The organism is Variovorax sp. 10N420, from assembly GCF_056394705.1.
On the sequence record NZ_JBFTIJ010000002.1, the window covers coordinates 220,758 to 336,100 of the forward strand.

Consider the following 115,343-nt stretch of genomic DNA (forward strand, 5'->3'; position numbering starts at 1 on the left):
CTCATCATGCCGCTCATCGCCTGGAACACAGTGTCGTAGCCCGGGAGGTGACTCTTGGGGCCAGTCTGGCCGAAGCCGGTGACCGAGCAGTAAATGAGCCGCGGGTTCAGTGCGCGCAGTGAGACGTGGTCCAGCTTGTACCGGGCCAGATCGCCGACTTTGAAGTTCTCGAGCAACACATCGGATCGCGCTGCCAGACGGCGCACCAGGTCCTGCCCTTCTGCGCATGCGATGTCGATCGTGATCGACTGCTTGTTGCGGTTGGCCGACAGGTACATGGGCGACTCGCGCGTGTCGTTGCCGTCTTGGTCCTTCAAGAACGGAGGCCCCCATCGACGTGCCTCGTCCCCGGTCCCAGGCCGCTCGACCTTGATGACTTCGGCCCCGAGGTCCGCCAGGGTCTGCGCGGCCAACGGTGCAGCCAGGATGCGGCTCAAATCGAGGACCTTGACGCCTGCGAGCGGCAGCCTGGTGTTGGTGTCGTTCATGCTGTTGCCTCCAGGTCCCAGACAGCGGCCGCCAGCGCAAGCTGCTGCGCCTGTGCGCCGCCCATGTCAGCCCGCAGCATCTTCGCCCGCGTGGTCCATCTGTGCAGCCGATGCTCGAGCGTCAGGCCCATGGCCCCCATGGCCCCCATGAACTGGTGCAGGTCGTAGGTGATGGCAGGCGTGCAATCCTGTGCGTGCGCCAGCGCGCAGGCGGCGTCGGCGTCGCACCCGCTGTGTGCCGCCTGCAGCGCAAGCCACCGACCAGCCTCCACCTGCACCGCCGCAGCGGCCAGCCGGTGCTGGACGGCCTGGAACGCACCCAGCGGGCGTCCGAACTGGCGACGGTCGCGCACATGAGTTACCACCGCGTTCAGGGCAGCCTCGAGGCAGCCAGTCAGTTCGATCGCTACGCCCAATCGCCACAGCCGTCGCAGTTCGGCCGCATCCAGGTCGAGCTGGCGCCACGTGAGCGCGTTTGGTTCGATCACGCGTCCCACGGGATAGCCAAAAGGGCTGTCCAAATTCGCAACGTCGGCATCCGTCAGCATTGCGGTTTCGACGATGTCGCCGCGCACGCACAGCACCGTGCGTGCGCCAGGCAGCCAGCGCACGGGTCCGTCACGGCGGCCCCAGAACACGGCGCAAGGGCGGGGCAGCTCCGGGGCGAGCAGCGGCAACACCAGCGCCGCCGCAACAAGCTCCACGCACTGAGGCAGCTTTGCCAAGCGGTGGATCATGGCCACGGCAGCGACAGCGCCGAGCTCCTCAACGGCTGCGGCCTCGAAGATGCCAGCGGCGTCCAGGTCGTCCTGCAGCGATGTGGAGTACTCGAAGTGCTTGGCACCAAGCACCGAACGTGCCTCGTAGGCCGTCGCGATACGCTCGACGGCATCGAGCAGCGCGAGTTGGTCGGGGTTGAATTCCAGGTTCATGTGCGTTCCAGAAGGGGTTCGCGCGGCAACTGCAGCCACGCCTGCGCGACGAGGTTGAGCTGGATTTCCGCGGCGCCTGAGGCGATGCCAGCGTCAATAGCGCGTTCATGGTGGGCCAGCACGAGCGGCCAGCTGTCGCCGCACAGCGCGTCGCCGAAATATGCGAGCGCGAAGTCCGACACCGCATGGTCGGCCTTCACCACAGCCACGCGGGCCAGATTGGATACGGCGCTGGGCGGCAGTCCGCGGGCGCGCTCGTCCACCACCCGGTAAACGAGAAGGCGCGCCGCCTCACATGCGGCGAGCGCCTGCGCCGCCTGCGCACGTACGCTGGTGTCGGCGAACTGGCCTCGCGCCTGGAGATCGCAGACTATGCGGTCCAGTACGCGGCGGGAGAACGCATAGCGCGCCAGTCCCACACGCTCGAGAGACAGTGCATAGCCGATGATGGCCCAGGCTTGGCCTTCCTCGCCGAGGCGCGCCGTGGCAGGCACCACCACGTCGTCGAAGAAGACTTCGTGGATGTCGCCGTGACCGATCAGCGACGGGATCGCGCGCACAGTGATGCCAGGCGTGTCCATCGGCACGAGGAAGATCGCGATGCCACCCTTGCCCGCCCCGGTTCGCGCCAGCAGGAAGCACGTCTGCGCCATGCCGGCATAGGACGTCCACACCTTGCTGCCATTGATCAGGTACTCGTCTCCGCGCTGAACGGCGCGCGTGGCGAGCGAGGCCAGATCGGATCCCGCCGAGGGTTCTGAAAATCCCTGGCACCACACCGCGCGACCCGCAGCCATGTCCGGCAGGTATCGGGCCTGCTGCTGCGGCGTTCCGTACTTCATCAGCGTGGCGCCGATGAAGTTGACGTTCATGTATTGCGGTCCCCGCGGCTCTCCCGCGGCGAACAGTTCCTCGCCGAGGATGAAGTGCTCCCAGGCCGGCGCACCGCGCCCGCCATGCTCCACCGGCCAGTGCGGCACCAGCAGTCCCTCGGCTGCAAGTTTCGGGCAAAAGTCCAGCGAGAAAGCCGTTTGCGCCGGGGACCCGGGGCCATGGCGGCTGATGTGTTCCCAGTCGGGCGGCAGTTCGCGCGCCAGCAGCGTGCGCACACGATCGCGCAGGGCCCGCTGTTCAGTGGTCCATTCGAAATTCATGCGTTGTTTACCTTGTGCAGGTAGCTCAGATAGCCCATGGGGACGGGACTGCCGCCATTGACCGCGATCAAGGCACCGGTCGTCCATGACGCCTCGTCCGACAGCAGGTAGGCACAGAGCGGGCCGATGTCATCGGGCGTTCCCAAGCGCTGCAACGGCACCGTTTCCACCTGGCGGCGGATGCGAGCTTCGGTGTTGAACACTTTCGCCAGTTCTTCGGTCATCACGACCCCCGGCGCCACGGCATTGACGCGGATGCCCAAGTGGCCCCACTCGGCGGCCATGGTGAGCGTGAGGTTTTCGACGGCAGCTTTGGCCGCTCCGTAGTGACCGGTGTTGGGATTGGGATGTGATGCGCTGCGGGATGTGATGTTCACGATGGAGCCGCCGTGCTGCATGGCACGAGCGGCGGCCTGCGCCGCGAAGAAAGTCCACTTCAGGTTCAAGTCGACGACGCGGTCCCATTGGTCTTCGCGCACGTCCAGCAGCGGGCCGATGTCGTCCGGGGCTGCGCTCCCGGCATTGTTGACCCAGCCGTCGATGGCACCGAACCGGTGCTGCGCTTCGGCGACGATGCGCGCAATGTCTTCGGCTCGCGTGACGTCGGCTGCCACGGCGTGCGCCTGCACGCCCAGGTTCGGCAACTCGGCTTGCGTGGCAGCCAACGCTTTCTTTGACCGGCCGCTCACCACGACGTTGGCGCCGCAGCGCGCCACTGCGAGTGAGATGCCTCGACCAATGCCGCGCCCGCCCCCTGTGACAACGACCGTCTTGCCTGACAAGGAAAACATGCGTTATTCCGGCTTGTAGCCGATCGCGGAAGCCGCTTGCGCCCACATCTGCTGCTCGGCTGCCACTTGGGCGGAATGGGCCTCCGGCGCGCCGCCGACGGGTATCACGCCGGCTTGCGCGAGGCGGGCGCGAATGTCTGGATCCTTCAGCACTTCGTTGAACGCGGCATTGAGCCGCTTGACGATGAGCTCGGGCGTGGTGGCCGGCGCCCAGAATCCAAACGAGAAAGCGAAGGTGAGGTCGGGCACTCCGACTTCTGCCAATGTAGGAACGTCCGGCAGAGAGGGAGAGCGTTCGGAAGCTCCGTGCGCCAGTGCCTTGATGCGACCTTCTTTGATCATGCCCACGTAGAACAGCGGCACGTCGATACCCATCTGTATTTCACCGGAAATCAGGCGCGGTAGCAACCTGCGTGGACCCCTTGTACGGGATCGGCGTCGCTTGAAAGCCCGCGCGCGACTTCAGCATCTCGCCTGCCAACAGGATGCTGCCCGCGGTGTAGCTGAAGTTGGTCTTGTCAGGGTTCTTCTTGGCGTAGTCGACGAACTCTCGGAAGTTGTTCACCGGCAGCGTGCCCGGAACCATCAGCGTCATGCCGCCGCGCGCTACGCAAACGATGGGCCGCATGGATCGCAGCAGGTTGAACTTCAAGTCCTTGACCAATACTGGCGTCCGGCTGCCGCCACCGAGGAACAGGATCGTGTAGCCGTCGGCGGGCTGTGCGGCCGCGTACTCAGTGCCGACGAGCGCCGCCGCGCCTGGCTTGTTCTCGACGATCACGGCCTGCTTGAGTTGGACGCCGAGCCTTTCGCCGAGCGCGCGGGCAAGCGAGTCGGAGCCGCCGGCACCGAACGGCACGACGATGCGCACGGGCTTGTCCGGATAGGTCCCCTGCGCCGCGGCTGGCCATGAAGTGATGCCGGTCAGTGCGGCGCCCGTGGCGCCCAGCACAAGACTGCGTCGGCGACGGGAAGGCGAACTGGAAAAAGATCGGCCCATGATCGTGCTCCTTTTGCTGATTGGGGAAGGTGATTTATCCACATCGTGGGATACTCAAGCATCGAATTTGGCTCATGTGCGGGAGTACATCCAGCACATTCATCCGTTGCCAAGGGAAATCACGGCATCACACGTTCCATATGATGGACACCTCCTCCGAATCAGCCGCGACCAGCGGGACTCAAGCCATACGCCGGGCCGCGGCAGTGCTGCGCGCGCTTGGCAAAGCCGGCGCAGAGGGAGCCACGCTGACGGAGGTGGCGCGCGACTGCACGCTGGCCCGCTCCACCGCGCACCGCATCCTGCGCTGCCTCATCGAGGAACGGCTGGCCTGCGCGCCGGAGCAGGACAAGCGCTATCGGTTGGGCGAGCTGGTCTATGAGCTGAGCCTGGCACCAACGGCCAGCGTGCTCGAGGTGGCGCACTGGCGACCCGTGCTAGGCGCGATTTCCCGCCGAACGGGCGCCACGGCCTACCTGATGCGTCGCAGTGGTGTTGAAGCAGTGTGTCTCGCCAGGGCGGACAGTCAGGCACTGATGCGCTTCGTGCCGGTGGAAGTGGGCCAGCGCCGCCTGCTCGGCGTGGGCGCTGGCGCCACCGCGTTGCTGGCGGCTCTGGACAAGGAGCACTGCGAGCAGATCATCGAACTCATCGCACCCGGCCTGAGGCCCTACCCGCGCTTGAACCCCAACAGCGTGCGCAGTGCAGTGCGCATGGCGCGCCAGACGGGCTTCGCTTTGAGCCAGGGAACGGTGGTGACCGACGGCTTCGGCATGGGCACCGCCGTGCCCAGCGCAAGCGCTGCGCCGCACTTGGCGCTGAGCATTGCTGCCCACGCATCCGTTGTCACGGAATCGATCATCGAGGAGTGGAAGCGCGTGTTGGCCCAAGAGATGAGCAACGGGCTCAAATCGAGCGGCACGGGTAAGGAGACGCGCTAAATCGCGTCGATGCCACGCCAGCGTTGAGGTCGGCGTGGCGGAGCGACAATGCATCCACACACAAGGACCCAATGGCAACAACTCACCCGGTCACGCTCGAGGAATTGAGCGAATGGATCACCGACAAAGCTCGCAGGACCTCCGGCTGCACGGGCCTCAAGGTGAGCGTTCAGTACAAACTGGCCAAGGCCGATCACGCTGGAAAGAACTGGTCCGATTCCCTCGTCATTCACACGGGCGACTGCGGCATCGACGATGCGTTTGCTGCGATCTCGAATGCGCAGCGCGACGCCATCGGCCGCTTCCACATCTCGTAGCAAAGCCTTCGGCCAAGATGGGACCGAACGCGGAGCGCGCAGGCGTTCAGTCTCAAGCTCTGGCCCGTTCCAGCGCCAACGAATTCTGTGAATTCTCAGATTCGGTCGCGATGGCCTGTATGACTTTCAGGGTGTCGGCGTCGATGCGCAGTTGCCCTTGCCATAGCGCGGACTTGACCATGCTGATGTCGCCAGGTCGACCCTTGTGGTTGAGGGCGCACAGTTCGAAGGCCTCGAGTCGGCCGCGAATGTCGAGATCGTTAGGAATCTCCTTGAGACGCTCGATCGCCTGCAAAATGGTCATGGACATGAAGTGCCTTTCAGGCGATGAGGAAGCGTGGAGTGTGCAGCATTCGCAAGAGGGCGTTGTTTTGAATGCCCTTACTCCCATCGGCGGACCACGCCAGACCGGCATCTACGCGCGCCGCGCGGATGGATCGTCGGCAGGCGGTACCTCGCGCCGAGATGAGGCCCGGTAGTTGCGCAACCCCGCCAGGTCCATCACCGTGAGTCCGCCCTTTTCGATCCGGATCAGCCCCAGCGCCTGGAGCCGCTGCAACGCCACGTTCACTCGCTGCCGTGAAACGTTGGCGAGCAGGCCGACTTCGATCTGCCCGACCTGCAAGACGCGCGGCGCGTCGGGGTAAAGGTCGGCATTGAAGAGGCTGGCCAGGCAGTTGGCCACCCGCGCATCGGTGTCGAGCAGCCGCTCGTGCGCCAGCGCACCGACGAATAGGCTCAGGCGCGCATTGAGCAGGTCCTGCAGGTAGTGATTGAAAGGCACGCTCGTCTCACGCAGCCAGTCGAAGGTGCGCCGCGGCATCAGCGCGACGCGCGTGGGCCGCAGCGCGAACACATCGTAGCGGCGCGCCTCGTGCTTGAAGAGCGACCCTTCGCCGAACCACACGCCGGACCCTACGCCGGTAAGCGTCGACACGCGCCCATCCTCGGATGCCACCGACATTTTCGCGAAGCCGTCGATCAGCGCCATCCAGTGCTCGACCAGCTGACCTGCGCCGGCGATGCAGGCGCCGCGCGGGTGCTGACGCTCCTGCATGCTGCCCAGCACGTGCTCGAGGTCGTCAAGAGAAAGTGATGATGCCCAGCGAGAGCGCCTCACCATGCCTTCAAGGCTTGGCAGTGCCTGTTGGGCGTTAGGGATTACCCGTGGCAATTCGTGTCTCATCTGTCGTCGCAAAGACCCAACGGCTGCTCACCCGAACCTAGGCTCTCGGGACATCTACAACCACGCAGGAGACACCTATGTTCACAACCCGAAACGGCCCGCGCAAGCGGGTTTCTCCGCTTCCCTTGTCGCGCGCCGCCGCCTCTGCAGCGTCCCTCGCCCTGGCGAGCGCATTCCTGCTCGCCGGCTGCGGAGGTAGCTCCGACAGCCCGGCGATGCCGCCCGCCTCCCCCGGCGTCGGCAGCAACGGCGGCACCCCGCCGTCCACCACGCCGGCGGCCTTCGAGATCAAGACACTCTCCTCGTATCCCGACATGGTCAGCGGCGGCGACACGCTGCTGCAGGTGCGCGCGCCGGAGGGCATGGCGCTCGACAAGGTGCGGGTGAGCCTGAACGGCAAGAACGTGACGTCGCAGCTTCGCACGCGCGACGAGGGCGCACGCACGCTGCGCGGGCTGGTCACGGGCCTCACGGAAGACGCAGGCTCCGCCACCGGCAGCAGCAACCTCGTGGTGGCGGTCAACGTCGACGACGCCACGCAGCGCACCGAGCTCAAGCTGATCAACTATCCGATCGCCGGGCCGATCCTCTCGGGGCCGCATATCTCGCCCTACGAATGCCGTACGGTGCAGAACGGCCTGGGCGCGGCACTGGACGACAACTGCTCGGCAACGACGCAGGTGGTCTGGTATTACCGCACCACGGGCGGTGCCTTCTCGCCGCTGACCGATCCGACCGGACCGCGCCCCGCGGATCTGGCGAGCACAACCACCAACGACGGCCATACCGTGCCGTACATCGTGCGCGTGGAGTCCGGCACCATCAACCGGGGCGTCTACCGGCTCGCGGTGCTAGACAACCCCGACAAGGACGCCCCGTCCACTTGGAAGCCCGGAGCGGGCTGGAACAAGAAGCTCGTCGCCTACTTCGATTGCTGCGGCTCGGCCCAGTACAACCAGGGCGTGCATGCGATCGGAACGATCCTCGGCGACCTAGGCCATGTGTTCCTCTCGCGCGGCTTTGCCTTCGTGAACTCGACCGAGATGTGGAACAACCAGCACGCCAACCCGCACCTGCAGGGCGAGACGCTCATGATGATCAAGGAGCACGTGATCGAGGAGTTCGGCGAAGTGCCGAAGTGGACCGCCGGTTCCGGTGGTTCCGGCGGCGCCATCCAGCAGTACCTGGTCGCGCAGCTCTACCCGGGCCTGCTTGACGGCATCCAGCCGATCGTCTCCTTCCCCGAGACGCTCATGCCAGAGGTGATGGAGTGCCGCTTGCTCAACAACGTCTACAAGTCGGATCAGTCAACCTGGACGACCGAGAAGCAAAACGCGGTAAACGGATTCAACACCAACACCTGCACTGCGTGGGATCTCTCCTTCGCCAGCATCATCAAATCGGACAACGCGGCAGGCTGCGGCTTCCTCGAGCCGGCCAACCAGGCCAACGTGTTCAACCGCACCACCAACCCCAGCGGGATTCGCTGTGATTTATTCCAGACCAACGTCAACCTGCTGGGCACGCGCCCAGGAACACAAGAGGCGCGCCGCCCCATCGACAACGTCGGCGTGCAATACGGTCTGGCCGCGCTCAACAGGAACGCGATCACGGTGCACGAGTTCCTGGACCTCAATGAGCATGTGGGCGGCTACGACCGCGACGGCAACACGCAGGCAGCGCGAACGCAGGCCGAAGCGGGTGCACTCGAAGCAACCTATTCCGGAGGCTTCAAGAACAGCTTCAGTGGTCCCGGCCTGGCGAACATTCCGATCATTACGCAGCGAAACAACGCCGACTCGGTGGGCGACATCCACGACACGATGCAAGACCTCATCATCCGTGCCCGCCTGCAGCGCGCGAACGGCCGCAGCGACAACCAGATCATCTGGACGCTGGGATCGACCTCGAACCTGTACACCATGATGGGTAACTCGATCGACCTGCTCAATGCTTGGCTAGACAGCGTCGCCGCAGACTCAGCGCCCGCTTCCATCGACAAGGTAGTGCGCAACAAACCCGTCGGCGCAAAGGATGCTTGCTGGGACAAGGGCAACACGCGCATCGACGAGGTGGCCTCCCAGGACCCGGCCGCGCAGTGCAACGCGATCTACCCGCGCTTCAGCACGCCGCGCATCGTGGCAGGCTCGCCGCTGACGAACGACGTGCTCAAGTGCCAGCTCAAGCCGGTGAACATGGCTGACTATATGGTGACGTTCAGCGATGCCGACAAGGCGCGGCTGAACGGCATCTTCCCGGACGGAGTGTGTGACTGGAGCAAGCCGAGCGCAGGACAGCTCCCTCTGAAGGGGACCTATCTGCGGTTGCCCATGCACTGAGCGGGTATAGGCGAGAACGCACTTCGATGGCTCGGAGGAAGCGCGTGACACCTTTCGTGCGATTGGAGCAGCTGGAGGAGCTTGTGAGACGTCGCTCGTGCCGGACAAATCTGCCCCGCACTCGCGGACTTCTTCGAGCCCGAGCGCCACCGCATTCGGGGTGCCATCGATGGAAGCCTCCGCCATCTTCACATTCTGGTCGCGGATCGCGACGCATCGGCTTGGCCGAAAGCCCCGGTAACCCCAAGCAACCACTCGTGGATGTGCTCATGTGTGGGCTCAAGGCCGCCTGCGACGCTCGCTAGGCGCGTAGTTTCGATCTTGCACAAGGCACTGCCGCCTGTTTAGCCGCCTGCCCCCGGGGCGACCGCTGCAAGACACTACCTGCCTGGCGTGGTTGATCGCGCTCAATTCAGCGGCCAGCGTTCGGGCACGGAGCCCAATGAAGCGCGCGACATGAGCCATTCGATCGCTGCCCTATTGAACGCCGCTGCGTTCTCGATATTGCTCAGGTGCCCGGCGTCCAGCAGGACGCTGACCGGCGCGCCACCCATCTTGGCTGCCATCTCGTGATGCATGGCCGGTGGCGTCAGGCGGTCGTCCGCACCGACCACGAAGTGGGCCGGCGCCGCGACCCGCGAAATATCACCGAGCACCACTTGGTCGACGGTGGCCTGCAGCGACTTGATGTACGACGCCTTGTGCAGCGTGGCGATGCTGTCCACCAGTTGCTGCAGTTGCGCGGGCGTCGCCTTCGGCCCGACCAGCGATCGCGCCACCTCATCGGCGATGTCGGCCGGCTCCTTGCCGGCAAGGAGCGGCGCACGCCGGCTGTCGACGAAAGCTTGGCGCTGCGCCGGCGTGAAGGCTTCGAAGCCCTCGTGCGTGTCGAGCAGCGTGAGCGTCGCGATGCGCTCCGGATGCAGCAGCGCGGTGCGCATCGCGATGCGCCCGCCCATGGACAGGCCGACGAGGTGCGCCCGCTCGACGCCGAAGTGATCGAGCACGCGCAGCACATCGCCGACGAAATCGTCGAAGTCCAGCGCCCCCTCGTAGTCCTCGCTGCCGCCATAGCCGCGCGCATCCCAGGCGGCGCAGGCGAAGTGCGGCGCAAAGGCCGGCAGCTGCGCACGCCAGTTGCTTCGATTGCCGCCTATGCCGTGCATGAACAGAGCGAACGGGCCTTGGCCCGCGAGGTCGACGGCCAGCGACGGTGCGCCGGGAATGCGGTGGGTCACGGGCATGTCAAAGTCCCAGGTAGGCTTGGCGGATGCGGGGGTCGCCGGCAATCTCGGCGGCCGGCCCTTCAGCGGCCACCCGTCCGTTCTCGACGACGTAGGCATAGGTGGCGACTTCCAGCGTGCGGTGTACGTCCTGCTCGGCCAGCAGCAGCGTGAGTCCTTCCGAAGTCAGTCGCCGCACCAGCGCGAAGATCTCGAGCGCCATCACCGGCGCGAGGCCCAGCGTCGGCTCGTCCAGCAGCATCAGCCGCGGCTCGGCCATGAGGCCGCGCCCGATCGCGAGCATCTGCTGCTCGCCGCCCGACAGCGTCATGGCCTGCTGCGAACTGCGCTCGCGCAGGCGCGGGAAGATGTCGAACACGCGCTCGACGTTGTGCTTCCAGCGCGGCCGCGCGCGCACGTTGACGCCGCCCAGGCGCAGGTTCTCGTGCACGGTCAGGGAGGGGAAAACCATGCGACCCTCGGGCACCAGGACCAGGCCCGCGAGGACCCGGCGGTCCGCGGCAGCTTGGCCGATGTCTTCACCGAGAAACCGGAGCACTCCGCCCTGTACCGGCAGCAGCCCGCACAGGGTCTTCATCAGCGTCGTCTTGCCGGCGCCGTTCGCACCGAGCAGCGCGGTCACGCCCCCTTCGCGGACCTGCAGCGACAGGCCGTGGACCACGCGCGTCGACCCGTAGCCGGTGACCAGGCCGTCGACCTCCAGCATTGCCGTGTTGCTCATGCATGCGCTCCGAAGTACACCGACAGCACTTTCTCGTTGTCGCCGATCTGCGCCGGAGTTCCCTCGGCGATCAGTTCGCCATGGTGCAGCACGACGATGCGGCCGCACAGTTCCATCAGCGCGCGCATGACGTGTTCGATGACCAGCAGCGTCAATCCCCGCGACGCCTGCAGATGGCGCAGGGTCCCCAGCATCTGCCCGACTTCCGTCGGCGTCAGGCCGGCCATGACCTCGTCCAGTAGCAGGAGCCGGGCGCCGGTGGCGACGCAGCGCGCGATTTCGAGGCGCTTCTGCCCCGACAGCGTCAACGACGACGCGGGGCGCCCGGCGAAGCTCGCGAGGCCCACTTCTTCGAGCACCTGCAGCGACGCGGCATCGGCGTCGGCCCGGCGCCGGAGTTGCGCATGTCCGAACATAGCGCCGGTGCGCAGGTTCTCCAGCACGGTGAGCGAGGGGAAGGGCTTGACGATCTGGAACGTACGCGCGACGCCGCGCCGGCAGATCTGGTCGGGCCGAAGCCCGACGACGGGCGTGCCGCCGAACTCGATGGTCCCCGCGGAGGGCCGGGAATTGCCGGCGATCAGGCTGAACAGCGTGGTCTTGCCCGCGCCATTGGCGCCCATCACTCCGACGATCTCGCCAGCAACTACGTCGAAGGACACGTCATGGAGTGCCGTCAGGCCGCCGAAGCGCTTGCCCAGACCACGCACGGAAAGCAGCGCGCTCATGGCCTGGCTCCTGCTGCCCGTGCCTCGCGCGCCTCGCGCCGCCGGGCGCGTGCGCCGGCGAGGCCGACCAGCCCGTTCGGCAGCAAAAGCACGAAGGTGATGAGGATCGCACCGAGGATGATCATGTAGAGCAGCGGCGCGTTGGCCCACAGCAGCTCCTGGATCAGGAACAGAAACACCACGCCCAGCATCGGTCCCTTGGCGTTGTCCCCGCCGCCCAGGATCGCCATCGCGATCACGGTGATCGAGATCATCGGATCGAAAACCCCGCCGACCACGAAGTAGGTCGAGCGCAAAGCCATGACCGCGCCGACCATGCCCGGAATCGCCGCCGACAGGACGAACGCGATCAGCTTGAAGCGCACCACCGGCACCCCCAAGGTCTCGGCCGCCTCCTCGTTCTCGCGCAGCGAGCGAAGCCCGTGCCCGAAGCGCGAGCGGCTGACCCAGGTGAGCAAGCCGGTGGCGAGCAGCGCCAGCGCGAACATCGAGAAATAGACGACCACCAGGTCCGGCGTGCCGAACAGGATCCGGCTCGCGGTGCCGCTGGCCGACTCGGCCGCCATGATGCTGAACTTCACGAGCTCCGCAAGGCCGAAGGTCAGGATCACGAAATAGGGTCCGCGCACGCGCAGCACAGGCAGCCCGACCAGCGCCGCGAAGATCGCCGCCAGAGCCCCGGCCGCGAGAATCACGAGCACAAACGGCAGCTGCTGCCACGTCACCACCATCAAGTAGGCACCGAGGCCATAGAAGACCACGTGGCCCAGCGACACGTAGCCCGTCATCTTCGACAGCACGCACCAGCTCTGCGTGAGGGCGAGCCACATCAGCAAGGTGAGCCCGGTGCCCACGAGGTAGTCGTTCGCCACGAACGGTAGCGCCGACATCGCCATTACTCCGATCGTCACAGCGGCCAGCCAGGCCCGATCGCCCCAGAGATTGTTCATGTCACTTTCGGGTCGAGCGCCTGGCGAGCAGGCCGTTGGGAAAGAGCAGCAGCGCGCCGACGAAGCAGCCGTAGAGCAGCACCGAGCGCAGGTTCGCCGACGTCAGGGCGACGCCGTAGGTCTCGATCACGCCCAGCAGCAGCGCCGCCACCAGCCCCGCCATCACGTTACCGAGGCCGCCCAGGATGATCACGATGAAGCCCGCGATCGTGAACGGGAAGCCCGAGAACGGCGAGAACTGCTCGAGCATCGACATCAGCACGCCGGCCAGCGCCGCGCTGGCGAAGCCGAGCGCGAAGCTGGACCATTGCACGCGATCGACGTCGACCCCGACGATGTAGGCGGCTTCCCGTCGCTCGATTACCGAGCGCATCGCGAGCCCCGCCATGCTGCGGCCGAGGAACAGTGCGACGCCGACGCAGGTCGCGCCGGCGACCACGAGGGCCGCGATGCGGTTGCCCGTCATCGCGACGTTGCCAACGCGCCAGACCTCGTCAAGGTACTGGTACGCCCGGTTGTTGGGCGTGAACAGCATGGCCGCGGCGTTCTGCAGAATGATCGACAGTCCGAAGAACAGCAGCAGCGAGTTGCCCTCCATCCGCCCCGCGTCGGCCGGTGCCACGGCCAGCAGGCGGCGGAACAACCCCTTGTAGAGCGCGTAGCCGAGCAAGGCCCCGAGGCCCGCCACCACCGGCGCCGCGACCAGCGGCGAGATGCCCGCGATGCTGAAGGCCCAGTAACCCGCGTAGGCGCCGAGCATCACAAGATCGCCGTGCGCGACGTTGAGCATCCGCATGGTCCCGTAGACCAGGTTCAGGCCCAGCGCGACCAGCGCATAGAGCGAGCCCGTCACGAGGGCCGCGAACAGCAGCTGCCCCGACGACAGCACGTCGAAGACCGGCATTTACCAGGACTTCTTGGCTTCGTACTGACCGGTCGCGATGGACTTGGGCCACACGATCTGGAGCTTGCCCTTCTGCGTCTGCACGAAGGCCGTCGGCGTGATCGCGTTCTGCACGCCCTCGAAGCGCACCGGGCCGTTGATCGTCTCGAAGGTGTCTTTGCTGATCACTTCGCGGATCTTCGACTTGTCGAGGCCGCCCTTGGCGACAGCGGTCTCGAGGATCTCGAGCGACATCCAGGCGAGTGCCGAGTTCAGGTAGTCAGGGTCTTCGCCGAACTTCTTGACGTAGGCATCGTAGAAGGCCTGCGAGCCCCTCCACTCGGGACGCGGCGACCAGTGCGCGATCGTGATCACGTCCTCGGCCGAGGCGGCGCCGACCGCCTTGGCGAAGAAGGCGTCGCTCGGGCCGATCGCGATGAACTGCACCGGGCTGGCAATGCCGAGCTCCTTGGCCTGTTTGGCGTAGAGCACCGAGTCGCCCGGGTACGCGAGCGCGAGCACCGCGTCGGGATTGGCCTGCTTGACCTGCGTGAGGATCGAGGTCATGTCCTTGATGTCCGGCGGATACTCGGTCGAGAACTTGACCTCGATGCCCGCCTTCTTCAGTTCCGGCTCGAGGTAGTTCTTGATCTCCTTGGTGAACGGCAGCACGTTGGCGATGACGACGGCCGTCTTCACGTTGTTGGCCTTCAGCATGGCCGTGAGCTCGACGCCGATGCGGTCCGGGATGGCCGAGGTCGGGAACCAGATGTAGCCCGGCTTGACCTGGCGCAGCGCGACCGATGCCGCGGTGTTGCCGACCATCGGGAATTTGAACTTTTCCAGCACTGGCGCGATCGCGATCTGAAACGGCGTGCCCCAGGGCGCCAGCAACAGGTCGACCTTGTCGTCGGTGATGAGCTTCTCGTAGATGCGAACGGCCTGCTCAGGCTTGGACTGGTCGTCGTAGGTCACGAACTCGACCTTGCGCTTCTGCCCCCCCACATCCATTCCGCCCCGCGCATTGACCTGCTCCTTCCACAGTTCATAGGTGTTGGACTGCGACGGCGTGGCGTTGGCCAGCATGCCCGTGCGTGCCATGGAGTAGCCGATGCGGATCGGCTTGTCGGCCTGCGCGAAGGCGGCGGGGACCGATGCCATCACGGCGAGCGCGGCGATGCCGCTCATGACCAACCTGCGATTCGATGTGGGACTTTTCATTGACGTTCTCCTGTCGACGGGATGGGCGATGCGGCGGTCTGCCGCATCCACGCTGCTGCGAGTGCCGGCCACCCCGAGGGGTGTTCGCCACAGGCGACGCTGGCCTCGAAGTGGTCGGCCCCTTCGAGGATCTGGACTTGCACGGGAACGCCGGCTCCGCGCAGCGCCGCCTCCATCTGCTGTGCCTGCGTGACGAGGTGGGGAAAGTCGCGGCTGCCGTGGGTGATCAGGAACGGCGGGCAGGCCGCGGCGTCCAGGCGGTGCAGCGGCGAGGCGTCGGCGTCGACGCGCGCTTCGTCCCCGCTGCCAAGGAAGCGGGGGCGCACCGATAGGCCGCTGCCCGGCCCGAAGCGATAAACGCCCGACACGGGCAGGCAGCCGCGAAGCACGTCGGCGGGCAATGTCCTTGGTGGGCGCCAGGCCGCCGAGACCGCCAGCAGCGCGGCATAGTGGCCGCCCGCGGAATGCCCGCCGACGAAGATGCGGCGCGGATCGCCGCCATGCGATCCGATGTGACGCCAGGTCCACGCGACGGCGTCCGCCGCATCGTCGAGACCGGCTGGAAACACATGGCGCGGCGCGAGCCGGTAGCCCGCGCTGACCAGCACCACGCCCTGCGCCATCAGCGCAGGGGCCATGAAGTACATCCATTCCTTGTAGCCGCTGGTCCAGCCGCCGCCGTGGAAGAAGACCAGCACGTCTCCGCTGGGTTGCGGCGGGCGGAATACCGCGAGCGTCTGATACGAGTCGTCGCCGTAGGCCGCCTCGGCGCCCGCGACGCCTTCGCCGAGCGCGAGGATGCGCTCCTGGTACGCCACGCCCAGCGGCGACAAGGGCTCCTGTGGCGGGTAGTGGTCGAGCTTCACGAAGTGCCCTCCTCGTCGCGCTGCGCCAGCAGCCCCTTGAGTACCCGCTCTGCGCTCAGCGGCAGCTGGTGGAGATGCACGCCCGTTGCCTGCGCGATGCCGTTGGCGATGGCCGCCGCCACGCCATTGATGCCGATTTCGCCCACGCTCTTGGCGCCGAACGGCCCGCTCGGCTCGTTCGACTCCACGAGGTAGGCATGGATGCTGTCAGGCAGTTCCGCGAATGTCGGGATCTTGTAGTCCATCAGGCTCGGGTTGGCGAGCCGCGCGCCGTCCCACACCATCTCCTCTGTGAGGGCGTAGCCCATGCCCTGCACGAAGGCGCCCTCGATCTGGCCCGTGGCCATCGTGGGATTGATGGCGCGACCGATGTCGCAGGCGGACCACGCGTTCACGACACGCACCTTGCCGGTGAGCTCGTCGACCTCGACCTCAACCACCAGCGCATTGAAGCTGTAGATGCCGATCTGCGGGAACGGCAGCCCTTCGACCACCGCCCGCTTCGGGTCCACGGTCTTCTGGTCGAACACCCAGCTGTGCGTACCAATGATCGGCCCGCCCGCCGCCCAATGCGCGCGGCCCGAGATCTCGGCGAAGCTCACCGAACGCTGCGCCACGCCCTTGATCGCGACACGGCCGCCGGCCAGCAACTCGAGGTCTTCGACCGAGCACTCGAGCATCTCGCTCGCGTGCTGCTTGACCTTGCCTTCGACCTCGGCTGCGGCACCGACCACCGAGCGACCGGCGACGTAGGTCACGCGGCTGGCGGTCGTTCCCCAGTTGTAGGGCGAGCCATCCGTGTCGGGGCTCGCGATCGCGACCCGGTCTACCGGCAGCTTGAGGGCTTCCGCACACATCTGCGTGAGCACCGTGTTCGAGCCCTGGCCGATGTCGACCGCCCCCGTGTTGAGCAGCACCGTGCCGTCTTCGAGCACACGCACGATGGCCCCCGAGGCGAGCAGTCCGCTGATATGGGCCGTCAGCGCCACACCGAGGCCGCGCTTGCGGTCCGATGGGCCTTGCGCTGACGGCTGGGGCCAGCCCGACGCCTTCTCGACGATCTCGACGCACTGCGCGAGTCCGTTGGACAGGATCGGCTGGCCGCCGAACCAGGGGTCGCTGCCGGCCAGCATGTTGCGGCGCCGCAGTGCGATCGGATCCATGCCGAGCTTTCGCGCGATCTCGTCGAGCTGCGTCTCCGAGGCGAAGGTCACCTGCGGCACGCCGAAGCCGCGGAAGGCGCCGAAACGCAGCTTGTTCGTGTACGCCACCCGTCCGTGCGCATGCACATTCGGAATGCGATACGGGCCGCAGTTCATCAGCAGCGCGTAGCCGAGCACGCCGGGGCTGTCGTCGCCATAGGCGCCGCCGTCGAGCACCAGCTCGGTCTCTCGCGCGACGAGCGTGCCGTCGCGCTTCACGCCCGTCTTCATCCGGATCATCGCGGGATGGCGGGCGCGGACCGACTCGAAGTCTTCCTCGCGGCTCAGGATCAGCTTGACTGGCTTGCGCGCCTTCATCGCAAGCAGCACGACGGCGGGCTGCACGTGCGCCTCCATCTTGTTGCCGAAGCCCGCGCCGATGCGCGGCGTGAGGCAGCGCAGCCGCGTCATCGGCAGGCCCAGCGATTCGCACACGCTCGCCTGGACCCGGAACACCGACTGGTTGGCCGACCACAAGGTCACCCGGCCGGTCGCATCGATCTCCGCGAGCGCGCCACAGGGCTCCAGCGACAGGTGGGCCTGGGCCTGGGTCTGATAGCTGCCTTCCACCACCAAGTCGCACTCGGCCCAGGCCTTGTCGGCGTCGCCCGCACGGAAGGACGTGCGCGAACACAGGTTGCCTTCGGTGCCGGCATCGAACACCTTCACATATGAGGACGCGTCCTCGTGGATCACGGCGGCGCCTGGCGCCAGCGCCTCGGCCGGGTCGAGCACCGCGGGAAGCTCCTCGTAGTCGACGCGTATCAGGCGCGTGGCCTGCCGCGCGATGGCCTCGGTGTCGGCCGCCACGGCCGCGACGATCTCGCCCACGTAGCGCACCTTGCCCTTCGCGAAGGCCGGCTCGTCCTTGATGAAGGCGCCCATGCGATGGGCATCGGGAAGGTCGTCGCCGGTGACGATCGCGCGAACGCCGGGCACCGCCAGCGCCTCGCGCAGGTCATAGCCACGGATGCGCGCGTGGGGCAGATGGCTTTGCAGGATGGCGCCATGGAGCATGCCCGGGCGGACCATATCGGCGATGTACTGCGCGCTGCCCGTGAGCTTCTCGTTCGCTTCGAGCTGGGGGATGCCCTGCCCCACGCCACCCGCGCAGGCAGCCGCTTCGAGGACCGCGCCGCTCACGATGCGGCCCCCTCGGGCAGCAGCGACCGGGCGGCCGCCTGCACGGCCTGGACGATCTTCACGTAGCCGGTGCAGCGGCACAGGTTGCCCGAGAGCGCCGTCCGGATGGCCCGCTCGTCAGGGTCGGGATCGCGCTGCAGCAGCGACCGGGCACTGACCAGCATGCCCGGCGTGCAGAAGCCGCACTGGAAAGCGCCCGTGCGCGCGAACGCGGCCTGCAGGGCCTGCAGGTGCGGGCAGTCCAGCAAGCCCTCTAGCGTGCGCACCTCAGCGCTTTCGCAGTTGTGCGCCAGGCTCAGGCAGGCCCGCATCGGCACGCCGTCGACGCTGACGGTGCAGGCGCCGCAGACGCCCTGGTTGCAGCCGCGCTTGGCGGCGGTCAGCTGCAAGCGATCGCGCAGGACGGTGAGCAACGTGTCGTGCAAGGCAGCGTCGACCTGCGCGCCTTCGCCGTTCACGTGCAAGGTCACGACGCCTTGCAGGGGCCTGGGTGACGGATGGGTCATGCAGCACTCCGGTGAGCGGCTTCGACGGCACGCACCGCGCGCAGCAGAAGCCTGGGAATCAAGAGAAGCCGGTAGTCCGCGCTGCCACGGACATCGTCGAGCGGGTCGGCGCGTTCGACCAGCCACTGCGCCGCACGCGCGATCGCGGCATCGCTGCGGTCGGTGGACAGCAGCGCATTGGCCTCGGGATCGGCCAGCGGGGTCGGTCCGCAGGCACCGACCGCCACGCTCATGCGGGCGTCGGCCTGCAGACACGCCGCGACCGAGGCGGTCGCATAGTCGCCCGCCACGCGCGCGTGCTTGATGTACACGCCCGCGCCCCGGTCGGCCGCAGGCAGCAGCACCGCGGTCACCAGTTCGCCGGGCTCGAGCGCGGTCAGGTACCAGTCGACGAAGAACTCGGCGGCCGGCAGAGTGCGCCGGCCCTGCACCGAAGCGATCTCGACCACGGCCCCCGCCGCGACCAGCGCAGGCGGATAGTCCAGCCCTGGATCGGCGAACGAGATCGAGCCGCCGATCGTTCCCATGTTGCGCACGGTCGCGTTGGCGATCTGCGAGGCCGCGTGCGCAACGACGCCGGCGCTACCGAGCGGCAGCTTGCAGGCGGCCGTCTCGCGGTGCCGCGTGAAGGCGCCGATGCGCACGCGGCCGTCGTCCTGCACCGTGATGCCCTTGATCTCGTCGATGTCCGCCAGGCTGATCAGCGCCGCGGGTTCGATCACGCGGGCGTTGAGCATGGCCACCAGGGTGGCGCCGCCGGCCAGCGGTTTGGCCTCCGCGTCCTGGGCCAGCAGTGCCGTGGCCTCGTCGACGGTCGTCGGGCGATAGAGCCCCTGCAAGGTCGTCATGCTCAGTGGCTCGCTGGCGCCGCAGCCTGCGTGGCGGCCGCGCCGAGTTGCTCAAGCTTGCGCTGCAGGTTCGCGGCGAATTCGTCGCCTATGCTCTGCGCCTTCTTCTTCATCATGCCCAGCGCGAAGCGGCCGAGCCGGCCGGTGACGGAAACCTCGGAGCGGTAGTGCACCAGCGTGCCCTCGGGCGTCGGCTCCAGGCTCACGCGGCTGTCCGCCTGCAGGCTGCTGGCGTGGCCGCCCTCGTCGCCGCGTGTGAGAGCCCAGACGTTCTGCTCGTCGCGCTTGGTGATCTGCACCTGCAGGTCGAAGCGCGCCTTGATGCCGGCCATCGCGATCGCGACGACAGCGCGATAGCGGTCGGCATCGATGGCCTCGAGCTTCTCGCAGCCCGGCAGGCAGGAGGCCATCAGGCCCGCGTCGAACAGGTGGACCAGCAGGGTCTGCGGCGCCGCCGCGATGGGGAATTGACCTTCGATCAGCATGAAGTGGGGCTCCGCGGAGAAATGGACTCGTTTGTCATCAGCGTGGCACGCGCTCGACAACCATCTTCGGATCGGCCACGCGGCCGTCCTTCACCACGACGTTGCCGTCGAGCGCGATGGTGCAGTTGCGCATCGGCACGTCGTAGTGGCCGCGCGTCGTGCGCTTGCCGCCGCCTTGCGTGTTGGGACCGGTCGAGAACAGGAAGTTGCCCGGGAAGCTGCGCGCCGCGGCGCGGCTGCGCTCGGGCGCATCGCCATGCAGCGCGAGGGAATCCCAGCGGCACTGCGGATTGAGCCCCCAGCCCAGATGTGAGAGCGCGTAGGGGTCGCGGTCGCCCTCGCTCACTTTGCCGTCGCCCAGCCACTCGCGCATCAGCGCCGCGTCGAGCCCGCCTTCGATGCTCACGATGTGGCCGTCCCGAATCTCGAGCTCGATCGCGTCCTGCACATAGCGGCAGTACGGAAGGATCACGATGTCGCCCGGTGCGATCACCACGCGGCCCTGGGCGCTGCCCTCGTTCGGAAAGGTGTGCAGCAGTCCTACGCCCCAGTGATCGAAGCGCCCGGGCTCATCCGCCATGCCGTACTGGCTCATGACTGGGTACTCGCCGCACCGGTACGTAAGGTCGGTCCCGGCCCGGCTCGTCACACGCACTTCACGCGTCTTCTGGTAGAGCGACTGCGCATGCAGCACGGCCTCCTTCAGGCCGGGCGGCGACTGCAGCTGATAGAGATCGTCCGGCGCGTCGATGATCATCTGGACGCGCACGCCCTTGGCCTGCACGTCGCGCAGCCACTTGGAGAACAGCGGCACGTGGAAGATCAGCACCAAATCGACCGCCATCAGCGCCTCGAGCGTACCCTTGCATTTCCCGATGGTCGCGACCCCCACGCTGGTCCATCCGGGAATCGCGTTGACGCACATCTCGTAGATGTCGAAGCCGATGTCCTGCGCGGCCGCGAAGGCGGCCTCGATGTACTCGCGACGCGTCCCGAGATCGCTAACGATCGCGACGGTCTGCCCGGGCCCGACCCGGCACAACTCGAACTGCTTGCGAAAGAGGGACATGAGCTTTGCGGGGTTGAGCTCCTGGGTGCGGATCGCTGCTTGCATCGGTGGAATCCTCTGGTGCCCGCCAGCCAATCGGCGGATTGGGAACTACTTTAGGAATCGAGCAAATGGATGTCAATAGCGAATACCATTCATTTTTGAGAGAATCCTTCACCACCCTTTGGAACAGGACCGGATCCCATGTCACAGACGAAGAAGAAAGATGTGCGCGAGGCGATCCTTGCAGCGTCCTTCAGGCTGTTCACCGCACAGGGCTACAGCGACAGCTCAATCCCCGCGATCGCGCGCGAGGCCGGGATATCGACCGCGAACGTCTATGTCTACTTCCGCTCGAAGCTCGACATCCTCTACGCGCTGTACGAACCCTGGCTCAAGGAGCGCCTCGACCGGCTCGATCGTTCCCTGAAGCGGGTCGGCTCGCCGCGAGAGCGGCTCGAGCGCCTGCTCGTCATCCTGTGGCGTGACCTGCCGCGCGAGAACAACGGCTTCGCCAAGAACATCATGCAGGCGCTCTCGACGACCCGCGGCGGCGACGACTACAGCCCGCACTTGCGCGAGCTGTTCCAGGAACGCGTCGCACTCTGGCTTGCCGACTGCCTCGCCGTCACGAAGGCCGAGAGCAAGGTCATCGCAGGGATCGTGCTCATGGCCTTCGATGGCTTCGCGATGAACGTCCAGCTCGACCATGGCATGGCGTTCAACGCCAACGCGGCACGCCTTTTCTGCGGGATGCTGGGCACTGCATCGCCCAGGGCGGGCGACGACGGCACGGGCATGCGGGTGGAGTCGTCCGACTGAGCGTAACGTCTCCACGCTTCGCTGGCCGTCGTTCCGCATTGCGCCGCATGCCCGCGCGACTTTCTCCAACTGCCCTCGGGGACCGCACCATCGGTCGCTTCGTCGAGTTCCATGACCGCCCTGCTCCGCCCGCCTCAAACGCGGAGTTCGTGTCTCCGCTGGGCGAAGGAACATACCAGTCTTTCATTCTCGGAGTTTCGGCTCTTTCGCCACCGCCGCATCGACAGGAACTTCGTGAAGTCAAGGGCAAAACGCACACCGGAGTGGGACGCCAACGCTCGCACCATCTGCCCCTCACACCTGGTAGTAGCTTTCGCGGTAGGACATGGGCTCACACCAGCTTTGGGCTGTCCTTTCGCACTCGAGGCCGACCTTGTCACAAACACCCGGCTCGCCGGCATCGATGAGTCTGTCCGGTCCCGAAGCCTCAGCGATGAGGCTCGCCCTTCGGATAATCGCTCTCTGCGGCGAGCACCGCAGTGTTTTAAATTGAAGGTTGCCTATGCAGCAGCGGTTGCGGACTTCCGACCCCGCGAGCAGATGCGTGCTATCCGCCGCGCTGCGGTCGTTCCAGCGATGCTGTGCCTAGGAAACCAACACGCGCAACGTCTGCGCAACGTGATTCATGCGAATGAGGCCGAGGATGCAATCCGGACTGGCTCGAAGAGGAGGTCAGCAAGCTCGAATCGGTTGCCATGGAAACGATCCGGGAAGTGGCAAAGACCGAAGACTTCGACGGTATGAACAGGCACCCGAGCAACGCGAGAGCATGCGCCAGATTCACGAGCTATCGCGCGAGGCGTGATGGACTTGGTGCTTGTCGAAGCCCCGTTCAAAGTGAAGCCGATATAGGCGAGTCAATCAAACGCTGAAAGCGCCAAGCACACACGGAAAGCGCTGATCCGGCGCGCAGTCGAAGGCCGTTTGCATCGTCGTCGGGTTGGCGGCTCGGCCCACAACGGCTTAACCCTTTGTCCCGAAGCCGCCACACATGGGCGTTGAGCTACGCCATCCCATTGTTCCGGCGCGGAAACATTGTTTTCCACGAAAGCTATTTTTGCAGTGGGCCCTCGTCAATAGGATGCTGCAGCGCTGTATCGCGCGTGCGCCTCGATGGAAAACGGCGCCGCCCAGGAGGTCGTTGGTCCGGCGATTCGCGGGCTACACCTCTCATTCATAACAAAGGAGACAAGATGTCGATGGTGCTGATTTCCAGCGTGTCACGCTGCGCGCTAGCCAGGTACGTCAGAGCAGGTGTTCATGTTTTTATCTGCGCTCTCAGCGTGGTGGGCGTAGTTGCCTGCGGCGGCGGGAATGACTTTGCGCCGGCCGCAGCCGGGGCACAACCGACTGCGGCAGCCATCAGCTGCGAAAGCGTCCGGGGCTTGCAACTGCCGAACGTGGACATCACCGCAACGCAGGCTGTTGCGGCGGGCACGTACCAGCCGGCCGGAAGTACGACCGCATTCGCCGACCTGCCGGCGTTTTGCCGGGTCACCGCCAACCTGACGCCCGTCTCCGGTTCGAAGATCGGGATGGAGCTTTGGCTACCCACCACGGCATGGAATGGCCGGTACCAACAACTGGGACAGAACGGCTGGGGCACGGCCTTTTCTTCCTATTGGAGCTCGATGGCGCCACAACTTCGATCCGGGTATGCGATCGCCATCACGGATGGTGGTCATACAGCGACAGCGGTCAGCGACGCAAGTTGGGCCATCGGCTTTCCGGAGCGTGTCATTGACTTTGCATATCGCGCAACGCACGAAACGGCGGTTGCCTCCAAGGCGATTGTCCGTGGCTACTATGCGAAAGCCGCTTCCTATGCGTACTTCAATGGCACATCAACAGGAGGACGGGATGGATTGATGTCGGCCCAAAAGTACCCTACGGATTTCAATGGAGTGCTCGCCGGCCCCGCTCTGATCAACTGGACCCGTGTGGCCACACAGAAGCTTTTCGCAAGCCAGCAACTTGTGAAAGCCGGCATTCAGGGGCCGCTAGGAACGGCGCTGCTGAATCTTGCGCGAAGATCGTCGATCGCCGCATGCGATGCTGCGGATGGTGCGACGGATGGAATCATGCGCGACCCACGCGCCTGCCGCTGGGACCCGCATTCACTGTTGTGCGCGTCGGGCCAAGACCCCTCGACCTGCTTCACCGCCGCACAAGCTGACGCATTGACCCATGTGCTGTCGCCGCTACGGGATCAAGTCACTTCCGAATATCTCTACCCGGGATATCTCCACGGATTCGAGACCGATTGGATCGGCTTCGGGTATGTGACAGCCACTCCTGCGCATGCGGCTACCGTCTACAAGATCGCCTTGGGCAATGCCGCGTGGGACGCTTCGACATTCAACGTCCACACCGATTTGCCCTCGGTTGAAAGCGCGCTGGGCTTCATGAATGTCGACCAGCAGACCGACTTGAGCGCATTCAGGCAGGCGGGAGGCAAACTGATCCAGTACCAAGGCTGGCAAGACGCTGTGACGATGCCCGAACGCATCGTGCAGTACTACGATGAAGTTCGGGACCGCACATCGGGTGGAGACCGGGCAGCGGAACAAAACTTCTACCGCCTCTTCATGATGTCAGGCGTGGGCCATGGTGGCGCTGGCGAGGGGCCGTGGCACTTTGGCGCGATCGCACAGCAGACTGTTTCGAACGATCCTGAACATGATGCGGTGCGCGCCTTGCGCGATTGGGTTGAAAGCGGTATCGCGCCTGAAATATTCGTCGCCACGAAGTTCCAGAACGGCGACGTCACCAAGCCGATTTCACTGCAGCGGCCGTTGTGTCCGTATCCGAGCCAGCCTGTCTACAAAGGCAGCGGAGACACGAATGGGGCCAGCAATTTTTATTGCAGATAGGAGTGCCAGCCAAAGTCCTGAAGTCGAAACAAATTCAAAAGGAGCACCCGATCGACAACAATGTTCATGGACTGGAACAATTGGAGTGCGCATTTGAAGCCAGCAACGGTTCACAACGTTCGGGTCTTCCTTGAAGTGGCGAAGGCCGGAAGCTTCACCGCTGCGGCAGAAACCCTCGACATGCCGAAGTCGTCGACCTCAAGAAGCGTCGCGGCACTAGAGAAAGAGCTCGGAATCAAGTTGATCAACCGCACCACGCGAACGCTGGTTCTTACGGATGAAGGTAAGAGCTATTTCGAGCAATGCAGTCGCGGAATGCACGAAATCATCCAAGCCACACAACTGGCTCAGACTGCGCCTGCCAAACCGAAGGGCCACCTGCGGATGGCCGCTCCAATCGATTTCACCGTTCGATTCACGGCTGATAAGGTTCGAGAGTTTCTGGACCGGTATCCGGACGTGACGCTCGAACTGCACTTCACTCCGAAATGGATGGATCCGCTCGCCGAGCGGTATGACGTCACAGTGCGCATGGGAGAGCTCCCGGACTCCTCGCTCGTGGTCCGCAAGCTTGGCGATTTGCCCCGCTGCCTCTATGCCTCGCCAGAGTACCTGTCGGGCCATGGGCAGCCGCTTGCTCCACATGATCTGGCGCGGCATCAGTGTGTGCTGCGCAGTGAGCGTGGAACAGAGCAACCGGAGCGACGCTGGACGCTGCACGCGGGCCGGAGATCTGTGGCCGTGGACGTGCAAGGGCGCGCTGCTGCCAACAATGTTCGCTTCATTCGGAATCTTGCCCTGGCCGGCAACGGCATCGCCGTCTTGGCCGACGTATTCGCAGGCCCTGAAGTCCAGGCCGGCCGCCTGGTGCAGGTGCTCGAGAAATGGAATGCGTCGAGCTTGCCCGTCTATGCGTTGACGGCGTCCCACCTCGCTCCCGCCAAGACCCGCGCACTGCTGGATTTTCTGTCTGACTTGCTGGCGCCCATGCGGGTCACCAATGCTGTCGTTCCGCTTCATCCATAGGCGCGCGAGAACGAGAGACCGTCGATAGCTGCTGCATCAAGCTTGTCCAACGCACGCGCGCCGCAATGATGCTTTCCGCCTTGACATGGCCGTAGCCGCGGATCTGCTCCGGCAGGCGCGCAATCGCCAAAGCGAAATCACGCGCCGAGTCCCAACCTTCGGTTTCAATGCGGGCAATCACCTGCTCAATCGTCCGTCGGTAGTCCTGAATCAACTCCCGTTCCATTCGCCTTTCGGCTGTTCCGCCGAAGACATCCAGGCGCGTACCGCGCAGCCGACGCAATGAGGCAAGAACTCGGAATGCATGCAACATCCAAGGTCCAAAGGTCTGCTTGACCGGTAGGCCGTGGCGATCGCGCCTTGCGAAGATCGGCGGAGCCAGGTGGAAGGTCAACTTTGGCTTTCCCTCAAAATCCTCTTGCAGCTTCTCAAGAAAGGTTCCGTCGGTGTAAAGGCGTGCGACTTCGTATTCGTCCTTGTATGCCATCAGCTTGAAGAGATTCGCGGCAACGGCATCCGCCAGTTCACCGGTGCCGCCGTGCTCCAGTTCGATCTGCCGCACGCGTGCGACGAAATCTTCGTAGTGCTTTGCATAGCTGGCGTCCTGGTAGTCGGTAAGGAAGGCGACGCGGTGAGCAACGAGCGAAGCATGGGACTTCCTCCTGTGCACCGTGACCGCCTGCACAGGCGAGGCTTCCCTTGCGACCGCTGCCAGATCCAGAGCGGCCTTTCGTCCCCACTGAAACGCGATCTGATTGGCCTTCACAGCCACTCCGTTAGTCTCGATAGCCTTCATCAGCGCTCCAGATGTCAGTGGTATGGCACCCTTCTGGAATGCGAACCCGAGCAGAAACAGGTTGGCTGCAATCGCATCCCCCATGAGGCGGGTCGCCAGCCGCGTAGCGTCCACGAAGTCCACGCGTCGATCGACTGACTCTTCGATCAGTTCTCTCACCTGCGCTGCCGGAAACGCCCAGTCCGCGTTCTGTGCGAATTCGCCCGTGGGCTGTTCGAATGTATTGACCAGCGCATAGGTGCGCCCCGGCCGCATCTTGGCGATGGCATCGGGTGCGCCTGTGGTGAGCATGTCGCAGCCCAGGACGAGATCCGCCTCGCCCGTCGGAATGCGTTGCGCCTTCAATTGCGCGCTGTTCGTCGCAATGCGAACGTGCGAAGTCACCGAGCCGTTCTTCTGCGACATGCCAGTCATGTCGAGCACGCTGACGCCCTTGCCCTCCAGATGCGCCGCCATGCCGATGAGCGCGCCGATCGTGATGACACCCGTACCTCCGATGCCTGTGATGAGTGTGTTGTGAATCTGATCGAGCGAGGGCAGCACAGGTTCAGGAAGGTCGAAGCTCGCCGCTGACTTCGTGTCGACGGGTTTGCTCTTTCGCGGCTTGACTCCTTCGACGCTCACAAAGCTCGGGCAAAAGCCGCTGATGCATGAATAGTCGGCGTTGCACGAGCTTTGGTCGATGCGCCTCTTGAGGCCATATTCGGTCGGCTGAGGCTGCAGCGACGTGCAGTTCGACTGCTCGCCGCAATCGCCACAACCCTCGCACACGGCCTCATTGATGAAGACGCGCTTGGCAATCTGTGGAAACTCGCCCTTCTTGCGCCGCCGGCGCTTCTCGGCCGCGCATACCTGGTCATAGATCAGGACAGAGACGCCTTCGAATTCGCGCAGTTCGCGCTGCACGTCGTCCATCTCGTCGCGATGATGCAGCGTGAATCTCATGGAGGGGCTGTCCGTCGGCAGTCCGGTGCGGTCGCGCCAGCGGCTCGGATCTTCCGCCACCAAGGCGATGCGCCTGACGCCTTCTGCCGCGACCTGCTGCGCGATGCGCGCAACGCTGATTGGCCCGTCGACCGGCTGACCACCCGTCATTGCCACGGCGTCGTTGTAGAGGATCTTGTAGGTGATACGGACATCCGCCGCGACAGCCGCGCGGATCGCCATCGATCCGGAGTGGTAATAGGTGCCGTCGCCCAGGTTTGCAAACACGTGCTTGCGCCGGGAAAACCAGGCCTGCCCCAACCAGGGTGCGCCCTCCCCGCCCATGTGGGTCGTGGTCTTGTTGTGCTGCGGATAGATGGCCGTGGCCATCACGTGACAGCCAATGCCGGCCAGTGCAAGGCTGCCTTCGGGCACCTTGGTGGAGGTGTTGTGCGGGCAGCCCGAGCAATACCACGCCGGGCGAGACGGAGTCGCGACCGCCTTGCCGAGAACGACGTCCTTGGCATCGAGGATCGCCAGCCGGGCGCGAATCATGTCGCTCGTGTGGAAGCGCGCGATGCGCCCTGCGACCACTCGCGCGATCTGCGCGACCGAAAAGTCGGCCGTTGCCGGCAGCAGCCAGTTCCCCCGTGGATGCGCCCATTCGCCGGCCTCGTCGAACTTGCCGATGACGCGCGGCCGCACGTCCTCGCGCCAGTTGTAGAGGTGTTCCTTGAGTTGGTATTCAACGAGTTGGCGCTTCTCTTCGACCACCAGAATCTCGTCGAGACCGGCCGCGAATTCGCGGATCGAATCCGGTTCGAGCGGCCAGGGCATTGCGACCTTGAACACCCGCACACCAATGCGCGAAGCCACGTCGGCGTCGATGCCGAGTTCTTCCAGAGCCTCCAGTACGTCGCGGTATGACTTACCCGACGCAACGATGCCGAGCTTGGCTCGTGGCGAGTCAATCGTGACGTGGTTGAGCCGGTTCTCGCGCGCGTAGGCGATGGCGGCATAGATCTTGTAGTCCTGCATCAATGCTTCTTGCTTGCGCGCCTGAACACCGAGCGTGTCGGTGGACAACCGGGCATGGACACCGCCGGTCGGGAACACGAAATCGCGAGGCAGCAGGGTTTGCACGCCCGCTGCGTCAGCGGAGATAGGTCCCGATGACTCGACCGTATCGGCAAGCGCCTTGAAGCCCACCGGCAAGCCTGCAAAGCGCGATATCGCGAAGCCATGCAGGCCGAGCTCGATGTATTCCTCCACGCTCTGCGGGTAGAGCATCGGGATCATGGCCGCGGAGAAGATGTGATCACTCTGGTTGGGCAGCGTCGAGGAGTACGCGCCATGGTCATCGCCGGCCACGAGCAGAACGCCGCCATGCGGCGAAGTGCCGCCATGGCTCATGTGCTTGAAGACGTCGCCGCAGCGGTCCACGCCAGGACCCTTGCCGTACCACATGGCATAGACGCCATCGACCAGGCTCTCACCCGTCAGGTGAACCTGCTGCGTGCCCCAGACGGCCGTTGCCGCCAACTCTTCATTGACGCCCGGCAGAAACTTGATGCCGTTGTCATCGAGGTGCTTTTGGGCGTGCCAAAAGGCCTCGTCAATGCCTCCTAGCGGCGAGCCACGATAGCCGGATACGAACCCTGCGGTGTTCAGGCCGTTGGCCTGGTCCCGCCAACGCTGCGCGAGCATCAGGCGCACCAGCGCCTGAATGCCACTCAGGTAGACGCGGCCGGTGGTCGATGTGTACTTGTCGTCCAGCGAAACGCTGGCGAGCTCGGGTATTGTCATCATGGTTCGGAATCCGGTAGGAATCACACAAGGCACGCTCGGCCATCGGTAAACGGCGGTGCGTGTCGGGCGATCGGCGGCGGGTAGCCCGCCGGTCGCATTGCTGCACGAAAACTGGTTCGATGTATCAGGCAATCAGGCGTTCGGCTCCTCCTCGTACCAACGGTCCTTGCCCAGCAGCACACGATGGTGGCCATGTCCGGACGGCATCATCGGAAAACAGTTCTCCTGCGCGGCCACGTGCACGTCCAGAAAGAAGGGCCCCTCGAAGGCCAGGCATTCGGCCAGTGCGGCTTCCAGTTCGCCCGGATCGGACACCCGCCGTGCGCCCCAGCCGAAGGCCTTTGCCAGTGCAACGAAATCGGGCAGCGCCTCGTTCCAGCTGTGACTCAGGCGGTTGCCGTGATTCAGTTCCTGCCACTGGCGCACCATGCCCATGTAGCCGTTGTTCGACAGCACCAGCTTTACAGGGGTGCGGTGCTGCACGGCTGTCGAGAGCTCCTGGATGTTCATCAGCACGGATGCATCACCACTCACGCAAACGACCAAAGCGTCTGGATGGGCGATCTGAGCGCCTATGGCCGCGGGAAGTCCGTAGCCCATGGTTCCGGCACCGCCCGAAGTCAGCCAACGTCCGGGCCGCTCGAAGCGAAGATACTGCGCAGCCCACATCTGGTGCTGCCCGACGTCGGTCGAGACGATCGCATCCCGGCCCTGCACCGAGCGCTGGAGCGAAGCCATCAACGATTGCGGCAGGATCACATCGGCGCGCGCCGAGAACTCGAAGCAGCGCTCGGCTCGCCAGCGCCCGATGCGCTCCCACCACGGTGCCAGCCGCTGTGCCGGCAACGTCTGCAGTTCCGGCATCGCAAGCAGCGCCCTGAGCACTTCGCCGCAGTCGCCCACGATGGGCACGTCGACCTTCACGACCTTGTTGATGCTGCCTGGATCGATGTCGATGTGAATCTTGCGCGCGTGAGGGCAGAACTCGTCGAGCTTGCCCGTCACCCGGTCATCGAAGCGCGCACCAACGCACACGACGAGGTCGGCCTCATGCATTGCGAGATTGGCTTCCAGCGCGCCGTGCATGCCGAGCATGCCGACAAAGTGCGGATCCGATGCCGGAAACGCGCCCAAGCCCATCAACGTCAAGGTGCAGGGCGCATTGAGCCGGCGAACCAACCGAGCGAAGCTCTCGCACGCGAGAGCCCCGGAGTTCACCAGCCCGCCGCCTCCATAGAAGATCGGCCGCCGCGCGGTCGACAGCAGGTCCGCAGCGCGTTGCAGTGCGCCCGCCGCGGGCCTCGCGGGCGTCAGGGGCGTTGTATCGGCTCGCGGCTTGCGCGGGACTCGTGCAGGCGCCCTGCCCGGCAGCCCAAGCGGCGTCAGCTGCACATCCTTCGGCACATCGATCAGCACCGGCCCGGGGCGACCCGACGCCGCGATGTCGAGTGCACGGCGTATCACATCGGGGATTTCGTCAGCCATGCGCGGCTGGTAGTTCCACTTGGTCACCGGGCGTGACATGCCCAGCGCATCGCTTTCCTGGAACGCATTGGTTCCGATGACGGCCGTGGCGACCTGCCCGCTGATGCACAGAACGGGGATCGAATCGCTCATCGCGTCGAGCAGCCCGGTGATGGTGTTGCTCACGCCCGGCCCGGAGGTGACCAGCACCACGCCGACACGGCCTGTCGTGCGCGCGTAGCCCTCTGCCGCATGAACGGCCGCCTGCTCGTGTCGCACAAGCACGTGGCGCAGTCGCGGCTCGCCGTGCAAGGCATCGTATAGCGGCAATGCGGCGCCGCCCGGGTATCCAAAGAGGGTGTCGACGCCGCATTCGATCAGGGTGTCGAGTACAGCGGCTGCGCCATTGCGCACGCGTGGCAGGGAGGGCGCCGCAGCGGGCGGCAGATGTCTTTGGGCAGAAAGCAGTTCCATGCCTGCATTTTTTCGCCAATCGCGCAGAATAGGCTTCATTCTTTCCCATGCTTTAGGCCCCATACATGAAAACCAATCCGCCTTCTTCGCTTTCTTCCGAAGAATCATCGGAGAGGATGGACATCGCCATCCTGCGTGAGTTGCGCAAGGACTCGCGCAAGACCCTGCAGGAGATCGGTGCGGCAGTGGGCCTCTCGGCCACCAGTTGCTGGACGCGCATCAAGAAGCTCGAAGCGCAGGGCGTGATCAAGCGCTATACGGTCGACCTCGACGCGGTCAAGCTCGGCTACAACGATTTCGTCATCGTTCAACTCACGCTCGAAAGCCACACCGACGAAACGCTTTACGAGTTCGGACGCGCGCTCGCCGCCATCCCCGAGATCCAGGAGGCCTACCTGGTCTCGGGCGATTACGACTACTACATCCGCATCGCGGTGCGCGACACGCGCGACTACGAGCGGCTGCTTCGCGAGAAGCTCTACAAGATTCCCGGAATCCGGCACAGCAAGTCGAGCTTTGTGCTCCGGGTGCTCAAAGAGGCAAGCATCCCGCTCTAGGCGGCTTGCCGCGCGATGACGTCTTCGAGGACGCGGAGCACTTCGTCCCCCGCGTCTTGCTGGGGCGAACCGAGGCTGTGCAGCGCCGACACGTGGTTGTGACCGCGGAAGAGATGAAAGCCCGGGCTGCTCCCGATGGCGATCGTGAGCGCCCGTGCCATCGCATAGGTCTGCTGGGCTATCCAACCTGGATCGAGTTCCGCGAGACCCATCCAGATGGGCGTGTCGACGGCGCGCACGTGTGTCAGCGGCGAACGCTCGACGTACAGCGCCGTGTCCTCGCCAAAATAGGCTTTCGGGCCGGCGGGCAGCGGAGCAACGGCACTGTAGAAGCCGCTCATCAGCATGATGGCCGCGACATGCACAGGATCGCTGCCGCGCGCCCGATCGTCGAACAACCAGGTCGCTACGTGGCTGGCACCGGCGGACTGGCCCCACAGAACCAGCGGCGCATGCTGCGCGCTGAGGCTTTCGCGTTGCTCCTCGATCCACTGCAGCGCCGCCTGAACGTCCCGGGCTCCGGCGGGCCATCCGTCTGCCGGCGCAAGGCGGTAATTGGGCAGCACCGCCAGATAGCCGTTGCGAGCGAGCCAACGACCCACGTTGCGATAGAAGACGCCATCGGCGTTCTTGTCACCGGCAACAAAGCCTCCACCGTGAATGAAAGTCACGATCGCGCGCGGCTGACCCGCAGGTGCGTAGATGTCCAGCCGATGCCGCGCGTGACTTCCATAGGACACGTCGATCTGCTCATGCGCTGCCTCGTCCAGATTCACGGCCGGCCGATAGATCGCTCGGGTCGCGGCGAGAACTTCGGGGTCGAACTTAGCGCCGAGTGCGCGGATTCCCATCTCGATGGCCGATGTGCAATGGGTGTCGGGGGTCGTCATGCTTGATCTCCAGATAAATGATGCGAGCGCGCGTCGCTCGCTGCGGCATCGAGCCGGCGGAGCATCGCCAGCCCAAGGCGCTCGCTGTCCAGGCCCGGCGTTCGCCAGCCGTATTCGAGTTCGACCAAACCTCGGTAGTCGCGCCTCCACAACAGCCGCAGCAGGCTCTCGAAATTGATCTCTCCGCTTCCCGGCTCCATTCGTCCCGGGTTGTCGGCCAGTTGCACGATTTCGATCCAATCCCAGCCCTGCTCCAGATGAAAGAGCAGGTCGCCGTCCATCACCTGCACGTGGGAGGTGTCGAAGATCAGGCGCACCGCGGGATGATTCACGGCCTGTGCGACCGCGATCGCATCGGGCATGTGCTGCAGCAGCATGTTCGGAATGCTCTTGCGGCTCAAGGTCTCGAGGCAGAGCGTGAGGCCGGCGCGCGCGGCAATGTCTCCTGCATATCGCAGGTTCTGCACCAGCGCGGCGTGCTGGTAGGCGATCGGCAGTTGCGGCTGCGCGCCACCGAGCACTGCCAGGTGCTTGGAGCCGACCCGATGCGCCGCCGCCACGGCCTGCGCGAGTTCGGCCTCGATCCATGCGCGCGCTTCCTTGCTGTCGGTCGCCCAACTCGTGTTGCGAAGCTGATCGAAGGTCGTGTAGAGCATGCAACCTGCTTCGAGCCCGTGCGCCGCCAACGCGTCGCCCACCCTCTGCTGCTCCGCCGCCGGACGTGCACGTGCGGCTGCATAGAGGACGCCCTCGAAGCCCTGGTCCGCCGCAAATTGGATGTGTTCCAGCGGATCCTCCGAGCCGACCATCGCCGTGAAAAGCGGTTGAAACGGAGGGCGGTAGCCGAGATGAGGCGCATAGCGCAGCGACCAGGTCATGCGAGGTGCCTTGCCTGAAGCGTCGATGGGTTGAGGCAGTTGTCCGAGGGCTGCCGCTCGTTGAGCCAGCGCGCGAGGGCTCGCAGCACAACGCTTCCCATCGCCGCGCGTGCCTCGAAGGTTGCGCTGCCGATGTGCGGCAGAAGCGTGGTCCGCGGCAATCGCAGATAGCGTTCATCGATCCGCGGTTCATTCCGAAAAACGTCGAGTCCCGCGGCTCCGATTCGGCGCGATGCAATGGCTTCGATCAACGCGTCCTCGTCCACCAAGTCGCCCCGCGCGATGTTGACGAAAACGGCGCCGGGCGGCAGCAATCCGAGGCGACGAGCATCCAGGCCCCCTCGAGTCGAGGGCGTCGACGGTGCGCAGACGCAAAAGACATCACTGGCGCCCAGCAAGGATTCGAGGGTCGAGTGGTACGTGAGATCGAACGACGCACCCTGCTCGGGCAGCGGCGAGCGGTTGTGATAGTGAACCCTCATTCCGAACCCGCTCGCCCGCTTTGCAAGCGCAAGACCAATCCGGCCCATGCCGAAGATGCCGAGAGAGCGCCCGGTCAACTGCCGCCCTAGAAATCTCGTCGGCGACCAGGGCCCCCACTCTCCGGAACGCAGCACGGCCTCGGCGGACGAGGCATCGCGGGCGGCGGACAAGATCAGGAGCATGGCCGTTTCCGCCACCGCGTCACTCAACACATCGGGCGTGTAGAAGACCGGCAATCCGAGTGCGGTGGCCGCATCGAGGTCGATGTGGTCGTAGCCGACCGAATAGGTCGCGACGCCGCGGGCGTGCCGCGCGAGTGTCTGGAGGCGTGCGCGGTCGAGCCGGTCGGTGGCCATCACGAGGGCCGCGTCGCATCCGCTCGACCAGCTCTCGAGCGCCTCGCCGATCGGTTCATCGTGCGGCCAGAGCGTTACGTCAAATTGTTCATCCGCCTCGCGCAGCACCTGCTCGGTGAGCTGGCGCGTGATGAGGAGCCGGGGCTTGTCCATCACATCCTTTCCTAACGTGCGCGGTCCACAAGTCCTGCGTTGATGTGCTTCACGGTTGGCGCTCCGCACAACTGCATTGCTCGCCTCAGTTCGTCCGTGAGGATGTCGAGCGCTTTCTCCGCGCCTGCCTCGCCGGCGGCCGCGGCGCCATACAACGTGGCGCGACCGATCGCCACGGCCTGCGCGCCCAGCGCGAGTGCCTTCACGACGTCGACCCCGCGGCGTACGCCCGAATCGATCAGTACCGGCACTCTGCTGCGGACCGCCTGCACCACGTCCGGCAAGACATCCGCCGCCGCGACGGCCCCGTCGAGCTGGCGACCGCCGTGGTTCGAGACCCAGATCGCGTCGACACCGAGCGCGGCGAGTCGGCCTGCATCTTCTGCGCTCGCAACCCCCTTGACCATCAGCTTGCCCGACCACTGGCCGCGCAGCCGCTCCAGGGCAGCCCAGTCGAATGAAGCGTCCAGGCTTTGGCCGACCTTCGCCGCGATCGACATGCGCGTGTCGGCATTGCCCTCGAAGCCGCGAAGATTCTCGAAACGCGGTGGCCCCTGACGAAGCATTTGCCAACACCAGGCCGGGTGCGTCGCGAAATCGCGAGCGGTGCGCCAGTCGCGTCGCAGCGGCACGGTGAAGCCATTGCGCAAGTCTCGCTCTCGTTTGCCGCCCGTGGCCAGGTCCAGCGTCACGACCAAGGCTTCGAAGCCGGCGGACGCCGCGCGTTGCAGCAGTGCAGCGGTAAACGCCTTGTCCCGGAGCACATAAAGCTGGAACCAAAGCCGTCCTCCGGCACGCCTGGCAACATCCTCTATCGACGAGGTGGCGGTGGTGGAGAGCGTGTAGGGAATTCCCAGGCGTGCGGCCACGCGCGCAATGGCAAGGTCCGCGTGCGGCCAGCCCGCGCCGATCGCACCGGTCGGCGCAATCACGATCGGCGCAGCCGCCGACCCTCCCACGATCTGCGTGGAAAGATCCGGATGCTGCACGTCCACGAGCAGCCGCGGGCGCAGCCGGATGCGCTCGAACCCTTCGCGATTGGCGCGCAAGGTGGTTTCGTCTTCCGCGCCGCCATCGAAGAAGTCGAACACGCCGCGAGGCAGCCGCCGCTGCGCCAAGCGCCGCAGATCTTCGATCGAATGAGCTTCTTTCAAGGACGTCAAGGTGTGGCGCTCGCCGAGGGGCCGAACTTCACATCGGGAAAAGCCGCCATGACACCGGCGCCGCCATCGACTGCCATCACCTCGCCTGTCATGTGGGCGCTGAGGTCCGACACGAGAAACAGCAAGGGCCCGGCAATCTCGGCGGGTGTCGCCGGGTGGCCCATGGGAATCACGCGGCTGATGGCATCCCATGCTTCTTCGCCCAACCGCTGATTCAGGCGCGGCGTGCGAACGTAGCCTGGGGCGACGGCATTGATGCGCACCCCGCGCCTTGCATACTCCGCGCCCGCACACCGCACCAGGTGATGCAAGGCCGCCTTGGAAACCGCATAGGCGGTCTGATTCGGGACCGCACGGTTGCCCGACATCGAGCCGACGAATGCAATGGCTCCGCCGCCGTCGGCAGCCATCATCTCGCCGGCAATCTGGATCGCGAGATAGGCATGGCGAAGCACGATGTCGAACTGCTGGTTCCAGCCGGCATCATCGACCGCTGAAAGCGGCTTGATCCCTGCGACGCCGATGATGTCGACCAAGCCGTGGACTCGGCCGAACGCCTCGCGAGCCGTATCGAAAACGCGCTGCATGTCCGCGCGAGACGTGACGTCCGCCGCGCACGCGATGCCCTCGACCGACTCCGCAATGCTGCGCGCGAGTTGCTCGTCTCGGTCCACGCACAGCACGCGAGCGCCGGCCTGGGCGAGCGCATGCGCAACCTGTTCACCGATCCCCTGTCCCGCGCCCAAGACCACGAAGCCGCGGCCGTCCAGGCGCAAGAGGGACAGGTAGTTCGCCGGCGTACCGGCCGTGGGTTTGGCAGTGGTGCTCATTCAGGCCGCCACAGCTTCGCGGTGCGATGGGAGCAAGTCCTGCCACGATGCCCCGTCCGGGAGGTCCGCATCGCAAGCACCGACGCCCCGCAAATCCACGCCGACGCCGACCGGCGGCTTGCCGTCCATGACCCGTTTCACCGAGTCGAGCAGCGTACGGCGAACCCGCATCACAGCCTGGTCCGCAGGCACGAGATGCTCCTTGGAACGGTCGTAGAAAGCGCCTTGCGACAGCGCAATGGCGGCGTCCTCCACCTCGACACCGCGCAGTCCCGTCCAGTTCTCCTGCATGCGCTCCCGGTTCTGGCCGAAAGCGTCAGCCCACGACGCTGTGAATACACACGTCTTGCGGTCGTAGTAGCGCGTGTCGTCCAACCCCAGCAACTCAACGATCTTGTCTTCGGACACGGGCGCATTGCCGTGCACCACGATGTAGGTGCTGGTGTGCGTGTCGTCTTCCGGGACTTCCAACACGGTGAACTGGAATGCGGGCGCCGGAATGACGCGCCCATAGGGAACGATGAACGGAACCACGCGGGCATTCTTGACACCCGCCTGGGTGGTCTTGCGCAGGGCCACATACTGAAAGCCAAATGCCGTCTCTTCCATCTTGAGACTCGGCTCGAGGTCATTCGAGGACAGCGCTGCGGGGTTCACCACATCCGGGTTCTGCTGGAAGTCACCGTCTTTCCAGCCCGGTCGCGCCATGTTGGTGTGCAACACGCCCACGTGGGAGGAATCTTCGCCGCCCTCGACCAACTGCAGGTAATTGCAATGCACGTTGATCCGGAGAACCACGCGATGCGAAGGGTCCGCGTCCATGAATGCATAGCGAGAGAACTCGGGCTGCAGTTCCTTCGGACCCACATAGGCCCAGACGAGGCCGCCGTCCTCGCGAACGGGGAAGGCCGGTGCCTTCATGCGCAAACGGTACTTCGGATCACTGTTGTTCGGCGTCTCCAGCACAGCACCGGTCACGTCGAACTTCCACCCGTGGTACAGACACCGAAGGCCGCCCTCCTCCACCCTTCCGAGCGCGAGCGATGCCCCACGGTGCATACAGAGCTCCTCCATCACGCCGACCCTGCCCTGGCTGTCACGGAATGCCACGTAGTCCTCGCCGAGCAAGCGCACACGCAGCGGCGGAGCGTCGGGCTGGCTCAACTGCATTGAAGTGCAGATGGGATGCCAATAGCGACGCATCATGTTTCCCATAGGCGTCCCGGGGCCGACGCGGCAGATCAGTTCGTTGTCTTGACGATTCAACATTACAAGCTCCTGTGTTTAGTGCGTTGACTGCTCTTCGCGGGCGCCTTGTGAGGCCGGCCGGGATGTGATGCTGTGGTGAGGCACCAGAGTTCGCCAATCCTGGTCCAGTCCGATCTCGGAGGAGATGCCGATCGCCTCTGGGGCCGCCGCGCGGGAGCCAACGATCTCCCGTCCGTCTCGTGCGGCCCTTGCGCACGCAAGCAAGCTGCGATAGAGGCGCGCGATGGCGACGTCTGCCGCGGACAGCATCTCCTGGGAGCGATCACGAAGCGCCCCGCTGGAGACGCTGCATGCGGCATCCTCCTGGGTGAAGCTGTCGAAGCCGGTGAAATGACCCTGACGCTGCACAACGCGGTCTTGGCGGTAGCCGTTGCGCCATGACATCGTCCGCTCGCCATCGCAGGTCTCGGCTGTCATCCCGTACTTGGTCAGGGTCGGCTCGTCCAGACCGACGAATGCGAGCTGCTGGGTCCGCAGCGGCTCGGTCCCGATCGCCGTCTGCGGGTTCCACCACACATGAAAGAAGTTGCAGCGCTCATCGTTGACGGGCACCACGGCAAACCAGAGGTCGCCGTTCGGATTGGCGACGAAGCACGGTGCGATGAAGGACGTGATGCGCGCCATCCGCTTGTCGCCAACACGGCGCATCGCGACGTAGTGGAATCCGAAGTCCGTCTCGTCCGCCTCGATGGTCGGCGAGGCGTCGAACTGCATATGCGTGGTCTTCTTGGCGAAGTCCAGATCCGCGCCGTTGGTCTTCGCGAGGCCGGAAGAATGCAGGATCGACAAATGCGATGAATCCACGAGGCCCTCGATCACCTGCACGTAATTGCAGTTGACCACGGCCACGGCGTTGATTCGGTGCGCATCGTCTTGGGCCATGAAGGACCACGTCGGGAATGGCGGCACCTCGTCCGTCGGTCCCAGGTATGCCCAAAGCAGGCCGCCGGCCTCTCGCACGGGATAGGTCCGGCCCTTGATGCGCCCCTTGAATTTCGCATCGGCCACGTTCGGCGTATCGAGCACCTGGCCGTCCACAGCGAACTTCCAGCCGTGGTAGATGCAGCGAAGCCCGTCCCCCTCGGCGCGGGCGAGTTGCATGGACGCACCACGATGCAGGCAATGCTCCGCGAAGAGTCCGGCGCGGCCCTGCTGGTCACGCCAGACGATGAACTTTTCGCCGAGCAACTCGACCGCCTTGGGTTCGCCGTCCGGCGCGGGGACGTCCGAGAGCTGGATCGCGGGTAGCCAGAAACGGCGCATTGCGTCGCCCATGGCGGTACCGCGTCCGGTGCGGCACATCAGTTCGTTGTCTTGACTGGAAAGCATGTGGGATCCTTTTCGAGGTTAAAGATCGAGGACGAGAACCGGCGTGCGCGCACGTGAGCAGCACGGCGTAAAGCAGTCGTTGCGCGCGTGCTCCTCGTCAGTCAGGTAAAGGTCGCGGTGGTCCGGCGTGCCGTCGACCACCTTGGTGATGCATGTTCCGCACACACCCTGCTCGCATGACAGCGAGACGCCGAATCCGGCAGCCAGGAGCGCATCCGCGGCACTCTGATCCGCGGCAACCCGGATGAGCCGACCGCTGCCCTTGAGTTGCAGTTCGAAGGGTCCGTCGGCCGAATGATCGATCGGTGCAGCTGCAAAATATTCGCGATGCAACAGCGCCTCGGGCCATCCGAGTTCGCGCGCCGTACCCAGCACGTGGTCCATGAATCCGGTCGGGCCGCAGACGTACAGGTGCTTGTCGGGCGCCGGCGGCCCGATCGCCGACCGGGCGTCCAGCTTCTGGGCATCGGACCCGTCATCGACGTGGATCTTTATCCGATCGGCATAGCTGCTTTCGAGCAGATCGCCGACAAAAGCCATGCGCGCCAAAGAGCGGCCGCAATAGTGAAGCTCGAACGGGCGGCCTTCGCGCGAGAGCTGTGCAGCCATGCAGAGAATCGGCGTGATACCAATTCCGCCGGCAAACAGCAGCGACCGTTCCACTCCGGCATGCAGCCCGAAGTGGTTGCGCGGCGCGCTGATGGTGATTTCGTCTCCTTCCCGCACGCCATCCAGCATCTGCACGGAGCCGCCGCGTGACTGCGGATCGCGCAACACCCCGATGCGATAGCGCTGATGCTCATCGGGCAAGTCGTACAAGGAGTATTGGCGGACGAGGCCGCCCGGCAGATGCACATCGATGTGCGAGCCGGCCAGAAAATCCGGCAGAGGCGTGCCGTCGGATGCCGCGAGTTCGAAGCTCGCGATCCCATCAGCGAGTTCGCGGCGTGCGGCGACTTTGACGTGCAGGAGGTTGTCCATGACTGCAAACTTCCGAACTTCTTCCATGGAAGATATGGATTCAAAAAAAAGCGATGGCGATCAAGCCGTCGCGGTCTGCCGTGGGCGGAGCACGATCGGAGATCCGCCGAGCCGGCTTTGAAGCAGCCAGCGCGCAAGACCCAGGTCCATCACCTTGGCGTGTTGCGGGAACCAGTCGGCCAGTGCGTAGGCGAAGCGGTGAACCACCTGCGCATGCCCCTCGGCGAGCGCTGCGCGCACCTCCTCCAGTGATCTGAGAACGGCCGCGTGCTCGTCGACGTGACAGCCGGCCGACTCGTAGCCGGTTTGCTGCATCGCTCGATCTTCCTCGGCGAAGTGGCGACGCGCGTGCTCGGCAAACGTCTCCAGCGCAGCGGAGAGCTCTGCGTCATCGGCGTGCAACATGGCGTCGACGCACTCCACGAACTCCCTGTGCGTCTCGTCCATGGCCGGGTCACCCACCGCGTAGTCCTCCTGCCAGAAGAACTCCGCGGGCATCGTTGAGGTCGCACTCATGCCAGTTCCTTTTCGCCGAGCGGATGCGGCAACAAATCGCGCCATGCACGGTCGTTCAAGACATCATTGATACCCGCCACCCGGGACCAGTCGATGCCGCCCTGCAGCGCCAGTGGAGCTTCGCCTTTTTCCACGGCATCGGCACACGCAAGCAGCGCACGGTACAGACGCGCGATCCCGATGTCGGATGCCGAGAGCACTTCGGCGGAGCGGTCCCGCACGCGGCCGGCCGAAACCGACGCAGCCACGTCTTCCTCGATCAGGCCCGGCAGCCCACTCCAACTCTCACCTTTGCGCATTGATTCGCGGTCTTGAGCAAAGTTGTTGTGCGGCCCTGGCTTGTCTGCGCGACCCAGCGTTTCGTCAGTCAAGCCGAAGCCCCCGAGCACCTCGGGCGTCAGGCCGATGAATTCGAGATGCCGGCTGCGCAGCGGCTCCCGATTGAGCTCATGGGTCGGGCTCCAGAACACATGGATGAACGCCGTTCGCGTGTCGTCCATCGGGACCACGAAAGTCGCGATGTCGCCGTTGGGGTTGAGCACGATGCATGGTGCAACGAAGGCCGCGATCCTCGCCTCGGTGCGCTGCCCTTTCTCGTCTGCGATCTCGCGCAGCGCGGCATAGTAGAAGCCGAATGGCGTCTCCTCCACTTCGAGGCGCGGCGCCAGATTCTGTTGCATCGAGTTCACCTTCTCGGCAAATTCGAGCTCCGCATTCCCCGCCCGGCTCAGGCCGTTCAGGTGCAGCAAGCCCAGGTGCGACGAGTCCACAAGTCCCTCGATCACCTGAACGAAGTTGCACTCCTCGACATGGCGCGTGACCAATCGATTCGCATCTGGCAGGTCCATCCATGACCAGTGCGCAAACTCGGGCTCCAGATGGCGCGGACCGAGGTAGGCCCACAACAAGCCGCCCGCCTCGCGCACCGGATACGTCCGGCCTTTGATGCGGTTCTTGAACCGGGGATCCGCGACGTTCGGCGTGTCGAGAACCGTGCCGTCAACGGCAAACTTCCACCCGTGGTAGATGCATCGCAGGCCGTCGCCTTCCGAGCGCGCAAGGCGCATCGACGCACCCCGATGCAAGCAGGCCTCCGCATACAGGCCAGCGCGACCCGCCGCGTCTCTCCAGGCGACGAAACGTTCGCCGAGGAGTTCGACACCCCTGGGATCCGAATCGGGCAACAACTCCGATGAGAGCAGCAGCGGAAGCCAGTAACGGCGCAAGGTCACGCCCATCGGCTGGTCAGCCCCAACACGGCAAAGCCGCTCATTCGTTTGTGCATTCAACATTTGATGCTTCCTCAGTGATAGACCGAGCCGCCGTCGACCGCGAGGATCTGGCCGGAGATGAAGGATGCGTCCTCGCTTGCCAGGAAGGCGACTGCGCCCACGATGTCGGCAGGCCAGCCGTCGCGCGGGAGAGCCCGCGTCGCAATGGCCGACTCTCGGTAGCTCGCGAGGAATTCCTTGTTGCCCAGGTTGCCCTCGCTGAGCGTGTAGCCCGGTGACACCGCGTTGACGGTGATGAAGTCGCGACCGAGTTCGCGCGCGAGCGAGCGCGTCATCGTCATCAGGGCACCCTTGCTTGCAACGTAGTCCAGCATGAACGGCGCCCCTTTGAAGGCAGTACCCGAAGTGATGTTGACGATGCGCCCGAACTGCTGGCGGCGCATGTGCGGAGCGACCGCGCGCGCGCAGAGAAACGGGCCCATCGCATTGACATCCTGCATGCGGCGCCACTCGGCCACCGAGATCTCTTCAAAGGCGCGCAACTTGATACTGGCCGCGATCGCCGCGTTGTTCACCAGGATGTCCACGCGGCCGAATTGCGCGAGTGCCGCCTCGACCATCTCCTTGACGGAATGCTCTTGCGCCACGTCGACCTTCAAAGCCAATGCACGGGCCCCGGAGGCTTGCAGCTCCCGGGCTTGCGGCGTCGCGTCGGCGAGGTCGGCCAGCACCACGGCTGCGCCCTCGGCAGCGAGCCGTTGCGCGATCGCCAGCCCGATGCCGGTTTGCGCGCCGGTGACGATCGCCACCTTGTCCACGAGTTTCATTGCTTGCTTCTCCACGTTCAGTGACCCAGACCCATCAACCCGGCGATGCGTCCTTCGTCGCCGGCCAGTTGATCGGACGCACCCTCGAAGACCGTGCGACCCCGGTCCATCACGATGCAGCGATTGGAAAGATCAAGGGCAATGTCGACCCGCTGCTCCACGAGCAGCAGCGCGAGCGAGCTTTCCCGCACGATGCGGCGGATGCTTTGCACGAGATGCTCCACGATGATGGGCGCGAGACCTTCGAAAGGCTCGTCCATCAACAGCGCACGGGGGTTGCCCAGGAGTGCACGGGCGATGGCCAGCATCTGCTGCTCGCCGCCCGAGAGCTGGTTGCCGTGGCTTGCAAGCCGCTCGTGCAAACGCGGGAAAAGGTCGACAACGCGCTGCGCGGTCCAATCGCCCGGTCGATGTGCGATTTGCAGATGCTCGGCGACCGTGAGGCTCGGAAAGACCTCGCGGCTTTGCGGCACGTAGCCGATCCCGCGGCGCGCGCGCTCATGAGACGCAAGCCCTGCGACATCGCCCCCATCCAGGACGATGCCGCCGCTGCGGCGCTGCGCACGACCGACGATCAGTTCGAGCAGGGTGCTCTTGCCTACGCCATTGCGACCGACGATCGCCACCGTCTCGCCGGCAGCAAGGCACAAGCTCAACTCTTCCACCACCAAGGTGGGCCCCCAACCGCCCGACAGCTTCGTGATTTCAAGCATATGCGGCGGCTCCATCGAAGCGCTTCTTTCCCGATGACCCGAGATAGACGGCCTGCACTTGCGGATGCGACATGACTTCCTTGGGCTTGCCGGACATCAGCAGCGCACCATTGACCAGCACGGCCACCTCGGAAGCGAACATCCGCACCATCTCCATGTCGTGCTCGATCATCAGCACCGCGATGTCGGCCGGCAATGTGGCGATCGCCCCGTGCAGCAAATCGAGCTCGGTGCTGGGAATGCCGGCCGCAGGCTCATCCAGCAGCAGGACCTTCGGTTGCAGCGCCAGCGCGATCGCAATCTCGACGAGCCGCTGCCTTCCGTATGCGATCTCCGTCACCTTCCGGTACCGGTCGTCCTGGAGCTTCAGCTGCAACAGCAACGTCTCGGTGCGCTCGAGCAGGTCGATCTCGCGGCCAGCCGGCCGCCACATCTGGAAGCCGCGCCCTGCCGCTTGCGTGACGGCAATGAAGACGTTCTCGAAAACCGTCAGTTGCGAGAAGAGACTCGAGATCTGGAACGTGCGAACCAATCCCTTGCGCGTCCGCACCGCCGCCGAGGCTCCCGTGACCTCTTCACCGAACAGCTGCAGCTTTCCAGCGTCTGGCCTCAACACCCCCGTGAGCAGGTTCACGAGCGTGGTCTTGCCGGCACCGTTGGGGCCGATCAAGGCCGTGCGAGTGCCCTTCGGCAGCGAGATGCTCACGTCCTGCGTGACGTGCAGCGCACCGAAGTGCTTGCTCAGGCCGCTCGCTTGCAGCGCGATCATCGCGGCGCTCATGACCGGCCCTCTTTGCCGCGCAGCTTGTCCAAGGCGTTCTGGGCCAGTCCCACCAATCCCCCGCGGCCGAACATCACCACCGCAATCAGGACGAGACCGATGATCAGCATCCAATAGAACGGATTCCACTGGGAAGAGAAATGCTTCAGCAGCATGTAGGCCGGGGCACCGATGAAGGCGCCATACAGCGTGCCGATGCCGCCGAGGACCAGCATGACCAGGACATCCACCGAAGTGTCGAGCGCGAAGACGCCGATCCCCACGAACGCGTTCGCCTGAGTGAACAGCGCGCCGGCAATGCCTGCGATGGCGCCGCTGATGGTGTAGGCCAGTGTGAGATGGGGCAGCACGCGATTGCCGATCAGGCGCATGCGCGCCGGGTTCTCGCGCACGCCCTGCAGCATCACGCCGAAGGGCGATGCCACGATGCGTTTGAGCAGCACGAACAGCAGCACCAGCCAGGCCAGTACATAGAGATAAGCCGTGCTGCCGCCCAGCCCCCATTCGAACCGCCCAAGAATCGGGGCGAACTGGATGCCCGCCAGACCGTCGTCGCCCCCTGTGATGTCCGTCGCCTTGTGGGCAGCCTCGAACACGAGCACGCCCAGAGCCAATGTGACCATCAGCAGCGGGAGGCCGGTCAATCTCAGCAGGAAGGGTCCCACCAAGGCCGCGAGAGCGCCCGCCGCGAGTCCGCCCATCAATGCGACGCTGATCGGCTCGGTCCAGCCCGCCAGGGAGAGCCATCCAGCCGTGAAGGCCCCGAGCCCGAAAAAGACCGCGTGACCAAAGGAAAGCACACCTGAAAATCCCAGCAGCAGGTCATAGGACAGCACGAGAAGCACCATGACCAGAACCGAGGTACCCAGCGACAGATACTGCGGAAAGGCAAAGTAGCAAGCCAGCGCGACGCCGAGCCAGAGGAACTCCGAGAAGTGCCAGCGGTGGCGCCCGAGGATCGAATCGCGTGTCGCAGAGTTCATGTCGTCAGGCCGTCCGCGCACGAGCGAGCAGGCCATCGGGCCGCCACACGATCAGCGCAATCAGAAGCAGATAGATGAGGAATGCGCCGGACTGTGGAAACAGGTAGCGCCCGGCCGTCTCGAAAAGGCCGACGATCACCGCGACGGCGACGGAGGCCGTCACTTGGCCATGTCCTGCGAGGGCGACGATGACCAGCACCAGCACAAGGTGCTTGAGCGGCCACATCGGCTCCATCGGCAACATGGGGGCCGCCAGGATGCCGCCGAGCGCGGCAAGGCCGCAACCCAACGCGAAAGTCGCCGAGAAAAGCACCGGCACGTTCATCCCCATCGCCTGCGCCATGCCGCGGTTGTCCACTGCGGCGCGAAGTCTCGCCCCGGTGCTGGTGCGCTCGAACACCCACCACAACGCACCAATGATCACCAGGCAGACGACCGCCGAGAAGACGCGGTACACCTCGAACTCACGCACTCCGAGGTCGACATTGCCCTTGAGATAGGCCGGGAGGTCGATCCGCATGACGTTCGGCCCGAACCACATCGTGAGCAGCGCGATCACCACGAAGTTGAAGCCGATGGTCACCAGCACCTGGTCCAGGTCGCTGCGCTTGTACAGATGCACATAGAGCAGCCGCTCGGCGGCGACTCCAAAGATCGCGACCGCGATGACTGCCACGGGCACCGCAACCGCATAGGCCCAGCCGTGCTGCTGCATCAGGCTGATCGCCAGATAGCCGCCAATGGCAGCGAAGGCGCCATGTGCAAGGTTGATGACCCGCATGAGGCCCATGGTGATCACGAGGCCGAGCGCGATCAGGCACAGGACCAGTCCATACGACAGGCCATACAGAACGATGAAGGCGATGGTGTCCACTTCAGTCAACCTGGCAGCGGCTTCGAAGGGGGCTCAGTTCGCCGACGCCGGGTTCACCTGCTCCCAGGTTTTGACGACCTGGTTGCGCTTGGTGCCATTGCCGTCCTTGACGACTTCGCGAAGGTAGAAGTTCTGAACCAGCTCTCGTGTGGCGGGGTCGATCGTCACACGGCCGCGCGGGCTCTTCCATGTATAGCCAGGCAGGGACTTCACAGCCGCTTGGCCGTCGAACGGCTTGCCGGCCTGATCGCCAAGCATCTTGTAGGCAAGATGCATCGCGTCGAAAGCGCCGATGCTGAACGAGTTCGGACGCGCAGTGGGACCGACGTTCTTCAACAGCCAATTGGCGAATGCCGTGTTTTCCGGGTTCTTCGCGTTGGCATCGATATAGATGATGGACTTGAAGCCCACGATGGAGTCGTCGAACAGCGGCAGATCGCTGTCTTCCGCTTCGCCCTGGCCGATGATCAGTACCTTCTGCGTCAAGCCGCGGGCAGCCAAAGCCTTGCTGAAGCCCACCGAAGCTGCCCCAGGCGGCAGGAAGATCTGCAGCACGTCAGGATTGGCGTTGGCGATGCGTTCCGCGATTGGTGCGAAGTCCGTGGTGTTCAGCGGCACGCGTACGTTGCCAACCATCTGCCCGCCTTCGGATGTGAACTTGGCCATGAAGGCCTGCTCCACGATATGGCCCGGGCCATAGTCCCCCACTGCGACAAAGCCGCGGGACTTGCCCTGCTGGCGCGCATAGGTGGCAGCGAGTTCCGCCGGTTGATTGATCGCCTGGCCCATCCGAACGAAGTACGGCGACATCTTCATCAGAGAAGGCGTCGCCGCGTTCACGATGAAAAGCGGGACCTTGGCCGCGTTCACCACGGGCGCAGTCGCCGCCACCTCCGGGCTCAGATAGAAACCGCCGAGCATGGCGACCTTGTCCTTGACGACGAGTTCTTCCGCCAGGCGCTTGGCCAACGTGGCATCAGCGCCTGCGCTGTCGCGATAGATCACTTCTACCCGCCGGTCGCCAACCGACGACCCGTGAATCGCCATGTACGCCTCGACCCCCTGTCGAAATGACTGACCCGCCACTGCGAACGGCCCCGTGAAAGGGCCGACGAAGCCGACCTTGACTGGCTCTTGCGCGGCAACGTTGCCGCCGAGAAGAACTGAGGCAGCCAGCACCAACAGACGCGAGATCGACATCTTCATTCGTTTCACCTTCACCTTTCGCAGAGAGATTGCGCTGCAGGCAGAACATCTATTCTGCGCAATCGTCTTCCACGGAAGATATCACTTTGCAGTCATCGCCATATAGGGCAAACCAGCATTGCGTCTCTAAAAATTAACTTCGAAGGGAGCAGCGCCGACTCCGGTAAAATCTCGACTCCCCAGGAGTGGATGTTCCATGGAAGACAAACACAAGATCGATTCTCGAAGCGCTCTCGGTGATGCGCGGGGTCCCGGCGCGGGTCGCCGTGCCCGACCCAGCATCAGCGAACTGATCACGATGCAATGGCAGACCGAGAGGCAAGACCTCGATCTGCAGAACTTCCTTCTGGCGATCTACTTCATGCGGCTAGGCACACTGGTGGACCGCGCGTACGACCGCCACTGTCAGAAGGCATACGGTGTCAATGGCGGAGACATGCGCCTGATGCTCGCGCTTCGCCGCAGCGGGCCTCCCTATGTCAAGAGGCCCACGGATCTGTTCCGAGCCCTGCTGGTGACTTCCGGCGCCATCACCAAGAAGGTCGATCGGCTTGTCGAGGCAGGCTATGTGGAGCGACTCCCCGATCCGAGCCACAGTGGCGGCTTTCTGGTGCACCTGACAAAGGCAGGCTTGCAGACGGTGGAGTTGGCGGTCGAGTACCTGGCCAACCACTCCGCACTCGCCCCGGCGATGTCGCAGCTTCCTCCGGACGAACGCAAGCGGGGGACGAATTTCGCGCTGCAAATCCTGTCCATGCTCGAAAGAACCGAAGCCTCGCTCGAGGAAGAGGTCGATGAGCCGCCCTCGCGACCACGCCATGTGCGACGCGCTGGCGGATAGTCAATCCGCGAAGCCTGGCAATGCCGTGCTCAGTGGCTATCACGTCGACATCGCTGCGGGCGGTCGTCACCAGGCCCGAGAGGTGGCTGACTATTCTCGAAATGCCACCCTTGCCGACGGAAGGCAGCGCGAAGATCGAAACACCACCCTGCGACTGCGATGCCGCCCTGACGAAATCGACCTGCCCTGCGACCGCGCCGATGTGATCGCTGCCGATGGCTTCGGCCGCCGGCGTGCCCCTTGCGATCACATCGCCTCGGCGCAAAGTGATTGTTTTGCTGATGTGTCCGGTCAGCGGCCCGAACGAGAACACCATGTCCGCGGTCGTACCATCCTGCATCGTCTCCCCGTCCAACGTGGTGGTAAGCCGTAAATTGCCGGCGTCGACTGCCGATCCGAGGGACCGGCCGCCAATCGGCAGCTACTTCCTTGTGAGTCCAGTTGCTCGCTGTTCTTCACGACTTCCTGAGCTCTCGCATAACTCTCGATCAGCAGCTGGTACGGCGGGAACACGGCGCTGTAGGCTTCGGCCCACTGCCCCGCATCTTCGCGGCTCCAGGTCTTCTGGATCTCGGAGCACACGCCGGCGGTATCGATCGGCACCACGCCCGCCTGCACGACGCGCGCCAGCGTGATCTCCTGGGCCATCTTCGAATAGGTGCCTGAAGCGTCGATCACCGCAAACACCTTGTAGCCTTCATGCACCGCCGCGATGCTCGGGAAGGCCATGCATACGCTCGTGATGGTGCCGGCGATGATCAGTGTGCCGCGGCCGGTGGCCTTCACTGCAGCGACGAACTCGGGGTTGTCCCACGCATTGATCTCACCCTTGCGTGCCACGTACTCGGCATGCGGCGCGTACTTGTGGACTTCAGGGATCAAAGGCCCGTTCGGACCCTGCGGGACCGAGGCCGTCGTGATGACAGGAATCCTTGCCAGCGTCGCCACCTTGGCAAGTGTGGTGACATTGGCGCGCAGCTCCGTCATCGGCATGTCCCTGGTAGCAAGCCCGCGCCTTCTGGAGAAGACGGGCACTCCTCAGTTGCCCGCGGACTTGTCCAAGCTCCCCAGCATGGACATGGGCATGCCCCAGAGCCAGCACGTTTGGAGTCTCATCGGCCCCAATGGCGCGCATGTGGATGTTCACCACAACCCGCGGTTCGTCACGCGCAGCATGCTGGCGCTTCGTGCGGGCGCTGCGTCGGGAGTGGGCGTGGTCCAACTCCCGACGATGATGGTGCGCGAGGAGATCGAGCGCGGGGTGTTAGTGCACGTGATTCCCGGCTGGGCACCTCGGCGCGAACTCATTCACGCTGTATTCGGCTCTCGCCGTGGTCTCCTGCCGGCTGTCCGAGCGCTGATCGATGACCTCGCCGAACGCTTCGCGCGGCTGGAAGAGGACTGACGCGAGCGAGCTGGTTGCCCTGCGAGGCGTGGATGCGCGGCCGGACACAAGGTCCTTTCTCAGGGGCCGAAACCTCCGACGAAAGCCACGCCGCCACCGCCCCACGCGCCCCAATCTGCATTGTTCAGCTCATCGTACTGAGCCTCTCGCAGATCCTCTTTGTTCATTTGTTGGTGATAGCGCATTTCCTGGTAAACCGAGTATTGCGCCGAGTTGCCAACGAGTGCCATTCCATTCGTGGAATCGCGCATCACGTAGTAAATGACTCCCTTGTACTTGACGGGTGTGACAGTGTCTTTGGGTAGCTTGGCGTAAATGGCCGACTGTTCAGGAGTCGTCGGCGTAACGATCTTGAAGCCCGCAGCAATTGCGATCTTGTCGCGGTCCGGGTGGCTGGTTGCGCATCCGGCGGCGGCCAACGCAATCAGCGCCACGCCGCAGATTCTCTTGAAGATGACTTTGAATTTTTTCATGGTTTTTGCTTGAAGTTGGCGACAGGTGACCAGACAACGCAGCAGTCCGCTTTCTGTTTCGCGGATTGCTCTCGAAGCCTGCCAGCAATGTAACCCCTTGCCGCCGGAAAGCTGTCCTTCCACGGGTACATTGCATGTCCTTTGCCGAATCCGAGAACACCCGCATGCGCCGCGTCAAAACCCTGGTCCTGATCATCCTGCTCATCCTGATCGCCGCATGCACGACCTTGGCGCTCCAGCACTTCGATGAGCTCTACGGACCGGCCGACCCGAAGCGCTTCGACCATCCGCTTGCGCCAATGCCCGGAGAGTCCTATGCGCAGACGATCCAGCCGATCCTCGACCGCCGCTGCGTGGTCTGCCACGCCTGCTATGACGGACCCTGCCAGCTCAAGGCCACGGCCTGGGAAGGCTTGGCTCGAGGTGCCAGCAAGACGCCGGTGTACGACGCGTCGCGGCTGCTCGCGGCGAATCCCACGCGGCTTTTTGTCGACGCGCAGGAGCCTTCGCAATGGCGGGATAGGGGCTTCTTTCCGGTGCTCAACGAGCATGCGCCGACGCCCGAGGCCAATCGCACGGCCGGGCTGATGCACCGGCTTCTGGTGCTGAAGGAGAAGCATCCGCTGCCCACCAGCGGGATCGTGGGCGCAGGGCTCGATTTTTCAATCGGGCGCGAAGCGATGTGCCCGGCCGGTGCCGAGATCGACGCCTATGAACGCAAGATGCCGCTCGGCGGCATGCCCTTCGGCCTTCCGGGCCTGAGTCCGGCCGAGCAGAACCAGCTCAAGAGCTGGATCGAACGCGGCGCGCCTTACGAAGGCCCGCCGCCGCTGGCGCCGCTCGCGCAAGACCGCATCGCGGCTTGGGAGCGCTTCTTCAATGGCGATTCGCGCAAGGAGCGGCTCTTCAGCCGCTATGCGTACGAGCACCTGTTCCTCGCTCATCTCTATTTCGATGACGATCCGCAGCGCCAGTTTTTCAAGATGGTGCGTTCGGCAACCGCGCCCGGCCAGCCAGTGCAATTGATCGCCAGCCGCCGGCCGGTCGACGATCCAGGAGTCGAGCGCTTTTACTACCGCCTGGTCCCGGAGCGCGAATCCATCGTTGCCAAGACTCATATGCCCTACGCGCTGAGTCCCGCCCGAATGCAGCGCTGGCGTTCGCTGTTTCTTGATGCGCCCTACACGGTCGATCGCCTGCCCGGCTACAGCGCCGATACGGCCGCGAATCCATTCGCAACCTTCGCCGCGCTACCCGTGGAGGCGCGCTACCGCTTCATGCTCGACGAGGCCGAGTTCACGATCATGGGCTTCATCAAAGGCCCTGTGTGCCGCGGCCAGATGGCACTCGACGTCATAGAGGACCGTTTCTGGGTCACCTTTTTTGCGCCGGGTGGGCGCAATGATCAGGTGCAGGCAGACCTGCTCGCAAAGGACAGCAACCTGCTGCGCCTGCCAACCGGCAGCAGCAACGAGCAAGTGGTCACGCCTTGGATTCACTACGCGCGCCTGGAGAACGAATACCTGCGTGCCAAGTCAGCGTTCCTGGCCCGCAACATCGGTGGCCCCCAGCAGCAGAAGCTCGACCTGCAACTGTTGTGGGACGGTGATGGTCGCAATGACAATGCCGCACTCACCGTGTTCCGCCACTTCGACAGCGCCAGTGTCGTCAAGGGCATGGTCGGTGACGCGCCCAAGACTGCCTGGGTCATCGGCTATCCGCTGCTGGAGCGCATCCATTACCTGCTGGTTGCCAATTACGACGTGTTCGGCAACGTCGGGCATCAACTCAACTCGCGCCTCTACATGGACTTCCTGCGCATGGAAGGCGAGTTCAATTTCATCGTGCTGCTGCCGAAGGCACAGCGCATTGCGACACGCGACTATTGGTATCGATCCGACAGCCGTGCCGCACGCGATCAGGTCTACGGCGGCCCATCGACCACGCTGTCTGTCGACAGCGGCATTCACTACCAAACTGCAGATGCCCGACTCGAACTGATGGAGATAATGAAGAAGGGGCTAGCGCCGGTGCTGCCCCGGGAGTTCGAGCTGAGCCGCGCGGCGCCGCCTTTGCAGGGGCCGTTGCGCGAACTCGAGGCGGTGCGCGGCGCGTCATTGCAATGGCTTCCGGAGGAAGCCGCATTGGTGGTCGAGGCGCCCGGTGCCGCGCCAGCGACCTTCAGTCTTCTGCGCAACACCGCGCATGCGAGCGTGTCGCACCTGCTGGGTGAGCGCCGCGAATTGCGGCCGGACGAGGACACCCTGACGCTGGTGCCCGGTGTGATCGGCGCCTATCCGAATGCCTTCTACAGGGTTGACTCATCGCAGCTGCCGGCGATGGCCGACGCGATCCGGAAGCTGAAGTCTGAAAAAGATTACGCAGCCTTTTCGGAACGCTTTGCAGTGCGTCGCACCGACCCGGCCTTCTGGGCCGTGAGCGACGGGCTTGTCGAGCGGTACCGACGGGACCAGCCTGTTCAGGCCGGCATCCTGGACCTCAACCGCTTCGAGGACAGGTGACAGTCCTTCACTCAGCGACGTGCTTACGGAGAAAAGCCAACTGGGCGCGGACGTTCTCGTCCAGGTAGCGTCCGTAGTAGGGCTGAAAATGATCCGATGCATGCAGAGCGAACTCTGCGTTCGGCATGCGTTCGGCTGCCTTGCGAGCGACAGCCGCCGGGATGATGCTGTCGTTCGATCCGGCAATGACGAGCGTCGGCACCCGTACCTTGTGCGCGCTGCGAATGGGGTTGTAGTAAGGAATCTTCAACAGCACTCTTGCGAGTACCTTGTTTTCCCACGTCACGTTGGCGATGTCCTTGAGCTTCTTCATCCCGCTCCATGCCTCGGGGCCTGTCAGTACGGCGAACTCGCCAGGCCGGCCGACGACGGGCAGGTAGTGCGGTCTGCCGAACAAGCTGCCAATGACATCGCGTATGCCAGCGGCAGTCAGCCGCAGAATGACCTTCGGGCTCAGCGAGCCAATCACACCCAGTCCACTCATCAGCGGATGCCCTGCAATGACCGCGGATACGCGATGACCGCGCGCCGCCATGCAGACTACGTGGCCGCCGGAGAGTGAAGTGCCCCACAGCACTATGCGCTGCCCATCCACCTCGTTCCTTGTCTTGACGAACCGAATGGCGGCATCCCAGTCCTGCAGGTGGCGGTCCGGATCGACCCAGTGCCGCGGTTGCCCTTCGCTGTCGCCGAAGTTGCGGTAGTCGAAGAGGAACACGGCATACCCGGCTTCGACGAAGCGCTCCGCGTGCGGACGCAGCATCGCCCGCACGCCGGCAAAGCCGTGTGCCATCACGATGACGGGAGGGCGATCTCCATGGCTCGGCAGCAGCAGGGTGGCCGCGCAGCGCAAGCCGCGGCTCATGAATGAAGAGTCGATGACTTCCACGGGATCTCTCAGGCGCCAACGGGAACAGGCGCGGCGCGCAAAGGTCCGCCGCGAAGCGATTCGACACCGAACTCCAGTGCGGAATCCTCCACCGGATCCTTGAGCAGCATCACACGGTCTTTTTCAGGGCTGTGCAGCACGCGCCATGGCAATCCGCGGCCTTGTCGCGGCAATATCGCTGCCCCGCGCTGCGCATAGCCTGACTGGAGCGCACCCGCGATCGTTTCGTCCTGCGCCTGGCCCTGCGGCGCGCGTGCCGTGACGACGTCGAGACCTTTGCTGTCCATGTGCTTGAGCAGCCGACAGACGTACCCTCCCGCCATGTCGACCTTCAAGGTCCAGGATGCATTGACGTAGCCGAAGACCCACGCCAGGTTGGGAATGTCCTGCAGCAAGACTCCCTTGTAGGTCATCAGTTCATTCACGGAACGAGTCTGCCCGTCGACCCGCAATTCCATGCCGCCAAAGCACTGCAGTTTCAAACCGGTCGCGGTCACGATGATGTCAGCTTCCAGTTCCTTGCCGGACTTCAGTCGGATGCCGTTCTCCGTGAAGCTGTCGATCTGGTCGGTCTCGATGGAGGCCTTGCCTGCCCGGATCGCCTTGAAGAGGTCGGCATCAGGCACTGCGCACAGGCGCTGATCCCACGGCTTGTAGTTGGGCGAGAAATGGCGCATGTCGAAGTCCTTGCCCAAGTGCTTCCTCACACCTGACAGCAGCAGCTTTCTCATCCGTTCGGGCCACCGCTTGGACGCCTTGTAGATCAGTCTCTGCAGGAACAGGTTGCGGGCACGTGCCATGCCGAAGACCCAACGGTCAGGCAGCACGCGCTGCAACACTTCCGAAATCCTGTCGTAGCCCGGCACGGAGAACACGTAGCTGGGCGAACGCTGCAACATGGTGATATGGGCCGTCTCCTGCGCCATGGTCGGAACCAGGGTCACGGCGGTCGCACCACTGCCGATCACGACAACTCGCTTGTTGCGGTAGTCCAGGCCTTCGGGCCAATGCTGGGGATGCACGCACTGGCCCTTGAAACGCTCTACACCTGGAAAGCTCGGGAGATAGCCCGCGTCGTAGTCGTAGTAGCCCGTGCAGCTGATCAGGAAGCTGCAAGTGAAGGTGCGGGTCTCACCGCTCTCCTCGTCGACTGCGCTGATGGTCCAGCACCTGTGCTCGCTCGACCATGACGCCTGCGTGGTGCGAACGCCGAAACGAACATTTTTTTCGACTCCGAACGCGCGCGCCGTATCGGCAACGTACCGTCGGATCGATGGCCCGTCCGCCAGGACCTTGAGTTCATGCCATGGACGAAATGCATAGCCGAAGGTGAACATGTCCGAATCCGAACGGATGCCTGGATAGCGAAACAGGTCCCAGGTACCGCCTATCGCTTTGCGGCGTTCGAGAAGGCCCACGCGCTTGTCCGGGCATTCCTTCTGCAAATGGCAAGCCATGCCGATGCCGGAAAGTCCGGCCCCGATGATCAGGATGTCGTAGTTTGTCTCCATGTGCTGTCGCCTCTGGTTATGTAGTGGCCGCGAGTATTGCTGTGCGTCGTCAGCTCTTCTTGACATTGGGAGACTAATCTTTGACAGTTTGAGACATGACAGCAATGGTCCGAGCGAGTGGATTGCAAGGCTATGCGGCGCTCATGCAGAGCATGGGCCGCAACCCGGCAGTGCTTCTGAAGCGACATCGAATGTCCTTGGCGTTGTTGGCAGACGAAGACGCAATGGTGTCGCTTCGCTCCGGCGTACAGCTTCTGGAAGCCAGCGCTTTCGAGACCGCCTGCCCCGACTTCGGTTTGCGGATGGCGCAGCTCCAGAATGTCAGCGCGCTCGGTCCGCTCGCGATCGTTTTGCAGAACGCACCCACTGTCAGGAGCGCGTGGGACTATGTGTCCAGCCATCTGTTCGTCCAGAGCCCCGGTCTCGGAATGAGCGTCCACGAGGATAGTTCGGTGGTCCAAGACGCAGCGGAAATTGCAGTCGAGATCCGGCTGCCTCGATTGCCTGCGCAACGACAGACGATTGATCTGTGCCTGGGCGACTGTCATCGCATTACCCGCTTGCTTGCAGGCAAGAATTACCACTTGCACGCGGTCACCCTGCCTCATGAGCCGCTTGCGCCACTCTCCGTCTACAGGCGATTCTTCGGGGCACCCGTGTTCACTGAGCAGCCGAGAGCCGCCCTGCACCTAAGCCGCGAAACCCTCGACGCAGACTTGCGCGACGCGAATCCTGCGTTGAGACAAATCACCGAAGACTATCTCGACAGGCACTTCCGCAACCCAGGCGAAAGTGTTTCGGCTCGAGTCCGCCTTGCCTTGCGGCGCACGCTAGGAACGCCGCGGGCCGACAAAACACACGTCGCCGAACTACTCGGCGTCCATCCCCGTACCTTGCAACGCCACCTTGCTGCCGAACGCACGACCTTTGAAGCGATTCGAGAAGACACCCGCAAGGAGGTTGCGCATCACTTTCTGCGTGAGACCCGTATTCCTCTTGGCCAACTCGCCCACCTGCTCGGCTTCTCTGAGCAGTCGGCCATGACACGATCTTGTCGCCGCTGGTTCGGCGCCCCACCTTCAGTGATACGCGGGCAAGAATCCAGTCTCGAGTCTGACTGAGGTCTGCCTCTGGGCGGCCCGCATGCTGGCAATGCCAGCGCTACTTGCGGACAACCGCCGCGCCGTTGGGGCCCACGCAGCCCGCGCGGTAAACGCCATTGGCGCACGCGACGTTGGGGGGCGGAGGCTTCCTGACCGCGACTGCGCCGTTGGGACCGGCGCAGGCCGCCCGATACACGCCTCTGACGCAAGCGCCCGCAGAGGCGTCCAGCGGCAGCAGCACCATCATTCCGAACGCTGTGGCCGCAGCCAGCGAGTACCTGAGTTTCATGCGTTGTTCCTGTAGTCGAACGGCTGGCCCGCCATCAAAATTCCAGCGGTCTCTCCCGGGCAGAGGGTACTGACAAATGCCGCGAGACGCACCTTCCCCAAAGGGAAGTAGACGGCGAGCGCGGGCGCGCCCAAAGTACTTGCGGATCAAAGAATGGACATTCGGCCTGGTCCGTTCCCATCCGCTCTGGAGATATATGAACCTGAACCTCAAAACAACCACTCGTCAGCTCGGCATTGCCTTGCTGGCCGTCTCGACGCTGATCGGGCCCGTGGGCGTTGCAATGGCCCAAGAGGCACCCGCGACAGCCACGGCACCTGCGAAGACATTCAAGGACGAACGCGCCCTCGGATTGCTCAAGGCCATGAGCGACACGCTCACGGCGGCGAAGACGCTCGACTTCAAGATTCGAGGCATCGTTCCGACGCCCTCTCCGACGGGGCAGTACGTCAGCCTGTTCGCTTCGTCGCGCGTCGTGATGCAGCGGCCCGACAAACTCTTCGTGACCTCGCGTGGAGACCTGTTTCCAAGCGACGTCGTCTATGACGGCAAGACGGTGACAGTCATCGGCGCGGATCACAAGTTCTACGCGCAGCGCGAGGCAGCGGGCGGTGCCATCGAATCGCTCATGAAGAACGAGCTGCCAGGGTCGGATGCGACAACTCCGTTTCTGGATCTTCTCGTGCCGGATCCCTTCGCACTGTTGACGCGGGATCTTTCCAGCGCATTCTGGGTCGGCCAGTCGACCGTCGGCGGCGTCAAGACCGACCATCTCGCATTCACTGCCGAGGGGCTGGACTGGGAAGTCTGGATCGGTGCCAAGGACAAGCTGCCGCGCCTGATGGTCATCTCCTATCGCACTGGCGAGCGCCAGCCGACGTTCACCGTAGAGTTCTCCGACTGGAGGCTCGGTGCGCCGGTTGCGTCGCAGACCTTCAACGCGCCGATCCCCAAGGGCGCGCTGAAGCTCGAGTTCAAGCAAATGGACGCCCTCAAGTGATCCTGCAAAAAGGCAATGTGATGAAGCATCTCAAGACACTCGTGTTCAGCGTCGCAATCGTGTCCGGTACGCTCGCGCCCTTGTCTGCCGCGAACGCATGGGTCGCCGCTGCCGGCGGCTGGCGCGGCGGGGCGGTCGCGGTCGGTGGCGTCCACCGGCCCTACTACCACCCCTACTATCGTCCCGCGGGCTGCTACGGGTGTGGTGCTGCAGCGGGTGCGGTCGCAGGAATGGCGGTCGGCGCGGCAGTCGCTACTGCGGCGCGACCTACCACTGTGGTGGTCCAACAGGCCCCGGCGGTGGTAGTCCAGCAGCCCGCCTACGTGGTCCACCCGAGCTTGCCGATCGGCACCCAGATCGCCAACGTACCGGGCGGGGCGAGGGAGATGGTCGTGAACGGCACCCGGTATTACCAGGCAGGGCCAACCTGGTACAAGCCCTACTTTGGTTCGAGCGGCGTCTACTACGAAGTCGTGCCGGCGCCATAGGGCGCGCGAGATTGCAGCGCGGGCTTGGCGGCCGGGGCGGCCAGTCCCCGTTTGATCTTCGATGCATGAGGTTTATCGCACTGACCTTGGTGCTTGGTGCTGCGGTCTTCGCCTCTTGCGTAGCGGCACAACCGGCAGACCTCGTGCTGACCGAGGCCAAGCTTCAACAGCGCGTGAACGGTGTGCTCGCGTTGATGAGCTATTCCGTTGTGCCCGACCTCGTTTCGAGTTCGCTATCGATCTCCAGTCCCAATACTGGAAATCCGACGATTGCCATGTCTCAGCTCGCTGGTGGATTCACCGTCAGCCAATCCTTTCCGCTCTACCTCGAAGGAGGACTTGCGGCGAGCCGCTACGACCCGACGTTCTACGCGACTAACGGCAGTCAGGAGCGACCGGTCCCTGTGAAATGGAACAACGGCGCGTTGACCGGCGGAATAGGATGGGACTTCCCCTTGATTCCAGAACTCAAGTTCAGACCTATCGTCAACGTCGCGCTCGGACGCGTCGCAAGCGATTTGTCAATTGCCAGAGCCCTTCTCGGCCCGAATGGGGGGCCCGAGATCGATTTTCTTGACAGAGGGCATCTCACGGCCTACGGCTTTGGCGGCTCACTGATGCTGGACTACGAGCGATATCGGCCGGAGGATGAGATCGACGTCGAGCTGCGCTACACCAACATCCGGCTGCAAAGTCGCAGCAGCAGTTCACTGGCCGTACAGGGCCACGCCGACGCCATCACCGCCAGTCTTTGGAGCCGCTACCGGGCTCCGACCGGATTCACGGCAATGGAGCGCCCATTGCGCTATGTACTGGAGTACGCATACACACGCTATCTCGGCGACCAGGCAGGGGTGTTGGGGTTCTCTTCGCTGAATTCGGTCGGAATCGGCCTCGAGCTTGATTCGAGTGCGCGCGACCTCTTCATTACCCGCACGCGACTCGTTCTGCGTCACATGTTCGGTCACGCGGTGTCGGGGTTCTCGGTCGGACTGGCAGTCAGCTTTTAACGTTCCGCCGGCAAACTCCGCATCTCAGTCGGCCACGCGCCGGATCGCCTCGAGCACATCGGCTCCCGCCTCGCTTTTGAGAAAGTAGGCCGCACAGCCGATGTCCCGTGCCGCAGCCCGGGTCTCAGGGTCGTCGTGCGCAGTAATGAAAATGAATGGCGGGTGCCCGCCCTGCGCGACCATGTACTGAGCCAATTCAATGCCCGATAGGCCCCCGAGCTGGATGTCCAGCAACAGACAGTGGAACCGGGGTTTCTTCGCGTCCGCGAGGAACTCTTCTGCCGAGCCGTAGGTAACCGGCTGCATGCCGGACGCGCGCAGCAGCCTGCCAAGCGATCGGCAAAGGCTGTCGTCATCATCGACGACGGCAACGTAAAAAGGAGTGATGGTGCTCATCGGGAGTCACCTTCTACTTTGGGCGCCTCCGAAGTCGCCGTCTACTGCCCCTTAGGGAAGGTCGGAGTGGGCAGCTACCTACCACCGAGACTGCTATACCTCAAGGCAAGGGTGCGTCGACCCTGCCCTTTGGTGCAGTTGCCAACTCACTGATGCCGCTGGCATCATGCCGCCGAACGCTGCAACACTGCAGTGACGACGCAGTGACGACACTGCACGCAAAGGGCAAACATGAAAGCGAAACGGAAGATATGGCTCACGGTGCTTGCCGGGGCGATCAGCCTGACGGTTGGCTGCGCGAGCAAACTCGATCCAGTCAGCCAGGCGGCCAAGGCCGATGCTGCGAAGGGAGCGGCAGTGCCCAGCATTGCCGAGACCAAGGCGATCGCCGAAGAGGCCTTCGTCTATGGTCTTCCGATCGTGATGAACTATGCGGTGATGTACGAATTCGCCGTGGATTCGAAGTCGAGCCAATTCAAGGCGCCGTTCAACAAGATCAATAATCAACACCATGTCGCCACCTATGAGGACACGGCGATCGTCACCCCCAACAGCGATACGCCCTATTCCTTTGTCTGGCTTGATCTGCGCGCCGAGCCGATAGTGGTCTCCGTGCCTGCAGTGGATAAGCGGCGTTACTACTCCGTGCAGCTCATCGACGGCAACACCTACAACTACGGCTACATCGGCACTCGCGCCACGGGCAGCGCACCGGGCGACTACCTGGTGGTTGGCCCGGACTGGAAAGGCGAGACTCCGGCGGGAATCAAGAAGGTCTTCACCTCGACCACCCCGTTTTCACTCGCACTGTTTCGGACACAGCTGTTTAACCCGAAGGACATCTCGAATGTCGAGAAGGTGCAGGCAGGCTACAAGGCGCAGCCGCTTTCCGCATTTCTCAACCGACCCGCGCCGCCTGCCGCCCCGGCCCTCAACTTCCTGCCGGCGACCACGGCCGGGATCAAGCAGAACTACTTCGAGTATCTCGACGCGGCGCTTCAGTTCGTGCCCGTGACACCCGAAGACAAGGAGCTGCGCGCCAGGCTTGCCCGCATCGGCATCGGCCCAGGCAAGACCTTCGAGTTCAAGGATCTATCGCTTGAACACAAGGGTGCCGTTCTGCTGGCCATGAAGGAAGGGGACGAGAAGATCGACAAGTACGTGGCCACTGGCGTGAAGAACATCAACGGTTGGAACGTCGGCTCGTTCTTTGGCGATCGCGCCTACTACAAGGGCGACTGGCTCAAGCGCGCTGCAGGCGCCAAGTCCGGCGTGTACGGCAACGACGACGTCGAAGCGATGTATCCCATCACTCGCGTGACAGCGACGGGCGAGACGATCGACACCAGCAAACGCAACTACACCATCACCTTCCCTGCCGGGCAGTTGCCGCCCGTGAACTCGTTCTGGTCGGTGACGATGTACGACGGCAAGAGCCAGCTGCTGATCAAGAACCCCATCAACCGCTACCTCATCAATTCGCCGATGGTCTCGGCGATGAAGAAGAACGCCGACGGCTCGCTGACGCTCCACATCCAGAAGGACTCACCGGGCAAGGCGCTCGAAGCCAACTGGCTGCCGGCGCCGAATGACACCGTCTACCTGGTAATGCGTCTGTACTGGCCCAAGGAGTCGCCGCCTTCGATCCTGCCAGCAGGAGCAGGCACCTGGAAGCCGCCCGCAGTCGTGGCGTCGAAATAGGCCTCTGCTGGCGAGCTTCAGTTCGTCGCCAAGACCTATGAAGGCTCGCACCCTGCTCGCGAGCCGCTGCCTTCTAGGCGCGGCACTGGCGCTCACCGCAGTGCACAGCCACGCGGACGAGGGCGGTGTGCCCTTCTGGTTCTCGGGCCAGTATTCGAGTCTTTCTGCCACACCGGCCACGCCCGGCTGGTCACTCACCACGATGGGCTACGGCTACAGCGGCAGCGCCTCGACGGGCAAGCTGCTGCCGAGAGGCAACACCGTGTCGGCGGGGGTGAGTTCCGATGTGGCGTTGCTGCTCGCACAGCTAAGCTACGCGCCAGAGACCCAGTGGCTGGGCGGCCAGGCTTCTCTGGGCGTGGGTTTCGGCTACGGCAGGAACTCGACGAAGGCAGACATTTCAACGTCCGCCCTCGGCGTCCAGCTAAAGCGCACGGATACGACCAACGGCTTCACTGACCTTTACCCGATCGCCAGCATCGCCTGGACACAGGGCGTGCACAACTGGATGACCTACGCGACGGGTGATGTCCCGGTGGGCGCCTACGACAGCAAGAGACTCGCGAACATCGGTATTGGGCATGCGGCCTTCGACGCCGGTGGCGGCTACACCTTTCTGGATCCGCAGAGCGGGCGCGAGTTCTCGGTCGTGGGGGGCCTCACCTACAACTGGGAGAACTCCGACACGAACTACAAGAATGGGGTCGACTCGCATATCGATTGGGCGGCGTCGCAATTCCTCTCGGCCAACTGGGAGGTCGGGCTGGCAGGCTACGTGTACTACCAGCTGACCGGAGACAGCGGATCGGGTGCCAAGCTAGGACCGTTCAAGTCTCGGGTCGCAGCCATCGGACCCGAAATCGGATACGCATTCAAATTAAGGGGTCTGCCGGCCTATGCCAATTTGCGCGCTTACTACGAGTTCTGGGCGCAGAATCGCATCTCAGGCTACTCGGTGTTTGCAACGTTGGTACTGCCACTCGGGAAATGAAGCCTCACTGGGTGCCGAGCGCGCAATTCACACCGCCTTTTGCAAGGCTCCGGCAGATCCCATGGGCCTCGGCACCGGCTTGGCAGTCTGATCTGTCAATGAGGCTGGCAGCGTAAAGCGCAGGCTTGCGCCGCCACCTTCGTTGTTCTCGGCCCATAAGTGCCCGCCGTGCGCCTCGATCAACGAGCGCGAGATCGACAGGCCCATGCCCATCCCGGCGGATTTGGTCGTGAAGAACGACTCGAAGATTTGCTCCGTTCGCTCCCTGGCAATGCCGGCACCGGTGTCGTTGACGGCGATCTCGACCGTGCCGGCGGCACGACGCATTGCGCTGACCACAATGCGCCGGCCCTTGCCTGCGGCTTCATCGATGGCGTCCATGCCGTTGGAGATGAGGTTGAGCAGCACCTGCTGCAGATGGATCCGATCACCCAGCACCGCAGGCAGACCGTGCGCAACTTGCAAGACCACCCGAATGTGCCGCGCCGCCGCATCGGGGCGCACCAGCGCGGTGGCGTCCTCCAGCAGCTCATCGACCTTCAGGGGCACGACTTCGATTTCGTGGCGCCGCAGCATCGCGCGCATGCGGTCGATCACGGCACCGGCGCGCTGGTCATCGGCGCGGATGTCTTCGACGATCTCGCGGATCTCATCGAGGTCCGCATCCCCTGAGCGCAACATCAGTTCAGCGGCTTCGGCGTTGCGAAGGATCGCGCCAAGCGGCTGGTTGATTTCGTGGGCCAGGGCCGCTGCCAATTGGCCCATGACCGACAGGCGGCCCGCATGAGCGATCTCGTCGCGCAGGCACAAATTCTCTCGCTCGGCTTCCTTGCTCGCGGTGATGTCGCTGCATACGCCCCGGCTGCGGACCGCGCGCTGGCGGTCGAATTCGAATCGGCCCTGTGCCGAGATCCACCGCGAATTGCCACTAGCGCCGCCGACGCGAAACTGCATCTGGTAGCGACCGTCCCCGACCCCGGCGGCCGCTTGCGAGAACGCCAACCCGACCGCGTCGCGGTCGTCCGCATGCACCTTCAGCAGCAATGATTCGAAGCTGATCTCCTCGCCCGGCGAGAAGCCGAACAACTGGCGGGTTCTCGGGCTCGCCCAGACGGCGTCGCTCGCCACGTCGCGCATCCACAGGCCGAGTTTTGCGGCCTGCGTGGCAAAGGTCACGCGCTCCTCGCTTTCGCGCAAGGCGTTGACCAGGTTTGCTGCAGAACGCACGTTGCGGCTCAGCTCGTACGCCATTGCAAACACGATGCCCAGGGAGAACAAGCTCACGGTGATGGGCATCTCGATGAAGCCCCAGAACACGAGGATGGCCTGGCCGACGCCGCCCACTGCGAACAGGCAGGTCGTCCCGCCGATGGTGAGGGCGGCGGACCTGTCGCCGCGGCGCCAAGCCGAGCGGCCTGCATCCAGCACAAAGATGGCGAACAGGCCCATTGCCACCTGAGCAACCAGCATCCAATGATTGGGTGTGCCGACAGCGACCGAGACGTTCTCGCCCAGGAACGGCAGGGCGCGCAAGTCCGAGATCTCGTCATAGTTCAATGACTGGCCGCTCAGGAAGTTGGGCACCAGCGTGAAGGTCCTCAGCGCAATGACTGTCCACCCCAGCCAAGGGCGACCGCTCCTGAGATAGCTGCGCACGAAGGCGACCAACGATACGGTGACGAGCCATACCGCCACCTGCCCCACGCGATTCGCAAGCGCATATTCATCTGGCGTCTGCGATTTCATGGCGACGAGTTCGCAGAAGGCAAGCGCGGCCGTCGCCATGGCCAGGAGCGACAGGAACAGACTCGGCCATGCGGCCCGGTCCTTCACCCAAACCAGCAGATGCACTGCAGCCAGCATGAGGCAGGCGGAACCGACCATGGCCCAGACAATGGTGACCCAGCTCATAGAACTCCATTCGTTGCGGACCTCGATTCTCGTTCGAGTCCCGTAACGAAGGCGACGGGATCTAGGAGCGAGCGCGAATCACGTCGGATACAACACCGTTCTCGTTGACTGTGCAGTTGACGTCACGTTGTCCGGCACCGATGGCGAGCGTCACCACGTAGATCCCTTGCTGCATGGTCTCCGTGTCGCCAAGCGGCTTCACGTCTTCCCTTGCGACCTTGTACTCGCGGGAAACAGCATCGACGCAACTGTTTCGTGCAATGACCGGGGACATGAAGCCTCCGATGATCGGCTCCGGAGGGCGGTAGTTGGCACAGCCGCCGACGACCGAACAAAGAACGACGAAAGCTGTAGAACGATGGCGAAAGGACATGCTGATGGTCTGGAGGGTGTGACTCACGAAGAGAGACTCACGAAGTGAGACTCACATGAGGACGAGAACTGCTTGTGCTCATTGGGGCAGGACGCGAGCGGCCTCGCCATTGCCCTGGATGAAGACCCGCTGACCCACTCTCAATCCGGGCGTCACCGGCTGAGTCACCTCGACAAGCACGCCGCTGTCGACTCGAACGAAGATCTGCTGACCTTCAAGTGGCTTGCTGTAGCGTTCCGCGATTTGGCCGCCCGCCATGCTGCCGCCGATCGCGCCCACCACCATGGCGACGTCGCGGCCGGTGCCGCCGCCGATCAGGCTGCCAATTCCCACACCCGCCAGTCCGCCGAGCACCGCGCCCACGCCGGCGTGGTGAGAAGTCGGGATTTCTGTAGGCGAGATCTGCTCAATCTTACCTTGTCGGATCGACACTGATGCTTGCTGCGATGCGGGCACGGCGCAACCCGTGAGAAAGACAGCCATTGCGAATGTGGAAAACAGTGAGAGAAGACGCAATTTCATGACCTCAATAACTCCTGGATTTTGGAAACAGCGCGCACTGTGTGCGCTTCGCGCAGTGGCGTCTACTGCCCTTTAGGGAAGGGGCGCATTCGCCTGTTTACCCATATGCTCGGCCTCAAAACCAATGAGGAGTCCAAGTGGGAATTCGAGTTCGTCCTTACGTCGCGCTGATGGCGCTTGCTTCCGGTGCACTCCTTGCGGGCTGTTCCACGCCGGGCGCAAGCAGCACCGGAATCGTGGCATCCAACAACGCCGAGGCCAAGATCGGCAAGGTTGGATTTCTTACGGAGCCGGCACGGTTGAAGCCCACGCCGGGCGGCGAAGGATTTCTGTGCTGGCTGCAACCCGACGTGAGGTGGAGCAGCTACGACAAGGTCATGATCGAACGCATTCAGGTTTACCTGGAGCCCGGTGCGGTGCAGCGCCCCGTCGACCCGACCGACCTGAAGGCACTGCTGGACTACTTTCATGGCGCATTGGTCAAGAACCTTGCGCCAGTCGTCCAGATCGTTGATGCACCCGGACCAGGCGTGCTCCGCTTGAAGTTCGCGTTGACCTCCCTGATTCCGACCAACACCGTTGCAAGCCTGGCAGGCACGGCGGTGCCCTATGGGTTCGTTGCCGAGATGAGCGCTGGCGCTGCGACCGGCCGCCCTGTGGGCTCGACGCCCTACATGGGCCAGACAGGACTGGAGGCACAGTTCAGGGACGGCGCAACGGGCAAGGTCGTCGGCGAGTGCGCGGACACCGAGATCGGCCTCAAGTACGCCGCCGACCTGAACAAGGGTGCAACGACTGCAGCAGTCGCATGGATGAACGGCTATGCCAGTTCGTTCACGAGCTGGAGCTATGCGCAGGACGCCTTCAACAAGTGGTCGGAGGCGTTCGCCCGCCGTTTCGCTGTCCTGCGCTCGGCGTCACGATGAAAGCGTTCGCTCGGACACGGGCCATCAGCGTCGTGCTGATGGCTCTTTCTTCGGCGGCTTCGCACGCGCAGCAAAGCAACGAGGAGCTCGCCAAGGCGGCGCAGAACCCGCTTGCCAGCTTGATCAGCGTGCCGTTCCAACTCAACACCAACTTTGACACGGGCCCTGAGCAGCGCACGCAGAACGTGCTGAACATCCAACCGGTCGTGCCGTTCAGCCTGAACGAGGATTGGAACCTGATCTCGCGGACCATCATGCCGCTGATCTGGCAGCCGCCCTCCTCCCCGCTTGAAGGCTCCACGTTCGGTCTAGGAGACATCCAGCTCAATGGCTTCTTGTCGCCGAAGAACTCGGGGAGCTGGATCTGGGGCGTTGGTGCCGTGGCACAACTGCCCACCCACACCAACGACAGGCTGGGCAATGACCGCTGGGGCCTGGGTCCCACAGCGGTGGTCCTCCGGCTCGAGAAGGGCAGCCCTTGGGTCTATGGCGCATTGATCAACAACATCTGGTCAGTGAGCAGTTCCTCGGCGGACCCGAAGATCAATCAGCTCACCTTGCAGCCGTTCCTGAACTACAACTTTGCAGGCGGCTTCTACCTGACCTCGTCACCTCTCATCACAGCGAACTGGGAAGCGTCGGGAGGCCAGAAGTGGACTGTGCCCGTGGGCGGCGGGGTCGGCAAGATTGTCCGGTTCGGAAGGCTGCCGGTGAACCTGCAGGCCTCTGCTTACTACAACGTCGAGCGGCCCGACAACGCGCCTCGCTGGTCGATGAGACTCCAGGCGCAGCTGATGTTCCCCAAGTGAGTGTCCAGAAGATGCGCTGGCGACGCGCGATCCACAGCAAGGTGCATCGCAGCGTCATCGCCATCGCCATCGCTCTGGGACCTACGTGGACGACGGCGAGTCGGGCGTAGGGCTGCGACGGACCGTCAGACAAGGAGACGATTTCACAATGAACAAGTCGTATCACAGCCTTTGGAACGCCGCATTGTCGTCCTGGGTAGCAGTACCCGAGACGGCGCGCACACAGAGCAGCGGCAAGTCCCGAGTGGCATCTTGTGTTGGCGGATTGCGGCTCGCCGTCCTGGCCTTCGCCGTAGCAAGCGCCTGGGCGATGCCCGCGGCAGCAGCCACGCTGTACTGGGACACCAACGGCAACACTGCAGGCCTCGGCGGCACGGGCATGTGGGATACCAGCAATCCATCTTGGAATACCAGCAGTACCGGTACCGGTGGCACGCTGTCCGCCTGGAACAACGCGGCGCCGGACAACGCGCTCTTCGCGGGGAGCGCTGGCACCGTGATCCTTACCCAGCCGATCAGCGTAGGTAACGTTAGCTTCAGCACCAACGGTTATGTCCTCAATGCTGGTCAATTGACGCTTGCTGGCACTGGCGGTTCCACCTTCACCACTGCGACCGGGATTACGGCCACCATCAATTCCGCCATAACAGGGACTGCTCCCCTCGTCAAATCAGGGGCCGGCACACTGAACATCTCCAATATCGGCAACAACTATTCCGGCGGCACCGTTGTCTCGCAGGGCACGGTCGTTTCCGGGGCAGGTGTGAACCCGTCGAGTGCGAACAACTATCTCGGGTCCGGCACGATTACCCTTGGCGATGCGAATACCGGATCCGGCAACGTCGCATTGCTGATGAACTACGGTAACTTTTTCACCAATCAAACGGTTTTCGGCAACAACATTGTTGTGAGCAGTCTGGCGGGTGGCCAAGTCACCATCGGCACAACGTTCTTCAGTCCGGGCACCAATGGATCTCAATACAGCGGAACCATCACATTAGGACGTGATGTGACACTGCAGGGAGGCAATGCCGACCGGACAACGTACATAGGAAAGATTACCGGCACCGGAAACCTCACTGTCACCGGGGGCCGCACGACCTTCCAAAACAGCATCAACGATTTTCTGGGTACCGTCACCGTGACGTCTGGCGCGACGTTACAGCTCAGCGCATTGAATGCCGTACCCAGTACATCTGATGTCACGATCAACGCGGGAGGCGTTCTGGACACGGCCGCTGCAGGAGCCCACCAGACCATCAAGTCGCTGAACGGGGCTGGTACCTTCTTGGGGTCGGTCACGGGACACGCGACGACGCTGACCCTGGGTGCCAACAATGGCTCGGGTGTGTTTTCTGGAGCGATTCAGAATGGAGGCGTGGTAAGCCTCGTAAAGACGGGCTCCGGCACGCAGAGCCTCTCAGGAACGGGCAACAGCTATACGGGCAGTACCACGCTCAGCGGCGGCACTCTCAGCGTCACGCGACTGGTTGATGGCGGTGCTGCCAGCAGCATCGGTCAATCGACAAATGCAGCGGGCAACTTGGTGCTCAACGGGGGCGCCTTGAGCTATGTTGGCGCGGCTACGAGTACCAATCGCCTGTTCACCATCAACGGAAGCGGCACGCTGGATGCCTCCGGCAGCGGAGCGTTGACGTTCAGCAACGCGGGCGCCATCGTGGGCAACGGCGTCCTCACGCTCAGCGGCAGCAGCACCAGCAATAATAGTCTGGCGCCAACGCTTGGCGGAACATCGTCGCTCGTCAAAGGCGGAAGTGGAACGTGGATAGTCTCCGGGAACAATTCGTATACCGGCGGCACCGCGTTTAATGGCGGCACTTTGCAGGTGTCCAGTGATGGCAATCTGGGTGCTGCCAGTGGCGCGATACGTTTCGACGGTGGAACTTTGCGCTTGGGCAGTAGCTTCGATCTTGCGATCGGTCGCGCTGTCGTTCTAGGCGCCGGAGGCGGCACGATTGACGTCCAGGGCTTTGATTCCGTGTGGGGCCAGGGCGCCAGTGGCAGCGGCGCACTCACGAAGGCCGGTGCGGGAACACTTGTTCTCACCGGTAGCAACACCTATGGCGGAGGCACGACCATCGCTGGCGGTACCTTGCAGATCGGCGCTGGCGGCACCTCGGGCGCCATCGTCGGCGATGTGACGGACAACGGCGCTCTCATCTTCAATCGCAGCAATGCGTTGACTCTCGAAGGCGCCATCTCAGGAGCCGGAAGCCTCTCGCAGATAGGCGGAGGAGTCACCACCCTGAGCGGCAACAGCAGCACCTTCTCAGGCAGCACCAGCGTCACGAACGGCACCCTGCTGGTCGATGGCGTCCTGGGTGGCTCCGGTAGCGCCATGAGCGTCTCCAATGGCGGCGCCCTTGGCGGCAATGGCACCGTTGGCGGAAGCGTCGCGATCAGCGACGGCATCCTCGCGCCTGGCACCATGCCCGGCAACGTGCCCGGGACGCTGACGATCAACGGCAATCTGTCGCTGACAGGCGCGTCACGGCTCAACTATAAATTCGGGCAGGTCGGCGTCGTCGGCGGTCCTCTCAATGACCTGACGGTGGTGGGCGGCAATCTGACGCTGGACGGCACCCTCAACGTCGCCACCTCGGCAGGCGGCAGCTTCGGCCCTGGCCTGTACCGCGTGATCAGCTATGCCGGCACGCTGACCGACAACGGCCTTGTCCTCGGCACGCAGCCCGTCGGCAGCACGAGCTTCGTGCAGACCGCCGTCGCCAACCAGGTCAACCTGGTCAACACGGCGGGCCTGACGCTGAACTACTGGGACGGCCCCGCCGTGCCGCGCAATAACGGTGTCGTCAACGGCGGCAATGGCACTTGGCAGACCTCAGCCGGCAACGACAACTGGACCGAGGCGACCGGCGCCATCAATGCGCCTTATGCGAACGGCGCCTTCGCGATCTTCTCCGCTGTGCCCGGTACGGTCCAGGTCGACAACAGCTTAGGTGCAGTGGTTTCCGGCGGCATGCAGTTCGCCAGCAGCGGGTATCGTGTGCAGGGCCAGCCCATCACACTGGCGGCCGGCAGCAACACGCTTCGAGTCGGTGATGGCTCGGGGCCGAGCGCGGGTTACGTCGCGACGATTGCGTCCGCGCTGACCGGTGCCGGCGGCATCGACAAGACCGACCTCGGCACCCTCGTGCTCACCGGCACCAACAGCTACACCGGCGGCACCACTGTCAGTGCGGGGACGCTGCAACTGGGCGCTGGTGGCGCGTCCGGGGCGATCGTCGGCAACGTACTCAACAACGGCACACTCGCCTTCAATCGTCCCGATGACGTCATCTTCGATCCCGTCATTTCGGGCGGCGGTGGTGTGATTCAGCGCGGTGCCGGCGCCCTCACCTTCACGGCTGACCAGAGCTATACGGGCGGAACGACCATCAGCAGCGGCGCGCTGAGCCTGGGCAACGGCGGCACGAGCGGGACCGTCGTGGGCAATGTGGTCAACAACGCGGCGCTAGTTTTCAACCGCTCGGACGATCTCAGTTTCGGCGGCGCCATCTCCGGTGCGGGCATGGTCGCGAAGGTCGGCGCCAACAAGCTGGTCCTGACGGGAGACAGTACGTTCACAGGCGGCACAACCATCGCGGGAGGAGGCACGCTTCAACTGGGCAATGGCGGGACCTCGGGCAGCATTGTGGGCGATGTCGTGAACAGCGGCACGCTTGTCTTCAACCGCAGCAACGACCTGAGCTTCGCCGGTTCCATCAGCGGCGCCGGAGCGCTGTCCCACATTGGCAGCAGCAGCACAACGCTCACTGGTGACAGCGGAGCCTTCGCAGGCAGCGCCAGTGTCACGAATGGGGCCTTGTGGATCGAAGGCTTACTGGGCAACGCCGCTAGCACGCTCAACGTGGCGACCGGCGGAACATTGGGAGGTACTGGTACTTTCGGCGGCAGCATGACCATCGCGGATGGCACCCTGGCGCCGGGCAACCCGCTAGGTACGCTGACCATAGGCGGCAATCTTTCGCTGGCCGCGCCGTCGGTACTGGCGTACGAGTTCGGACGGTCGAACGTCGTCGGCGGCGCGCTCAACGACCTCACCCTGGTCGGTGGCAACCTGACCCTGGACGGCACGATCAATGTCAGCGCACCAGGCGGAGGGGCGGCCGGTCCAGGCTTGTACCGCGTGATCAGCTATGGCGGCACGCTGACCAACAATGGCTTGGCGATCGGAACCCAGCCGGCAGGCAGCTCGCTGTTCGTTCAGACGTCCGTGCCGCAGCAAGTCAACCTCGTCAATACCGCGGGTCTCGCTCTGAATTTCTGGGATGCAGGCAACACAACCCGCAACAACGGTGTCATCAACGGCGGCAACGGGGTGTGGCAGGCGACGGGCGGGAATGACAACTGGACCGAGTCGACCGGCGCCATCAATGCGCCCTATGCGACAGGCGCCTTCGGGATCTTCTCGGCCACGCCCGGCACCGTGACAGTGGACAACAGCCTGGGCGACGTCGTATCGGGCGGCATGCAGTTCGCCAGCAGCGGCTATCGCGTGCAGGGGCAGCCCATCACGCTGGCTGCCGGCAGTAACACGCTTCGCGTGGGTGACGGTTCGGGACCGGGCGCCAGCTACCTCGCGACGATTGCATCCTCGCTAAACGGTGCCGGAGGAATCGACAAGACGGACCTGGGCACCCTCGTGCTCACCGGCGCCAACGGTTACACCGGCGGGACCACCATCAGCGCCGGCACTCTGCAAGTCTCGCTGGACACAAACCTCGGTGCCGCAACCGGTGCGCTCAATCTTGCGGGCGGCACGCTCCGGACCACAGGCGACATCGCCACGGCGCGGCCCACCACCATCAGCGCTGCGGTCGGTTCGATCGACACCGCCGCTGGCACAACCCTGACGCACACGGGCAACGTGGCAGGCGGCGGCGCCTTGCTGAAGCTCGGCGCCGGCACGCTCGTGCTGGGTGCCGATGCCACCTACCGCGGCGGCACCACCATCGCTGGCGGCACGCTGCGATTGGGCAACGGCGGCACGATGGGCAGCATCGTTGGCAATGTCTTGAACAACGGTGCGCTGGTATTCGACCGCAGTGATTCGCTGACCTTCGCGGGGGCCATCAGCGGCAGCGGCACGGTCACCAAACTCAACGGCGCGAATCTCACTCTCGCAGGAGCGAACAGCTACAGCGGCGGCACTGCGCTGAAGGGCGGGCAGATCACGGTCGGCAACAACAATGCGCTCGGCAGCGGCGCGCTGTCCATGGACGAAGGCACGACGCTGGGCTTCGCGGCGGACAGACTGAAGTTGGGCAATGCCGTAGTGCTGACCGGCACGAGCGATCCGGTCATCGACACCGGCTCCTTCACCGAAACGCTGTCGGGCGTCATCTCGGGCGGCGGCGCACTCACGAAGAATGGAAGCGGTACGTTGGTGGTGTCGGGTGCCAACACCTACAGCGGTGCCACCAACGTGGCTTTCGGAAGCCTGCAAGCGGGCGCCGCCAACAGTTTCAGCGCGGCATCTGCCCACAGGGTCGCCGCGGGTGCCACGCTCGATACCGGCGGATTCAATCAGCGCGTGGCCGCGTTGACGAACAGCGGCACGGTCAATCTGGCAAGTGGCGTCGCGGGCAGCGCACTGACCGTTGCAGGACCCTACGTGGGCAAAGGCGGCCTCCTGCGTCTGGGCACGACTCTGAACGGCAGCGCCAGCGCGAGCGACAGGCTGGTACTCGACGGACCGACTGCCGTGGCGAGTGGCAGCACCAGCGTGCAGATCGTGAATCTCGGCGGCCTCGGCGGCTTGACCACGGGCAATGGCATCGAGGTCATCAGCGCGACCAACGGTGCCACCACGACCGCGCAGACCACCCGCAACGCATTCAGCCTCGCAGGCGGTCACGTGGATGCGGGTGCCTATGAATACCGCCTCATCGCCGCGGACGCGCTGGGTGCCGGCGAGAACTGGTACTTGCGTTCAACCACCACGCTCGTCATTCCGCCACCCGTCGATGAAGTGCTGCCTCCCGGACAGCCAACGACACCTGCGCCGCCGCCCGTTCAGCTCCCGACATACCGCGCGGAGGTTCCATTGGTGGCCGCTTTGCCTTCGCAGCTCAGGCAGGCAGATCTGGCGATGCTCGGTAACCTGCACCGGCGCGTGGGCGACGAAGATCCAGCGACCCTCGCCAGCACCGCCGTCGGCACCGCCCCAGACTCGGCGAGCACAGGCGCGCGCCGCACGTGGGGCCGCCTCGTCTATGCCGACCTGGACATCCAGCAGCAAGGCATCGCTCAGCCGCACAGCGATGGCAGGCTGAGCGGCCTGCAGGTCGGCACCGACCTGTTCGCCACCGATGCATGGAAGGCCGGCATCTACGTCGGCTATCTCGACGGCAGCGCCGATGTCAGCGGGAATGCGCGCGGCCTCACGGCACGAGTGGGCAACAACGACCTGCGCTCGCGCTTCCTTGGTGGGTACGCGACCTGGATGGATGCGAGCGGCTGGTATGTCGACAGCGTGCTGCAGGGCGCGAGCCAGCGCTACAACGTGAACCCCGACATCAACCCCCACGCCTCGGGCAAGGCCAGCAGCTTCTCGGCCTCGGTCGAAAGCGGCAAGGCCTTTGCGCTGAACGAGCGCTGGAGCATCGAGCCGCAGGCGCAGCTTGCGTGGCAGCACAGCAGCTTCGATGATCTGGTGCTCGGTGGCGCGCGCGTGCGGCAGGACGCCGGCGACGGCTGGATCGGACGGCTTGGCGTGCGCGTCAAGGGCGATCTCGCAACGGGTGCGGGAAGGCTACAGCCCTATGGCCGCGTGAATGTCTACTACGCGAGCTTCGGCGATGACGTCGCCAGCTTTGTCGGCCCTGCGGGCGTGACTGCCATCGTCAGCCCGGGCGGCTACAGCGCTGCCGAAGTGGCCGCGGGCGCGACGCTGTCGCTCACAAGAGCGACCAGTCTCTACGGGGAAATCGGCCACATGTGGAGCATCGGCGGCAATGCCAGCGTCAAGGCATCCGTGCAGGCATCGGCAGGGCTCAAAGTGCGTTGGTAGCGAAGCGCCATTGATAAGATTCGGTGGCGTCTCGTTGCGCGTGAGTTCGCAAGCTCAGGGCCGCATTCGGGCCTCTCACCACCCTCTGATCAACCCTCAAGATGAAATACCGATCGCCAGAAGATTTCCTGAACTGCGTTGCGACACGCAATCCCGACCAGCCGGAGTTTCTGCAGGCTGTCGGGGAAGTGATCGAAAGCTTGTGGCCGTATGTTCAGAAGCATCCCAAGTATGCGGACAACGGACTGCTCGATCGCCTTGTCGAACCTGAGCGGATCATCATTTTTCGCGTGTCCTGGGTGGACGACCACGGCGATGTCCAAGTGAACCGCGGCTACCGTGTCCAGCACAGTTCGGCCATCGGACCCTTCAAAGGTGGATTGCGCTTTCATCCCTCGGTGGACCTGTCGATCTTGAAGTTCCTCGCGTTCGAGCAGACTCTGAAGAATGCGTTGACGACGCTCCCCATGGGCGGTGGCAAAGGCGGATCCGACTTTGATCCCAAGGGGCGCAGCCCGGGCGAGATCATGCGGTTCTGCCAGGCATTCGTGAGCGAGCTTTTCCGCCACCTGGGCGCGGACCGGGATGTACCCGCGGGCGACATCGGTGTTGGCGCGCGTGAGATCGGATTCATGGCGGGCATGATGAAGAAGCTCAGCAACAGCGCAGACTGCGTCTTCACCGGCAAGGCATTGAGCTATGGCGGATCACTGATTCGACCGGAAGCTACAGGTTACGGCGTTGTCTACTTCGTCGAGGAAATGCTCCGGCAAGAGGGTCGCTCGCTTGAAGGGCTGCGGATCAGCGTCTCCGGGTCAGGGAACGTGGCGCAGTTCGCGATCGAGAAAGCGATGGCGCTTGGCGCCCGTGTGGTCACGGTTTCGGACTCGAGCGGCACGGTGTACGACGAGACGGGTTTCACGTCGGACAAGCTGGCTCAACTGATGGAAGTGAAGAACCATCTCTATGGCCGGGTGGACGAGTACGCCCGCCGGGTTGGCGCCGAGTTTCATGCAGGAAAGCGTCCCTGGATCGTGCCTGTCGACGTTGCGCTGCCCTGTGCCACGCAGAATGAACTCGGCGGCGAAGACGCGGCTACGTTGGTCCGCAATGGCGTGCGCTGTGTCGCCGAGGGCGCGAACATGCCCTCCACCATGGACGCCATTCGAACGTTCGAAAGCAGCGGCGTTCTGTTCGCGCCGGGCAAAGCCAGCAACGCCGGTGGCGTAGCCACCTCGGGACTTGAAATGAGTCAGAACGCGATGCGCATCTCGTGGCCACGTGAGGAAGTCGACACGCGCCTGCACGGCATCATGCGCAGCATTCACGAGGCTTGCCGCCACCACGGGCGACGGGAAGACGGAACGATCAGCTACGTGAGCGGCGCCAATGTCGCCGGATTTGTAAAGGTCGCGGACGCGATGCTGGCGCAAGGGGTCATCTGACCGAAGCCCCGGTCATCAACTTCGACGGGTGGCACTACGCACTACCACGAGAGAAGTCTCCCTTGCACTCAACCGGAACCCTGCGCGGCATTGCCGCCATGCTGCTTGCTTGCGCCTTCTTCGCCTGCATGGACGCGCTGCTCAAGAACCTCGCCGGGCACTACCCGCCGGTGCAAGTGATGGCACTGCGCGGCCTCACGGCGCTGCCCCTGGTGTGCGCGTACATCGTGTGGCGGCGCGAGGTTTCCGGCGTGTTCAACCGCCGCCTGCGTTGGCGCCTGCACCTGTTGCGCGTCGTGCTGAACATGACGATGCTCGTGCTCTTCGTCAACGGCCTGAAGATCCTGGGTCTGGCGCAGGCCTACACGCTCAGTTTCATTGCTCCATTTCTGATGGTGCTCATTGCGGTGCCGATGCTGGGCGAACCAGTCCAACCTCGGCATTGGATCGCTATCGGGCTGGGCTTCATTGGCGTTGTGATCGCACTGCGGCCGGACCAGAGCGCCTTTCTTTCGATTGGTGCGTTGTCGGTGCTGGCAGCCGCGGTCTGCTATGCGCTGTCGAACATGCTGGGTCGGCTCATCAGCCGCACCGAATCGAGTTCAGCCCTGGTCTTCTGGACCACGGCAGGCATGGCAGTGGGAGGCAGCCTTTTGTCAACACCTGGTTGGGTCCCGCTTGAGCCTGAGCACACGTGGGTGCTTGCAGGCCTGGCGATCAGCGGCTTTCTCGGACAAATGTGCATTGCAGAGGCCTTCCGGCACGGCCAAGCCGCCGCCATCGCCCCGTTCGAATACAGCGCGTTGGCGTGGGGGCTCGTGCTGGACTGGCTTTTCTGGCGGGCCACGCCCGACGCATGGACGTTGGGCGGCGGCGCACTCATCATTGCAAGCGGACTCTGGCTTGCGCGAAGCGAAGCGTCGAGGTCCGGGCCGCCGAACCGGCAGACCGCCTGAGCAGCGCGGCGCGGTCAGCCTCGAAGATAGTCATCCAGGCCCGCGATGTTCAGCCTGTGCGAGCGCAGCATTTCCGCCAGTTCATTTTGAAGGCGCTCTTCGCGCAATCGAGGCGTCAGGCTCTCCAGCTTTCTCACCACCCAGGACTGGCCGCGATTGAGAAATTCCAGCCGCTTTCTCCGATCGGGAATGGCTATCAGTTTGTTGTAGAACTCGCCGGTGCGCGTGCTGGGCACCGCATTGCAAGCCTGTATTCCCCGGATCAGGACGCCGCACCACTTCACTTCGTCTTTCCATATGCCGCGCGCGATTGTCCTGAGTGCGTCATCGTCGGTCTCGCGGGCAAGCTCCATGGACACGCGGGCGCCGGCGCGTTCTGCCTCCAGCAGCTCGTTCAATGCGCCAATCACCTCATCGTCGTCTGCGAGGTCCACATACGCCGCTTCCAACTCGTTGGCGTAGCAAACGGGCGAGGCGAATTCAATCTTCTCAGTCACCGAGTCCGTCCGCACAAACAGCGCTGCCGCAGCCTCAGCCGCAATTTTCTCGATGCGTTCGCCCGCAGCCAGAACGTGCCGGATGCGCGCCGCACCTTCCCCTGCATACAAGGCCATGGCCTCCAGGTCGCCAGTCGTGGTTCGCAGCGGTGAGTCGGTACTGAAAAGGTAGATCGGTCGATCTGCTTCGCGGCCTATCGGCGTCAGTTCATGTCCAAACGGGTCGCCTCGCTCACCTCGAGTGACGCTGTTTTGCAGCACCCGAACCTGTGCATCGGGTGGCCAGTTGATGTGAAAGGCATGCGTCAAGATCGTGTCCCCGTCACGCGAGTCGACAATCGCGTCCTTGTGGAAGTCATGGGCGAACGACTCTTGGGTTGCCAGCAAGGCCGTACCGAGCACCGCGCCTTGTGCGCCCAACGACAGCATGTTCGCGACGTCCTGACCATCCGCCATGCCGCCCGCCGCGAGGACCGGAATGTCGACCTTGGCAAGCACGTCCGCGAGCAAATCGGCCAACGGCTGGTTGCCGCGCACATGACCACCAGCCTCCCTCCCCTGCGCGATCAGCACCTGGGCTCCGGATCGCTCCGCCAACACTGCCTCTTCGGCACTGCCGATCTGGCACATGACGAGCGTGCCCGCTTCGCGAAAGCGGCCGATGATGGCTTGTGAAAGATCCCAGAACAAACTTACGACGGGCACCTTCAGTTGAATGCAGGTCGTTACTTGTTCGTCGAGCAGCTTCCTTGGAGTGGCCGCGGGGATGATGCTCACGCCGAAAGGGCGGCTGGTGAACGAGCGAACCTTCTCGACCTCGCGCCGGATCAGATCCACTGGCTCCCTCACCATGCCGAGCAGTCCGAAGCCGCCCGCCTCGCTTACTGCGCAGACGAGTTCAGAGCGCGAGACTCCGCCCATCCCCGCGAGGACCAGCGGGTAGCGGCATTCCAGCAGATCGCACACAGGGCGATACAGCGCGCCCGAGCGCAGAGGCTCGCGAGCATTGGACTCATCAGTGATCGTCATGGGCAGGCAGCTTGCAGGGTACGTTGGAACATGAGGGACTCAGAACATCACGCCATAGTCCCCGTATTGCAGCCTGCGGTCGTTCACGCCGCAGACACCCGGAATGTTTTCCGCGGCGATTCGCGCGGCATCACGATCGGCGGCTCGCTGGACAATTCCGACGAAGCTCACGACCCCTTCGTGAACGAAAACGTTCGACCATCCGCCGGACCACCACGAGTGTGAGCTCAATTCGGCCAGCAGACGCTTGCGGATGGAATCATCATCGAGGCTCTGTGCGTCGGAATGCGCCGCGAAGTCATGACTCGTTGCAATAGCGCGCATCAGATCGGCACGCGTCACCAATCCGCGCAATTCGCCTTCCTCGAGTACCGGGACACGGCGGATGTGGCGCGCCTCGAAGATCGAAGCGATCTGACCGAGTGGCGCATCGACATTCACGCTCACGAAGTTGCCACTCATGACATCCCTGACGTGCCCGCCATAGGCCCTGACATAGGCGCGAGGACTCGGATCGACTCCCACGAGCCGCTGCCACCATGTGCGGCCATCGGCACAGCGATCCGTTCCGATCTCGTGCCGATGCACAAGATCGCCGTCACCGACCACGCCTACGACCTTGTTGTCCTCCATCACCAGCACGCCGCTGATGCGACGCGCCAGAAGGATGCCGATCACTTCGTGCAGGGCCGTATCGGGCGTCACGGTGATGACCGGGGTGGTCATGATGTCGCCAGCCTTCATGTCGTTCTCCTCTTCAGGGGCAGAAGCGCAAAAGCGTCCGCGTCGAAGCTATTGTTGTGCCAGCGTACGCTCCTTGTAAAACGAGTTTTATTGCTTGTTGAATGCAATAATTCCTCATCGATATTGGAAGGCCGGACCATGGATCTGACGCTCGCAGAGACCTTCTTGCGGATCGCTCAGGTCCGAAGCTTTCTGCGCGCGGCAGAGCAGTTGCATGTCACGCCTACTTCAGTCAGCGCCAGGGTCAGGACTCTCGAGCAGTTGCTCGGACGCAGTCTCTTCGTGCGAAACAAGTCCGGCGCTGTCCTGACACCGGCGGGCGAACAGTTCCTTCCGCATGCGACCAGCCTGATGCAGGTGTGGGAGCGCGCTCGGCACCAGGTCGCCGTGCCCGCGGGACGCCGCGCCGTCATGACGATCGGCTGCGAGGTCAGCCTGTGGGACCCGCTTGTGCTTCAGTGGCTACTCTGGATGCGCTCGGCCGCGCCGCATCTCGCGATTCGCGCGGAAGTGGGGCTTCCTTCGGAGCTTCTTGAAAAGATCGTCAGCGGCGTCCTGGACATTGCCATCGTCTACGCACCGCAGCGGCGGCCCAATCTTCGGATCGAACTCCTGATTGAAGAGAAGTTGATCATGGTGACCACGTCCAAGCGGCTGCGCGCGCCACGCCCCGAAGACTATGTCTACGTCGACTGGGGCCCTGAGTTCGCGGCGCAACATGGCCTGGCGTTTCCAGAACTTTCCAACGCGGCGGTGAAAGTGGGGCTTGGGCCGCTAGGGCGCGAGTATTTGCTCAGCGCCGGCGGCACTGGGTATTTTCGACAGGACGTGATCCGCGAGCACCTCGACAACGGCCGGCTGCACAAGGTGCCTGGCATGCCCGAATTCCTCTATCCAGCCTATGCCGTCTATGCGGCCGGTGCCGACGCGAACATCGTCAAACCCGCACTGGTCGGGTTGAGAAATGTGGCACGGTCCGGCCGAGAGGGAGCGAGCGCGCCGGCTTCGAAGTCGCGGCAACCCAAGAGGCGGCCAAAGTCGTCCCGATAGGCAGAGCGGCTATGGCTATGCTCAGTGCGCATGTGCACCTTCTTTCGATCGCAGCGGTTGGTTTCGAAGTGCGCGTCCGTGCTTTTGCTCGCGCTCCCGTTGGCCGCCCAAGCTGCCTCCTTCTGCCTCGACAGCGCCAGGCATCCGCCGCCGCCGCGGGCGCTCGCCATGGCCGCCGCCGCGCAGCGCGAACACCTGGCTTTTGGCGGCCAAGCCATGGACGCCGAGGGCCGGCTTACTGAATCGGGCCTCTCCGAGGCCGAGGACGTGCGCGCAACGCGCTTCTCGCCGGCGCCCTGGCAGCGCGTGCTCGGCTACTGGGAAGCTGTCCAGTTCAAAAAAGGCGAAGAAGGGCGCCTGCCGTCGCTGGTGCGATTCGGCGCCCTTCTGCCGGCCGATCGGCGGCTGCTCATCCAAGCGCTGAATCAGGCGAGCACGGACCATCTGCAGGGCCTGGGCGTGGGGCCGGATCAAGGCCTGCAGTCGCACGAGCTGCGGGCCGCCAGGACCGCGATCGATCGCGTGGCGGTGATCGACACACCCTGGTCCGCGGCCTTCGTGAGCTGGCTTGCACGCGAAGCCGGACTGTCGCCGCAGGAGTTCGAATTCTCGGATGCGCATGCCGACTACGCAGGCGCCGCTTGGCAGGCCGGCAGCGCCGAGGCATCGGGCCGCCCGACGTCCTACGCGATGCGGGCCTGCGACATCACGCTCACCACGCCGAGAGTCGGAGACCTGATCTGCCAGGCGCGCGGCACCCAGGCCGGCCTCGACAGCTTCGAGAAGATCGGCGAAGCCCTGGCCGCTCGCACAAGCAGCGGCGGTGCGCTGCCGATGCATTGCGACGTGGTGGTCGCGGTGGATGCGGGCGGCTTCGATGCCATCGGCGGCAACGTTCTGCAGTCCGTCACTCTGCGCCGGATGGCCTTTGCGCCCGGCAGCTCGCTGATCGATTCGAGTTATCTGCCCGGCGGCTGCAGTGCCGCGCAAACGGGTTGCGTGGATCGCCACCTGAGCCGACAGCCGTGGTCATTGCTGCTGCAATGGCGCTGAGTGATCCGATCGCAACAGCGCAGAACCGCTTTGCGCCCTGCGAGCCCGCGGTCGCCAAGTTCTCCATGTGACCGCTTCTCCTCTCAACGGGCTATGATCCGCGCGGCCAAGCGACCGCACTGCGGCTTCGTCGCTCGCAAGCGCCTCAAACCAAGAAGGAACGCAAGCCGATGTCGCAAAAGCCTGTGGGGCTGATCTATGGGGTCGACGAGACTCCGCCCGTCGGCGTCAACATCCTCGCCGGACTGCAGCAGGTTGGGCTGATGTCGATTTTCCTGGTCTACCCAGTGTTGATCGCGCAGGCGGCCGGCAGCACGGCAGAGGTGGCAGCGGCGATGGTCAGCGCCACAATGATCGCGATGGCCGTCGGCACCATTCTTCAGGTCATCAGGGTCGGGCCGATCGGCTCCGGCTTCCTGTGCCAGCCATCGCCCAGCGTGGTCTATCTCGTGCCCTCGCTGATCGCTGTACGCGGCGGCGATCTGTCGGCGCTGTTCGGCATGACGATCCTCGCCGGCCTCTTCGAGGTGGCCTTGGCACGCGTGCTGCCGCGCCTGCGCCCACTGTTCACGCCGGAGATCACGGGGCTGGTCGTGCTGATGTCCGGGATCTCCGTCGGCGTTGTGGGCCTGCGCACCGCGCTAGGTGGTTCGCAGCCAGACGCGCAGCCCGCGGAGATGGACGTCTTGCTGGGACTCGGCACGCTCGCTCTCATGGCCGCCCTCAACGTCTGGGGCCGTGGCGGCCTGCGCGTCTTCAGCGTGCTGATCGGCCTCGGCCTCGGTTGCCTCGTCGGCGCAGCGCTCGGCCGGCTGGACGCCCACGACATGGCGCGCGTCGCAACGGCGCCGGTGTTGTCCGTACCTTCCTTGGGGGCGATCGGCTTGTCTTTCGACGCGTCGCTGGTGTTGCCCTTTGTGATCGCATCGGTGGCTGCAGTGCTGAAGGTGATCGGCAATGTGACGACCGCGCAGAAGGCCAGCCAGACGGGCTGGGTGCGCGCCGACATGCGTTCCATCAGCCGCGGCGTGATGGCCGACGGACTGGCGTCGGTGGCCGCCGGCGTTCTGGGCGCGCCAGGCATCAACTCGTCCACGGGTGCGGTCGGCCTCGCGACGGCGACGGGCGTGGTCAGCCGCCGCGTCGGATGGTCTGTGGCGGCGATCCTGCTGCTGTTCGCCTTCGTACCGAAGCTGGGCCTTCTGTTCAACCTCATACCGCGACCGGTGCTCGGTGCGGCGCTGGTGTTCTCGTCCACTTTCATCGTCATCAACGGACTGATGATCATGACCTCGCGCCTGCTCGATGCGCGCAAGACGCTGGTGATCGGATTGGCGATTGTCTTCGGCCTGGCGGTGGAAATTTTCCCCGGACTGCTGGTGGTCCTGCCGGTGGCGCTACGGCCTTCCTTGGGCAATTCGCTGGTGCTGGGCACGCTCGTGGGGCTCGGCTTGAACCTGCTCTTTCGAATCGGCCTGCGGCGCAGCGTATCGATGACGATAGGACCGGCGGCCATCGACCCGTCGGCGCTGGAGCAGTTCCTCGATCTGCACGGGGCGACCTGGGGTGCGCGCAGCGACGTCATCGTGCGCGCCAAGTTCAACCTGGTGCAGTCCATCGAGACGCTGGTGTCGAGTGGCGTCGCCGCCGGTCCGTTGGTCATCGAGGCCTCGTTCGACGAGTTCAACCTCGATCTGCAGGTGTCATACGAAGGTCTCGAACTGGAGTTGCCGCAGCAGCGTCCGACGATCGACGAGATCATTGATTCGGAAGACGGCGAACGGCGGCTGTCCGGCTTTCTGCTGCGCAGCTTTGCCGATCGCGTGACGTCGCGGCGTTCAGGCTCGCAGGCGTCGGTCGCGTTCCACTTCGATCACTAGCCAGGGCACGAGAGGCATCGCCTCTTCTGCGCACTTCAGGCTGCGCGGGGCCGAGCGTTGACCAAACTGCCGCGAGAGGCACGCCGCGCACGACGGACGGGCGCATCAGCCGCAGCACCAAACCATTGCCCCACGACCAGTCTGACCTGCGATTTCATGGCAGCCACGGCCCGGCGATCGCCCGCCAGGTGCTTAAGCAAGCATTGCTGGAACAGGCCGTCGAACATCGCATAGGCCACGCTGCTGGGGACGGGCACCGGCGTTCCGGACAGTTCGGCGAAACGAGTGAGGACGCGCCAGATCATGCGCTCCAGGCTCTTGTCGATTTCGGCGACGTCGGCGCGGAACGCCTGCTCGAAGAGCGACTGCGCGCGCAGGTCATACCAGAGCCGATGCATGCTCGTGTCCTTTCGCAAGGTCTCGGCCAGGCTCTCGGTGAAGCCCTCCATCAGCGCGTTGAACGAACCGGCATCGGCGGTGACCTCGTCGTAGCGCGTCACGCAGCGCGCCTTGTACTGGCGCACGCTGCACAGGATCAGGTCGAGCTTGTCGGTGAAGTAGTAGTGCAGCACCCCGTGCGAGAAAGCGGAGTTCTGCGCGATTTCGCGCAGGCTGGTGCGGGCATAGCCGAGTTCGGCAAGGGTTTGCATGGCTGCCTCGCCGAGCTCGGCGCGGCGCTCGGCGAACTTGGGATCGGATGCGCGGGGCGTCTTGAGCATGTGCCGATTGTAGAGAGCGATCCCGCCTTGCGCCCGTGCAAACCCTCGCTTCTTGACAACTGTCCAGATTCATCTTGACAGCCGTCAAGACGACTCCTAGCATCGACTCGCGTTCCTTGACAGTCGTCCAAAAATCAACAGGAGACATCGTGCAGAAGTTCAACTTGACGGGCCGCAAGGCCTTGGTGACGGGCGGGGCGCGCGGCCTCGGCGAAGGCATGGCGCAAGCGCTCGCAGCCGCTGGCGCCTCGGTGATGATCGGCGACGTGCTTGCGCCCCTGGGTCGTGAAACTGCAGGCAAGCTCTCTGCCAGCGGCGCGAAGGTCGGCTTCGTCGCATTGGACGTCACCAAGGAAGAGGACTGGGCAGCAGCCGTACAGGCCACCATCGAAACGCTCGGCGGCTTCGACATCCTCGTCAACAACGCCGGCATCGAGATCACCGCGCTGGTGGCCGACGTTGACGCGGCCGACCTGCGCCGCATGCTCGACGTGAACATCGTCGGCACCGCGCTCGGCATGAAGCACGCCTTTCGCGCGATGCGCCCCGGGGGCGCTGCCGGCAAAGGTGGCGCGGTGGTCAACATCTCCTCGGTCGCGGCGACCATTGCCTTTCCGGCCATCGCGGGCTACTCGGCCACCAAATCGGCCGTGGACCGCCTGACGCGCGTCGGCGCCATGGAGGCCGGCAAGCTCGGCTACGGCGTGCGCGTGAACTGTATCTACCCCGGACTCGTGCCCACCGAGATGGGGACGAGACTCGCGGGTGACGTGGTCGCGGCGGGACTCTTCCCTTCGGCCGACGCGGCAGTAGGTGCAATCGTCGAACTGACCCCGGCCGGACGCTTGGGCGAAGTGAGCGAAATGGCCGATGCGGTGGTGTTCCTGTGCTCCGACGCCGCTCGCTTCATCACGGGCGCAGGCTTGCCGGTGGACGGCGGCATGGGCATGTGAACTGCGCGTTCCATTCACCACCACCGAGGACGACACAATGAGCAGCAGCAAGAAACCCGTCGTGGTCTACGGCGCGTCCGGCTACACCGGCCGACTCGTGTGCGAGTACCTGCGCGAGTACAACATCCCCTTCATCGCCGCGGGCCGCAGCAAAGAAAAGATCGACGCCGCGATGAAGTCCAATGTCGCGGGCATCGAGACCGCGAGCTTCGAAGTGATCGAGGTGGCGCACACGGTCGATGCGCTCACCGAGCTCTTCAATGGCGCTTCGGTCGTGCTGAACACCGTCGGCCCCTTCGCGAAATTCGGACCGGAAGTCGTGCAGGCGTGCCTTGCCGCGAAGTGCCACTACACCGACACCACGGGCGAGCAGGACTGGCTGATCACTCTCGAAGAGCAATACGGCGCGAAGTTCGCGGCCGCCGGCCTGCTGCTGTCTCCGGGCCTTGCGCAGATGTACACCACGGGCGAGATCGCCGCACAGTTGTGCCTGGAGACGCCGGGGCTCGACACGCTCGACATCGCGGTGTTCTGGGGTGGGAGTCCGACCATCGCATCGACGCAGACGATTCTGGTCAACGCCGCGACGTCCAAGGCCTACTACCTCGAGCAGAACCAGTACGTCGAATGGCAGGCTGACGCAGGCTTGTACAGTCTCTCGATCCCCGGCCAGCATGAGGCGGCGTTGGCGCTTCCATGGGGCGGCACTTCGCATCCTGTGTGGTTCAGGAAAGACCCTCGCGTGTCCAACGTGAAGGTGCTCGGCGGCGTGTTCAACAAGCCGTTGATGCAGGGCGTGCCGCACATTGTTGCCGCAGCCCTCAAAGCAACCGAAGGCATGAACCCCGACGACCGCTACGCCGCACTGGCCCAGACGGCCGCCGGTGTGATGAACACGATGCCCCCGCGCGAGAACCCGCGCATCAACAAGTCGGTCGATTCCGTTCACGCCTCTGGCCCGCTGGCGCGGGCGCACTGCGTCATCTTCGGCAACTGCAACTACAAGCAGACCGGCTTGCTGCAAGCCTATGCCGCCGCGTCGCTGTTGCAGCAGGCGCCCAAGCGCGTCGGCTTTGCGTCGGGCTGCCAGGCCTTCGGCCACCACGAGCTGCTGGGCACCTTGCGCAGCTTCGGACTGGTGCAGGCGCCGCTGTTGACAGTGCATCGCTGATCGGCGCGCGCCGTGCGGTTGATCGACTATCTCGACAAGGGCGCCCAGCTCGGCGACGGGGCACCGTGCCTGACGATGGGTGACCTGGACCTGTCGTATGCGCAGGTGCAGCGGATCAGCCATCGCGTGGCACGCGCACTGCAGCGCTCCGGGCTTCGCCCCGGACACAAGGTGGCAGTGCTCTCGGGCAACGACGCAGTGGCGTTCGCCTGTGTGTTCGGCATCTCGCGCGCGGGCGCCGTCTGGTGTCCAATCAATCCGCGCAACGAGGCGGTCGAGAACCGGTATGTGCTCGACGCCTTCGACTGCGCATGCCTTATCTTCCACAGCAACTACGCGGCGATGGTCGACCAGATCCGTGCCGAGTGCCCCAAGCTCACGACGCTCGTGTGCCTGGACAAGGCGCTGCCTTTTGCGCCTTCATGGGCGCAGTGGGTCGAGGAAGCGGGTGAGGAAGCGCTTCACCTCGAGCCGCCGGACGACCTCGCCATGATCGCCGGCACCGGCGGCACCACGGGTCAGCCCAAGGGCGTCATGCTGTCGGGCCGAAATCTCGAGACGATGTCGGCCTTGACCTTGATGGGCTACCCGTTCGATGGCCGTCCCACGTACCTGGCGCTCGCTCCACTGACACACGCGGCGGGCGTGCTGTGCTTGCCCGTAATGGCATTGGGTGGGCGCATCGTCATCATGCCCAGCCCCGATCTCGGTGACTTCCTCGGGTTGATCGAGCGTCACCGCGTCACTCACACCTTCTTGCCGCCCACGTTGATCTACATGCTGCTGCAGCATGAGCAGCTGGCATCGACCCGGCTCGATTCGCTGCAGTGCTTCTGGTACGGCGCAGCGCCGATCTCATCGGCGCGGCTGGAAGAGGCCCTCACAAAGATCGGCCCCGTCATGGCGCAGCTGTTCGGCCAGACCGAAGCGCCGATGATGATCTCGATGATGGCACCACGTGACCATTTCCACGCCGACGGCACGGTGGCGCGCCAACGCCTCGCCTCCGCAGGGCGCCCGGGCCCGCTGGTGCAGGTTGCGACTATGGCCACGGATGGCGCATTGCTGCCGACCGGTGAGACTGGGGAGATCGTGATTCGCAGTTCGCTGGTGATGATGGGCTACTACAAAGACCCGGCGGCCACGCAAGAGGCGTGGCGCCACGGATGGCATCACACCGGCGACATCGGCCGACTCGACGCCGACGGCTACCTGTACATCGTCGATCGCGCGAAGGACATGATCATCACGGGCGGCTTCAACGTCTATTCGGTCGAGGTCGAGCAGGCACTGATGCAGCACCCCGACGTGCAGGACAGCGCCGTCATCGGCCTGCCCGATGACAAGTGGGGCGAGCGCGTGGCGGCCGTGCTGCAGCTACGTTCGGGCCGCAGCAGCGACAGCGACAAGACAGTCGACGAGATTCAGGCCTTCGTGAAGGCGCGCATCGGCAGCGTCAAGACGCCCAAGCAGATCGAGATCTGGCCAGACCTGCCGCGCTCGAAGGTCGGCAAGGTGCTCAAGAAGGACATTCGATCGGTGCTTCTCGAACGGCTCTTGGCGCCCCCTTGAATCCTCGTCACGGTGCTGGCTCGCAGTGTCTCGACGATGTCCTCGGGCGCCATCGCACCGTGCGCAGCAGCAGCGTCGCGACAATCGTGAGGTTCAGCAGGTTCCATGCGATGCCGTTGAGGAAGGCCGCGTGATAGCTCCCCGTCAGATCGAAGACCTTGCCCGACATCCAGCCGCCCAGCGCCATGCCGAACAGCGTGCACATCAGCACCGTGCCGACGCGCGCACCGGCTTCGGCGGGCGGGAAATGCTCACGCACGATGATGGCGTAGGAAGGCACGATCCCGCCCTGAAAAAGTCCGAACAGGGCCGACACCACGTACAGCGACACAAGCCCGTCGAAGGGGAGGAAGAGCAGCAGCGCAAGCCCCTGCAACGCAGACCCCAGCAGCAAGGTGCGCAGCCCGCCGATCCGGTCACAGATCGCCCCGGAGACCAACCGGCTGATGATGCCGAAGCCCAGCATGATCGACAGCATCTGCGCGCCGCGCGCGGCGCCATAGCCGAGATCGCCGCAGTAGGCCACGATGTGCACCTGCGGCATGGCCATGGCGACGCAACAAGCTGTCGCCGCCACGCACAGCAGGCCCTGTGCCGTGCCAATGCTGAGACCGAATGGGCGCAGCGCAGCCGAAGACAACGCGGCCGTCGCGCCGCTGGCCGCGACGGCCGGCGCGGCAGCCAGCGCCGGCGGGCGGGGTCGCATGAACAACGCGAGCACCGCCATGGTCACACCACAGAACACGCCCATGCCGAAGTAAGTCTGCCGCCAGCCGACCGTCTCGACGAAATGCTGCACGATCGGTGGCCAGACCGCGCCGGCAACGTAGTTGCCACTGGCGCACAGCGCGACGGCAATGCCGCGTCGTCGCACGAACCACAGCGAGGTGTCGGCCACCAATGGCGCAAAGACCGCCGCACTGCCGAACAAGCCGACCAGCACGGCCTGCGCGGCAGTGAAGGCCACGATGCCACGGGAGAAACTACAGGCGATGTAGCCAAGCCCCACGCCCACTGCGCCAAGCAGCAGCGGCCACATCACCCCGAACCGATCCGCCAGGCGGCCCATCAGCACGCCGCCGGCGCCGAAGCCGATCATCAGCAAGGTGTACGGAAGCGATGCGTCCGAACGCGCGATGCCAAAGTCGGCCTGCACGGCGGGCAGCACCACTGACACCACGTACATGCCGCTGCTGCCCACTGTCATGAGCAGGATCGTCACCACGAGGCGCAGCGCCGCGTAACGCGAGTCCGGCAGGTGGCGAGACGGCGCAAGCAAGGTGTTGGAAGTCATGAAGCGAGCATATCCAACCGGCCGCAGACGACCGCCTCTGCGGTCGCCCACGATTCAACACAAAAGACACTACTTGGGTGCCATCGTTGTCAGCACCGCGACGCTCATCGCCTCCACGCTTGTCTTGATCGATGGCTCGGGCACCGGCGCGAAGAAGGGCGAATGGTTGAAGGCCAGCGGCTTGCCCCCGGGCTTCATCGACGCGGCAACGTCTTCGGGCGAGAGCACGCCGACAAAGAAGAACATCGACGGCACGCCGGCATTGACGAATTCCGAGAAGTCTTCGCTCGCGGTGATGGGCGGCACCGCCACTACCTTCGGGCCGCCGAACGCTGCCTTGAGCGCGGTGACGGTGCGACCGACCACGGCCTCGTCGTTGACGACGGCCGCACCGCCGGGCACCAGTTCAACCACCGGCTCGGGCGCACCACCCATCATCGCTGCCGCATTGGCGGTCCGACGAATGCCTGCGAGCAGCTTCTCTCGCACCTCGGGCTTGTACGAACGGATGGTGCCGCGCAGCACCACCGAGTCGGGAATGATGTTGCCTACAGTGCCGCCCTGGATCGCACCGACGGTGACGACTCCGAACTCCGCCGGATCCTTTTCGCGGCTCACCACCGTTTGCACATCGGTCACGAAGCGCGCTGCAATCGCGATGGGGTCGATGGTCTTGTCAGGCGCCGAGCCATGGCCGCCGCGGCCCTTGAAGGTGATTTCGAGCGAATCGGAATTCGAGCTGACCGGGCCGACCTTGTAGCCGACGAAGCCGTAAGGTGACGGCGACGTGTGCAGCGCAAATGCATAGTCTGGCTTGGGGAAGCGCTTGAACAGACCGTCCGCAATCATCGCCTTGGCTCCGGAGACGGTTTCCTCGGCGGGCTGCGCCACGAACATCAAGGTGCCTTTCCACTGATCCTTCATCGCGAGCAGCGTGCGCGCGGTGCCGACCCAGCTCGCCATGTGGATGTCGTGTCCGCAACTGTGCGCAACGAAAGTCTCCCGGCCGTTGGATTGCGTTTTCACCTTGCTCGCATATGGCAGTCCGGTCTTCTCTTCCATCGGCAGGGCATCGAGTTCGGTACGAACCAGCACCGTCGGACCTGCGCCATTCTTGTAGATCGCGACGAGGCCGGTGCCCCCGACTTTCTCGGTGACGTCGAAGCCGAGCTTGCGCATTTCATCGGCCAGCTTTGCGGCGGTGCGCACCTCCTGGAACGCGATCTCGGGATTGGCATGCAGGTCCTTGTAGAGCGTTTCCAGCGAAGGGTACATGCCGCCGACGATGGGCGTGATCTGCGCATGCAGGGCCGATTGGGTTTGGGCGCCGACGGACGCGGCGAAAAGAACGGCAGCGACCATCGCGCCGCCGCGGAACAGAACAGATCCCATTGCGAAGACTCCAGTGAAAAATTGGATGACGGAACCAAAGGCCCTCGTGCATTGTGAGGGCGTTTTTGGGACGGTCCCGCGGGAGGCTACTTCACAGGCACCGCGACCGCCGACGCAAGCTGTTGGCGCGCAGAGTCGTCAGTGTGACTCCCGTCGAACGCACCAAGCGAGTGCCGCATTTGTGCCGCGCGGCCTCCCTGCCTGTATAGCGCTCGCCCGGGGTGCGGATTGCCCCAATCTTGAGCACAAAACACCCAAATCAATGATCTAACTATTCGCACATTACTGTCTAAATATTGATCCCACGATAAGCATTCCAACCGATAACCTTCATCGCACGTCACCCCTTCAAAGACCTCGATGAAGCTCACATTCCTCTCAAGATTCAAGCGCTCGGCCGTGCAGGCCATTGGCGCCGCGCTCGGCCTCCTGGCCCTGAGCGCTCAAGCCCAGCAGTTGGGCACAAAGCCGCTGAAGCCAGTCACCATTGCCCTGGGTACTCAGGTGGTCAATGTGACCTATCCCTGGCTCACGCTTCCGATTGCCTTGGGTTATTGGAAGGAAGAGGGCTATGACGTCAAGATCGTTACCACCGGCGGCTCGCTCCAGGGCATTCAGCAGATGGTGGCCGGTGGGGTGGACTTCGCACAGGTGAACTCCACGGGCCTTGTCCAAGCCAACACCGAGAACAACGTGGCGGTGCGGGGTCTCATGGGCACTGGCGTCATCGACTGGGGCATTGGCATCCTCGAGGGCAGTGCAATCAAGTCTGTGGCCGACCTGAAGGGCAAGAAGATCGGCATCTTCAGCTTGGGCACGGGCGGCATGCCTCTCCTCAAAGGCTACCTGCGCGCCAACGGCATCAACCCGGATTCGGACGTACAGATCATCGCCACCGGTGCCGGCGCCCCCGCACTCGAGGCTCTCAAGTCCGATCGCGTGCAAGCTCTGATGTTCTGGGGTTCTGCACTCACTGGATTTCAAAATGCAGGAACGAAGATGCGCGTGATCTTCGACCCGGCTTGGCGCGCCCTGCCGGACTTCACCTTCGCCGCGATGCAGAAGACCATCGATTCGGACCCCGCGATGGTGGAGGCCATCTCGCGCGGCGCGGCCAAGGCGACGCTCTTCGCGCAGACCAACCCCGAATGCACGCGCAAGATCCACTGGAAGAACTTCCCGAGCACCAAGCCCACCGGCGCCGATGAAGCAACACTTGCCAAGTGGGATCTGGCGCTGCTGGAATCGCAGCTCGAATCCATGTCCGCCGCCTACACCATGAACGGCGGCAAACTGATCGGCGCGATGAACCCAGCCGCCTATGGCCGTATGCAGGACCTGATGCTCAAGGACGGTCTCATCAAGCGCACCCTGCCGCCCGAATCCATGCTCTACCTCAAGCCCGGTTTCGTGGAGGCGATCAACCGCTTCGACCACGCCGCCGTGATCGATGCCGCCAAGTCCTGCAATGGCGCCTGAATCCGTTCAGATGACGCCTGAAGAATTCGTCGCCGGCCTGCCCAAGGCCGAGCTGCACATGCACATCGAAGGCTCGATTGAGCCCGATCTGTTCCTGCGGCTGGCAAGCCGGAACGGCGTGGCCATCCGCTGGCAGTCCGAGGCGCAACTGCGCGCCGCCTACCGCTTCACTGACCTGCAGGACTTTCTGGACCTCTACTACGACGGCTGCCGGGTGCTTGTGCAGGCGCAGGACTATTTCGATGTGACGCGCGATTACCTCCGGCGCGCCCACGCGGACGGCGTCTTGCACGCGGAGATGTTCCTCGGCCCCCAGGGCCACACCATGCGCGGCGTACCCATTGCCACCGTGATGCAAGGCGTCTTCGCGGCGATGGACGCGGCACAGGCCGAGGACGGCATCACCAGCGGCCTCATCCCGGTGGCGCAGCGCCATCGCAGCGAGACGGAGGCGCTCGCCATGCTGGAAGAACTGGAGCCTTGGTACGGCCGCCTTCCGGGCTTTGGCCTAGGGGGCGCCGAAGTGGGCAACCCGCCGGCCAAGTTCGCCGAGTTCTTCCGCCGTTGCCGCGCTCTGGGCTTCAAGGTCGTGGCCCATGCAGGCGAGGAAGGTCCCGCAGCGTATGTGCGCGAGTCGGTCGAACTGCTGCAGGTGGACCGCGTTGACCATGGCAACGCGTGCATCGACGACACCGCGCTCGTCGAGATGCTCGCGCAGCGGCGCACGCCGCTCACGATGTGTCCGCTGTCCAACCTCAAGCTGCAGGTGATCGACTCGTTGGCTGCGCATCCGCTCAAGCGCCTGCTTCAAGCGGGCCTGTGCGTCACCGTGAATTCCGACGACCCCTCCTACTTCGGCGGCTACGTCAATGACAACTACCTGGCCTGCCAGCGCGAACTCGGCCTTGGGCACAACGAGCTGGCCCAGCTCGCGCGCAACAGCTTCGAGGCGGCGTTCATCCCGGACGCACAGCGTCGAGACGCAAACGCTCGCATTGACGACTGGATGGCGCGGGCCGCCCTATTCAAGAAAGACCACCGATGAGTTCGCTTTTGGCGTCTGAACCGAAGGCGCCTGCATTCAGATTCGACCGCCTGCACAAGACCTTCCGCTCCAAGGATGGCGGCAACGTCGTCGCGCTCCAGGACATCGACTTCCGTGTCCGGCACGGCGAGTTCGTGACCGTCGTCGGTCCCAGCGGCTGCGGCAAGAGTACGCTGCTTCGCATCCTTGCGGGCCTGGAGCGCGCCAGCAGCGGCAACGTCGAACTCGGCGGACGCGAGCATGTCGGCCCGAGCAGGGACGTGGGCGTCGTCTTCCAGGCGCCCGTGTTGCTGCCCTGGCGCAACGTCCTTCAGAACGTGCTGGTACCCGCGCAGATCCAGGGCCGCGATGCCAAGGCCGCGCGTGAGCGGGCCATGCATTACCTGAACCTGGTGGGCCTGTCCGGCTTTGAGACCAAGTACCCGAACGAGCTGTCCGGCGGCATGCAGCAGCGCGTGGGCATCGCCCGTGCGCTGGTCAACGATCCGATGCTTCTGCTCATGGACGAGCCCTTCGGGGCACTGGATGCCATGACACGCGAGACCATGAACGTGGAGCTGCTCAAGCTGCGCGAACGCACCGGCGCGACCATCATGCTCGTGACTCACAGCATTCCCGAGGCGGTTTTCCTCGGCGATCGGGTGATCGTCATGTCCCCGAGGCCAGGACGCGTCACCCAGGTGATCGACGTCGAGCTCCCATTGCCGCGCAGCTTGGACTTGATCAACACCGAGGGCTTCGGCAAGTACGTGTCCTCCATCCGCGCCAACCTGAACGCCAGCGGAGGCCTGGACTGATGAGCACAACCACCCCCAACCCGGAAAGCCCGGCCAACAAACTCACGCCCGGGCGGCGCCGCGCACTCATTGCGATGTTCTTCGTCGCAGTGATCGCTGGCTGGCATGTCGCGGTGACCGCACTGAATGTCTCGCACCTGATCTTCCCCGGGCCGGCTGGCGTTGCGCGTGCGGTCTACGATGCGCTCGCCTCTGGCGAGATCTGGCCGCACCTGGGCGTGACTCTCTACGAGATCCTTGCGGGCTTTGCGGTGGGGGCGCTTTCCGGCTTCGTGCTGGGCGCCCTCATTGGGCAGAGCGCCGTGCTCGAAGCTGTGCTCTATCCCTACGTGCTCGCCTTCCAGACGGTGCCCAAAGTGGCGGTCGCGCCGCTCTTCGTGCTGTGGTTCGGCTTCGGGACCACATCCAAGGTGGTGATCACGGCCACCATCGTGTTCTTCCCGGTGCTGGCCAACACCATCGTCGGACTCCGCTCCGCGCCGCGCGATCAGATCGACCTGATGCGCGCCTTCACCGCCTCCGGCTGGCATGTGTTCCGCATGGTGCGCCTGCCGCATGCCCTGCCCTACGTCTTCGCGGGGCTGGACATCGGGATCGTGCTGGCCGTCATCGGCGCGATCGTCGGCGAATTCGTGGGCGCCCAGGCGGGGCTGGGCTACCTGATCCTGCAGCGCAACTTCTCGATGGATGCCGCAGGCATGTTCGCCATCCTCATTGTCCTGTCCCTCATCGGAATCGTGCTGCATGCGATCGTGAAGACCATCGCACGGCGCGTCATCTTCTGGGCCGACGCCTTCACCGACCTGTCGCGCGGCACCTGATCAATCCCTCTTAGCCAACCAAGGAGCCCATCCAATGCACTCGTCCTCCGAACACGCGGTGGACGCACCGCGCCGTGCGTCCGCCGAAGAAATGCCAGTCCTCGACCTCGGAGCCTGGCTCGCGGGCGGCCCGATCGAGCCGCTCGTCGAGCAGTTCAAGGCTGCCTGCACCAACACCGGCTTCTTCTACGTGAAGAACCACGGCATACCGCAGGAAGCCATCGACGGCGTCTTCGAGGCCACCCGGCGCTACATGTCGCTGCCGATGGAAGAACGCCTGCGCGACAAGATCGACGAGCGCTTCCGCCGTGGCTTCATGCCCATGGGAGTGACGCAGCATCCGGGCCACAAACCCGACCTCAAGGAAAGCTACGAACTGGGCCTGGACCTGCCGCTGACCGACTCCGACGTGGCCTCGGGGCGCCCGCTTCACGGCCCCAACCACTGGCCGGCAGACAAGCCCTGGCTCGAACAGGCAGCCATGAGCTACTTCAACGCGAGCATCGAGCTGGGCCGCAATCTGCTGAAGGTGTTTGCCGCGGCCGTGGGCAAGGAAGAAGGCTTCTTCTTGCAATATGCGAAGAAGCCGATGGTGCAGGCTCGCCTCTTCCACTACCCGCCCCAGCAGTCGTTTACCAATCTGGAACTGGGTGCGGCCGCGCACACCGACTACGGCATGCTGACGCTGCTGGCGCAGGACCCGATCGGCGGGCTCGAACTCCGCACCCGAAGCGGCGAATGGGTGGCAGCGCCCTATATCGAGGGAACGCTCGTCATCAACCTCGGAGACCTGGTGAAGGTTTGGACCAACGACGTGTATGTGTCCAATCCACACCGGGTGGCGAACCGCACTGGCAAGGAGCGCTATTCAATCCCCACCTTCTTCAACCTGGACTACGACACGCCCGTAGCCTGCCTGCCCGAGTTCGCGCCGGCCTCCGGTGCCCCCCGGCATGCACCGATCAAGTCGGGCGAGTATCTGGTGAGCCGCTTCGCCGCCGTGCAGAAGTACAAGACCCCGGCCGAACTGGCGGCCGGGTAGCGTCTCAGACGGGCGCGCGGCCGGCCTTGGCGCGGCGCTCGATGTCCTCGAGCACCGCCGTCAGGTCACCGAGGAAGGTGTCGACCGCGAGCGGGAGGTTTCTCCCCTTGTGCACGCTGAGCGCAAAGCGCTGCGGCCTGGCACGCGGATCCTTGAGCGGGATGTAAGAGCCCGCGCGCGGGTTGCCGAAGGGATCGTCCAGTGGTCGGGTGGTGAAGGTCAGACACATGCCTTCCGCCGCGACGTTGCGCATGAGTTCGTACGAGTTCGTCTCCAGCGCCACCCGAGGCCGCACCTTGGCCTTGGCAAGCATCTCGTCGTACTGCTGCTTGGCCCACAGCGACGCATCCAGGGTGGACATGCTGTGCTCGGCACAGTCGCTTAGACGCAAGGTCTCGCGATGCTCCAGTGGATGGCCCTTCGGCACCAGCACGAACAGCGGCAGCAGACGCGAGTAGAGCACCGAAAGGTCCTGCAGTGCGACGTCTCCGAACGTGAAGCAGGCATCCAACTCGTCTTCGAGAACCATCTGCGCCAGTCGCGGGCTGCCGGCCACATGCACATTGAAAGACAAGCCCGGATAGCGATTGGAAAAGCGGGACAGGAACTTGGGCATGAGGTCCCGCACCAGCGACTCGGGCATCCCGAAATTGATGCCGCCCCGCTTCAGGCCCTGAAGAGATTCGATCTCGGAGTGAAGTCGGCGTGTCTCGTTGCCCACGTTCTTGTAGTAGCGCATGAGGGCTTCGCCCGCGGCGGTGAGCTTGACCTTTCCTCGCCCCTGGCGCCGCTCCAGCACCGGAGCGCCAAGCGCGTCCTCAAGCAGCGCAAGCTGCCGACTGATTGCCGACGAGGCGACGAACAGCGTCTCCGACGCCGCTCTGATCGACCCGGTGCGGACGACTTCCGCGAAGTAGCGAAGCGAAGTGGTCGAGACGGGATTCAAGAGGCGGCTCCGCAGCGCGATTGCCCAACAAGATCAGGGAAGCCGCGATGATGCCTGACACGGATATGCGTCGCTCACTTCGCTTTCCCCGGATCCTTGACGGCCGTCTGGGTGTCGAACTCCACGTTGTACAGCTTGCCCCCGACGCGTTCGACCTTGCGGATGTACACGTTCTGGACGATGTCGCGGGTCTGCGGATCGATCAGCACTGGGCCCCGGGGGCTTTCGAATTGCTGCCCCTTCATTGCATTGACCAGTGCTTCGCCGCCTGCGCCATTCGTCGTCTTCAGGCCCTCCATGATGACGCGCATGCCATCGTAGCCACCGACGGCCATGAAGCTGGGCCGCATGCCCTTGTTGGCTTTTTCGATCGACTCGACGAACTTCTTGTTCAACGCGGAAGGATGCGCGGCGGAATAGTGGTGCGACGTGATGGTCCCGAGCGCGACGTCGCCCATTTGTCCGAGTACATCGTCATCCACGATGTCACCGGTCCCGATGAGTTTGATCCCCGCCTTGTCCAGTCCGCGTTCCGCGAACTGCTTCATGAAGATGGCCGCCGAATCGCCCGCCGGCAGGAACAGGAAAATCGCATCCGGATTGGCATCCCTGGCGCGCTGCAGGTACGGCGAGAAATCAGTGGTGATCATCGGCATCCGCAACGCCTCGATCACCTGACCGCCTTTCCCGACGAACTGCTCCCTGAAGGTGGTTTCGGCATCGACGCCGGGTGCGAAGTCCGAGACCAGCGATACGACCTTCTTGATCTTGTTGTTGGCCGCCCAATCCGCCACGCCGACAGTCACCTGCGGCAGAGTCATGCTGGTACGCACGATGAAGGGAGACTTCTCTGTCACCGAGGACGTCGCTGCCTGCATCACGACCATGGGCGTCTTGCTCAGTGTCGCGACCGGGGCTGCGGCAAAGGCCTGCGGGGTCAGCCCGAAACCAGCCAGAACCGCGACCTTGTCATTCAATACAAGTTCTTGCGCCAGTCTTTTGGTGGTCGCAGGCACGCCAGCGTCGTCCTTGAGCACGATCTCCACTTTGCGGCCCGCGACGGTGTCACCGTGCTCCGCCAGATACAGCGATGCCCCGGCCTCGATCTGGCGGCCCATGTACGCGAATGGCCCTGTCACGGGCACGACCAGGCCGACCTTGATCGGATCTGCCGCAGCGGCCTGCCCGGAGGTAAGGGCCGCTGCGGCCAAGAGCGCGATCGCGGCGACACGAGCCGCGATTTTCCTGAAGATCATGATGTTCTGTTCCTTTAACCTTTGCGCCATTCGGTTCAGTATTGCATGCACGGCGACGCCGCGTTCGCAGACCGGGCAGCACCGATTGTCACGCTCGGTTTGTTCGGAACAGGAACATCCACGCCAGGGGATCAAGCAAGCGTCCGCCGGCGCTTGAAGGTCAAGAGGCTAGCCCACCTCCTCGACGAACGCCTCCTCGCGCTTGGAACGGATGGAGGGCAACAACACGATCACCAGCAGCAGCATCGCCGCGATCAGCAATCCCATCGAGATCGGCCGCGTGACAAACACGCTCCAGTCGCCGCGCGAGAGCAGGAGGGCACGCCGCAGGTTCTCCTCCATCATCGGCCCAAGGATCAGACCCAGCAGCAAAGGAGCCGGCTCGCACCCGAGCTTGATGAACGTATAGCCAACGATCCCGAAGATCGCCACCAGCCAGATGTCGAACACGTTGTTGTTCGTCGAGTACACGCCGATGGCGCAGAACAGAACGATCGCGGGAAACAGCCAGCGATAGGGGATCGTGAGCAGCTTGACCCAAAGGCCGATGAGCGGCAGGTTCAGGACAACGAGCATCAGGTTGCCGATCCACATCGACGCGATCAGGCCCCAGAACAGTTCCGGGTTGCTGGTCATCACCTGCGGTCCGGGTTGGATGTTGTGGATCGTCATGGCGCCGACCATCAGCGCCATCACCGGATTCGGTGGAATGCCCAGGGTCAGCATCGGAATGAACGAGGTTTGCGCGCCCGCGTTGTTGGCTGCCTCGGGGCCCGCCACGCCGCGGATGTTGCCCTTTCCGAAGGGAACCTCGCCGGCCTTGAGCTTGATCTTCTTTTCGATCGTGTAGGCGGCGAAGGCCGACAGCAGCGCGCCCCCTCCCGGCAGGATGCCCAGGGAGGAGCCCAGCGCGGTGCCGCGCAGCACCGCAGGCACCATGTGCTTGAAGTCTTCCCTGGTCGGGAACAGCCCCGTCACCTTCGAGGTGAACACCTCTCGCTCATCTTCGGGACGAGCAAGGTTCGCGATGATCTCGCCATAGCCGAACACGCCCATGGCGATCGCGATGAAGCCGAGCCCGTCGGTGAGTTCCGGAATGTCGAAGGTGAAGCGCGCCACGCCGGAGTTGACGTCCGTTCCCACCAGGCCCAGGAGCAGTCCCAGCAGGATCATGCAGATCGCCTTGATCAACGACCCCGATGCCAGGACGACCGCACCAATCAGCCCCAGGATCATCAGCGAGAAGTACTCGGCCGGGCCGAACTTGAACGCGATCTCCGTCAACGGTGGCGCAAAGGCCGCCAGGATCAAGGTGCCGACGCAGCCCGCGAAGAAGGACCCGAGTCCTGCCGCCGCCAGCGCCGCCCCTCCTCTCCCCTGCTTGGCCATCTGATGCCCATCGATGACCGTCACGACGGACGATGACTCGCCCGGGAGGTTCACGAGAATGGCCGTCGTCGAGCCACCGTACTGCGACCCATAGTAGATGCCCGCGAGCATGATCAGTGCGGCCACCGGCGGCAGCGCATAGGTGGCCGGCAGGAGCATGGCGATCGTGGCCGTCGGGCCGATCCCGGGCAGCACCCCGATCAGCGTGCCCAGGAGGCAGCCGATGAAGGCGTACATGAGGTTCTGCAGGCTGACGGCGGTCGCAAAACCGATCGAAAGGTTGTTGATCAGATCATTCATGGTGTCGGCTCTTGCTCAACCGCTGATGAAGGTCGGCCATACCTGAAACTGCAGCTTCAGGCCGACAATGAAAGTGAGATAGCTGCCGATTGCCAGCACGGTCGCGAGCATGACGGCCAGCTTCATCCTGAAGTCGGCCCCCGCCATGCACGCGACGATGACGAGCGCATAAATGGCGATGACCAACCCCATGGCGGGAAGCCCGATGCTCCCAATGCCCGCGAGCAGGATGCCGAAGAGCACGTTGGCGCCGATCACGAAGCCCAGCGGCTTCCAGGCAATCCTGCCGATCGGGTCTCCGTCGCCCACGCGCCTGGACGTGAGGGAGCCCGCGACCACGACCAGCCCCAGCAGAGTCAGCAAGACGCCGATCATCAGCGGGAAGTAGCCCGGCCCCATGCGGGCCGCACTGCCGACGTTGTAGCCGGTGGCGCCCAGCGCGAACGCCGCCCCGACGGAAGCGAACAGGAGCCCGGAGGCGAAATTCTTCTTGCTCTTGATTTGCATAGGCAGATTACTTTTGGATCAAGGAGGTTGAAACGGAAACGGACAGGCGCCGGCCGTCGAAAGCCGTGGCTTGTGGGAATGGCTCCCACCTCGGCGCGGGGACTGCGACCTTGGTCAGGTCGCATTCAGGTAGGTCATGTTATGAGGTTTAATACCTCACGCTGTGAGCAATTACCCTTGCTGCCGGCCCGCTGTTACATTCAGCTCCCCTCCCCTTTCAACGCCGTCCATGCCCGCCGTTCGAGGATCCGTCGACAAGCAGCGCCTCGAAGCGCTGTCCGAGTTCAGGTACAGGCTGCGCAGCTTTCTTCGCTTCAGCGAAGACGCCGCCCGCGCCGAGCGCATCACCGTGCTCCAGTACCAGGTGCTGTTGCACACTCAAGGTTTCCCAGGTCGCGAATGGGCATCGATCAGTGAGATCGCAGAGCGATTGCAAGCGCAGCCGCATGGCGTCGTGGCACTCGTCTCGCGCTGTGAGGAAGCCAAACTGGTCAAGCGCCAGCCGAGCACCACCGACCGAAGACAGGTGGAGGTGCACTTGCTTCCGGCAGGACGAAGAAAGCTTGAGGCACTCGCCAAACAGTTCGAGACCCATGTGGCCGATCTGGCTGAGGTCGTGGCGTTCGCGGGCGGTTCGCGGTTGCCTTAGAGCGACGCGTTCTGGTTTAGGCGCCGCCACCAAGCGGCTTCATGCCTGCAAGTTCGTGTCTCCACCTGCGGCCAGCCGGATGACCTTCCGGCTGTTCGGCGGCACGAGATGGCCATGGCGTTCCATCGCATCGACCAACATCGGGATCAACGCCTAGGCGTTTGCCGCAGACCCGATCGGCAGCCTCCCACAGCACCGTCAGCGATTGGGAGCCAGGTCCGATGCGCAGGACCGGGGATGAATGTTTCACTCGACGGATCGACCACGAACATCACCCATGCCGCAGCACCTGTCGAGGGCCCCATGACACCCCAACCCCTGCTCTTACGCGCGCTGTGTACCGCAGTCTTCGCCAGCGCCTTCGCGCTCACGGGCTGCGGTGGCGGTGGTTCCGCCCCTGTGTCGATTACCGTTCCCATCGAAGAAGGTGCTCCCGCCGGAGGAGGGTCCGGCCGTGTGCCTCCCTCCGTTCGCGACGCCATCACGGCAGTCCAGGCCAAACCGGCATTCGCCTCCGCCACATGGGGCATTCACGTGATCGATCTCGCCACGGGCGGGGTGCTGCTCAACCAGGCCGGAGGAACCTCGCTGGTGCCTGCCTCGACGATGAAGGTCTTCAGCGTCGCGACGGCGCTTGAAAGATATGGCGCGGACTACCGGTTCCACACGCCGGTCTACCGCGTCGGAGAGGTCTCGAACGGCGTGCTCGCCGGAGACCTGGTTCTCGTCGCCTCCGGCGACTTCAGCTTCGGGCTGCGCGAACAGGCGGATGGCACGCTGGCCTTCAACAACCTGCCCGAGGTTGACCACAATTCCACCTACACCGGCTTTCCGGGCGGTGCCTTCGTCAAGAACAGCAATCCGCTTGCGGCGCTTGACGCGCTGGCCGCGCAGGTCAAGGCGGCAGGCATTGGCGCCATCACCGGCGATGTTCTGATCGACGATCGCCTGTTCGAGACTTACCGCAACTTTCCATCCGGAACCATCGCGCCGATCTGGGTCAACGAGAACGTCATCGACATCACGGTGACGCCCGGCCGGAACGGCGAGAAGCCGGCCATCGACTGGCGTCCGAAGAGCGCGGCCATCACGATCGAGAACGATGTCACCACGGTCGCCGGTCCGGCCGGGGCGCTGAGCGTGACGACGCCCAGCCCGGGCGTGGTCCGGGTCAGCGGGTCCATTGCGGCGGACAGCACCCCGGTGCTGACGATGTCCCAGATCGCCGATCCGTCGGCCTTCGCGCGGACGGCCTTCATCGAGGCGTTGGCGCGGGCCGGGGTCACGGTCGCGGCCCAGCCCCTGGCCGCTGCCGGCGCACTGCCCGATGCGAGCGCCTATCTCGACGCTGCCCGGGTGGCGGAACGCGTGTCCCCGCCGCTGTCGGAATACGTCAGGGTCATCCTGAAGGTCAGCTACAACCGCGGCGCCGATCTGATGCTCTGCCTGGCGGCGGTCAAGGCCGGAAGCCGGGATTGCAGCGATGGCCTGGCCGAGGAACTGAAAGTCCTCGGCAGTCACGGCATTGCCAGCACCTATCCCTTCGACGGCGCAGGCTCGAACGGCAACAATCGGACGACCGCGTCGGATATCGCGGGCTTCCTCGGCGCGATCGCACAGACCCCCACGGGCATCGCAATCCGCAACGGCATGGCGGTCCTGGGCGTCGACGGCTCGCAGGCGCAGAACGGCCTCGGCACACCGGCGGCCGGGCATGTCCGAATCAAGGACGGCGACCTCATCGCGGGAACCGCAGCCGGGCAGCTTATCGCCATCGCCATGACTCAGGCCGGCTTCATCGACGCCAGGAGCGGACGCCGGCTCGTCTACAGCGTGTTCGTCAACAACGCCGCCTTCTGGTCGTTCGAGGATTACGCCGCCGCTCGCGCGGAGTTGGCGAACATCGTCGTGGCGTTCCAGCAAGCCTATTGAGAACGGAGGAGAAATTCATGACACGCAACGCACTGATTTCACGCGCGCTGCGCGCCGTCGCCCTGGCGGGCGCTTTCGCGCTGGCGGGCTGCGGCGGCGGCTCCGGTTCGGATGTCGGCGCCATCCCTTCGACCGCCCCCAACCCGGCGCTTCCCCCGGGCCCTCCCGCGAGCGCCCCGGGCGCGGTGACGTGCCTGGACCATGACAACAAGCCCATGGCGGTCGCGCCCAAGACCATCACCATCAACAACGATTCCGATGGCGCGATCTATCCGATTCTGGCCATCGGCAAGAACGAGGAAGACCAGTGGGTTCAAGGATGTCTGCGCACGCAGGATCCGAATCCCTCCAACTACATCTACAGGCTGTATGTCAACGAGGGCCAGGGCATACCGCCGAATTCGTCGGTGACGATCACGCTCCCCCTGTTCAGCGAACTTCCGGCGGGGACCCTGCCGAACGCGAAATACATCACCTGGTGGAATGGCGGGCGCGTCGTGCTGGCCGACAGAAATGAGAGGCTGCGCCTGGACTCGGACCAGCGATTGACAACACCGGCCAGCGTGACGTGCATCGGGGAAGGCGCTCAGTGCGCGCTCAGTATCTATGCCGGCACGGAGGGGCTTCCGGAAGACATCTATGCGCAACTGTCGGAATTCACCTTGGGAGATTCCCTCGATCCTCCGGCTGGACAGACAACGCGGTGGCTTAGGCCGGACAACGTGGGATACAACATCTCGTACGTGGACCATGTCTATCTGCCCGTGGCGATCGGGCCGAAGAACAATCCCTATATCGGATACAGCGGATCGACAAGGTCCTTGCCGTCGTTCAGAAGCGCCCTGAATGCGTTTTTGCAGGCCGGCGCCGTCGGCGAGGGCTGGCCCGTCTACAACCTGTACGAACGGAAATTGCCGGGCGGCTACAACATCCTTGCCCAGCGCACCGGCACCTTGAACGACCACGACGTGCCCGTGAAACCCGTCAACCCGCCTGATCTTCCGCCGGTGTTGACCGTGATGAAGTGCATCGAGGGCGGATGCGACAACAACGAGAAGAAGGCCGGCAATTTCGGCGCAGCGGTCCAGAACATCCAGAATCTGTGGGGTTCCTGCGTCGCATGGACAGCGGAAGAACAAGCGAGCGGCTACATCACCGAACAGATCCCCTGCCCGGATGAACTGAAAGTCAAGATGGAAGCGGTCAAGGCTTTCTTCAAGAAGAGCCACGATCAGTACCTGGCGCTGCATGCCGGCAATCGATGCCCTCAGGCGATGCCGCAAAGGCTGGCGACCTTCACCTACTGGGAGGCCCTCCTGCACATCTATGGCTGGGTGCCTTTCAACGAAGGCTGCGGCTCAGGGGCGAACAAATTGGTCGACACGGTGATTCCAGGCTGGACGCATGCGACCATCCAGCCCATGTACATCCATGACCTGCAATACAACCACTTGCAGCAGTACGTCAAAAACGACACCCGGTTGACGTTCAACCCTTACGTCAAATTGATCCATGACGATCTCGGGATGAGCGCCTATGGGTTCTCCGTGGATGACGCCGTCGGGTTCATGAGCGAACTGGGTGACGGCCTGATCTTTGCCGTGGGCGGAGATCGCGGCCTGGAAACCAAGGGGCAGTTCACCTATTCGGGCGGTTTTTCCCTGGCGCTCGGCGTGCCTCAAAGCCAGGCTCCCCTTGTGACCCAGCCCTTGCTCAAGAAATACGGCGTATGCGCCTTCGGCAGGGAGGCCGGCGATCCGAATTGCGAGCAGGACAAGCAGGACGTCACCATGCCCAGCCATAGCCAGATCGCGGGGTTCAGGGTGGGCACGGTGCCTTCTTATCCCATCAAGGTGCGCTTCACCGACGCGAAGGACAACCGCTACACCCTGGTCATCAAAGCGCCGTTCCCCGAATGCGCGGCAGCGCAGTGCGACCCGAACAAGGCGCTGATCATCGATCCGGCGGATTGCAGCGTCGTCAACAGCAACGGCATGCCGCATCCCAAATCGAGCGCCTGGTGCCAAGCCGCCTATCCACACCAGACGAGGGAAGATCAAGTGACCAAGAACAGCCTGCAGGCCACGGTCGCGGTTGACTATTTGCCGTGACTCGATGAACCGCCCCGCCTCGCCACGGGGTGCGTTGTCGTCCCCTTTTGGGCTGGCGTTGTGGATGCTGGGCGGGCTGGGCGTCGTGCTCGGCCTGATGCTGTTTCCGCTGTTCACCTTCGAGGGCCTGCCGCCGCTGGCGGTCGCGACGGTCTGGGCCTTGCCGGTGGTGTTCTGGATCTACCTCGCGGCGGGCTTGATCGCCTGGTGGCGCCGCCCCCGCAACGGCGTCGGGATGCTGCTGGTGTGGACCGGCGTGGGGGTCTGGATCGTCGGCCTCAACAACACCACGGTGCCGGCGTTCCTGATGGTGAACGCGGTGGTCCCGACGCTCTATGGGGCGCTCGTCCATCTGTTGGTGGCGTTCCCGACCGGGCGGCTCTCCTCGCCGGGGGAACGCGCGCTCGTGGCCGGCGGGTACTTCGCGGGAACCGGGTTGCAAGTGCTGCGCTACTTCTTCGATCCGCCGGCGCCGACCGCCGTTTGGAGTCTTGCCGGCATGTTCAGCATGGCGCAATCGTTCGCCACCACAGCGCTCAGCGTGGCCGTCGCGATCGTCCTGATCGCGCGATTGCTCCGGGCCAGGCCCGAGCATCGCCGGCCGCTGGGCGTGGTCTATGGCTACGGAATCTTCGTGATGGTGTTCGTGCCCTTGATGGCGTGGGTGTTTCGCATCGGGTCGTCCGAGTACGGCGCCGAGGGGGAAATACGCGATTCGCTTCAGATCATCGCGGTCGCGGCACTGCCGCTGGTGGTGCTGATCGCGTTCCTGCGCGGCGGCTTTCTCCGCACCGCCGACCTGGAGACGCTGGGCGCGTGGCTGGGCGATTCAGAAGCGTCGCGCATTCCGATCCGCGATGCACTGGTCGCCGCGCTGGGCGACCCGACCCTCGCGATGCGCTACTGGTCGACGGAGTTGCGTCACTGGGTGAACGCGGAGGGCCTGATTGCCGCCGAGGCGGAGGGCGGGATCGGACGCGCCCGCCACCAGATCGACCTGGGCGGCGCGCCAGTGGCGGTGATCGAGTACGACGGCGATCTGCTGCGCGACCCGCACGAGGTCGAGCGTGCCGCCAACTTCGTCGCGCTGGCGCTCGAGCGCGAACGGCTCACCGTCGAACTGCGCGCCTCACGGCAAGCGGTCGTTGAGTCGCGCGAACGGCTGTTCAGCGCCGCCGATGCCGAACGACGGCGCATCGGCCGCGATTTGCACGACGGGCTGCAGGCCCGACTGGTGCTCATCGGCATCGAGGCGCAACGCATCGCCACCACACCGGCGCACCAAGTGGCGCAACGCGCGACTGCGCTGCGCGACACCATCGACCAGGCCGCGGCCGAGCTGCGCGCCATCGTCCATGATCTGGTGCCGCCGGCGCTGGTCGAACTGGGCGTCGCCGGGGCGGTGGAAGAACTGGTCCAGTCGATGCCGATCCCGACCCGCCTCGATGCGGCAGTGCCGGGACGGGTCGGCGACAGCGCCGAAACCGCAGCCTATCTGGTGGTGGCCGAGGCGCTGACCAACGTCATCAAGCACGCTGGCGCGACGCGCTGCACCGTGTCGCTCCATGCCGATGGCGCACACCTGCGCGTCGCCGTCACCGACAACGGCAACGCCCGCATCGATCCGCGACTCGGCACCGGCCTGGCCGGCATCGCCGACCGGGTCGCGGCGCTCGGCGGTGCGAGCGGCGTGGACATGCCACCAGAAGGAGGGACGAAGGTATGGGCGCAAATCCCCTGCGGGTCGTGATTGCCGAAGACGAGGCGCTGATCCGCCGCGGCCTCGAAGTGGTGCTCGCGGACGGCGACTTCGAGATCGTCCGCATGGTCGGCACCGCCGACGAACTGATCGCTGCCGTGCGCGACGAGTCGCCCGCGCTCGTCATCACCGACATCCGAATGCCGCCAGGCTTCACCAACGAGGGACTCGCCGCCGCGCTGGAGATCCGCCGCACCTGGCCCGCCATTCCGGTCTGCGTGCTGTCTCAATACGTGCTGGCGCATTCCGCGCGTGCGCTGCTCGACGCCGATGGGGGTGGGATCGGGTATCTGCTCAAGCAACGCATCACGCACATCGACGACTTCCTGTCGGACCTGCGCCGGATCATCGCCGGCGAAATCGTGCTCGACCCCTCTGTCGTCGAACAACTGCTCGCACGCGCCGACCAGGCCGGCACACCCGCGGCCCAACTCACGCCCCGCCAGCGCGGCGTGCTCGCCCTGGTCGCCGAAGGCCGCTCGAACGCCGCCATTGCCGCGCGCCTGTTCATCTCCGAGAAGACCGTGGTCAATCACCTCACGAGCATCTATATGACGCTCGGGCTGGAGATCGACGACGACGCCCACCGGCGAGTCCAAGCCGTGCTGGCCTATCTCTCCAGCCGCTAGCTTCAAGGATGCGCTTGGGAGCCAGGTCCGATGTGTGCGCCGGAGGGCGGTGTTCAACTCGCCACCGAGCCAATCCAACGTCTGCCAATCCATGACTGATTCGCCATTGACCGCTTCCCGCACCCTCATCGAGCCTTCCGCGTTCTCCACTCCCGGCATTTCGCGTCGCGCCTACCTGGGTTCGGCCGTGGCCGGGCTTGCCGCCCCGCTGCTGCAGGCCTGCGGCGGCGGCAGCAGTGGTTCCGGCACGCCAATCGCTCTGGCCGACCGTGAATCGGTGCGGTGGTGCCGCGAGGCCATCCAGGCCGCGCTCGGCCGACCTCAATCCGCCACCACCGCCGTGTCCGTGGCGCTGTTTGATGAAGACCGCGTAGTCTGGCGCGAGGCCTTTGGCTACGCCAACCGCGATACCGGGCAATTGGCGACCCCCGACACGCGCGTCTACATCGGCTCGGTCGCCAAGGTAATCGCCACGCTGGTCGTGATGATCCTGCGCGACCGCGGCCAGTTGGCGCTCGACCAGCCGCTGGTCGAACTGCTGCCCGGGTTCACCATGCTCTCCCCGGGCTACGAGCGGGTGACCGTGCGCCACCTGGTGTCCCACAGTTCCGGCTTCCCGGGTACCAACATGCACAACGCGTTCATGTTCGTGCCTTATCTGGACTATGCGCAGGACACCCTGCAGGAGCTGGCGAACTCGCACCTGAAGCACGAACCGGGGGAACTCGCGGTGTACTGCAACGACGGCTTCACCATGGTCGAACCGCTGGTGCGCGCGCTGACCGGGCTGCCCTTCTACGAATTCGTCCAGCGCGAAATCTTCGCCCCCCTGGGCATGACCCTGTCGGGCTATCCGGTGACGCCTGCCGCCGAAGGCACTTATGTACACCCGTACGCCGAAGGCCGCAGCCTTCCCCAGGAAATGCCCGCGCCCTATGCGACCGGCGGCGTTCTCACCACCCCCACCGACATGTTGAAGCTGGCGCAAATGTTCCTGGACCAGGGCGTCTACCAAGGCCGACGCATCGTCTCGGCCGACGCGGTGCGCGAGATGGGCGTCGAACAGGGCGCCCGCACGCGCATCAACCCCTCGGCTTCGTCATGGCGCTGGGGCCTGGGGTGGGACTCCGTGCGGCAGCCGGGCCTGGATGCTGCGGGGCTGCTGGCCTGGAACAAAAACGGTGGCACCGCCTTCTTTAATGCCGACTTCTTCGTGCTACCCGAAGCCCGGCTGGCCATGTTGATCAGCGGCAACGGCTTCGACTACGGCATGCGCCAGTTGGCCGAGGGCCTGCTGCTGCGCGCAGCCCAAGAGCGCGGCGCCATCAAAACGCTGCCGCCGGCGATTGCCGGGGCAGTACCTCCCGCGGCGTCGCCTGCTCCAGATCTCGATGTCTTGACAGGCGTCTATGCAAACTACACCGCCCCCTTCCAAGTCCTCGCGGCGGCCGACGGCTCGCTGACCCTGCGCCGCTGGAGCGAAGCTGGCTGGACTCTCGTGCAGGCCAATCTGCGCGCCCGCACCGATGGCCGCTGGTGGGCGGATGGACAAACTTCCACCTGCTACCGCTTCCAGACCGTGGAAGGGCATCTCTACCTGATCACCCGCACGCTCTCGGCCAACGCGCTGTACTGGGGCGAGGGCCCCCTGGGCGAACGACTTCTGCCGCTGGACACGCCGCTGCCGCCCGCGTGGCGCGCGCGCGTGGGGAGCCAATGGCGTCTTGCCAACGAGTCCCCCGATTCGACCCAGAGCCGCCTGCACTCGCCAGTGATCTATCGCATGGGCGAGTTGGCGGAGAGGCCGGGCTACGTCATGCTGAACAATGAGCAGTTGCTGCGCGTGGTGAGCGACAACGAAGCCGGCATGACCGTCAAGATCCCGGGCAACGAAGGCCGCGACCTGTACGAACTTTTCATGGTGACGGTGGACGGCCAGGAGGAGATGCACACCGGAACGACGGTCTGGCAGCGAGCGGCGGCATGACGAACAACGAGCAGCATTTGCGCGTGAATAAGGAAAGTGCATGAGACACGAATCCCCGGTTTTGCGCGCGCTGCACGGCATCGCATTCGTGAGTGCTTTCGCGCTCGCGGGCTGCGGCGGTGGTGGCGGTGGCGCGGGTGGCGCCAATGTCTCGGCGACGGAGCTTCCGGCCATCCCGCCGGCTCAGATCGACGCGGCCATCGCCCAGATCGACCCATTGGCAGCCGATCTGATGCGCCGCTCGGGCATTCCGGGCATGGCCGTGGCCGTGGTGAAGGACGGCAAAACCGTTTACGCCAAGGGTTTCGGGGTGCGCCGCTTGGGTTCGCCTGAAACGGTCGACACGGACACGGTCTTTCAACTGGCTTCGGTGTCGAAGTCGGTTGGCGCAACCGCGATGGCCACGCTGGTGAGCGGCGGAACCGTCAACTGGGACACGCGGGTTGCCAGTGTGATGCCTGACTTCAAGCTGGCCAGCGACGCGGTCACGCAGCAAGTGGCGATAGGCGACTTCTACGCCCTCCGTTCGGGCCTGCCGGCCGGCGCGGGCGACATGCTCGAAGTGCTGGGCTACGACCGGGGGCAAATCCTCGAGCGCCTGCGTTACGTTTCGAACCAGGGCTTCCGGACGCAATATGGCTACGCGAACTTCAGCATCACGGCCGGGGCGCAGGCCGCGGCCACGGCCGCCGGCATGGATTGGGAAACGATCAGCGAGCAGAACCTCTATCGGCCGCTGGGAATGGCGTCCACCAGTTCCCGCAACGCCGACTTCATGCAGCGGAGCAACCGCGCTTCGCTGCACGTCAAGCGGGGTGGCAACTATCAGCCGCTGTATCTGCGTCAGCCAGACGCCCAATCTCCCGCGGGCGGCGTGAGTTCCAGCGTCAAGGACATGGCGCGCTGGCTGGCCATGGTTCTGCAAAACGGCGTCTACGAGGGTCGGCAGGTGGTCAAGGCCGATGCCTTGTTGCCCGCCTTGAACGTGCAGATCGACCGGGGCCCGGCCGATGGTGTCTCCGCGCGTTCGAGCGGCTATGGCTATGGCTTCGTCGTCACTGTCGCGCCGTCTGGCCGCGTCAAGCTGGGGCATTCAGGGGCGTTCACGGCAGGCGCAAGCACGTCCTTCTCGATCATGCAATCGGCTGGCTTGGCGATTGTCACGCTGACGAACGCGATGCCCGTGGGGGTTCCGGAGGCGTTGAACTCGTCTTTCGATGATCTGGTCGAGTACGGCAAGGTCACGCGTGATTGGTATTCCATCACGCGAGCCGCATTCGAGCCGATCAACGATCCCTTGGGTTCGCTGGCTGGCCAAACGCCGCCGGCCCCGCCGGTTCCAGCCCTCGCCGCCACGGCTTATGCCGGCACCTATGCCAACAGCTACTTCGGCGACGCGGTGGTCGAAGCCAGCGCCGGCAATTTGACCTTGAAGATGGGCCCCGGCGGCGTGACGGTCTACCCCTTGCGCCACTGGAGCGGAAATACTTTCATCTTCGACTGGAGCGAAGGCGAAGGCAGCGTGATGAGAGTCGATTTCAATGAAGCTTCAGGCGTGGTGAATGGTGTGCAGATCGAGGCCTTTGTGGAAGATCAGACGGGCGGCGTGTTCACAAGGAAGCGATAGCCACATGAAAAAACCCAAATTTCGGGGCTTTACGTGGTCGCTGCCATTCCTGCTGAGTCTGGCCGCGTGCGGCGGCGGTGGCGGTGGCAATCTGATGGCGGTCTGTCGAGCCGGGCAGGTCGAGCTCGAATCCAACTGCGTCGACGCGACACAGACCGCCGATCTGGTGCGCGAGGTCGTGCGCGAGACGATGGCCGAACTCGACCTGCGCTCGGCCATCGTGGGTGTGAGCGTGGGCGACACACCGGTCCTCAGCCAGGCCTGGGGCGAATCCGCGCACGGCCAGGCGGCCACCGTGGACATGCATTGGCGCAATGGCGCAATCGGCATCTCCTACCTGACCACCGCCTTGCTCCAATTGCAAGACCAAGGCGTGCTCAGCATCGACGACAAGCTGTCGAAATGGCTGCCCGACTACCCGCGAGCCGGCGAGATCACGCTTGCCATGCTGGCAAGCAGCACGTCGGGCTATGCGGAATACGTGGACCCGGACGTCATTCCGCTGAAAGGCGACGTTGATCGGCAATGGACCCAGGACGAACTGATCCAGATCAGCCTGGCGCAGGGGATGAAGTGCGAGCCCGGCACGTGCTTTTTGTATTCGCACGCGAACTTCGTCATCCTCGGGCGTGTCATGGCGATGGCCAGCGGCAAGCCGGTCGCCGATTTGATCCGCACCGGCATTCTGGAACCGCTGAACCTGCGCGAGACACGCAGCGACTCGACGCCCTTCATCCCCGAGCCCGTGCTGCACGCCTTCTTGAATGTTCGGGGAAGCTATGAGGACAGCACCGGTTGGAACCCCTCGTGGTCTACCGCCGAAGGCGCAATCATGACCAGCACCATCCCCGACGTCATGCGCTCGGCGGAGGCAATCGCCACGGGCCGCTTGATCTCGCCCGAGAGCCACGCGCAGTTTCTGGAACCACGCACCGCCGCGTTCGCGCCGTGGACGCGCTCGCGCTACTACGGCCTGGGTATCTTTGTATCCAACGGATGGCTCATGCAGAACCCGGCTTTCTACGGCTATGCGGGCACGATGGCCTACCTGCCGGCGCAGAAGATCACGATCGCGGTCAGCACCACCCTGGGGCCTGATGCTTCCCCTGACGGCAATGCGTCGTCCACGATGTTTGAGCGGATCGCGCGGCGCCTGACGCCATCCAGCGCACCCGCATCATGACGCAACGGTGACTCAGCAGACACTTCCGGCTCAAATGCAAGACAGAGAGTGGCGCACTGCACTAGCTTCCAGCGTCTGCATACCGCTCGACCTGACAGGCATAGCTGCCGGGCCCCGATGAGCACGCCGAGTACGGATTGGGCGGAAGGGAGCAGCCGCCGAGGACACACAACAGCACGAAGCTGATCGCAATTTTGAACACTTTGGCCTCCTGAATCTTTGCTGTGACGTAGCGCCCATTCCCTGGGCGAGCTCGGTTCAAGCCGCTGCCCGCATGGGCCCCAAGCGTCGCATCTTGTCGTACAGCGTCTTGCGCGGCAGGCCCAGGCGCTCGGCTGCTGCGGCCGCGCTGCCGTTGCACGCTTCAAGGGCCTCGTTGATCAGGTAGCGCTCGAACTGCGCCAGTTGCTCGTCGAGCGTGCGTTCGATGTGAGTGAGCTCGCGCACGCCGGCCTCGCCGTCCCACAGGCCGAGCACGAAGCGGTCGGCGACATTGCGCAGCTCTCGCACGTTGCCCGGCCATGCATGCGCCACCAGTGCCTCCAGGTGGCGCGGCGCCACGGTGGGCAGTTCGCGCTCGTGCCGCAAGGCGGCCTGGGTTGCGAAGTGGGTGAAGAGCAGCGGGATGTCCTCGCGCCGGTCGCGCAGCGGCGGCAACTGCAGCAGCACCACGCCAAGACGCCAGTACAGGTCGTCACGGAACTTGCCCTCGCGCGCTGCGGCCAGCAGGTCGGCCTTGGTGGCAGCAACCACCCGGCAATCCATGGGCCGCAGCTCGTTGGTGCCCAGCCGCTCGAACTGCCGCTCCTGCAGCGTGCGCAGCATCTTCACCTGCAGGTTCATGGGCATGGTTTCGATTTCATCGAGAAACAGAGTGCCTCCGCGGGCATGCTCGATCTTGCCGATGCGCCGCTTGGCCGCTCCCGTGAAGGCGCCGGCCTCGTGGCCGAACATCTCGCTTTCGAACAGCGTCTCGGGCATGCCGCCGCAGTTGATGGCGGCAAAGTGCCCTGCGCGGCGGCGGCTTCCTTCGTGCAGGCAGCGAGCCACCAGCTCCTTGCCGGTGCCGGTCTCGCCCAGGATCAGAACATCGGCGTCCGAACTTGCAACGTCGCGCACCAGGCGCCGCAGCTGTTGCATGACTGAAGAGCGGCCAATGAGGCGGGCCTCGATCGATTCGAACCCAGCCAGCTTTGAACGCAGCTGCTCCACCTCCAGGCTCAGCGCGCGCCTTTCCATTGCGCGACGGACCACATCGGTGAGCTGCTCGGGTGAAAAAGGCTTTTCGAGAAAGTCGTAGGCGCCCAGGCGCATGGCCTGCACGGCCATGGTGATGTCGCCATGGCCGGTGACCAGAATCACCGGCAGCGCTGGGTCGATCTTCAGTGCGCGCGAGAGCAACTCCAGTCCGTCGATGCCCGGGAGCTTTACGTCCGTGACCAGCACGCCCCGCAGGCCAGGTGCAAGCCGCTCCAGCACTTTCTCGGCCGAGCCAAAGCCGGACACGTTCAAGCCAGCGAGCTGCAGAGACTGCGTGCTGCCCAAGCGCACGGCCGGGTCGTCTTCCACGAAGAGCACTTCCATTGCATTCGATTCAGGCATGTGATGTTTCCCGTTGTCCATGGCGCAGCACTGCGATGAAAACCGCACCGCCCAGTTCGCTGCGACCCGCCCGCAAAAGGCCGCCGAAGTCGCGAACGATGCCGGCAGAGATAGCCAGCCCCAGCCCCAGGCCAAGGCCTTGGTCCTTGGTGGTGAAGAAGGGCTCGAACACGCGCTGCGCCACTTCAGGCGCAATGCCCGGGCCGTTGTCGTGCACCTCCACCACCACGTTGGCGCCCGAGCGGAACACAACGATGCGCACGCGGCGCCGGCCCTGCGGCTTCGTCAGCGCGGTTGCGTCGAACGCGTTGACCAGAAGGTTCACCAGCACCTGCTCGAGCCGGTTGCCCTCGCACAGCGCATGCAGGCCTGGCTGCACCCGCTGCTCGAGCTCAATGTGCTCCTGCCTGATGCGCTGCTCCAGCAGGAACAGCGCATCACTGATCACGTCCGCCAGCGGCACCGGCTGCAGTTCGACGCCCGAGCGGCGCGCAAACTTCTTGAGCTGCGCGGTGATCTGCCCCATCCGGTCGGTCAGCTGGCAGATGGTGCGCAAGTTCAGGTCCACCTGCTCCGCCTGCCCGCGCTGCAGGAACACCACAGCGTTGGCCGACAGCGTGCGCAGCGCCGCCAGCGGCTGGTTCAGCTCATGCGTGATGCCTGCAGACATCTGGCCCAACACGGCCATCTTGCCGGTCTGCACCAAGTCTTCCAGCGTGTTCTTCAGGATCTCCTCGGCCCTCTTGCGTTCGGCCACCTCGGTCTGCAGATGCTGGTTGGCTTCGCTCAGCGCCTCGGTGCGCAGCTGCACCTTGTGTTCCAGCTCGTCGTAGGCGCGCTGGAGCGCTTCGCGTGCAGCCAGTCGCTGGTGCACGATGCGGCGGCGCTGCTGGAAGAACAGCACCAGCAGCGTGAGGAACACCAGCGCGAACATGGTCAGTACCGCCGCTGTGCGCGCAGACGCATGCACAGGACCCATGTCCGACAGCATGATCAGCTTCCAGTCGGTGCCTTCCACAGCCCGCGCGTCCAGTAGCAGGTCGGGCCCGAAGCGGACGGCGGCCGACCGGCCGGGCGCACTGTCGGCGCCGATCTGCACCACTTTCGCCGCACCGCCCGACATGGGCTGGTGCTCGCGCATGGCCAGCGGCGTGAGCGTGCCTGCCTCTGTGTACTGGCGCGTCTGCGCCAGCTGCGCCTGCGTCTGGGTGGAAAGCGGGTGCAGCGTGCGGAACTTCCACCCCGGCACGGACGACAGCACCACCACGCCGTTGCTGTCGATGGCCAGCACCTTGTCGGCCGAACTCGACCACGCCGCATCGAGCTTGTCCAAGCCCACCTTCACGGTTGCCACGCCAATCTGCCGCCCGCCGTCCGAAACGGCAAACGAGAAGTAGTAGCCGGCCTCTCGGCTCACGGTGCCGATGCCATAGAAGCGGCCCGGAACGCCGCGCATCGCGTCGTGGAAATACGGCCTGTACGAAAAATTCATGTGCACGAAGCTGCCCGGTTGATCCCAGTTGCTGGCGGCCAGCGTCAGGCCAGTGGCGTCCATCACGTAGCTTGCACTCGCCTGTGCGTGGGCGTTCACGGTTTCAAGATAGCGGTTGGCGTCTTGCCGCAGGCTGTCGTCGCCGGGCGAGCGCAGCAGGTCCAGAACATCAGGACTCAACGACAGGACCTGCGGCAGGTACTCGTAGCGGCTGAGTTCGCTGCGCAGGCTGGTTGCATAGATGTCGAGCCGATGCAACGTGCCCTGCTGAAGCGAGCGGATGCCGCTGCGCTCGGCCGCAAGATAGGCCAGCGCACCTGACGCCGCGGCCAGGCAAACCCACGCGCCGACGGCGAGCCAGCGCCACCATCGCGTGTGCGGCGCGGGATGTTCCCGAAGCTCGTCCAGGGAGCCGGTCAGGCTGGCACGGTAAGGCTCGGCGAGCCTCAACACGGTACGCCCAGCCGAAAGGAGCAATGACACAGGAGCGGGAAGCGGTGCCGCTTGGGTTGGCAACAATGGGAAGCGATCATAGGGACGCGCTTCCCCAAGCGGGAGGTCGGAATTACCCTGCTTGCGCTCTGCGGCCGCTTCACCGCACCGGGCTCCTAGTCCGCGTAGATGCCCGCGGCCCTGATGACCGGCCCGAAGCGCTCCACTTCGGCCTGCACGAACTTCTTGTGCTCGGCCGGTTCCTCGCGCTTGTCAGCCATCACCACCGCGCCCAAGCCTTCCTGCTTCTTGATGAAGTCCGGGTCTTTCAGAGCCACCCTGAGCGCATCGTTGAGCTTCTTGAGCACTGGCGCTGGCGTGCCCTTGGGCGCGTACATGCCGTGCCAGATCGTCACCTGGAAGTTCTTCAGGCCCGACTCGTCCAGGGTCGGAATGTCCTTGAGCGCGGGCGTGCTGAGGCGCTTCAAGGTGGTCACCGCGTAGGGCTTGACCTTCTTCGCCTCGATCTGTCCGGTGGTGTTGGTGGTCTGGTCGCACAGCAGGTCGATCTGCCCGCCGATCAGGTCGGCAATGGCCGGTGCCGTGCCCTTGTACGGCACGGTGGTCATCTCGGCCTTGAGCTCGCTTTGAAACAGCAGCCCGCACAAGTGCGAGGCCGAACCGATGCCCGCATTGCCGAGGTTCACCTTGCCCGAACTCTTGGCGATCCACTCGCGCAGCTCCTTGAAGTTGTTGGCCGGCAGGTCGGGCTTGCCGATGAGCGTCATGGGCACGTCGTTGATCATGCCCAGGTACTCGAAGTCGGTGTCGTATTTGTAGGGGAGCTTGCGGTACAGAACGGGGGTGGTGGCCATGCCCACGTGGGTGATCAGCAGCGTGTGGCCATCTGGCTTGGCGCGCGCCACCTTGGCGTTGCCGATGGTGCTGCCTGCACCGACGGTGTTGTCCACCACGATGCTCACGCCGTCCAGCGGCGTGCGCAGGGCCTCGGCAAGGTCGCGCGCGACGCGATCGGTGGGCCCGCCGGCGGCAAAGGGCACCACCAGCGTGATGGGCTTGCCATCCGGGAAATTCTGGGCGTGGGCGCTTATGGATGCAGCGGTGGCTGCCATCAGCGCGATGGCGGGAAGGATCTTTTTGTAGGCGTTCAAGTTTCACTCCGCATG

General features: G+C 64.3%; 97 protein-coding genes and 3 pseudogenes (1 of these 100 only partly in view). 40 read left to right on the top strand and 60 right to left on the bottom strand.

Translation table 11 applies throughout. From position 1 onward, the window contains the following. The 6 genes in view from AC1DEK_RS05530 to AC1DEK_RS05555 are tightly spaced (at most 7 nt apart) and all read right to left on the bottom strand, a layout consistent with a single transcriptional unit that may run on beyond the window. A protein-coding gene (locus AC1DEK_RS05530; protein ID WP_478124212.1) for a CaiB/BaiF CoA transferase family protein crosses the window boundary here: on the bottom strand, positions 1–488 show its 5' end (the start). It extends 760 nt beyond the left edge of the window; only the first 488 of its 1,248 coding nucleotides appear in the window; the start codon lies at positions 486–488; its stop codon lies beyond the left edge, outside the window. Further along, positions 485–1,420, bottom strand: a complete 936-nt coding sequence (locus AC1DEK_RS05535; protein WP_478124213.1) for an acyl-CoA dehydrogenase family protein — start codon at positions 1,418–1,420, stop codon at positions 485–487. Before AC1DEK_RS05535 ends, AC1DEK_RS05530 begins: the two co-directional genes overlap by 4 nt. Next, positions 1,417–2,574 carry an acyl-CoA dehydrogenase family protein gene (locus AC1DEK_RS05540; protein ID WP_478124214.1) on the bottom strand — a complete coding sequence of 386 codons (1,158 nt, stop codon included), beginning with the start codon at positions 2,572–2,574 and terminating at the stop codon, positions 1,417–1,419. Before AC1DEK_RS05540 ends, AC1DEK_RS05535 begins: the two co-directional genes overlap by 4 nt. Next, complete coding sequence (locus AC1DEK_RS05545) at positions 2,571–3,365, bottom strand: SDR family NAD(P)-dependent oxidoreductase (protein WP_478124215.1); 795 nt, start codon at positions 3,363–3,365, stop codon at positions 2,571–2,573. The genes AC1DEK_RS05540 and AC1DEK_RS05545 overlap by 4 nt, the downstream gene beginning before the upstream one ends. Positions 3,366–3,368: 3 nt before the next feature. Next, positions 3,369–3,740, bottom strand: coding sequence for a Bug family tripartite tricarboxylate transporter substrate binding protein (locus AC1DEK_RS05550; RefSeq protein ID WP_478124216.1), 372 nt, complete (start codon positions 3,738–3,740; stop codon positions 3,369–3,371). Between the two features lie 7 nt (positions 3,741–3,747). Continuing rightward, the gene (locus AC1DEK_RS05555; protein WP_478124217.1) at positions 3,748–4,365 is read right to left on the bottom strand and encodes a Bug family tripartite tricarboxylate transporter substrate binding protein; all 618 of its coding nucleotides are present in this window, start codon (positions 4,363–4,365) and stop codon (positions 3,748–3,750) included. 143 nt (positions 4,366–4,508) lie between these two features. Here AC1DEK_RS05555 and AC1DEK_RS05560 point away from each other — a divergent pair, with 143 nt between their 5' ends. After that, a complete protein-coding gene (locus AC1DEK_RS05560) occupies positions 4,509–5,306 on the top strand; it encodes an IclR family transcriptional regulator (protein ID WP_478124218.1) in 798 nt (265 codons plus the stop codon). Positions 5,307–5,377: 71 nt separating this feature from the next. After that, positions 5,378–5,623 (top strand): hypothetical protein, encoded by a 246-nt coding sequence (locus AC1DEK_RS05565; protein ID WP_478124219.1) that lies wholly within the window; start codon positions 5,378–5,380, stop codon positions 5,621–5,623. A gap of 52 nt (positions 5,624–5,675) precedes the next feature. Here the strand turns inward: AC1DEK_RS05565 and AC1DEK_RS05570 are convergent, their stop codons facing one another. After that, entirely contained in the window at positions 5,676–5,927 is a 252-nt protein-coding gene (locus tag AC1DEK_RS05570; protein ID WP_478124220.1) for a hypothetical protein, read from the bottom strand. A 111-nt stretch (positions 5,928–6,038) separates the two neighbouring features. Next, the gene (locus tag AC1DEK_RS05575; RefSeq protein ID WP_478124221.1) at positions 6,039–6,746 is read right to left on the bottom strand and encodes a Crp/Fnr family transcriptional regulator; all 708 of its coding nucleotides are present in this window, start codon (positions 6,744–6,746) and stop codon (positions 6,039–6,041) included. Between the two features lie 140 nt (positions 6,747–6,886). Here AC1DEK_RS05575 and AC1DEK_RS05580 point away from each other — a divergent pair, with 140 nt between their 5' ends. Further along, a complete protein-coding gene (locus AC1DEK_RS05580) occupies positions 6,887–9,148 on the top strand; it encodes a DUF6351 family protein (RefSeq protein ID WP_478124222.1) in 2,262 nt (753 codons plus the stop codon). Positions 9,149–9,555: 407 nt separating this feature from the next. Here AC1DEK_RS05580 and AC1DEK_RS05585 read toward each other — a convergent pair whose 3' ends face one another. The 12 genes from AC1DEK_RS05585 to AC1DEK_RS05640 are packed head-to-tail and all read right to left on the bottom strand — an operon-like array spanning position 9,556 to position 21,059. Beyond that, positions 9,556–10,392: an alpha/beta fold hydrolase gene (locus AC1DEK_RS05585; RefSeq protein ID WP_478124223.1), complete on the bottom strand. Its 837-nt coding sequence runs from the start codon at positions 10,390–10,392 to the stop codon at positions 9,556–9,558. A gap of 1 nt (position 10,393) precedes the next feature. Next, positions 10,394–11,113 carry an ABC transporter ATP-binding protein gene (locus tag AC1DEK_RS05590; RefSeq protein ID WP_478124224.1) on the bottom strand — a complete coding sequence of 240 codons (720 nt, stop codon included), beginning with the start codon at positions 11,111–11,113 and terminating at the stop codon, positions 10,394–10,396. Further along, positions 11,110–11,841: an ABC transporter ATP-binding protein gene (locus tag AC1DEK_RS05595; protein ID WP_478124225.1), complete on the bottom strand. Its 732-nt coding sequence runs from the start codon at positions 11,839–11,841 to the stop codon at positions 11,110–11,112. Before AC1DEK_RS05595 ends, AC1DEK_RS05590 begins: the two co-directional genes overlap by 4 nt. Continuing rightward, a complete protein-coding gene (locus tag AC1DEK_RS05600; protein WP_478124226.1) occupies positions 11,838–12,791 on the bottom strand; it encodes a branched-chain amino acid ABC transporter permease in 954 nt (317 codons plus the stop codon). Before AC1DEK_RS05600 ends, AC1DEK_RS05595 begins: the two co-directional genes overlap by 4 nt. A 1-nt stretch (position 12,792) precedes the next feature. Beyond that, a complete protein-coding gene (locus AC1DEK_RS05605) occupies positions 12,793–13,695 on the bottom strand; it encodes a branched-chain amino acid ABC transporter permease (RefSeq protein ID WP_478124227.1) in 903 nt (300 codons plus the stop codon). After that, positions 13,696–14,895, bottom strand: coding sequence for an amino acid ABC transporter substrate-binding protein (locus tag AC1DEK_RS05610; protein ID WP_478124228.1), 1,200 nt, complete (start codon positions 14,893–14,895; stop codon positions 13,696–13,698). After that, a complete protein-coding gene (locus tag AC1DEK_RS05615) occupies positions 14,892–15,761 on the bottom strand; it encodes an alpha/beta hydrolase (RefSeq protein ID WP_478124229.1) in 870 nt (289 codons plus the stop codon). The genes AC1DEK_RS05610 and AC1DEK_RS05615 overlap by 4 nt, the downstream gene beginning before the upstream one ends. Continuing rightward, a complete protein-coding gene (locus AC1DEK_RS05620; protein ID WP_478124230.1) occupies positions 15,758–18,106 on the bottom strand; it encodes a xanthine dehydrogenase family protein molybdopterin-binding subunit in 2,349 nt (782 codons plus the stop codon). Before AC1DEK_RS05620 ends, AC1DEK_RS05615 begins: the two co-directional genes overlap by 4 nt. Further along, positions 18,103–18,612, bottom strand: coding sequence for a (2Fe-2S)-binding protein (locus AC1DEK_RS05625; protein ID WP_478124231.1), 510 nt, complete (start codon positions 18,610–18,612; stop codon positions 18,103–18,105). The genes AC1DEK_RS05620 and AC1DEK_RS05625 overlap by 4 nt, the downstream gene beginning before the upstream one ends. Next, positions 18,609–19,460 (bottom strand): FAD binding domain-containing protein, encoded by an 852-nt coding sequence (locus AC1DEK_RS05630; RefSeq protein WP_478124232.1) that lies wholly within the window; start codon positions 19,458–19,460, stop codon positions 18,609–18,611. The genes AC1DEK_RS05625 and AC1DEK_RS05630 overlap by 4 nt, the downstream gene beginning before the upstream one ends. Positions 19,461–19,462: 2 nt before the next feature. Further along, positions 19,463–19,945: a CoxG family protein gene (locus AC1DEK_RS05635; protein ID WP_478124233.1), complete on the bottom strand. Its 483-nt coding sequence runs from the start codon at positions 19,943–19,945 to the stop codon at positions 19,463–19,465. Between the two features lie 37 nt (positions 19,946–19,982). Further along, entirely contained in the window at positions 19,983–21,059 is a 1,077-nt protein-coding gene (locus AC1DEK_RS05640) for a 2,5-dihydroxypyridine 5,6-dioxygenase NicX family protein (protein ID WP_478124234.1), read from the bottom strand. Between the two features lie 138 nt (positions 21,060–21,197). Between AC1DEK_RS05640 and AC1DEK_RS05645 the strand changes: the two genes are divergently transcribed. The 3 genes from AC1DEK_RS05645 (at position 21,198) to AC1DEK_RS05655 (ending at position 25,714) form a co-directional block, all read left to right on the top strand. Further along, positions 21,198–21,815 carry a TetR/AcrR family transcriptional regulator gene (locus AC1DEK_RS05645; RefSeq protein ID WP_478124235.1) on the top strand — a complete coding sequence of 206 codons (618 nt, stop codon included), beginning with the start codon at positions 21,198–21,200 and terminating at the stop codon, positions 21,813–21,815. A gap of 1,193 nt (positions 21,816–23,008) precedes the next feature. Beyond that, positions 23,009–24,688, top strand: coding sequence for a tannase/feruloyl esterase family alpha/beta hydrolase (locus AC1DEK_RS05650; RefSeq protein WP_478124236.1), 1,680 nt, complete (start codon positions 23,009–23,011; stop codon positions 24,686–24,688). A 60-nt stretch (positions 24,689–24,748) separates the two neighbouring features. Next, entirely contained in the window at positions 24,749–25,714 is a 966-nt protein-coding gene (locus tag AC1DEK_RS05655; protein WP_478124237.1) for a LysR family transcriptional regulator, read from the top strand. Here AC1DEK_RS05655 and AC1DEK_RS05660 read toward each other — a convergent pair. Both AC1DEK_RS05660 and ilvB read right to left on the bottom strand, forming a co-directional pair. Next, complete coding sequence (locus AC1DEK_RS05660; RefSeq protein ID WP_478124697.1) at positions 25,683–29,240, bottom strand: indolepyruvate ferredoxin oxidoreductase family protein; 3,558 nt, start codon at positions 29,238–29,240, stop codon at positions 25,683–25,685. The two genes, AC1DEK_RS05655 and AC1DEK_RS05660, sit on opposite strands and share 32 nt — an antisense overlap. A 135-nt stretch (positions 29,241–29,375) precedes the next feature. Beyond that, positions 29,376–31,181 carry a biosynthetic-type acetolactate synthase large subunit gene (gene ilvB / locus AC1DEK_RS05665; RefSeq protein WP_478124238.1) on the bottom strand — a complete coding sequence of 602 codons (1,806 nt, stop codon included), beginning with the start codon at positions 31,179–31,181 and terminating at the stop codon, positions 29,376–29,378. 116 nt (positions 31,182–31,297) lie between these two features. Here ilvB and AC1DEK_RS05670 point away from each other — a divergent pair, with 116 nt between their 5' ends. After that, on the top strand, positions 31,298–31,738 hold the full coding sequence (locus AC1DEK_RS05670) for an Lrp/AsnC family transcriptional regulator (RefSeq protein WP_478124239.1): 441 nt from the start codon (positions 31,298–31,300) through the stop codon (positions 31,736–31,738). Here the strand turns inward: AC1DEK_RS05670 and AC1DEK_RS05675 are convergent. Genes AC1DEK_RS05675 through AC1DEK_RS05750 form a run of 16 tightly spaced genes read right to left on the bottom strand, consistent with a single transcriptional unit; the run spans position 31,735 to position 47,202 of the window. Beyond that, entirely contained in the window at positions 31,735–32,628 is an 894-nt protein-coding gene (locus AC1DEK_RS05675) for an alpha/beta hydrolase (RefSeq protein WP_478124240.1), read from the bottom strand. The genes AC1DEK_RS05670 and AC1DEK_RS05675 overlap by 4 nt on opposite strands. After that, positions 32,625–33,506 carry a TIM barrel protein gene (locus tag AC1DEK_RS05680; protein ID WP_478124241.1) on the bottom strand — a complete coding sequence of 294 codons (882 nt, stop codon included), beginning with the start codon at positions 33,504–33,506 and terminating at the stop codon, positions 32,625–32,627. Before AC1DEK_RS05680 ends, AC1DEK_RS05675 begins: the two co-directional genes overlap by 4 nt. Next, a complete protein-coding gene (locus tag AC1DEK_RS05685) occupies positions 33,503–34,498 on the bottom strand; it encodes a 2-hydroxyacid dehydrogenase (RefSeq protein ID WP_478124242.1) in 996 nt (331 codons plus the stop codon). The genes AC1DEK_RS05680 and AC1DEK_RS05685 overlap by 4 nt, the downstream gene beginning before the upstream one ends. Positions 34,499–34,509: 11 nt before the next feature. Further along, positions 34,510–35,661 carry an alpha-hydroxy acid oxidase gene (locus tag AC1DEK_RS05690; protein WP_478124243.1) on the bottom strand — a complete coding sequence of 384 codons (1,152 nt, stop codon included), beginning with the start codon at positions 35,659–35,661 and terminating at the stop codon, positions 34,510–34,512. Continuing rightward, positions 35,658–36,491 carry an SDR family NAD(P)-dependent oxidoreductase gene (locus tag AC1DEK_RS05695; protein ID WP_478124244.1) on the bottom strand — a complete coding sequence of 278 codons (834 nt, stop codon included), beginning with the start codon at positions 36,489–36,491 and terminating at the stop codon, positions 35,658–35,660. Before AC1DEK_RS05695 ends, AC1DEK_RS05690 begins: the two co-directional genes overlap by 4 nt. Further along, positions 36,492–37,760, bottom strand: coding sequence for a Rieske 2Fe-2S domain-containing protein (locus AC1DEK_RS05700; protein WP_478124245.1), 1,269 nt, complete (start codon positions 37,758–37,760; stop codon positions 36,492–36,494). A gap of 15 nt (positions 37,761–37,775) precedes the next feature. Next, complete coding sequence (locus tag AC1DEK_RS05705) at positions 37,776–39,089, bottom strand: Rieske 2Fe-2S domain-containing protein (protein WP_478124246.1); 1,314 nt, start codon at positions 39,087–39,089, stop codon at positions 37,776–37,778. Between the two features lie 18 nt (positions 39,090–39,107). Next, entirely contained in the window at positions 39,108–40,070 is a 963-nt protein-coding gene (locus AC1DEK_RS05710; protein WP_478124247.1) for a PDR/VanB family oxidoreductase, read from the bottom strand. 60 nt (positions 40,071–40,130) lie between these two features. Then, complete coding sequence (locus AC1DEK_RS05715; RefSeq protein WP_478124248.1) at positions 40,131–40,586, bottom strand: bacteriohemerythrin; 456 nt, start codon at positions 40,584–40,586, stop codon at positions 40,131–40,133. Continuing rightward, a complete protein-coding gene (locus tag AC1DEK_RS05720) occupies positions 40,583–41,878 on the bottom strand; it encodes a Rieske 2Fe-2S domain-containing protein (RefSeq protein WP_478124249.1) in 1,296 nt (431 codons plus the stop codon). Before AC1DEK_RS05720 ends, AC1DEK_RS05715 begins: the two co-directional genes overlap by 4 nt. Before the next feature lie 11 nt (positions 41,879–41,889). After that, positions 41,890–42,645: an SDR family NAD(P)-dependent oxidoreductase gene (locus tag AC1DEK_RS05725; RefSeq protein WP_478124250.1), complete on the bottom strand. Its 756-nt coding sequence runs from the start codon at positions 42,643–42,645 to the stop codon at positions 41,890–41,892. 17 nt (positions 42,646–42,662) lie between these two features. Further along, the gene (locus AC1DEK_RS05730; protein ID WP_478124251.1) at positions 42,663–43,358 is read right to left on the bottom strand and encodes an ABC transporter ATP-binding protein; all 696 of its coding nucleotides are present in this window, start codon (positions 43,356–43,358) and stop codon (positions 42,663–42,665) included. Beyond that, positions 43,351–44,139 carry an ABC transporter ATP-binding protein gene (locus AC1DEK_RS05735; RefSeq protein WP_478124252.1) on the bottom strand — a complete coding sequence of 263 codons (789 nt, stop codon included), beginning with the start codon at positions 44,137–44,139 and terminating at the stop codon, positions 43,351–43,353. Before AC1DEK_RS05735 ends, AC1DEK_RS05730 begins: the two co-directional genes overlap by 8 nt. Further along, positions 44,136–45,122 (bottom strand): branched-chain amino acid ABC transporter permease, encoded by a 987-nt coding sequence (locus tag AC1DEK_RS05740; protein WP_478124253.1) that lies wholly within the window; start codon positions 45,120–45,122, stop codon positions 44,136–44,138. Before AC1DEK_RS05740 ends, AC1DEK_RS05735 begins: the two co-directional genes overlap by 4 nt. Positions 45,123–45,126: 4 nt before the next feature. Beyond that, a complete protein-coding gene (locus tag AC1DEK_RS05745; protein WP_478124254.1) occupies positions 45,127–45,996 on the bottom strand; it encodes a branched-chain amino acid ABC transporter permease in 870 nt (289 codons plus the stop codon). Between the two features lie 33 nt (positions 45,997–46,029). Further along, a complete protein-coding gene (locus tag AC1DEK_RS05750; protein WP_478124255.1) occupies positions 46,030–47,202 on the bottom strand; it encodes an ABC transporter substrate-binding protein in 1,173 nt (390 codons plus the stop codon). Positions 47,203–47,398: 196 nt separating this feature from the next. On the opposite strand from AC1DEK_RS05750, the gene AC1DEK_RS05755 reads away from it, so the two are divergent. After that, positions 47,399–48,043 (top strand): MarR family winged helix-turn-helix transcriptional regulator, encoded by a 645-nt coding sequence (locus tag AC1DEK_RS05755; RefSeq protein ID WP_478124256.1) that lies wholly within the window; start codon positions 47,399–47,401, stop codon positions 48,041–48,043. Positions 48,044–48,080: 37 nt separating this feature from the next. On the opposite strand, the pseudogene AC1DEK_RS05760 reads toward AC1DEK_RS05755, so the two are convergent. Both AC1DEK_RS05760 and AC1DEK_RS05765 read right to left on the bottom strand, forming a co-directional pair. After that, a pseudogene (locus AC1DEK_RS05760) lies at positions 48,081–48,383 on the bottom strand (acetyl-CoA hydrolase/transferase C-terminal domain-containing protein); the annotation flags it as partial. Positions 48,384–48,472: 89 nt separating this feature from the next. Beyond that, positions 48,473–49,039: pseudogene (locus tag AC1DEK_RS05765) on the bottom strand (isochorismatase family protein); the annotation flags it as partial. Here AC1DEK_RS05765 and AC1DEK_RS05770 point away from each other — a divergent pair. Next, positions 49,032–49,448, top strand: a pseudogene (locus AC1DEK_RS05770) (LysR substrate-binding domain-containing protein); the annotation flags it as partial. The pseudogenes AC1DEK_RS05765 and AC1DEK_RS05770 sit on opposite strands and share 8 nt — an antisense overlap. A gap of 59 nt (positions 49,449–49,507) precedes the next feature. On the opposite strand, the gene AC1DEK_RS05775 reads toward AC1DEK_RS05770, so the two are convergent. After that, complete coding sequence (locus AC1DEK_RS05775; protein ID WP_478124257.1) at positions 49,508–50,044, bottom strand: hypothetical protein; 537 nt, start codon at positions 50,042–50,044, stop codon at positions 49,508–49,510. Positions 50,045–50,055: 11 nt separating this feature from the next. Here AC1DEK_RS05775 and AC1DEK_RS05780 point away from each other — a divergent pair, with 11 nt between their 5' ends. Continuing rightward, a complete protein-coding gene (locus AC1DEK_RS05780; protein ID WP_478124258.1) occupies positions 50,056–52,443 on the top strand; it encodes a fatty acid cis/trans isomerase in 2,388 nt (795 codons plus the stop codon). 7 nt (positions 52,444–52,450) lie between these two features. On the opposite strand, the gene AC1DEK_RS05785 is transcribed toward AC1DEK_RS05780, so the two are convergent. Together AC1DEK_RS05785 and AC1DEK_RS05790 are read right to left on the bottom strand one after the other, a co-directional pair. Further along, entirely contained in the window at positions 52,451–53,332 is an 882-nt protein-coding gene (locus tag AC1DEK_RS05785; RefSeq protein ID WP_478124259.1) for an alpha/beta hydrolase, read from the bottom strand. Between the two features lie 8 nt (positions 53,333–53,340). After that, positions 53,341–54,843 carry a flavin-containing monooxygenase gene (locus AC1DEK_RS05790; RefSeq protein WP_478124260.1) on the bottom strand — a complete coding sequence of 501 codons (1,503 nt, stop codon included), beginning with the start codon at positions 54,841–54,843 and terminating at the stop codon, positions 53,341–53,343. 95 nt (positions 54,844–54,938) lie between these two features. Between AC1DEK_RS05790 and AC1DEK_RS05795 the strand changes: the two genes are divergently transcribed. Further along, positions 54,939–55,964 (top strand): AraC family transcriptional regulator, encoded by a 1,026-nt coding sequence (locus AC1DEK_RS05795; RefSeq protein WP_478124261.1) that lies wholly within the window; start codon positions 54,939–54,941, stop codon positions 55,962–55,964. 40 nt (positions 55,965–56,004) lie between these two features. Here the strand turns inward: AC1DEK_RS05795 and AC1DEK_RS05800 are convergent, their stop codons facing one another. After that, positions 56,005–56,235, bottom strand: coding sequence for a hypothetical protein (locus tag AC1DEK_RS05800; RefSeq protein WP_478124262.1), 231 nt, complete (start codon positions 56,233–56,235; stop codon positions 56,005–56,007). Positions 56,236–56,431: 196 nt separating this feature from the next. On the opposite strand from AC1DEK_RS05800, the gene AC1DEK_RS05805 reads away from it, so the two are divergent. The 3 genes from AC1DEK_RS05805 (at position 56,432) to AC1DEK_RS05815 (ending at position 58,733) form a co-directional block, all read left to right on the top strand. Further along, positions 56,432–57,235 carry a DUF2092 domain-containing protein gene (locus AC1DEK_RS05805; protein WP_478124263.1) on the top strand — a complete coding sequence of 268 codons (804 nt, stop codon included), beginning with the start codon at positions 56,432–56,434 and terminating at the stop codon, positions 57,233–57,235. Continuing rightward, positions 57,232–57,723, top strand: coding sequence for a hypothetical protein (locus tag AC1DEK_RS05810; protein WP_478124264.1), 492 nt, complete (start codon positions 57,232–57,234; stop codon positions 57,721–57,723). The genes AC1DEK_RS05805 and AC1DEK_RS05810 overlap by 4 nt, the downstream gene beginning before the upstream one ends. 65 nt (positions 57,724–57,788) lie before the next feature. Continuing rightward, positions 57,789–58,733 carry a hypothetical protein gene (locus AC1DEK_RS05815; protein WP_478124698.1) on the top strand — a complete coding sequence of 315 codons (945 nt, stop codon included), beginning with the start codon at positions 57,789–57,791 and terminating at the stop codon, positions 58,731–58,733. 24 nt (positions 58,734–58,757) lie between these two features. On the opposite strand, the gene AC1DEK_RS05820 is transcribed toward AC1DEK_RS05815, so the two are convergent. Beyond that, entirely contained in the window at positions 58,758–59,129 is a 372-nt protein-coding gene (locus AC1DEK_RS05820; RefSeq protein WP_478124265.1) for a response regulator transcription factor, read from the bottom strand. 231 nt (positions 59,130–59,360) lie between these two features. Here AC1DEK_RS05820 and AC1DEK_RS05825 point away from each other — a divergent pair, with 231 nt between their 5' ends. Beyond that, complete coding sequence (locus tag AC1DEK_RS05825; protein ID WP_478124266.1) at positions 59,361–60,830, top strand: DUF1254 domain-containing protein; 1,470 nt, start codon at positions 59,361–59,363, stop codon at positions 60,828–60,830. A 37-nt stretch (positions 60,831–60,867) separates the two neighbouring features. Further along, the gene (locus AC1DEK_RS05830) at positions 60,868–61,821 is read left to right on the top strand and encodes a SphA family protein (RefSeq protein ID WP_478124267.1); all 954 of its coding nucleotides are present in this window, start codon (positions 60,868–60,870) and stop codon (positions 61,819–61,821) included. A 27-nt stretch (positions 61,822–61,848) separates the two neighbouring features. On the opposite strand, the gene AC1DEK_RS05835 is transcribed toward AC1DEK_RS05830, so the two are convergent. The 3 genes from AC1DEK_RS05835 to AC1DEK_RS05845 all read right to left on the bottom strand — a co-directional run bounded on the left by AC1DEK_RS05835 (position 61,849) and on the right by AC1DEK_RS05845 (position 64,627). Then, positions 61,849–63,732, bottom strand: coding sequence for an ATP-binding protein (locus AC1DEK_RS05835; RefSeq protein ID WP_478124268.1), 1,884 nt, complete (start codon positions 63,730–63,732; stop codon positions 61,849–61,851). A 61-nt stretch (positions 63,733–63,793) separates the two neighbouring features. Then, a complete protein-coding gene (locus AC1DEK_RS05840; protein ID WP_478124269.1) occupies positions 63,794–64,132 on the bottom strand; it encodes a hypothetical protein in 339 nt (112 codons plus the stop codon). 51 nt (positions 64,133–64,183) lie between these two features. After that, entirely contained in the window at positions 64,184–64,627 is a 444-nt protein-coding gene (locus AC1DEK_RS05845; protein ID WP_478124270.1) for an outer membrane lipoprotein, read from the bottom strand. A gap of 137 nt (positions 64,628–64,764) precedes the next feature. Between AC1DEK_RS05845 and AC1DEK_RS05850 the strand changes: the two genes are divergently transcribed. The 5 genes from AC1DEK_RS05850 to AC1DEK_RS05870 all read left to right on the top strand — a co-directional run bounded on the left by AC1DEK_RS05850 (position 64,765) and on the right by AC1DEK_RS05870 (position 75,817). After that, positions 64,765–65,553 carry a DUF3313 domain-containing protein gene (locus tag AC1DEK_RS05850; RefSeq protein ID WP_478124271.1) on the top strand — a complete coding sequence of 263 codons (789 nt, stop codon included), beginning with the start codon at positions 64,765–64,767 and terminating at the stop codon, positions 65,551–65,553. Then, a complete protein-coding gene (locus AC1DEK_RS05855; protein ID WP_478124272.1) occupies positions 65,550–66,362 on the top strand; it encodes a transporter family protein in 813 nt (270 codons plus the stop codon). The genes AC1DEK_RS05850 and AC1DEK_RS05855 overlap by 4 nt, the downstream gene beginning before the upstream one ends. A gap of 148 nt (positions 66,363–66,510) precedes the next feature. Beyond that, entirely contained in the window at positions 66,511–73,416 is a 6,906-nt protein-coding gene (locus AC1DEK_RS05860; protein WP_478124273.1) for an autotransporter-associated beta strand repeat-containing protein, read from the top strand. A 101-nt stretch (positions 73,417–73,517) separates the two neighbouring features. Further along, positions 73,518–74,861, top strand: a complete 1,344-nt coding sequence (gdhA, locus tag AC1DEK_RS05865) for an NADP-specific glutamate dehydrogenase (protein WP_478124274.1) — start codon at positions 73,518–73,520, stop codon at positions 74,859–74,861. Between the two features lie 62 nt (positions 74,862–74,923). After that, a complete protein-coding gene (locus tag AC1DEK_RS05870) occupies positions 74,924–75,817 on the top strand; it encodes a DMT family transporter (protein ID WP_478124275.1) in 894 nt (297 codons plus the stop codon). Between the two features lie 14 nt (positions 75,818–75,831). On the opposite strand, the gene AC1DEK_RS05875 is transcribed toward AC1DEK_RS05870, so the two are convergent. Next, entirely contained in the window at positions 75,832–77,343 is a 1,512-nt protein-coding gene (locus AC1DEK_RS05875; RefSeq protein ID WP_478124276.1) for a nitronate monooxygenase, read from the bottom strand. A 39-nt stretch (positions 77,344–77,382) separates the two neighbouring features. Next, positions 77,383–78,087 carry a CBS domain-containing protein gene (locus AC1DEK_RS05880; protein WP_478124277.1) on the bottom strand — a complete coding sequence of 235 codons (705 nt, stop codon included), beginning with the start codon at positions 78,085–78,087 and terminating at the stop codon, positions 77,383–77,385. A 138-nt stretch (positions 78,088–78,225) separates the two neighbouring features. Between AC1DEK_RS05880 and AC1DEK_RS05885 the strand changes: the two genes are divergently transcribed. From AC1DEK_RS05885 to AC1DEK_RS05895, 3 genes are all read left to right on the top strand, one after another. Then, entirely contained in the window at positions 78,226–79,137 is a 912-nt protein-coding gene (locus AC1DEK_RS05885; RefSeq protein WP_478124278.1) for a LysR family transcriptional regulator, read from the top strand. 78 nt (positions 79,138–79,215) lie between these two features. Beyond that, a complete protein-coding gene (locus AC1DEK_RS05890; protein WP_478124279.1) occupies positions 79,216–80,190 on the top strand; it encodes a DUF2272 domain-containing protein in 975 nt (324 codons plus the stop codon). Positions 80,191–80,360: 170 nt separating this feature from the next. After that, complete coding sequence (locus AC1DEK_RS05895; RefSeq protein ID WP_478124280.1) at positions 80,361–82,070, top strand: uracil-xanthine permease family protein; 1,710 nt, start codon at positions 80,361–80,363, stop codon at positions 82,068–82,070. A 35-nt stretch (positions 82,071–82,105) separates the two neighbouring features. On the opposite strand, the gene AC1DEK_RS05900 is transcribed toward AC1DEK_RS05895, so the two are convergent. Further along, entirely contained in the window at positions 82,106–82,789 is a 684-nt protein-coding gene (locus AC1DEK_RS05900; RefSeq protein ID WP_478124281.1) for a TetR/AcrR family transcriptional regulator, read from the bottom strand. A 149-nt stretch (positions 82,790–82,938) separates the two neighbouring features. Between AC1DEK_RS05900 and AC1DEK_RS05905 the strand changes: the two genes are divergently transcribed. From AC1DEK_RS05905 to AC1DEK_RS05915, 3 genes are read left to right on the top strand one after another with little or no spacing between them, the layout of a single operon-like run. Then, on the top strand, positions 82,939–83,742 hold the full coding sequence (locus AC1DEK_RS05905) for an SDR family NAD(P)-dependent oxidoreductase (RefSeq protein ID WP_478124282.1): 804 nt from the start codon (positions 82,939–82,941) through the stop codon (positions 83,740–83,742). A gap of 37 nt (positions 83,743–83,779) precedes the next feature. Continuing rightward, positions 83,780–84,913, top strand: a complete 1,134-nt coding sequence (locus tag AC1DEK_RS05910) for a DUF5938 domain-containing protein (protein ID WP_478124283.1) — start codon at positions 83,780–83,782, stop codon at positions 84,911–84,913. A gap of 12 nt (positions 84,914–84,925) precedes the next feature. Then, a complete protein-coding gene (locus AC1DEK_RS05915) occupies positions 84,926–86,485 on the top strand; it encodes an AMP-binding protein (protein WP_478124284.1) in 1,560 nt (519 codons plus the stop codon). Positions 86,486–86,492: 7 nt separating this feature from the next. On the opposite strand, the gene AC1DEK_RS05920 is transcribed toward AC1DEK_RS05915, so the two are convergent. Next, positions 86,493–87,779, bottom strand: a complete 1,287-nt coding sequence (locus AC1DEK_RS05920; protein ID WP_478124285.1) for an MFS transporter — start codon at positions 87,777–87,779, stop codon at positions 86,493–86,495. Positions 87,780–87,848: 69 nt separating this feature from the next. Further along, the gene (locus tag AC1DEK_RS05925; protein WP_478124286.1) at positions 87,849–89,171 is read right to left on the bottom strand and encodes an amidohydrolase; all 1,323 of its coding nucleotides are present in this window, start codon (positions 89,169–89,171) and stop codon (positions 87,849–87,851) included. A 360-nt stretch (positions 89,172–89,531) separates the two neighbouring features. On the opposite strand from AC1DEK_RS05925, the gene AC1DEK_RS05930 reads away from it, so the two are divergent. Genes AC1DEK_RS05930 through AC1DEK_RS05950 form a run of 5 tightly spaced genes read left to right on the top strand, consistent with a single transcriptional unit; the run spans position 89,532 to position 94,355 of the window. Then, positions 89,532–90,650: an ABC transporter substrate-binding protein gene (locus tag AC1DEK_RS05930; RefSeq protein WP_478124287.1), complete on the top strand. Its 1,119-nt coding sequence runs from the start codon at positions 89,532–89,534 to the stop codon at positions 90,648–90,650. Positions 90,651–90,660: 10 nt separating this feature from the next. Continuing rightward, positions 90,661–91,695, top strand: coding sequence for an adenosine deaminase (locus AC1DEK_RS05935; RefSeq protein WP_478124288.1), 1,035 nt, complete (start codon positions 90,661–90,663; stop codon positions 91,693–91,695). Next, on the top strand, positions 91,692–92,492 hold the full coding sequence (locus tag AC1DEK_RS05940) for an ABC transporter ATP-binding protein (protein WP_478124289.1): 801 nt from the start codon (positions 91,692–91,694) through the stop codon (positions 92,490–92,492). Before AC1DEK_RS05935 ends, AC1DEK_RS05940 begins: the two co-directional genes overlap by 4 nt. Then, complete coding sequence (locus tag AC1DEK_RS05945; protein ID WP_478124290.1) at positions 92,492–93,313, top strand: ABC transporter permease; 822 nt, start codon at positions 92,492–92,494, stop codon at positions 93,311–93,313. Before AC1DEK_RS05940 ends, AC1DEK_RS05945 begins: the two co-directional genes overlap by 1 nt. 34 nt (positions 93,314–93,347) lie before the next feature. Next, complete coding sequence (locus tag AC1DEK_RS05950) at positions 93,348–94,355, top strand: isopenicillin N synthase family dioxygenase (RefSeq protein ID WP_478124291.1); 1,008 nt, start codon at positions 93,348–93,350, stop codon at positions 94,353–94,355. Positions 94,356–94,359: 4 nt separating this feature from the next. Here AC1DEK_RS05950 and AC1DEK_RS05955 read toward each other — a convergent pair whose 3' ends face one another. The 4 genes from AC1DEK_RS05955 to AC1DEK_RS05970 all read right to left on the bottom strand — a co-directional run bounded on the left by AC1DEK_RS05955 (position 94,360) and on the right by AC1DEK_RS05970 (position 98,753). Next, positions 94,360–95,301: a LysR family transcriptional regulator gene (locus AC1DEK_RS05955; protein ID WP_478124292.1), complete on the bottom strand. Its 942-nt coding sequence runs from the start codon at positions 95,299–95,301 to the stop codon at positions 94,360–94,362. A gap of 74 nt (positions 95,302–95,375) precedes the next feature. After that, positions 95,376–96,557, bottom strand: coding sequence for an ABC transporter substrate-binding protein (locus tag AC1DEK_RS05960; protein WP_478124293.1), 1,182 nt, complete (start codon positions 96,555–96,557; stop codon positions 95,376–95,378). Between the two features lie 168 nt (positions 96,558–96,725). Next, the gene (locus AC1DEK_RS05965) at positions 96,726–98,246 is read right to left on the bottom strand and encodes a tripartite tricarboxylate transporter permease (protein WP_478124294.1); all 1,521 of its coding nucleotides are present in this window, start codon (positions 98,244–98,246) and stop codon (positions 96,726–96,728) included. 15 nt (positions 98,247–98,261) lie between these two features. After that, positions 98,262–98,753, bottom strand: coding sequence for a tripartite tricarboxylate transporter TctB family protein (locus AC1DEK_RS05970; protein WP_478124295.1), 492 nt, complete (start codon positions 98,751–98,753; stop codon positions 98,262–98,264). A 229-nt stretch (positions 98,754–98,982) separates the two neighbouring features. Here AC1DEK_RS05970 and AC1DEK_RS05975 point away from each other — a divergent pair, with 229 nt between their 5' ends. The 8 genes from AC1DEK_RS05975 (at position 98,983) to AC1DEK_RS06010 (ending at position 110,630) form a co-directional block, all read left to right on the top strand. Then, positions 98,983–99,402 carry a MarR family winged helix-turn-helix transcriptional regulator gene (locus AC1DEK_RS05975; protein WP_478124296.1) on the top strand — a complete coding sequence of 140 codons (420 nt, stop codon included), beginning with the start codon at positions 98,983–98,985 and terminating at the stop codon, positions 99,400–99,402. 237 nt (positions 99,403–99,639) lie between these two features. Next, positions 99,640–101,334, top strand: a complete 1,695-nt coding sequence (gene dacB / locus AC1DEK_RS05980) for a D-alanyl-D-alanine carboxypeptidase/D-alanyl-D-alanine endopeptidase (protein WP_478124297.1) — start codon at positions 99,640–99,642, stop codon at positions 101,332–101,334. 17 nt (positions 101,335–101,351) lie between these two features. After that, positions 101,352–103,445, top strand: a complete 2,094-nt coding sequence (locus AC1DEK_RS05985) for a hypothetical protein (RefSeq protein WP_478124298.1) — start codon at positions 101,352–101,354, stop codon at positions 103,443–103,445. 64 nt (positions 103,446–103,509) lie between these two features. Next, positions 103,510–105,195, top strand: coding sequence for a sensor histidine kinase (locus AC1DEK_RS05990; RefSeq protein WP_478124299.1), 1,686 nt, complete (start codon positions 103,510–103,512; stop codon positions 105,193–105,195). Continuing rightward, positions 105,168–105,833: a LuxR C-terminal-related transcriptional regulator gene (locus AC1DEK_RS05995; RefSeq protein WP_478124300.1), complete on the top strand. Its 666-nt coding sequence runs from the start codon at positions 105,168–105,170 to the stop codon at positions 105,831–105,833. The genes AC1DEK_RS05990 and AC1DEK_RS05995 overlap by 28 nt, the downstream gene beginning before the upstream one ends. A 106-nt stretch (positions 105,834–105,939) precedes the next feature. Further along, on the top strand, positions 105,940–107,820 hold the full coding sequence (locus AC1DEK_RS06000; protein ID WP_478124301.1) for a serine hydrolase domain-containing protein: 1,881 nt from the start codon (positions 105,940–105,942) through the stop codon (positions 107,818–107,820). Between the two features lie 40 nt (positions 107,821–107,860). Continuing rightward, complete coding sequence (locus tag AC1DEK_RS06005; protein ID WP_478124302.1) at positions 107,861–109,447, top strand: serine hydrolase; 1,587 nt, start codon at positions 107,861–107,863, stop codon at positions 109,445–109,447. A gap of 4 nt (positions 109,448–109,451) precedes the next feature. After that, the gene (locus AC1DEK_RS06010) at positions 109,452–110,630 is read left to right on the top strand and encodes a serine hydrolase domain-containing protein (protein WP_478124303.1); all 1,179 of its coding nucleotides are present in this window, start codon (positions 109,452–109,454) and stop codon (positions 110,628–110,630) included. 258 nt (positions 110,631–110,888) lie between these two features. Here the strand turns inward: AC1DEK_RS06010 and AC1DEK_RS06015 are convergent, their stop codons facing one another. The 3 genes from AC1DEK_RS06015 to AC1DEK_RS06025 all read right to left on the bottom strand — a co-directional run bounded on the left by AC1DEK_RS06015 (position 110,889) and on the right by AC1DEK_RS06025 (position 115,289). Further along, positions 110,889–112,232, bottom strand: a complete 1,344-nt coding sequence (locus AC1DEK_RS06015) for a sigma-54-dependent transcriptional regulator (protein ID WP_478124304.1) — start codon at positions 112,230–112,232, stop codon at positions 110,889–110,891. Further along, positions 112,225–114,177 (bottom strand): sensor histidine kinase, encoded by a 1,953-nt coding sequence (locus AC1DEK_RS06020; RefSeq protein WP_478124305.1) that lies wholly within the window; start codon positions 114,175–114,177, stop codon positions 112,225–112,227. The genes AC1DEK_RS06015 and AC1DEK_RS06020 overlap by 8 nt, the downstream gene beginning before the upstream one ends. A gap of 155 nt (positions 114,178–114,332) precedes the next feature. After that, the gene (locus tag AC1DEK_RS06025; protein ID WP_478124699.1) at positions 114,333–115,289 is read right to left on the bottom strand and encodes a tripartite tricarboxylate transporter substrate-binding protein; all 957 of its coding nucleotides are present in this window, start codon (positions 115,287–115,289) and stop codon (positions 114,333–114,335) included. Positions 115,290–115,343: the final 54 nt, after the last annotated feature.

Excerpts from the sequence above, each read along its gene's own strand:
- AC1DEK_RS05535 (WP_478124213.1), bottom strand. The coding sequence starts at position 1,420 with ATGAACCTGGAATTCAACCCCGACCAACTCGCGCTGCTCGATGCCGTC.
- AC1DEK_RS05540 (WP_478124214.1), bottom strand. The coding sequence starts at position 2,574 with ATGAATTTCGAATGGACCACTGAACAGCGGGCCCTGCGCGATCGTGTG.
- AC1DEK_RS05545 (WP_478124215.1), bottom strand. The coding sequence starts at position 3,365 with ATGTTTTCCTTGTCAGGCAAGACGGTCGTTGTCACAGGGGGCGGGCGC.
- AC1DEK_RS05550 (WP_478124216.1), bottom strand. The coding sequence starts at position 3,740 with ATGGGTATCGACGTGCCGCTGTTCTACGTGGGCATGATCAAAGAAGGT.
- AC1DEK_RS05555 (WP_478124217.1), bottom strand. The coding sequence starts at position 4,365 with ATGGGCCGATCTTTTTCCAGTTCGCCTTCCCGTCGCCGACGCAGTCTT.
- AC1DEK_RS05560 (WP_478124218.1), top strand. The coding sequence starts at position 4,509 with ATGGACACCTCCTCCGAATCAGCCGCGACCAGCGGGACTCAAGCCATA.
- AC1DEK_RS05565 (WP_478124219.1), top strand. The coding sequence starts at position 5,378 with ATGGCAACAACTCACCCGGTCACGCTCGAGGAATTGAGCGAATGGATC.
- AC1DEK_RS05570 (WP_478124220.1), bottom strand. The coding sequence starts at position 5,927 with ATGACCATTTTGCAGGCGATCGAGCGTCTCAAGGAGATTCCTAACGAT.
- AC1DEK_RS05575 (WP_478124221.1), bottom strand. The coding sequence starts at position 6,746 with ATGGTGAGGCGCTCTCGCTGGGCATCATCACTTTCTCTTGACGACCTC.
- AC1DEK_RS05580 (WP_478124222.1), top strand. The coding sequence starts at position 6,887 with ATGTTCACAACCCGAAACGGCCCGCGCAAGCGGGTTTCTCCGCTTCCC.
- AC1DEK_RS05585 (WP_478124223.1), bottom strand. The coding sequence starts at position 10,392 with ATGCCCGTGACCCACCGCATTCCCGGCGCACCGTCGCTGGCCGTCGAC.
- AC1DEK_RS05590 (WP_478124224.1), bottom strand. The coding sequence starts at position 11,113 with ATGAGCAACACGGCAATGCTGGAGGTCGACGGCCTGGTCACCGGCTAC.
- AC1DEK_RS05595 (WP_478124225.1), bottom strand. The coding sequence starts at position 11,841 with ATGAGCGCGCTGCTTTCCGTGCGTGGTCTGGGCAAGCGCTTCGGCGGC.
- AC1DEK_RS05600 (WP_478124226.1), bottom strand. The coding sequence starts at position 12,791 with ATGAACAATCTCTGGGGCGATCGGGCCTGGCTGGCCGCTGTGACGATC.
- AC1DEK_RS05605 (WP_478124227.1), bottom strand. The coding sequence starts at position 13,695 with ATGCCGGTCTTCGACGTGCTGTCGTCGGGGCAGCTGCTGTTCGCGGCC.
- AC1DEK_RS05610 (WP_478124228.1), bottom strand. The coding sequence starts at position 14,895 with ATGAAAAGTCCCACATCGAATCGCAGGTTGGTCATGAGCGGCATCGCC.
- AC1DEK_RS05625 (WP_478124231.1), bottom strand. The coding sequence starts at position 18,612 with ATGACCCATCCGTCACCCAGGCCCCTGCAAGGCGTCGTGACCTTGCAC.
- AC1DEK_RS05630 (WP_478124232.1), bottom strand. The coding sequence starts at position 19,460 with ATGACGACCTTGCAGGGGCTCTATCGCCCGACGACCGTCGACGAGGCC.
- AC1DEK_RS05635 (WP_478124233.1), bottom strand. The coding sequence starts at position 19,945 with ATGCTGATCGAAGGTCAATTCCCCATCGCGGCGGCGCCGCAGACCCTG.
- AC1DEK_RS05640 (WP_478124234.1), bottom strand. The coding sequence starts at position 21,059 with ATGCAAGCAGCGATCCGCACCCAGGAGCTCAACCCCGCAAAGCTCATG.
- AC1DEK_RS05645 (WP_478124235.1), top strand. The coding sequence starts at position 21,198 with ATGTCACAGACGAAGAAGAAAGATGTGCGCGAGGCGATCCTTGCAGCG.
- AC1DEK_RS05650 (WP_478124236.1), top strand. The coding sequence starts at position 23,009 with ATGTCGATGGTGCTGATTTCCAGCGTGTCACGCTGCGCGCTAGCCAGG.
- AC1DEK_RS05655 (WP_478124237.1), top strand. The coding sequence starts at position 24,749 with ATGTTCATGGACTGGAACAATTGGAGTGCGCATTTGAAGCCAGCAACG.
- AC1DEK_RS05660 (WP_478124697.1), bottom strand. The coding sequence starts at position 29,240 with ATGACAATACCCGAGCTCGCCAGCGTTTCGCTGGACGACAAGTACACA.
- ilvB (WP_478124238.1), bottom strand. The coding sequence starts at position 31,181 with ATGGAACTGCTTTCTGCCCAAAGACATCTGCCGCCCGCTGCGGCGCCC.
- AC1DEK_RS05670 (WP_478124239.1), top strand. The coding sequence starts at position 31,298 with ATGGACATCGCCATCCTGCGTGAGTTGCGCAAGGACTCGCGCAAGACC.
- AC1DEK_RS05675 (WP_478124240.1), bottom strand. The coding sequence starts at position 32,628 with ATGACGACCCCCGACACCCATTGCACATCGGCCATCGAGATGGGAATC.
- AC1DEK_RS05680 (WP_478124241.1), bottom strand. The coding sequence starts at position 33,506 with ATGACCTGGTCGCTGCGCTATGCGCCTCATCTCGGCTACCGCCCTCCG.
- AC1DEK_RS05685 (WP_478124242.1), bottom strand. The coding sequence starts at position 34,498 with ATGGACAAGCCCCGGCTCCTCATCACGCGCCAGCTCACCGAGCAGGTG.
- AC1DEK_RS05695 (WP_478124244.1), bottom strand. The coding sequence starts at position 36,491 with ATGAGCACCACTGCCAAACCCACGGCCGGTACGCCGGCGAACTACCTG.
- AC1DEK_RS05700 (WP_478124245.1), bottom strand. The coding sequence starts at position 37,760 with ATGTTGAATCGTCAAGACAACGAACTGATCTGCCGCGTCGGCCCCGGG.
- AC1DEK_RS05705 (WP_478124246.1), bottom strand. The coding sequence starts at position 39,089 with ATGCTTTCCAGTCAAGACAACGAACTGATGTGCCGCACCGGACGCGGT.
- AC1DEK_RS05710 (WP_478124247.1), bottom strand. The coding sequence starts at position 40,070 with ATGGACAACCTCCTGCACGTCAAAGTCGCCGCACGCCGCGAACTCGCT.
- AC1DEK_RS05715 (WP_478124248.1), bottom strand. The coding sequence starts at position 40,586 with ATGAGTGCGACCTCAACGATGCCCGCGGAGTTCTTCTGGCAGGAGGAC.
- AC1DEK_RS05720 (WP_478124249.1), bottom strand. The coding sequence starts at position 41,878 with ATGTTGAATGCACAAACGAATGAGCGGCTTTGCCGTGTTGGGGCTGAC.
- AC1DEK_RS05725 (WP_478124250.1), bottom strand. The coding sequence starts at position 42,645 with ATGAAACTCGTGGACAAGGTGGCGATCGTCACCGGCGCGCAAACCGGC.
- AC1DEK_RS05730 (WP_478124251.1), bottom strand. The coding sequence starts at position 43,358 with ATGCTTGAAATCACGAAGCTGTCGGGCGGTTGGGGGCCCACCTTGGTG.
- AC1DEK_RS05735 (WP_478124252.1), bottom strand. The coding sequence starts at position 44,139 with ATGAGCGCCGCGATGATCGCGCTGCAAGCGAGCGGCCTGAGCAAGCAC.
- AC1DEK_RS05740 (WP_478124253.1), bottom strand. The coding sequence starts at position 45,122 with ATGAACTCTGCGACACGCGATTCGATCCTCGGGCGCCACCGCTGGCAC.
- AC1DEK_RS05750 (WP_478124255.1), bottom strand. The coding sequence starts at position 47,202 with ATGAAGATGTCGATCTCGCGTCTGTTGGTGCTGGCTGCCTCAGTTCTT.
- AC1DEK_RS05755 (WP_478124256.1), top strand. The coding sequence starts at position 47,399 with ATGGAAGACAAACACAAGATCGATTCTCGAAGCGCTCTCGGTGATGCG.
- AC1DEK_RS05780 (WP_478124258.1), top strand. The coding sequence starts at position 50,056 with ATGTCCTTTGCCGAATCCGAGAACACCCGCATGCGCCGCGTCAAAACC.
- AC1DEK_RS05790 (WP_478124260.1), bottom strand. The coding sequence starts at position 54,843 with ATGGAGACAAACTACGACATCCTGATCATCGGGGCCGGACTTTCCGGC.
- AC1DEK_RS05795 (WP_478124261.1), top strand. The coding sequence starts at position 54,939 with ATGACAGCAATGGTCCGAGCGAGTGGATTGCAAGGCTATGCGGCGCTC.
- AC1DEK_RS05800 (WP_478124262.1), bottom strand. The coding sequence starts at position 56,235 with ATGAAACTCAGGTACTCGCTGGCTGCGGCCACAGCGTTCGGAATGATG.
- AC1DEK_RS05805 (WP_478124263.1), top strand. The coding sequence starts at position 56,432 with ATGAACCTGAACCTCAAAACAACCACTCGTCAGCTCGGCATTGCCTTG.
- AC1DEK_RS05815 (WP_478124698.1), top strand. The coding sequence starts at position 57,789 with ATGAGGTTTATCGCACTGACCTTGGTGCTTGGTGCTGCGGTCTTCGCC.
- AC1DEK_RS05820 (WP_478124265.1), bottom strand. The coding sequence starts at position 59,129 with ATGAGCACCATCACTCCTTTTTACGTTGCCGTCGTCGATGATGACGAC.
- AC1DEK_RS05825 (WP_478124266.1), top strand. The coding sequence starts at position 59,361 with ATGAAAGCGAAACGGAAGATATGGCTCACGGTGCTTGCCGGGGCGATC.
- AC1DEK_RS05830 (WP_478124267.1), top strand. The coding sequence starts at position 60,868 with ATGAAGGCTCGCACCCTGCTCGCGAGCCGCTGCCTTCTAGGCGCGGCA.
- AC1DEK_RS05835 (WP_478124268.1), bottom strand. The coding sequence starts at position 63,732 with ATGAGCTGGGTCACCATTGTCTGGGCCATGGTCGGTTCCGCCTGCCTC.
- AC1DEK_RS05845 (WP_478124270.1), bottom strand. The coding sequence starts at position 64,627 with ATGAAATTGCGTCTTCTCTCACTGTTTTCCACATTCGCAATGGCTGTC.
- AC1DEK_RS05855 (WP_478124272.1), top strand. The coding sequence starts at position 65,550 with ATGAAAGCGTTCGCTCGGACACGGGCCATCAGCGTCGTGCTGATGGCT.
- AC1DEK_RS05860 (WP_478124273.1), top strand. The coding sequence starts at position 66,511 with ATGAACAAGTCGTATCACAGCCTTTGGAACGCCGCATTGTCGTCCTGG.
- gdhA (WP_478124274.1), top strand. The coding sequence starts at position 73,518 with ATGAAATACCGATCGCCAGAAGATTTCCTGAACTGCGTTGCGACACGC.
- AC1DEK_RS05875 (WP_478124276.1), bottom strand. The coding sequence starts at position 77,343 with ATGACGATCACTGATGAGTCCAATGCTCGCGAGCCTCTGCGCTCGGGC.
- AC1DEK_RS05880 (WP_478124277.1), bottom strand. The coding sequence starts at position 78,087 with ATGAAGGCTGGCGACATCATGACCACCCCGGTCATCACCGTGACGCCC.
- AC1DEK_RS05885 (WP_478124278.1), top strand. The coding sequence starts at position 78,226 with ATGGATCTGACGCTCGCAGAGACCTTCTTGCGGATCGCTCAGGTCCGA.
- AC1DEK_RS05895 (WP_478124280.1), top strand. The coding sequence starts at position 80,361 with ATGTCGCAAAAGCCTGTGGGGCTGATCTATGGGGTCGACGAGACTCCG.
- AC1DEK_RS05900 (WP_478124281.1), bottom strand. The coding sequence starts at position 82,789 with ATGCTCAAGACGCCCCGCGCATCCGATCCCAAGTTCGCCGAGCGCCGC.
- AC1DEK_RS05910 (WP_478124283.1), top strand. The coding sequence starts at position 83,780 with ATGAGCAGCAGCAAGAAACCCGTCGTGGTCTACGGCGCGTCCGGCTAC.
- AC1DEK_RS05920 (WP_478124285.1), bottom strand. The coding sequence starts at position 87,779 with ATGACTTCCAACACCTTGCTTGCGCCGTCTCGCCACCTGCCGGACTCG.
- AC1DEK_RS05925 (WP_478124286.1), bottom strand. The coding sequence starts at position 89,171 with ATGGGATCTGTTCTGTTCCGCGGCGGCGCGATGGTCGCTGCCGTTCTT.
- AC1DEK_RS05930 (WP_478124287.1), top strand. The coding sequence starts at position 89,532 with ATGAAGCTCACATTCCTCTCAAGATTCAAGCGCTCGGCCGTGCAGGCC.
- AC1DEK_RS05935 (WP_478124288.1), top strand. The coding sequence starts at position 90,661 with ATGACGCCTGAAGAATTCGTCGCCGGCCTGCCCAAGGCCGAGCTGCAC.
- AC1DEK_RS05940 (WP_478124289.1), top strand. The coding sequence starts at position 91,692 with ATGAGTTCGCTTTTGGCGTCTGAACCGAAGGCGCCTGCATTCAGATTC.
- AC1DEK_RS05945 (WP_478124290.1), top strand. The coding sequence starts at position 92,492 with ATGAGCACAACCACCCCCAACCCGGAAAGCCCGGCCAACAAACTCACG.
- AC1DEK_RS05950 (WP_478124291.1), top strand. The coding sequence starts at position 93,348 with ATGCACTCGTCCTCCGAACACGCGGTGGACGCACCGCGCCGTGCGTCC.
- AC1DEK_RS05960 (WP_478124293.1), bottom strand. The coding sequence starts at position 96,557 with ATGATCTTCAGGAAAATCGCGGCTCGTGTCGCCGCGATCGCGCTCTTG.
- AC1DEK_RS05965 (WP_478124294.1), bottom strand. The coding sequence starts at position 98,246 with ATGAATGATCTGATCAACAACCTTTCGATCGGTTTTGCGACCGCCGTC.
- AC1DEK_RS05970 (WP_478124295.1), bottom strand. The coding sequence starts at position 98,753 with ATGCAAATCAAGAGCAAGAAGAATTTCGCCTCCGGGCTCCTGTTCGCT.
- AC1DEK_RS05975 (WP_478124296.1), top strand. The coding sequence starts at position 98,983 with ATGCCCGCCGTTCGAGGATCCGTCGACAAGCAGCGCCTCGAAGCGCTG.
- dacB (WP_478124297.1), top strand. The coding sequence starts at position 99,640 with ATGAATGTTTCACTCGACGGATCGACCACGAACATCACCCATGCCGCA.
- AC1DEK_RS05985 (WP_478124298.1), top strand. The coding sequence starts at position 101,352 with ATGACACGCAACGCACTGATTTCACGCGCGCTGCGCGCCGTCGCCCTG.
- AC1DEK_RS05990 (WP_478124299.1), top strand. The coding sequence starts at position 103,510 with ATGCTGGGCGGGCTGGGCGTCGTGCTCGGCCTGATGCTGTTTCCGCTG.
- AC1DEK_RS05995 (WP_478124300.1), top strand. The coding sequence starts at position 105,168 with ATGGGCGCAAATCCCCTGCGGGTCGTGATTGCCGAAGACGAGGCGCTG.
- AC1DEK_RS06005 (WP_478124302.1), top strand. The coding sequence starts at position 107,861 with ATGAGACACGAATCCCCGGTTTTGCGCGCGCTGCACGGCATCGCATTC.
- AC1DEK_RS06010 (WP_478124303.1), top strand. The coding sequence starts at position 109,452 with ATGAAAAAACCCAAATTTCGGGGCTTTACGTGGTCGCTGCCATTCCTG.
- AC1DEK_RS06015 (WP_478124304.1), bottom strand. The coding sequence starts at position 112,232 with ATGCCTGAATCGAATGCAATGGAAGTGCTCTTCGTGGAAGACGACCCG.
- AC1DEK_RS06025 (WP_478124699.1), bottom strand. The coding sequence starts at position 115,289 with ATGGCAGCCACCGCTGCATCCATAAGCGCCCACGCCCAGAATTTCCCG.